Here is a 115,343-nt window from a genome sequence, read left to right on the forward strand (position 1 = left end):
GCCGGGCGTGGCCCTTCGAGATATCCCCGCAAGTGCAATGAACGCACAGAGCACTCCGGATACAGCATTGCGGGTAGCGTCGCGGCGCAAACGGCTATCGGTCAGCCCGATGTGTTCCTGCGGTGCGAGCTCTCTCCAATGCCAGATTTATGCGACTGATCAACTGGTCGTGTTGAAAGGGTTTGCGGAGGTGGATGATGCTTGAGTCAGCTTCAGGTAGTTCCGCATAACCTGTTGCAAGAACGATGGGCAGCTGCGGGCGTAATAGTCGCGCTGCCTCCGCTAACTCCAGTCCCGTCATGTAAGGCATGGAGTAGTCTGTGAGCAGCACGTCGATGTTCATGCCCTCTGCCAACAACTGGAGGGCCGCGTCGCCAGACTCTGCGACGACAACTTCATGGCCTACGTCTTCCAGCAGCAGCGTGGTGCTGGTGGCAACGAGAGTGTCGTCATCAACGACTAGAATTTTCCCAACCGCTTCTGCGTGAACCGACGGTGGACCCGTATCACGCGCGACTTCTTCAAGCAGTGACTCACTGGTCATTGCGAGTGCCGGGAGCCAAAGCGTAGCGCGAGTGCCTTTTCCGAGTTCACTCTCCAGTCGCAGCGCCCCATGCAACTGTCGCGCGAGACCGCGGACCATGGAAATGCCCAGTCCGGTTCCTTTGCCGACCTCTTTTGTTGTGAAGAATGGCTCGCCTGCTTTCGCAAGAGTCGTCGCGTCCATCCCGACACCTTCGTCGCTTACGCAAATACGCACGTATTGACCTGCTGGGAGTTCGGGGTCACCAGACGAAGTTAGCGTGTCCACGGCAATAGAGAGGCGTCCGCCGCGCGGCATCGCATCTCGTGAGTTCACCACGAGATTCAATAGCGCGAGTTCAATCTGGTCGGCGTCGGCGAGAGCAAGGGGTACCTCGTTCGCAGTTTCTATACGAAGGTCGATGGATGGCCCAATCGAGCGAGCGATAAGTTCTTCCATGCCGCGTAGCAGTTTGGGCAGACTCGTAGGAGCAACGTTAAGATCCTGTTGTCTCGCCGCAGCTAGCAGGCGCTGAGTCAGCGTCGCCCCACGGCGAGCGCCTTGATAGGCGCCGTTGATGAGACGTAAGAGTTTCGGATTGGCAGACGCGTCCTTCCGGGCAAGCTCCAGATTATTGAGGATGGCTGCCAGCAGGTTGTTGAAATCGTGCGCAACTCCACCGGACAATTGACCAATCAGCTCGAGTTTTTGTACGTGCCGCAGCTTCTCTTCGGTCTGCTCGCGCTTGCGTATCTCCTCAAGGATGTTGCGGTGGGACGTCTCGAGTTCTGCCGTACGCTCGCGGACTTTCCTTTCCAGCGACTCGTTGGCACGACGCAACCGTTCCGCTGCTGCCACTTGCTCGGTGACGTCAAGACAGACGCCAACGAACCGTCCGCTCCCGTTCATCCCATCGCCGACGTATCGGGCTCGCACGTCCACGGTCCGCACACTTCCGTCGGGCAAGATCAACCGATGCTCGAGAGTGTAGTCGGCGCCCGTGTCGATGCTGTGTTTGAGCATCGCCTCGATGCGCTCGCGGTCCTCCGGATGGGTCGTGGCCAGCGCGTCGTCGTAGGTGAGGTCCTCGTTCTCGGCCCGCCCGAAAATGGCCCTGCACGTAGCCGATGCTGTGAGCGTCTGTGTTGCTATGTTGAGCTCCCACGATCCAAGGCGGCCCGCCGTCAGTGCCGTGCGAAGGCGCTCCTCGCCCTCATGCAGTTCCACGAGACTTCTACGGGCGTCAAATTGCTTTCTACGCGCGCGCACGGCCGCGCCAATCACGCTGATGAAGGTGGTGGGGTGAAACGGTCGCTCGATGAACGTGACATTGCCCAAGCTCTGGGTTATCCGGGCGACTTCTCCTAGGCGATTTCCCTCATCCGCGACGCGCCGCGTGAGCACTACGAAGGGAAGATCGGACCATGGCGGCTGGGTTGACACCCACGCCGACACTTCCCGCAAATCCAGCAGTTCCTCTTCGGTCACGACCACGCAGCATATCGAATCATCAAGCGCATGCGCGAGGGACTGCAGGTCGACGCAAATGCGGCAGGGCGTTTGCGTCCTCGCCAGCAACGAAGCGGCGACGGTCGCATCGCGTCCAACAGGCGCTAGTATCAGTGCTGGGCAGTCATTCATCAGGGTCTGCCTCAGGAGGGAGCAACGGCCCCGCATCGCCCAAGAACCTGGGAACGCCGCTCAGAACCCCTTGGAATTGCTCCAATGGAGCGCCGAAGACGAGCCCCGTGTTGCCCAACCTGTATTCGCGAATTGATTCCTCGTGCGGACCGGTGCGCTTCTTGATGACCGAGACGGCGCGGCGCACGCGTCCGTGCGCTTCGAAATAGCGGAGCAGGATAACGGTATCGGCAAGGTACGTCACGTCGACGGGTGTCTTCATGTCTCCCACCAAGCCATGCTGGGCCACGGTCAGGAATGTATTCGCGCCTTGCCGGTTCAGGTATTGGAGCAGTTCGTGAATATGAAGCGTCAACGCACTCTCTTCCGGCATGGCGGACTCATAGCCGTTGATGCTGTCGATCACCACTGTCTTCGCCTGCAGGTCGTCCACGCTGGTGCGTACCCGATGCGCGAACTCTCCGGGGGACAGTTCGGCCGCATCGACCTGCTCAATATGCAGCTTCCCCGAGGCGCGCATGGCTTCGAGGTCTATGCCCATGGCACGGACTCGATCGAAGAGCAGGCCGAGTTCTTCGTCGAATATGAACAGCGCAGCTTTTTCACCACGCTCAACTGCTGCCGCTACGAACTGGAGTGCGTAGAGACTTTTACCGGTTCCTGACGGGCCTAGAATAAGTACGCTGGAACCTTGCTCGACTCCGCCACCAAGAAGGTCATCCAGACCCTGAATCCCACTTGTGCGTTGTTTGCGACTAAACACGGAGCGATGTTCCAGTGCCACCAGCCGCGGAAAGACCGCCACACCACCGGTCTTGATCGTGAAATCGTGATAGCCACCTCGGAATGACTGGCCCCGGTACTTAACAATCTTCACCCTGCGACGCTCTGCGCCGTAGTTCGGCGAAAGCTCCTCCAGCTTCACGACGCCATGAGCAATGCTATGTACCGTCTTGTCCTCCACGTCCGAGGTACGATCATCGAGTATCAGTACGGTAGCGTTTTGGCGGGCGAAGTAATGCTTGAATGCGAGAACCTGGCGCCGATATCGCAGGGAACTTTGGGCTAGCAAGCGAATTTCCGAAAGGCTGTCGATAACGACGCGCCCGGGCTTAACGCGAGCGAACTCGGCGAGGATAGACGTGACCGTCTCCCCGAGTTCGAGGTCGGAGGAATATAGTAAGCTCTGCTGCTGGTTCGCCTCTAGAAGGGCTTCAGGCGGAGTTACCTCAAATATTGAGATCAGTGGGTCCAACTCCCATCCATGGGAATACATGCCGTCCTTCAACTCCTCAGCAGTCTCAGACAGAGTGATATACAACCCACGTTGACCCTTCTCCGCGCCGGCCATCAGAAACTTGATGGCAATCGTTGTTTTGCCAGTGCCAGGGCTGCCTTCCAACAGGTAGAGATTTCCTTCCTTGAGCCCACCGTTGAGAATATCGTCAAGCCCCGAAACGCCCGTGCTTGCGAATGTCCGTGCCGCCGCGTCGCTCATAAACTCTCCGGGATAACGATCGTGTGACTAGCCTATCACCGTCTTACTGACCGCATGCACCACCTGCTATCTATCGTACCTTCTCTATGCCTGGAGCAAACTGTGCTCGCCTGCGCCGCGGGAACGTCTGTGAAGCAAGTGCAGTACTGACGGTTGCGATGGAGGGTTCGAGGGACGCGGAATGCAATGATCTGAAGATGTCGCGCTGGTCATAATCCAGCGACCTCATAAGACGTAATTGGGATAACTGTTTAGTTCGGCATATAGGAGCAGTTTGGCATGATACTGCGCGCATGCTATCGGCCAATGTCTGACACGTTTCCACGGGCCTGTCGCCAACTATGGGACTCGAACCCTATGGATGTGCAGATTACTGGGCTCAGGCCAACCAGCGCGGTGGCCGGGCCAGATATCACGCGAAGCGGGTGCTGGCGCCAACGATGGCGCACCGACGCCGGTATGTTCATCATCTGCTCCTTCCGCCCGTCAGCGGGGCGCTGTCGAGATCAGACTCGCCGCATGGCAAGCGATTCCAGCGTCGATTGCTGATCGGGAGGCACATTGATCGTCGCCGTGCCATCGCCGCTGTCAACTGCCGGCTCCGGATCTTCACGAACGCGAGCGCGCTGTCCGTATTACACGGGCCGCGGATATCGTCGCCTTGCGACACGTTGTAGTAAATGGTGGCGAAGCGCGGGTCGCCGGGAGTCTTGCCGGGTGAGAAGTTCGGCCTGATCGGAGTACAGCGCCTTTTCGAACGACTCCTGATGCGAGACTTCGCGCGTCATCGGGAAGCCCAGTGCTTCCTGCACCCCCGGAGCGTCCGTGATGTTCATGAGCCGCCTCATTCGCGTCAGGGCTCGCCCTAGTCTGTTCCGCGATCTCAAAAAACTGGACCGGTCTCTGAGCGTTCTGTTGGACCACGGTTAGCCGGCCTGTGAATACGGCTGACATTTTTCATTTAACATAACATGCATTAGAGTATCGATCGGTGTTGGCGGTTTTTTCTAATGTCGTACCTGAGACGAATTCAAATGTCGTATCTCCAGGCTCCCGATCCTGCCATGCTGGCTGACCTTCGCCAGTCAGGAGCACGAGCATGGGCCGCCCCGACACGATCACCATGAGCATGCAGGAACTGGACCGCTGCAAAGTTATCGAAGCCGTCGTCCGAGATGGTCTGATGGTGTGGCGCGCGGCCGAGAAGCTCGGTATCAGTCGCCGCCAGATCGAGCGGCTGGCCCAGCGATATCGAGAAGACGGTCCACGAGGCCTTCTGTCCCGCAAATGGGGGCAAGCTGGCCACCGCCAACTGCCTCCCGGGCTGGAATCACGCGCACGTGGCCTGATCCGCGACACCTACGCTGACTTCGGCCCGACGCTGGCGGCCGAGAAGCTGCGCGAGCGCCATGGCCTCGATCTCTCGACGTCCTGTGTGCGCCGGATCATGATTGACGCCGGCTTCTGGGTGCCCCGCAAGTTGCGCCCGCCCAAGGTCCACCAGCCGAGGAACCGCCGCGCCTGCCTGGGCGAGCTGGTGCAGATCGATGGCAGCGACCATGCATGGTTCGAGGACCGCGCGCCGGCGTGCACGCTGCTGGTCTACGTCGATGACGCCACCGGCCGGCTGATGCAGCTCCTGTTCGTGCCAACCGAGTCGACGCTCGCGTATTTCACCGCCACGCGCGGCTATGTCGAGCAGCACGGCAAGCCCGTGGCGTTCTATTCCGACAAGGCCAGCATCTTCCGCACAAACCGCCAGCAGACGCCCGAAGGCCGCGGCTATACGCAGTTTGGCCGCGCGCTGTTCGAGCTCAACATCGACATCCTGTGCGCCAATACGAGCCAGGCCAAGGGCCGTGTCGAGCGGATGAATGGCACGCTGCAGGACCGGCTGGTCAAGGAACTGCGGCTACGCGGCATTAGCTCGATGGCCGACGCCAACGCCTACGTCCCCATGTTCATCGCCGATTTCAACACGCGCTTTGCCAAGGTACCGCGCAGCGATTTCGATGCGCACCGGCCGCTGCGTGGCGACGAGGATCTGGCGCGGATCTTCTGTTGGCGCGAATGGCGCAAGGTGTCGCAGAGCCTGACCCTGCAGTACGACAAGGTGATGTTCCTGCTCGAGGACCGGCCCGCGCACCGCCACCTGGCGCACCGATACATCGAGGTCGCCGAGTACCCGGACGGGCGGATCGAGCTGTGGGGCGATGGCGCATCCCTGCCCTACACCACCTATTTTCGTTACCCGGAGGTTGACCAGGGCGCCATCGTGGAGAACAAGCGGCTGGGCCACGTGCTGGAGATCGCGCAGAAGGTGCAGGCGCTACGCGACAGCCGGCATTCCGAGGGACCGTCGCGCACGATGTCGGGGGTGCCGGTCCGTTCCCAGGAGGTTGCGCCCGGCACGCGGCGTCAGCGGCAAATCAATCGCTTGGATCTGGAGCGTGCCATGGCCACCACCCTGCTCTGCCCGCCCGCAACAGCGGCCAGCGCCACCGCCCCAAAAAAGAACCGGCTTCCACACAAACCGCACGCCCGTGCCGACATTTGAATTTGCCGGGCGCTCCGACACCTGAGAACGCCCTAGACAATCGGTGTTGGCCACTATTAGTAATGTCACCTTTGAGATGAATAGAGATGTCACCTCAGGCTTCTCCTCGTAGGCTCCTAGATTCGCCGGGCGCTTCGGGAGGCTGCGATGCACGGACAGGGATTGGTGACCATGAGCATGCGAGAGATAGACCGCATGAAGGTGATCCAGGCGGTGGCAGACGGCCATTTGGCACGCTGGTGTGCGGCCGAGAAGCTCAGTATCAGTCGCCGCCCGGTCGAGCGGTTGGCGCAGCGATATCGACAGGACGGTCCACGCGGCCTCTTGTCCCGTAAATGGGGGCAAGCCGGCCACCGTCAGTTGGCTCCCCGGGCTGGCGTCACGTGCACGGGGCTTGACCCGCGACCGCTACGCGGAATTTGGCCCGGCGCTGGCCGCTGAGATCCTGTGCGAGCGTCATGCTAAGGTGAGAGCAACAGAAAGGGAACGGCTGCACCCCACATGCCGGAAGTCGACACCTTATGCGGCAGCGGATCGTCCCAGTATTCCGGACGCCGGCACAGGGTGCAGAAGTGAGCACGGGGTATTCGTTCTCTCCCATTTGATCGTCATAGTTGCCGCCCTGTGTCTACAGCGTGGACATTGCGGTGGGGCTATCTTTTCTGAAGGTGAGCGACCGTAGTCAACAACGCATCGAGACCAATTGGCTTGGATAGATGCGCATCAAAGCCTGCGCGTAAAGCTGCATCGACATCAGCTTGACGATCGAAGCCGCTTATGGCAATGGCATAGATTCCGGCCAGTTTAGGCCGGCTACGCACAGCTCGCAGCAACTCGTAGCCATCCATGCCGGGCATCCCAAGATCCGATAACAAAAGATGCGGTGGCGCGCTCTCCATCTGATCCAGCGCTCGCTCTGCGTTAGTCGCTACGTCGACAGTCGCTCCAATTGACTCGAGCAGCAGTCTAAAGGTCTCCACGGTCAATGCATCGTCATCGACCAAAAACACACGCATGCCCTGGAGGACTGCAGTCGGCACTGCTGAGACATGAGCTCCCGTCTCTTGCGTTGAAACAGATGGCAGCTCGACGGTGAAGGTTGCGCCCTGGCCGATGCCCGCCGACTCGGCATGCACGGTACCATTCTGCAATTCAACCAACTCCTTCACCAACGATAGACCGATGCCGAGCCCACCGCTGCGACCGGCCGAGAATCCTCCCTGGCGGAACAAGTCAAAGATGTAGGGCAACGTCTGCGCGTCAATGCCCGTGCCCGTATTGCGGACCACCAGACGAAGCTGTGCACCAATCCGACTCAAAACGACGTCGATGGCACCACCTTCCTCGGTAAATTTGATTGCGTTGCTGAGCAAGTTCCAAACGATCTGCTCGATACGCGTCAGATCTGCTCGTACCCACAGCGGCTCCTTACCAATGTCGCAGACCAGGGTCACGCCTCGATCATTTGCGTCTTGCGTAACCGCGTCGCACACGCGTTTCACCACGCTCCTCAGATCGATTGTCTCTCGGACAATCGATAACTTGCCTGTTCGAATGCGCGACATATCCAGCAAGTCGTCGATAATTTTGGCCTGACCGATGATCGTCTGTCTGATGGTGTTCGTTGCGCGCTCGATGACAGGATTGCGCTGTGCCTCAGGCGAGCGCGCAATCAACTCATTGCTGGCGCTAATCAGGTTTAGGGGATGCTTGAGTTCATGCGAGACAATGGCCAAGAACTCGTCACGGCGGAACTGCCCCTGCTGCCATTTGTCTTCATCCGCACGTGGCGCACCGGCGGGCAGCACCTCGTCCAGGTCGCGGGCGATCTTGGCAAAGCCTATGACGCCACCAGTGTCCAGACGGGACAAGACCCCACTGGAGCGAAAACGCTTGCCGTCCTTGCGCAGGTGCCAGCGCTCTTCTTCCACACGCCCATATTTGCGAGCCTGTGCCATCTCTTCGTCGGGGACGCCGCGCTCGCGATCTTCCGGCGTAAAGAGGGTGCTCGCGAGATTACCGAGCATTTCGCTTTCCGAGTATCCGAAGATTCTTTCCGCGCCTCGATTCCAGCTTGTTATGCGACCATCATCATCAAACGTAATGATGGCGTAATCGCGCGTGCTTTCGGCAACGATGTTCATACGATGCTCGCCTTCACGCGCCCGCTCTTCTGCGGCACGACGTGAGGTGATATCGATGAACGAGAGCACCGCGCCATCGATGCGGTCCTCTGTGGTTCGATATGGCAAGAATCGCGCGAGGTACCACCGCCCGTCGATACTGCGCAGCTCGCGCTCGATCAATCTCAGTGAGTCAAAGGCTTCGGCAGCGTCGTCGGCAAGCTTGTCGTACTCCAGACGGTGCGTGATGTCGAGCAGCGATCGGCCGATATCCGAGGGGATAATGCTAAAGACATCAGTGGCCCGTGGCGTGTAGCGCTTGATTCGGATGTTGCGGTCTACGAATATCGTACCGATGTCGTTCGCCGTAATTAGGTTTTGCAGGTCGTCGTTGATCTTGCTTGTTTCCTCGACCTTCGACTTCAGTTCCGCATTGACAGTGGTCAGTTCCTCATTGATGGACTGGAGCTCTTCTTTGCTCGTCTCAAGCTCTTCACTGGCCGAACGTAGCTCCTCGTTGATTGCCTGCAGCTCTTCGTTCGATGCCTTCAGTTCCTCCGTGGATGTCTCGGACTGTTCGATGGTTGCCTGTAGCTGCTCCTTCGTTCGTTGCAGCTCACGTTCGAGCTGACTCACGATCGGGTCCCGAGACACCACCTCCGAGACTTCACCGTCGGCACTCATGCTGTTTTCCACTTCGTCGAAGAGTACCAAAATGAAGTCCGCGCCGGATTCGGCGTCGTGCACAGGCCGCGCGATCATGTTGACAAAAAATCGGCGGCCGTCTCGCGCAAGCTCCACGCGGCGAGCCTCGACGCTGTGATTCGATTGCAATGCCTGGAAGATCGCAGTGCGCAGCTCCAAGCGCAACTCTGGCCTCACGGCAGCAATAATATTGTGCGAAGGAACGCCGCCGGCATATTGGAGAAAGCGACCGGCCCGATCCGATAGATGGACGATATCGGAGTCGCGGCTAAGCAAGACGCTCGGCGGCGCGTGTTGCTCCACGAGTCGTTGGTGAAGGTCGCCAAACGAAAACTTACGCTTGCCTGTGGGAGGCTGTAGAGTCATGGGCATTCGTGCGTTGGCCAAACCGACAGACGATAGCGGCACCGGAGAATCCGTTCTCACGGCAACATTGGCGCGGTAAATCCGCGCCTTCTTGTCAACCAATGTGAAAAGATCGCCTGCGCCGTCTGCAGTCTCCGAGCTGCCGAGAAATAAGAATCCGCCTTGCCGCAGCGCGAAGTGAAACGTACGGAGAATCTCGAGCTGCGCGTCGCGGTCCAGGTAAATTAGAAGGTTCCGGCAGCACACCATGTCCAGCCGCGAGAACGGTGGATCGCTAAGGACATTGTGGATAGCGAACAAGACATTGGCACGAAGCTCTTTCTTCACGCGATAGTGGACTGCCTCCTTGGTCAAAAATTGGCGCGACCTGCGACTGTCCACATCTGCAAGAATTGAATCAGGGTAGAGGCCGAGCCGTGCCGTCGCGATCGCACGTTCGTCGATGTCCGTTGCGAAAACCTGAAACGCGACGCCATCTACTGCGCGCTCAGCCGCCTCCTGAAGCGCCATCGCGATCGAGTACGCTTCCTCGCCCGTTGCACAGCCAGCGGACCAAACTCGGATCGGCTCGTTGGCGCTCCGATTGTCCAGTAGCTGTGGAATGACAGTTGTCTGCAGCACATCGAAAGCATCCCGATCACGGAAGAAATTAGTGACGCTGATCAGCATGTCCTGCAGCAGTAACGGGGTCTCGTCCGGATGCTCGTGCAGATAGTCCCGATATTCGCGTAGATCGGTCAAGCCACTGACTTGCAGCCTTCTCTCGATACGACGAAGAATTGTTGCCCGTTTGTACTGGCGGAAGTCGTGCGAAGTACGCGCTCGCAGAATTGCCATGATCTCGCGCAATATGCGTTCGGTATACTCCGCGGCCACCGCATGACTTTTGTTGGGTTCCGCCGCGCTAGGTATCTGAATGCGGCTGGCGGTCACCCAGAGATCCATCAATCGCTGTGGCATCTCCGGCACCGACAACACTAGGTCGACCATGCCAGTGGTGATAGCAGCGCGCGGCATGCTAGGGAACTCCGCCTCCTCTGGCCGCTGCGCAATGGTGATACCACCAAGTTCCTTGATGCGCGTCAAACCGACCGATCCGTCCGAGCCTGCGCCCGACAAGACGATGGAAATGGCACGTTCACGATGTGCTTCCGCCAGTGAGCGAAAGAAAAGGTCAATCGCCGCACGTCGGTCATCTGGTGATTCTGCCGGCTGCACTCGCAGACAGCCATCGACCATGGTCAGGAGCACCGATGGCGATATCACGTACACGTGATTGGCTTCAATTAGATTGGCATCCGCAACCTGAACTACGGGCATATCCGTCGCACTGCGCAACAGGTCGGGAAGCGTGCTATTGTGGTCGGGAGACAAATGCAGCACGATCACGTACGCGGCGCCGGAGCGCGCCGGCAGAGCTTCAAAGAAAGCTTTCAGCACTTCAATGCCGCCGGCCGAAGCACCTATGCCAACCACCGGAAAATTGAGTTGGCTTGGAGTTGGCACAGGCGGAGTTCGGACCATAGCTTGATTTAAGTTGGGTGGTGGAGCTTTGGCCACCATGATACTCCGAGCGGTTTCCTCTTCCGCCGTCCATACGATCCGAAGTGGTTAACCTCGAGCGCAGATTGGTCAGGCAGCTAGCTGCAAGACCGCGGCGAGCCCGCAGCGGCAGTTTGCGTGTTGACTATACGTCCGCCAGAATATGCAGTACTGGATAGCCCCTTACGGGCCGAGGGAGACGTGCTTGGGCATGCCGATCAACGCAGAGATGCACGCTGGAGCAGAAGTGAGTGGTGGTGAAATACTGGGGGGCACGGCTTATCCCTAGCTAGTAGTTGGAGTGCCCTCGGGTGTCACGTCTGACGTCTAGCGTCCGGTAATGCCAGGCCGCTAATTGATCACTGTCGCACCTGACGTTGCGGGAACTTCTCTGGATCTATCCCATGCCAGCGTTTACTGGCTTGAGAAAAAAACTCTAGCGGAGTGGCGACAGCGGTCGCCAGCGCCCGCTTCCTGGCATTCCAGTTCACAAGATCTTACTCCGAATGAATGACCGCTTTGAAGGCGACCTTCTGACTGGAGTGGGTTGTTTTGTGACGGTTGCGACTGCGGGCGACGCCGATGCCCTTCTTCCCCGGCCGGGACCTGGTGGTGGCTAGCTCGCCCTCAAAGGCCGCGCGGCGAATGCCAACTTGATACTCCCCACTCTGCCCGTTGACTTGACCGCTGCGGGTCGGCGCCACCGCCCTGCGGCGTCCTCACAGCAGGCATTTAACCCCGCACAAACCGCACGACCGTGCCCACATAATGGAAGGGTCAGCTCGATCTCGCGATGCATCGTCTAGGCTGGAGGCGCGTCATTTTCCGGAGGAGCCTGCGATGAGCGAAGTTACCGTGATTGGCATTGATCTCGGCAGACATGTTTTTCACTTGCCGCCGAGGCTGGCCTCCAGGAGCAGGAAGATTGCTGTGGTTCTCTTGGATGCAAGACCGAAGGCGGTGGCTTCGACATTGCTGTACCCTGTCACAAGGTATTCAGAAGTCCATGCCTACTGACCGGGCTTGGCCGGGGGCAATCGCCGCATTCGTAGCACGCTCGCGATCGGCTTATTCAAGAGAGAGCGATGACGCCATCCAGCACGGTGCATTCCAAAAGTATCTTTCCTCCCATTGTTGCAATCGGTGCCGCAGCTGGTGGGGTCGTTGCCTTGCAAAAAGTGTTCCGAAGGCTACCCAAAGGCATGCCGTTTGCAATCGTCGTGCTTCAGGACCTCACTGAAGGATACTCACAACGCCTGGCGGGCTTAATATCGAGTTGGACGAATCTCCCCGTACATGAAGCCGACACCCATTTAGTGCCGAAGATCGGCGAGGTGTATTTACCTTCCCCCGGCCGTGTGCTTACCATCGACGCACGTTCGCTACGCGCGAGCAAGATCGAAGGTGATCGCCTTGTTAGCGCTAGCGTGAACATGATCGACCGCTTTCTGGAAGGCCTTGCGCAACATCATGGAAGCCGGGCAGTCGCGGTCATTTTGTCGGGAAAAGGAATGGACGGCGCGGCCGGTGCCTTGTGCATTCGTAATGCCGGCGGGATTGTGATCGTACAGGATCCACTGACAGCGTTGCACGATAGCATGCCTAACGCGGTGATACGGCGCGGCCTTCATGATCACATACTGCCACCCGGCGCGATCGGCTCACAAATCCTAGCGTGTGGCTCCAATAGCTATTCCCGCCCGCGGAATGCTGAAGGGACGGAGCAGATGGACAACAGGGTGTTGGCTCGCATCCTTCTACTAGTCCGCGTGCATTCTGGTATCGATTTCACGGGATACAAGACGGCCCCGCTGCTCTGGCGCGTCAAGCAGCGCATGGATCGGCGACATGTGCGAGAGATTGCGGACTACGCAAGCCTGATCTCGGAAGACCCGGTGGAACTGGAGTCCCTTATCCGCGATATTCCATTACACGTGACCGAATTCTTTCGCGATCCGGGGGCATGGGCAGCACTCAAGGAGGAGGTTCTCCTCCCTCTTATGCGGACAGCGGACGCACATAATCCGGTGCGTACATGGACGGCCGGTTGCGCTAGCGGCGAGGAGGCATACTCGCTTGCGATGACGCTTGAGGATATCAAGCAGGAGATCGATTCTTCTGCGTGTTATCAGAGTTTCGTCACGGATGCTTCTCCCGAGATCGTGCATCGCGCTCGCTGCGGCGTGTTTGCTCCATCCGACATGGCGACCGTGTCGCAGCGACAACGGACGGAGTATTTCTTTAGTGCAGACAAGATGTTCACTGTCAGAGGTTTTTTGCGCGAGCAGATGGTTTTCTCCTCTCAGAATCTCATCTCTGACCCTCCATTCGCGAACATGGATCTTGTCACTTGCCGAAACCTACTGATATACCTAGAGCCCTCCACTGCGAGGCAGATAATCTATATTTTGCACAGTGCGCTGCGCGAAGGGGGCTATCTGTTTCTCGGCGGCAGCGAATCTTATGACCTGGAGCAAAGCGGCTTTTCAAAAGTGTCCGGGAGGTTCAACATCTTCCGGAAAACCGGGATCGTTCTGGCGCGAGCCAACGCGGAGCATGCGGCCAGTCAACAACGTCGCAATATATCAACTTTGAATGCTGGCTTACTTCGTCAGGCCAACGAGGATTTTGTCTTTCCCTCAGTGCTTGTTGACGATCACGGGCGGCTGCTACGTGTGTATGGGGCCGCCGGTGACATCCTTCGAATACCCGCCGGAGAACCCACAAATACTCTATTGTCGCTACTACCATGGCAATGGGTGGACCCTCTGCGTCGCGCCATGTGTGAGGCGTTAGCACAAGATCAGCAGCGGATCGTACGGGATCTATATGATCGGGTGGATTTGCGCATCAGAGTGATACCCATACGTGTCAGCGCCGAGAATCCTCCCAGTCGTATGCTTCTCTCGTTCATGAGCGAGGAGAGCGGTCAATTTACCCTGGTTCCGAGTGTCCCCCTTTCGGAAAGCGTTGACCAGCACCGTAGCGGGGTTCGCCGCTGCGCGGGACCGCCTGAGAAAATCCAATCGTCGTCTCATCAGGAATACGACGCTTTACGCGAGAGGCTGCTGGCAGTCAATGAGGAATTGCTCGCTTCCAATATTTTACTGAACACGAGCAACGATAATCTTCACGGCGCCAACGCCGAACTCCACGAGAAGATTGCGCAGCTGGAGATTCGTGCGGAAGTACTTTCATCCGGGGAGGTCATGACTATCTTCCTTGACAAGGACCGGAGGGTTCGCTGGTTCACCCCTGCCACCACGAGACTATTTCCGTTAAAACCGGAGGACGTGGGGCGAGACATCCATGACCTCGTTCCGCGGTTTCGCGATCCGTCGTTCTTGTCCGACATCCAAGAGGTCTTGCGTTCCTCCGAAATCAAGGATGCCATAGTGCACGGGGACGACGACAGATGGTATCGGCGGCGATTGGTCCCACACGAGGCAGCGATCGGAACCATAGATGGTGTAGCGGTAACCTTCGAGGACTTCACGACGCGTCGGCACGTCGAAAATGCGCTATGGGCGAGCGAAGATATGCATCGACACAGTCAGATGTGCCTGTCTTCGCAGAAAGCGGCACTGCAGTTGGCGATGAATGGGGCCCCACTGACAGAGTCGCTTGAGATCCTGCGACATACGATGACCGGAGAGTCAGGCGATAGACGATCCGCAGCGTTCTATGTAATGCGAGAGTCGAGGCTGCATCACTTGAAGGGAATGCCAGATGCATACGCTCGGTATCTGAATGGCGCTGATGAGACGCTGGAGTCGGCCTCCTGCAAGTTCGCCCTGGCGACGAACCAAACCGTCACCACATGCGACATCCTTCGCGATGAGCGTTGGAAACCGTGGGCTTTGGTTAGTTCCAGCTTCGGATATCGCGGTTGTTGGTCGTTTCCCATCCGAACCGGGAGCAGCCAGCTTGTTGGCGCTTTGGTTGTGTACTTCGGTGTCGCTCAAACTCCGGAGCCTGTTGACCTCCAATTGGCCGCCGCTATGATACACACCGCTGCGATTATCATTTCGCGAAAGGTTGGCGTCGATGTATTCGTAGCGAATGGCTCTCACGTATAAGCTTACGCTCGTCCTATGTTTGGGTCGTCCTCTCGAGATATTGGTTAAGGCAACCGGGGTTCCTATCGGCCACCATTCGTATGAGGCCACCGAGTTGCTCAATGACACTCAATCGCGTTGGCAAGCGACGCGCAGCGTGCGCGCCTCTGCCGCATCTCCGCAAACAGGGATCCGATGGTCGCCACTGCGTTGCACACACCTGATACCACAATCCACGCAATCGACGTATCTTCTCGCCAACTGACGAGCAAAGAAGAACTGCCCTACCTGAATGAGCAACCTACTTCTTTCTCGTTGCCGGCGGAAGCCGTTGGCCGGTTGCGCAGCTGCTGCGGGGAGATAATTCTGTCGTCACCCGAGTTCCGGCGGCTTTGGAGGGTGTGGGCGACAAACTCATAATGAACTCCGCACGGGCAGAAAAGTAACGGTTCCGTTGGGTCAACGGCTAGAAACCAAGCTCCCTGCTTCTTGCTTGATGCACAGACCCAGCCGATCGGCGAGACGCACCAGCTCGGGCAAAGAGTCGAGCTCGAGCTTTTGCATCACACGTGCACGATGGACCTTAATCGTCTTCTCCACCGTACCAAGCTCGCTAGCCACCTGTTTGTTACGGATGCCGGTCACTACCCATGTCAGTACCTCGAACTCTCGAGGTGTCAGCCTCTGAATCTTCATTTGCAGCTCCTGCAATTCCCGTTGTTCTTCGAAGTGTTCTGCGGCCTGGGCGCAACCCTTCTTCACTGCAGCAAGTAGTTGCGTCTCTGACACCGGTTTTTCGAGGAACGCTATGGCACCCGCTTGCATTGCTCGGACCGCCTGTGCAACGTCGGCATATCCGCTCAGAAAGATTACGGGAATCTTGCCTTCAAGACTCTGCTGGAGTACGAGTCCGTCTGTACCCGGCATCAGCAGGTCCAGCACCAAGCATGAGGGCTCGGGTCCAAGCTTCACTTCATCAAGGAAAGACTGTGCCGATGAGAACATACTTACCAGATAACCATGAGCGGCGAGCATGCGGCTTAGCGCTCGCCTCACGCTGCCATCATCATCGACGATATAAACGGTTGCTTTTGCAAACATACGTTGTCTCCAGGGAAGATTTGCAAAATGGGAGCCTGCGCCGTGTCCTAAGAGCCCATGACGACGTGAGTTCTCTCTTGCAGTAGTTCGAATTCGAATGTCATGCCCCGTCCGCTGTTGCAGTTGGCCTTGAGACGCCCGCCATTTCGCTCCATAAGTGCCCGACTGAGCGATAACCCCAAGCCCATACCCCTGGGCTTCGAGAAGTAGAAGGGTCGAAAAATCCTCGAGAGATCGTCTTTGGCTACACCGCACCCGTTGTCTTGAACGGCAATGCACAACGTGCCATCGCCCGCTTTGACCCGTATGACTATGGAGCGATCGTCGGTCGAGCATCCATTGGTCACAGCATCAAGCGCGTTGGCCAGCAAGTTCAGGAGCACCAAGCGAATTTCCACCGGGTCTCCCATCGCGCGCGGTAGTGGCTCTGCAAGATCGCGCTGAATCACGACGCAGCGCGATCTCGCATTCGCGCCCGCAAGTTCCACCGCTTGATCAGTCATATCGCCTACGCTGAATGGCCGCATGTGCGGCGCTTCCCCAAGGACGAGCGCCCGAACGGCGCGCACGATATCGCTTGCCCGCGACGCGTCGTCTACGATATCGTCCAGAATCTCACGTAGCAACTTCTGTTCGAGCATGTTCGACGCCAGCAACTCGCGCGCGGCGTGCGCGTTGCTCGTTATAGCCGTGAGCGGCTGGCTCAGTTCATGAGCCAGCGCACCCGCCAGTGTGGTCAGTCCAGTCCGTTGCGACGCATCTTCCGGCAGGCCTTCTGATTCCCGCGGGATCCGCGCTTGTTCGCCGCTACTTCGAAATGCCAGGGAGCAAGCACGGATGCCAATACCGACGCTTATGCATAGCATCGATACTGCTAAGGGATGCATGACCGCGCTCCTCTCAAATCCCTAGCTTGCTGATCTTTGTGCCTTCCAGGGACAGGTTTGCCATGAGACCAGCATTGGTGAGGACGAAAGCTATGACCGGTGCGCGCGCGGTATTAGTATTCAACCGACCATTTGCGCCGACGCCTATCACTGCAACGGAACCGTCGACACCGGCAGTCCATCCTTTGCTTTGCTGAAAGCTTCGAAGCGAATCCTCTGTCATGAACATCAGGATAAGCGCCTTCGATTGAGCGCCCGCAAGCAAACCGAAAGACGCCGTCGTGGTGCGGTAGTACACGCGGGAAGTATTGCCAACGCGCAGCGCGCCCTCACCATGCTCGGCGCCGACAATGAAGCCTGCCGCGAGTACACGTGGGAAGACCAGCGCACGGTGCGCATCGCTTGCAAGCGAGCTTGACGCCCCCGCAGTACTGTAGAGGCGAATCAAGGTACCATCGACGCCTGCATCGATCTCGCGTCTTTTAGCGGCCGCATCCGCGGGGGTCGCTGTGTGAACTCATGGGATCCACCGTGATAGCCGGCGCCTCGTCGCGTTCAAGCTAGGGATTTTAAAAATCCCAGCCCTGTTGATTTGGCAGTGGAAACTAACTGAGTTTTTATAAAATAGGTCGACATTGAAATTATCGCAACACCTATTTGCGAATATTTTTTAAAAATAGCAAAGGATTTTTTCGCGGCGGCCTGAAAGTATCTTTATGAAAGCGATGATGGATTTTTATGTTGGTAATGAAATTATTTTCTTGCCATAAATTATCCAAAAAAATATAATTGCGTAGGTCAGTAATAGAAGCTAGAGACTCTGCAAGGTCAGTGTTTTATGAGTCACTGTATTTGTCCATTGCTTACTGATCGGCAGTCTTTGGACGAGTGCGTAAAGATTTGAAGCAAGCTGCGAAGCTTGGGTTTCCACGATTCAAGGCCGAGGTCTACCCAGTCTGTCTTTGGAGTCGTTGGCCGCCCTTGACCAGCTACCGCAGCAATGCACGAACACGCTCTCCGGAAGGCGAGTGGCGCACAATGTCATTGTCATGCAAGCGTCTTGGGAGATCGGTGCAGTGCGCATCACGCCGTCTCGGGCGTGGCTGTCACCACGGTCCCATCACGCCGTATGCGCTCGAAGAAAAGACGCCGTGAGCCCGAGGCAAGTACGTTCCCGGCTATCGCCCACTACTGCGGTGGCGCCAGCCGAATGTGTTGGTTGAGTTGTGCCGCCCCACGATTGCCCTCTCCGCAGACCCTTCCAACAATGTGTAAGGAAGACACAATCAGGGGGGATCATATAGTTGCTAGCTTGCCGTGTGGCAGACATCTTGCGTTTGTGGGGTTAAACGTGACGTGCTTTCGCCCTTTCGCCTCCCCGCCGGCGATTGTTTGCGGCGTCAATCCTCGGAGAAGCTAATGCAAGGGGCCGTCTACATACCCCCGCAGCCGGGCCTTCCCTACCTCGCCGTCGTGCTCAGTGCCGATGGTGGTTCGATGATGTGTGCGGCGCCGGTCCCGTCGTTTCAAGAAGGAGAGAAATACGTGAAGAACATCATCATCAAGCTGAGCGAGTTAGGTAAAGGACTATTGGATCGTTGAGGCTGAGGTTGAGGTCGTCGCGCAAAACGACTCACCTATGATGGTCAACCATGCATCGCATCGTCCAAATGCAGCGTTTCAGTCGCGAGTATTTGGGTTTCCGCTGGCGCAGGTGTTAGCCAAACGTGGGTAAGCCTCGGGCGATGTGGGTACGCCGCAGCCGAGTTCATGAAATAGCCCGGTTGGCCCGGCGGAGCCCATGCTGTGCGCCAACGCGAACGCATCGTCGGGATGTTGCGGCCGGCCGAGCAGATAACCCTGCCCCTCGTCGTATCCTTCTTCGCGCACTACCGCTAGTTGCTCGGGAGTTTCGATTCCTTCAGCAGTAGTGCGCACACGGAATGCAGCGCCGAGACTGCGCACAGCGTGAAGAATGGCGCGCGCCTCGGTGCTGGTCGCCAGGTCCGATACAAAGGATCGGTCAAGCTTGATCTTATCGAAAGGAAAGCTGCGCAAGTAGCTTAGCGAAGAATAACCGGTGCCAAAATCATCCATCGCAACGCGCGCGCCCAAGCCGCGCAGATCGCGGAGCAATTCAAGATTCTCTCGGTCATTTCGCAGCAACACAGATTCGGTAATTTCCAGTTCGAGCCTCGAGACGTCTACGCCCGCATGGTCCACGGCGCGGCGCACGGCGTCGACTAACTCGCGCCCTCTGAACTGAAGCGGCGAGAGATTAACACCAACACTAATCCCCGATGGCCAACGGGCCAGTTGTCGGCACGCTTCGCTTAGCACCCAATTTCCAATCGGAACAATCAGACCCGTCTCTTCCGCCAACGGGATGAAATCGGCGGGCGACACAAGGCCATCAGTCGGATGTCGCCATCGCAGCAGAGCCTCGAAGCTGCGTAGCTGGCCTGAGCGCAGATCATAGATCGGCTGATAGTGAAGCTCGAGTTGCCCAGCCGCAAGCGCGTGATGCAGGGCACGTTTGCGTTCGAGCCGCTGCTTGGTCCGATCGCCTTGATCGGCTGAGAAGAAACGGTAGATACCTGGCCCTTCTGCCTTGGCTTGATAAAGCGCCATGTCCGCAGCCTGCAGTAGCTCATCAGCATTGCGCCCATCATTGGGAAAAAGCGCTATTCCGATGCAACCACCCAGTCTCACTGGCGCCTTGTTCAGCTCGAACGGGCGTGAGAGCTGCTCGACCAAACGCCGCGCCAGGCCTTCCACTGCGTATCGGTCAACGACCTGCTCTTGGATTACAACAAACTCATCCCCCCCGATGCGAGCCACCGCGTCAGCATCGGCCACGCATTCGAGCAGCCGACTAGCTACCTGCTGGAGCACGACATCGCCGGCATAATGGCCAAACGCATCGTTGACGCCTTTGAAGCCGTCCAGATCAATGTACAGCAGCGCGGCGAGCGTATCCGTTCCTGCCGCAGTGATAGTCTGCTCAATGCGTTCGCGCCAAAGCAGACGATTAGCGATACCGGTCAGGGGATCATGGCGCGCCGTGTGCGCGAGTGCTTCTTGGTTAGCAAGCAACTGGTGCTCAGCATTCTTACGCTGGGAGATATCGCGAAAAAACACTGAGAGGCCGTCGGCAGTCGGATACACATGGACTTCATACCAGGCCTGAAGTATTTTCATGTGATGCTCAAACACGATCGGTCTCTGAGTAGTGACGGCAGTCCGATAATGTTCCGCGAAGACTCCATCTCGCTCTTCCGGGAAAATGTCCCACACCACGCGCCCGATGGCGGGGTTGCGCCCCGCCATCGCGCGTAACGCATTGCCATTGAAGTAGGTCAGGCGTAAGGAGTGGTCGAGTTGCACCACGCTATCGGTCGTACTCTCGAGTACGGCCGACAAGCGGCTAGCAAGCGCCTCGATCGCCATGGTCGCCGACTTGCGCTCGTCGACGTCTTCGAGTGTGCCATACCAGCGGATGACGTTCCCACAGTCGTCAGTCCGAGCGGCTGCACGCGCGCGGTGCCAGCGGTAAGTGTCATCCCACAGCTTTACACGATATTCCAGATCCACCGCTTGCTGCGTGGCAACGGCCTCGGCCCACGCTTCGCGCACGCGTGGCAGATCGTCCGGATGCACGCAACGCGTCCACCCGTCACCCAATGCATCATCCACGGGCATGCCTGTGAGCTCGGTCCAGCGCGGACCGGCCTCAGTAATCCATCCCGTGGGATCGGCGGTCCAGGGGATCTCTGGGCTCAATTCGACCGCAGATCGATAGTGCGCCTCGCTCTCCAAGAGTGCCTGCTCGATGCGGTGTTTATCAGTGATGTCAGTGATCCAGACAAGCAACAAAGGCTCGTCCGAACCTTGCACCCATATCGGGCGCTTGCGGGTACGGAGAACCCGAGCGTCGCAGCCCGGCATCTGAAATACTTCCGTCGTCTCTCGGTACTCGCCGCGATCGAATACTTGGTCGTGGATAGCCCGGTACTCCGCTGCCCGCTCTGCAGTAAAAAGCTCGTTGTCTGTACGTCCAATTAGCTCCTGAGCGGGTCGCTGCATGAGTTGACACATCGCCGGGTTCACGAACAACCAGACGCTGCGCCGGTTCTTCAGCAGCAGAGGCTCCGGAAATTGGCGCCATATTTCCTCGAGGGTCCCGGTTGGTAATGGTGGGCATTCGGGCCTCAGGTCTTCTTTCAGCTCTGGCAACGATCCCCCCATGGAAACGCTTTATCGTCGTGTGTTGAAGTACAGGCACTATGCTGCGCGCAATGCTGGCAGATGGAACTGCAAGCCATTATCGGCATTAACTCGCAAAAAATTTATGAAGGATTAGCCCTAGGGCACAGTATCAACACAACGGACGGACAATAAGGCCCTTTTTTAGAGGGATGCCAATTTAAGATCAGCGTGCTCCATGTTGGAGGTAAGTCGCTTCGGCTGTGTGCCGGCCCACGGAACTTCCTAGTCGCGCCACATGCGGCAGAGCTTGGCGTGCGGCGCGGGAGGCTCTCCAGGGGACGGCCCCCCTGAATACAGTTCGAGATGTTGCAAATTATCAGGACGCCACATGCTTCGAGGATGCAGCCTGCTTTATAGCGGGCTCCCGCCAAGCCGAAGCCGTCGAGCCTCACTTACCGTTCGGGCGTGACGCTTGTTCAACAGCGTGGGGACAAACTCGATGCGATTTCAAAGCCCGATTCACCTCAGGCCGCGCGCTCTTACCCGGTTCTCGAATCGTCGCGCGTTTGATCGCGAGCCTAACGACTCTGCGAGTCATGGATACGTTGGTGTGCTTGGCGCTGGCCTTTAGGCACCAGCGCATAGCAGCGATCAAAAAAATCCCCGAGTCGCGAGCCGAGCGCAGCTACTGCCGCGGGCGCCTCTCCCTCGCCTCCGTTTCGCATTCACGGGCAGGCCTGCGGGGCACCAGCACGTCGTTGTTCTTGATCGTTGGCTTGGGCAGCCCCTTGCGCGACCCGTATCGATTCGCGTAGAGCCACGTGAACTCTGCCCCAAGCAAGAAGATCTGAGCAGAGTAGTAGACCCAAATAAGTACGACTACGAGTGAGCCTGCAGCACCGTAGCCTGATGCGACGCCAGCCTTCCCAATGTATAAGCCGATCAGGAGCTTCCCGAATTTGAACAGCGCCGAGGTGACCAGCGCGCCAAGCCAGACGTCTGGCCATCGTACGTTGGCATGCGGAATGGTTTTGTAGATCAATGCAAAGGCGACTGTCACCAAGCTGAAGCTGAGTAACGTGTCAGCGCCGTGCGCAAGGGCTTCAATCTCGGACAGCGGCAGCCAAGCTCGCCCTAGCGCGGAGAGCGCGGCGCTGGCCACCAGCGACACAATCAGCAGAAAGCCGATACCAAGGACCATCCCGAATGAGAGCACGCGGGTACGGAAAAACTCCACGATGCCGGATGCCTTCTTGCGTTCTGGCGCGCGCCAAATGCGATCGAGCGCATCCTGCAGCTCTGCAAATACGGTTGTCGCCCCGATGAATAGTGCCGCCACGCCGATGACTGCCGTCACCCGAGTCGCACCAGGACGATTCACGGATACCAGCATCGCCTCAATGGCCGCCGCTCCCTCAGGCCCAACAAGGCCTCCGATTCGATGCACGACAGCACCACGAGCGGCTTCCGCGCCGAATGCCACCCCTGCCACCGTGATGACGATCAGTAGCAGCGGTGCGACGGAGAAAACAGTGTAGTACGCAAGCGTGGCGCCCATGCTGGGTGCGTAATCATCGAGCCAAGCGGAAACAGTATCCCTCAGCAGGAGGAAGATGCTGCGAGACGGCGAACATCGGTCAGCTTTTTTTTGCATTGGGTGGGATAATCAGAGCGCCACTGTAAGCGTGGTGACTCCTGACGCAATCGGCGCAATATCGATGCCATGCCATCTTACGTACACGCCGCCGCACATGCGTTGCGTTACTCCATAGGGGAAAACACGGATGCCTTTGCCAGCTTAAACCCGATCTTACAAACTTTCATTTGTTTCAGGCGTTAAGTACAAATAGGATGCCTACCGAGGTTATTGATACCTGCGGAATGCTCCCCGTTCTGCTAGGTTATTTGAAGCGCGGTTCATCCTGCGCTTTTTTTTTGAGTGAGGCCTGCGCATGCCGTGCCTGCTGAAGAGGTGCGCGCGGCTTGAAGCACTCGCGAGGCCACATCGGCATTGTGCGGCCGGCGATGCCCCCGCTACCGCGCAGGAGCAAGCGACGCAGCTAGAAGCGACTCTCTGAACATGGAGGCGCCGCTCGAGCACCAGTTAACAGGCGCTGGCACCAGGTCACGAATTTCACCAAGGCAACCCTCCCCTTTCTTTCCTACGCAGTTGCGGCTTGGCCGCTAGTGACGACGGCCTTCGCGACAGAACGTCGTCTCCACGACGGTTGCATCCGCTCATCATCCCAAAGCCTTGCACACTACAAAGCCGGTGCACAACGGGGTCTGATGTGGAAGTCCACATCAAATGCACCCATCGAATTTACCCGTTGCGCGGCACCATGGTCGTTGAGGGAGCCCTCGCGCCTCGAAATACCTCACTTCGACGCAGGAGTGACTGCGGCTGGAATGCCGGGACGCGCCTTTAGCCGACCTGCAAACAGCATCGGCATTGCCATACTCGCAAGTGTGTGCTTGTCGCCCACGCCCGGCACGAACAGTGTGGCTCTGCCCGCGTTCGCCTTACTGGCCCTGTCTCATTAGGGTATCCAGCGCCCTGCTCTGCGGATCGAAGATGAGCTTCTATGTTCGATGACGCCGGCGGCGCGCCCGTGACAAACATGACCTCCGGTAACAATGCGCACGCCGTGACGGCCCTCGGGTTCGAAGCACCGGATATGAGCCCACGCATACTGCGCAAATCGCATGGAATCGATTTGCTACTTGGCCACTAGCCCCTATTCCTCCTGAAATGCCACTTCTCGCTTGGCTTTGATCGACGGCATAGCCACGATGAGAACCAACAGCGCAGCGGCGATCAGCAGGCCAAGCGACAGCGGGCGGGTCACGAACACGGTGAAGGCGCCGCGCGACAGCAGCAGCGAACGGCGGAAGTTCTCCTCCATCATCGGTCCCAGCACGAAGCCGAGCAGCAGCGGGGCCGGTTCGCACTTCAGCTTGATGAACAGGTAGCCGATCAGGCCGAAGGCCGCGGTCTGGAACACGTCGAACGTGGTGTTCTGGACCGAGTACACGCCGATGCAGCAGAACGTCAGGATGGCCGGGAACAGGAAGCGGTACGGCACCTTCAGCAGCTTCACCCAGATACCGATCATCGGCAGGTTCAGGATGATCAGGATGAAGTTACCGATCCACATCGAGGCGATCAGGCCCCAGAACAGCGCGGGGTTGCTGGTCATGACCTGCGGACCCGGCTGGATGTTGTGGATGGTCATTGCACCGACCATCAGCGCCATCACGGCATTCGGCGGAATGCCGAGCGTCAGCAGCGGGATGAACGAGGTCTGTGCCGCGGCGTTGTTGGCCGACTCCGGACCCGCCACGCCTTCGATCGCGCCCTTGCCGAATTCATGCGCGTACTTCGAGGTCTTCTTCTCGAGCGAGTAGGCCGCGAACGAAGCCAGTGCAGCGCCTCCCCCCGGAAGAATGCCCAATGCCGAACCGAGCAGCGTGCCACGTAGAATGGCTGGGATCATGCGCCTGAAGTCTTCCTTTGTCGGGAAAAGATTGGTCACGTGATCCGTGAAGGTCTCTCGATCCTCCTTCTGCTCGAGGTTCGCGATAATTTCCGCGAAGCCGAACACACCCATTGCCACGGACACGAAGTTCAGGCCGTCGGTCAGTTCGGGCACGTCGAACGAGAAGCGCGCCGCGCCCGAGTTCACGTCGGTACCGACCAGGCCCAGCAGCAGACCCAGCACGATCATCGCGATGGCCTTGACGAGCGAGCCGGACGCCAGCACCACGGCACCGATCAGGCCCAGCACCATCAGCGAGAAGTATTCGGCGGGACCGAACTTGAACGCCAGCTCCGACAGCGGTGCGGCAAACGCGGCCAGGATCAGCGTGGCCACGCAGCCGGCGAAGAACGAGCCGAGGCCCGCTGTCGCGAGTGCCACACCCGCGCGTCCTCGCCGCGCCATCTGATACCCGTCGATCGTTGTCACCACCGACGACGATTCACCGGGCAGGTTCACCAGAATGGCCGTGGTGGAGCCGCCGTACTGCGCGCCGTAGTAGATACCGGCCAGCATGATCAGCGCGGCCACCGGGGGCAGCGTGTACGTGACGGGCAGCAGCATCGCGATGGTTGCGAGCGGGCCGAGGCCCGGCAGCACGCCGATCAGCGTGCCCAGGATACAGCCGAGGAACGCGTACGCGAGGTTCTGGAAGGAGAGGGCGGTCGAGAAGCCCAGGCCGAGGTTGGATAGAAGTTCCATGAGGCTGGCACCTAAACTGATTAGACAAGTCGACCGAAGGGGCATCGGCGATTGATGCCGTACACGCGACCCATGCTGATTAGCCGGACGCGTTCATGACCGAACATCGGGTAAACGAACACAAGAACCAAGTCCGACAGGGCCAAACGAAAAGCTCCACCCAGCAGTCCGCACTGCGCCGCGGAGTCGGGCACACACAGCGGGATCCTCGGGCCCGAGCAGGACAGATGAGTGTCTTCTGCGTTCGAAGATAGCGCGTCTTTTAGGACCTGCTCGCTCGGCAGGGTGCGCACGACCCCGAGCGCTGATGGAAAGCATTCCTCCCCGCTATCCGGGGCAGTCTCAACGAAGCGTGGGCGACAAAGGAAGCGTCAATCCGACGAGAATGAACAACAGACCGGAAACAAGATCCTTTTGGTCACGTGTGCGGTGCATAACTCACCGTCCCCCCTGATTTCATGCTTCGGGCCGCTCGGTGGTTCTCGAGTTCATCTTCTGCTTGCGACTGCACTGGGTGAGTGAAAACTAGGGGTCGAAACTTTCAATCTCCTTTCAGTTGTATGGTGTTGCGGGTATTCACCTGTGAGGAGCGACACCGGCTTTCACTATCGAAGTCAGGCGAGGTCTTCCGCGGGTGCGGAAGGGCTCTGCCGACAAGTGGCGGCGAGGGTTGATGTATGTAATTGCTGCCGAATGATGCAGTTCTGCTGAACGCGATCAACATGCGCGATGCAGTTTGACTGGCCCCGCCGCCCTCGCGACATGCTTGCGTAACGATCAAGGCCGTGTGGCTCGGTTTGTGCATGCAGCCTCCAAGCAGGCGTGCAACACGCAGCGTCGGTGCTCGCGCCGTGGCAGACCTACTGGAGGTACAGTGATGACTCAGACCCCAAAGCCCCGCGAAGAGAAGAACATTCCCGAGTTGCCGCCAGCCGAGAGGCGTCCCGATAAAGATCAGCAAGACGCGCCGATGTATGACGAGGGGCTAGGTACGCCTCCGCGTCAGCCTGGGCAAATCGACATCAAGCAAACACGGTAGGATAAGCGTCGCAGATTGATCGTGTAGCGATCCGCAAGTCGAGCGACGGGTAGGCCCGAGGCAGTTTGTCGATATGCCAATCGATGTGATCGCGACCCAGCTTAGTCTTTCTGGTTGCGCAGGTCATGCTCAAAGGATTTGCGGGTCTGGATATGGCCATCCAGACCATGCACGAGAAGCTCGACATGTTCGCGCTGCGCTCGCTCTGTCCCGGCGCGAATGGCTTCATGCTGCGTGGCAAAGAGGGTGCGCACACCTCCCCCCTCGACTTGCACAGCCCACGAATCCCCGGCGGGTGTGATATGGACATTCGCATTCATGTTCGACCTCCTACCTTTGGGCTAGGGTGTGAAGCGTCAGCCAGTCCTTGGTGCACAGGCGCTGCCCATGAGGTGCCTATACCCAGCGAAAGTTCGGCATAAGGTCCTTATGTTCGTCAATGCTTACACCGCCGAGCTCGTGGACGATTCGTTTCGTGACTTCCTTGGATGCGGAGTCGCAGCTGGTAACCATCAGAATTTCCTTCGGCGCTACGTCTGTTTGCTTCCGGGACAGGCTGAAGCGAGGAATCTGTCCACCAAGCAAACCACCAATCCACCAGAAGATCATGGCACCGAAGGTACTTGCGCCCAAGTAAGCCATGAAGTTGTTTGCCGAATCGGCCGAGGCTCCGAATCGATAGACTGTCACCGCGCCGATGACTGAGCCGATAAGAATCCCGGAAACCGCAAGTTCCTCTCGATAGGAGGTGTGGGCCTTGTCGACTGTGGGAAGTTCTTCCACCGGCTGGTCTCCGTTTTGCGAGAACCATGGGCCGCCGATCAAGTTGGAACTGCCGGCAATGCCGCGGAGCGCAGTTCGCGCCAGCCGCGCCATGGCGAGATCCTTGATACGAAAATAGAGTAGCGTGCGCATGATGTGCCCCAGTTTAGAAACGTGGCTTCCATCGAGATTGCCGTGGAAGGGGTGCGATAGAAGATTCGCGACTCGCAACCTATCAACACGTTATAGGTAATACGCTCACCGGTCTGTCCGGTGTCGTACGGCTCCGAAAAAAGCCCTAGTCATTGTCCGTCACCGTACCGAATTTTCGTTGCCTCCATGACATCATCATTCGCAATCGAGGAATCATTTTTTTTGCTTGTTTATTCAGAATGAGGTGCCCCATGGCTACGTCACCCAAACCACCGACCGATTTCACTACCATACTCGAACAGTACAAGCTGCCCGGTGTGGACATGGCGTCTATCATCGACGCGCGCAGAAAGGATATCGAGGCTATCACCCAGGCAAACAGGGTCGCTTATGAAGGGATGCAGATGCTGGTCCAGAAACAGCTGGATATCTTCAATAAGACGATCCAGCAGATCCAGGCCGAGATTCCGAATGCTGTAGCGGGCACTGAGGGTTTCCGGACAGTGACGCAGCAAAGTGAACTGGTGCAGCAGCGCCTCCATACCGCGTTCAAGAACATGAGAGAGATGGCGGAAATGGCTCAAAAATCGCAATCCGAAGCGCTGGCGGTCATGACACGGCGCGCGGACCAGAACATCGACGCCGCGAAAGGGCTTATGAGAGGGACCGGCAAACTTGGCAGATGAGCCGCCGCCTCGCTTGGCGGCTGGTACGCGGACATCACGGCAACGGTGATGTGGCTTGGCAGAGCTGTGAGGAGACTATATGGCTTTGAACTTTCCGAACCCCAGTAGAAGCTACGATGCTTCGCGCAACTGTGTTCGCTTTTGGGGTTATGACGAGTCGCGCGAAGTATCGTTCCAGGTCTCCGGTGTGTTCCTGGCGCACTTGGCAAAGGATCTCTCGCTTGATGAAGAACGACAGTTGGCTTTGTTTGACCGATACCGCGAGCAGATTTACGGGATGGCGCATGAGATCTACACCGATGACCCACGCAACACCTACGTCATCGGATAAGGCGTATAAAATGGCGCGAGATGTGTTTTCGGTTTTTTAGCTGCCGGGGAGCAGTCGTTCGAATTCCCGCTTCACCACGGCATAGCATTCGCAGACGCGCTCTTCCAACCCCGCACGGTCAAGAATGGCGATGTGACCATGACTGTAGCGGATCAAGCCTGCAGCCTGTAGCTTCAGCGCAGCCTCAGTCACTCCCGATCGTCGCACGCCAAGCATGTTTGCGATGAGTTCCTGAGTCATCGTCAGATCGTTTGTCGGCAACCGGTCCAGACTCAAAAGCAGCCATCGGCAGAGTTGCTGGTCGATGGAATGATGGCGATTGCAAACTGCTGTCTGTGCCATCTGCGTGATGAGTGCCTGGGTGTACCGCAACAAGAGTTGCTGCATCGGCCCCCCGCGCTGGAACTCCTGCCTCAATATCATGGCGCCCATGCGGTATGCATGCCCCGCGCTCTGCACGACTGCACGGCTTGGCGTCGTTTCCCCGCCCATGAAGATGGCAATACCAACGATTCCTTCGTTGCCGACAATTGCGATCTCCGCCGACGCTCCATCCTCCATTACGTACAACAGCGAAATGATCGAGTCGACCGGGAAGTAGACCGATCGTAGCTGGTCCCCCGATTCGTACACAACGTGACCCAATGGGAGTTCCACCAACTCCACATGTGGGTAAAGACGCGCCTTATCAGCTGCCGGGAGCATGGCAAGTAAGCGATTGGACATCGGGGTGATCGCCATAGCTGTCTCTTCTTGGGAGTACCGAGATTGGTCGGGACAGCCCTTCTGAGGACAAAAATTCTCGATACTTCCAATCCAACTATAGGCAGTCGCCGACTTGAGACAAGTGCCCACAAAGCTTCCCTAACCTGCCCTTGACTTGCCGTATCACAACCCCTATAACATCCATATGGACGGTATGAGGATGGCTGTGGGATGGCATCTGACGGTATGTGAATAAAAATCCTCCCTTCGAGATTCGACAGCGGCACAGAGAAAAATGACTAATAAAGCATACGCGTTAGTGGATAAGCCTAAGGGTGGCGACACCGAGAAGATCACTATCAACCTAGGACCGGTGGACTTGGGGCAAATCGATTTGCTGGTGGCCGAAGGCTTCTACTCCAACAGAACCGACCTCATCCGTACGGCCATCCGAAATCAGTTGGCCGTCCACGCGCAGGCCATCCAGGAAACGGTGATACGGCGTCAGCTGGTACTGGGGCTGCATCATTTCTCGAAGCGAGATCTGGAGGCGATCCTGGAAGCCAAACAGAAGCTCGCTATCCAGGTACTTGGCTTGGCCAGCATTGCATCGGACGTGAGTCCTGACCTGGCGACTGCAACTGTCGCCTCTGTCGAAGTCTTGGGCGTCTTTCACGCATCACCGGCGGTAAAAGCGGCGTTGGCGGGACGCATACGGTAGTTCGCGGTAATTACGCCGCACCTGGTTCGCCAGATTGGAGAGCATCACAATGAAGATGAACGACGCCTTCCTCGCCTCAATGCGCGAGGCCATGCACCTGCTGAAAACGGCAGGCCCGATGGAGGCGACGACTGCAATCCAGCGCGCGCTCGGCCACCACTCGACCGATCTCGGCCTCGGCAAGCACAGCGCACCGATGCCTGCGCAAATCGTGGAGTCGCTGTTGACTGACGAGAGGCCGCAGTTGGACAAGGCAGAACCCGTGACGACCGTCGTTGAACCGAGTGTCCCTCCACACGCGGTCGCTACTGGGCATTTTTCCCAACACAACTTTGCCAACCAGGCCGGGCAGCGCTCATACAAGGTGTACGTGCCGGCGGCCGACGCTCGGGCGGAGCCAATGCCGCTCGTCGTTATGCTCCATGGATGTACACAGGACGCCAACGACTTTGCCGCCGGTACCCGTATGAACAACCTTGCGGACGATCTTGGCTTTGTGGTGGTGTATCCGATTCAATCTCCCGCCGCCAATACCTCGAAATGCTGGAACTGGTTTCGCCCAGGTGATCAACGAGCGGATCAGGGAGAGCCTTCCATCATTGCTGGTATCACGCGTGAGGTTATGGCGGCTCACCGTATCGATAGAAGTCGGGTATATGTGGCCGGGCTTTCCGCCGGTGGCGCAATGGCAGCTGTGATGGTCCACACCTATCCAGATCTCTTCGCGGCAGGAGGCGTTCACTCAGGGCTTCCGGCCGGAAGCGCGCACGACCTACCCTCTGCGCTAGCTGCGATGAACGGCGGCAAAGGAGTTGGACCTTCAAAGCGAGGCGTGGCTCAACCAGTGAAGGCGGTACGTCCCCTGATCGTCTTCCATGGCGATGCAGATCACACGGTGCATCCGTCGAACGGGGCAAGGCTGATGGAGCCGTATCAACAAGGACAGCCCAAGGACACGGAAAGGAACAGGGCCACAACCGGCCGCAGATATACCCGCGAGAAGATTAGCTCGGCGGGCGGTGTGGATGCCGAATACTGGCTGATCCATGGCGCCGGTCACGCGTGGTCGGGGGGCGGCACTGACGGTTCCTACACTGACCCCAAGGGACCAGACGCCAGTGCGGAAATGCTGCGATTTTTCCTCGCGCATCCCTTGCCCCGCTGATATCTGCTTTAACCGCTATTGACGACCGCGGCTGATCAATGCGTTTAGCTTTTGATAATCCGCGGGTTTGACCATGTAGTGGTCGATTGCGCCCTGCCTGTGGTGTCCGGTCGCAGGAAGGCCATAGCCGCTCAGTGCAACCACGAGCACGCTGGTTTGTTCCGGCATTTCGCGGATCCGGCGCGCCACTTCATAGCCGTCCATATCAGGCAGACCAATATCGAGCAAGATCACTTCCGGACGGAACTCTTCTACCGACGCAAGAGCCGCAGTTCCATCGGCGGCAACACGTACCTCGTGCCCATCCAGGAGCAAAAGAGCGGCCGCGCTCTGCGCGGCATCATTGTTATCATCCACCAGCAATATTCGGCGACTCGTAGGTTCGCTCGCTGGCTCAACGGGATTCGAATGGCGATCGGCCAATGTTCCGTGGGGCAACACAGGTAATCGTACGACAAACGTGCTGCCTTGGTTCAGCCCTGGGCTCGTCGCATGGACGGTGCCACCGTGCAGTTCAACTAGCTTGCGCACCAGCGCGAGTCCGAGCCCCAAGCCCGACTGTCTCCGATCCGCAGGCGAGTCCGCCTGTACGAAAATGTCAAAAATCGGTGAAAGAAGCTCTTTCTTCATTCCGATACCGTCATCGGTCAGCGTGATAACCGCCTCATCGCCCTGGCGCTCCAGCGTGAGGGCAATATGGCCGCCATCTGGGGTGTACTTGATGGCGTTTGCCAGCAGATTGCTAACAATCTGCTCGAGCCGTAGAGGATCTCCTTTGACAATCAGCGAGCCCGGCGGCAGCCTAAGGGTCAGCTCATGCCGTTGCAGATCCGCAAGCGGACGAAGGGTCTGGATTGCGTGTCGCACAGGTTCCGCTAGATCTATCTGGACAGACCTAACGACGATCACGCCGCGGGTGATTCGCGAGACATCGAGAAGGTCGTCGACGAGGCCGATCTCGTGGTCCAGTTGTCGCTGCACCGATTCTTGCACCTGCCGAACGGTCACGGCGTCGGCGGTACCGCGCTGCCAGACAAGTAGCCCGCTGCGAATTGCGGCAAGTGGATTGCGCAACTCGTGTCCAAGCATAGCCAGGAATTCATCTTTCTGACGATCGGCTTCTTGCAGCCGGGCAAAATCCGCTCGCTGCCTGGTGACATCTTCAATCGTCAGGAGAACCGAGCCCTGCCCTGACCAGTCCAACCTGCGCGCATTTAGTCGCATGGTGCGCAGGCCGATTCGCGGGAAAGCGTGAACGATCTCGTAATCGCGAACCGCGGAATGTCGGGGAAGTACATTCTCGAGCAGTTCGCGTAGCGCCGGAATATCCCACTGGCCGTTACCCAGTGCGTATAGCCGGGAGCCCGCAGTGCTCTCAACAGTCGTGGCGAACATCTGGTAGAAAGCCGCGTTGGCTCGCTTTACGCGAAGGCCCCCATCGAGCACGAGGATCGGCTGTGCCGTCGTCTCGATGATACCCTCCGCAAAGTCTCTGGCCCCGGCGACATCGGTGTGCAGATCCTTGAGCTCTCGCACCCGATAGCGCAGTTCCTCATTGGTGGTCGAGAGTTCTTCATTGATCGACTGGAGCTCTTCCTTCGCCGTCTCCAGCTCCTCGTTCGTGCTGCGGAACTCCTCGTTGCTAGATAGCAGTTCTTCCTCGCTGGACTTGAGTTCCTCGCGGGCGCTCTCGTGCTCTTCCAGCGCCGCTCTGAGACGCTCACGGGTTGCGGCAAGCTCGCTTGTCAGCCGGGCGATCTCCTCATCTTTGCCCCCGCGGGTACGGGCGTATTGCGGCCCAACACGCTGCTGCAGTAACTGTAGGATCAACGCCCTGAGAGGTGCATCTGCAAATCCTCTTTGCGTGACCGGAGGGTAGATGTGTCCCTCGAAAAAGACCAGGAACCAGCGCGAATCAGTGCCCGATAGCTTTACGGGACGCACTTCAATGCTGGCCGCACAGTCGCTGCCAGCAAGATTGGCCCGCAATCCTGTCCGACGAGCCGGCGCACCGCTCTGGCGTACTCTATTGATCGCTTCCGTAACGGCCAGAAAAATCTCCGGCCTAGCGAGTTTTTGAAGGTTCATGCTCGGAGGACCTTCCGGATTAGATAGCCACCCACTTGTATCGCCGCGAAACATAAGGATATTGAGGTCGCTATCGCATACCACACCGGGGGGCGCGTAGCGACCGAGAGCCTGCCGGTCGGCCTCTGTGCGGAGTTGCGTTTCCTGCGTTTGTTCACGAGTGGAAGTTCCATGTCGATTTGCTCCGCCATGGGGTCGGGCTGCGATTGTGTCCGGCAACGACGGCTGAATAGTAGGTCGTGGTTTTCGGATGTAGACCTTGGAACTAGCGTCTTCCAGAACGCCAAAGTACTCGGAGAACGCTCCGACAGTTTCGGAAGGGCCGAGCATCAAGACGCCTTCAGTGCGCAACGCATAATGAAAGAGAGGCAGCACGCGAGCTTGTAGCACCGGATCGAGGTAGATCAGCAGGTTCCTGCAACTCACCAGGCTCATGCGCGAAAACGGGGGATCCTCGGCGACGTTGTGACGCGCAAAGGTACACATGTCCCGTAAGGACTTGTCGATGCGGAAGTATTCGCCTTCGCGCACGAAATAGCGGCTCAGGCGCTCGGCCGAGACGTTGCGCGCAATATTTTCTATGTAGCGTCCGGTGCGAGCGGCTTCCAGCGCCTCAAGGCTGACGTCCGTGCCGAATATTTGTACTGAGGCTTCCGAAAGTTGGGGCCCAAGATACTCCGCCAGGCAAATGGCAAGCGAATAGACCTCTTCCCCGCTCGCGCATCCCGGCACCCAGATTCGAATGGGCCGGTTTGCGCCTGTCTCGCGGAGAATGCGGGGCAAAACGGTGTGTACCAGGGTGTCGAATGTCTTCGGGTCCCGAAAGAACTCGGTTACGCGGACGAGTAGATCACGACCCAGCGCCAGCGCCTCGGCTGTATCCTCTTCAAGGACTGCACGATAGTCGGCTAGCGATGTCAATTGGCGCAAAGCCATACGACGCGCGAGTCTGCGCTCGACAGTACCGCGCTTGTAATGGGTGAAGTCGATCGTGCAGGCCGATCGTAAGAGCCAGAATATGCGCCGGAGGGCGGGGCCTCCCGAATCGGCTTCTAGGCTTGTACAAACATCATCTCCAACCCGCCGGATCGGGAGGGCTGTGATACGTCCGATCTCCGCCGCGATCTCTTGCGGCTTCATAACGAAGTCGACGCAACCAGTGGCAATGGCCGCCCGCGGCATGCTGGAGAATTTAGCGGATTCCTCGTCCTGCGCAAACGTAATTCCGCCCTCCCGCTGCAGCGCACGCAGGCCCAACGCGCCGTCCGAGCCTCCACCCGAAAGCACGACGCCGATGGCGTTCTGACCTTCATGCGCCGCCAGCGAGTCGAACAGATCGTCGATTGGCATCGGAGGGCCCAGCGTGTTGCCACCCGGCTCGAGGTGAATCTTCCAGCCATTCACGAACATTCGGGCGTTGGGCGGAATTACGTAGACGCGATTGATCCCTAACTGCATTCCGTCAACCGCTTCGACCACCTCCATTTCCGTTCGCGTGGCCAGAATTCCGGGCAGCAAACTCTCGTGGGACGGGTCAAGATGCTGAACGATCAGGAACGCCGCACCAGTGTCGCCAGGAAGCGCGCCAAAAAAGTCGGACAGCGCCTCTAGTCCGCCAGCTGATGCGCCAATACCAACGAGCGGAATCGAGGAAGGCGTCGGTTCTGCAGAATCCGCGGACAGGCTAGTCGCCATGAGTGTCCTCTGTGCCAGTACGATACCCACGCCACCAATCACGTCTCGCCGCACTAAGGTCTTCCCTGATCATACGCCTCGGTTGTGGGCGCTGCCCCTGAGCTCCTCCCATTACTGCAAATTTGTACCCAATTCGGCGACGCAATGTGCAATATCGAAAGACGAAAGTCGGCAAGCTCTGCGAGGTGGTCGCCTATGCGACGCTTATTGAGGGTTTCGACGCGGTTGGGATCACCTTTCGAAAGCATGGCTGGCGGGCACGATGATTGCGCTTCAGTGAATGCCTTGCGTTTCGCAGGGCGATCACAGAGGTTCACAATGTTCATTCACAACAAGCGTTTGCAGTACACCGTTCGTGTCTCACAGGCCGATCCGGGCCTCGCTAACCTGCTTCTCGAGCAGTTTGGCGGTCCTCAGGGGGAACTTGCTGCCGCCTGCAGGTACTTTACGCAGGCCTTGGCGGAGGAGGATCCGGGGAGAAAGGATATGTTGCTCGACATTGCCACCGAGGAACTAAGCCACCTTGAGATCGTGGGGTCAATCATTGCCATGCTCAACAGGGGCGCCAAAGGCGAACTTGCCGAAGGTGTGCAGAGCGAAGCGGATCTCTATCGATCCATGACCGGCGCAGGAAACGACAGTCATGTCACCCAGTTGCTGTTTGGCGGTGGCCCGGCGCTGGTGAATTCGGCTGGTGTTCCATGGACCGCTGCGTACATCGACAGTATCGGCGAACCCACGGCTGATCTACGCTCAAACATCGCTGCGGAATCGCGCGCCAAGATTGTCTATGAACGGCTGATGAACGTCACAACCGATCCCGGCATCAAGGAGGCACTCGGGTTTCTTATGACACGCGAGATCGCCCATCAGAAGTCGTTTGAGAAGGCGCTCTACTCGATTTCGCCGAACTTCCCGCCCGGAAAGCTTCCAGGCGATGCGCGGTTCGCGACGATCTATTACAACATGTCCAACGACGATCAACGTGGGCCGTGGAATAGCGACGAAACCTTCGCGTACGTGGAGGATCCGGAGCCGGCTGTCGATGGCGGGGATGGCACAGCTTCCGTCAAGCTTTCCGCGGATGAGCAAGAGGCTGTCATGCGCTTCGCCGCGCGCGGAAAGTCAGATCCCGAATCGGAACCGATGACTGGCGCAGAACTTGGCGCCGTCGGCGCGTTGGCAGAGCAGAAGTGATGGGCTCCATGTGGCCCTTCCTGAGCCATTGACTGGAAACACCATGCATCTGTTCGAATCGGCATGCTGGCATTGGCATAGAACACCATTTCGAATGGGTCTCGGCCTGGGCGTGGTCGTCGCAGGTGCGCTTGCCCTCTGCAGCCGTTGTTTCGCCGGATAGTATCCCCGGACTCGAAAACATCCTGAGGCGCATTCTCTCCCCCGCCGGACGTAGGCCTTTTTAACTGTCGAGTAGTACAGACAGTCCCGAATCACGCGAGACCTCAGTAGGTCAGCTTCACTGCCACTGGCAGCACGTCCGGCACGCCGGCGACGTCTACGGAAGCCAGGGCAAAAATCTCTACCAACCCACAAGGATCCTTCATGGATAAATCGAAGATACCGGCCGAACAACGAGCCGTCCTCGGCATGCTTGCAGACGACCATCGTGCGGTTAGAAAACTGTTCAAGCAATTCAATAGCACCGGCAATGACAAGGAAAGACAGTCGATCGCGGCAGAGACATGCCGTCAGTTGACTGTACATGCACGGATCGAAGAAGAGATCTTCTACCCCGGACTCCAAGGCCAGTCCGATAAGATTGATGCCATGCTGGATGAGGCGGAAGTCGAGCATGGCGTGGCTAAAAATCTTGTCTCCGCGATCGAATCGGGTGAGTCCGACATGCTGGAAGCCAACTACACCGTGCTTACCGAATACGTTGGCCATCACGTCGAGGAGGAGGAAGGCGAACTGTTCCAGGCGGTGATCAAGGCGAAGATCGATTTGCGCGAGATGGCCGCACAGCTTGAGCAACGTAAGCTCGCGCTGATGGGCGAAGTCGCTTGATATTTCCCGAATTGGGTAGCCGACGGACGCCGCAACTGATCGCGCTGGACAAGCTTCTCAAGCCCTGAGGGCTGCGAGCTGCCGGCTCGATATCCGTTTACTTTTGCTCGCCCAGTAGCGGGCTTTTTTTGTCTTCGGCCAGGGAGATGTGCGCCGTCGCTAGGTGGTGGAACGACTGTTGCGTTGAGAGGTAAGTCCCAGCATGGGGCGACACCGAGGAGACTGACATGAGGGCACTCTGCTGGCATGGAAAGCATGATGTTCGCTGTGACACGGTTCCCGATCCGGGCATCGAGCATCCGCGGGATGCGATCGTGAAGGTGACAAACTGTGCGATCTGCGGTTCGGACCTCCATTTGTTCAATGGATTCATTCCCGGCATGGAGAGCGGTGACATCCTCGGCCATGAGTTCATGGACGAGGTTGTGGATGTAGGCGCGGAGAACCATCGCCTGAAGGTTGGTGATCGCGTGGTCGTCCCGTTCACCATCATTTGTGGGGAGTGCGATCAGTGCCGCCGCGGCAATTTTTCCCTGTGCGAACGGACCAATCGCAATAAAGATACCGCTGATAAGGCCTTCGGGCACACAGCGGCCGGTCTGTTTGGCTATACCCATCTCACTGGCGGGTATTCAGGTGTCAGGCTGAGTACGTGCGCGTGCCCTACGCCGATGTCGCAACTGTCGTAATTCCGGAGGGCATCATCGATGAGTCAGTGCTTCTTCTCGGCGACATCCTTCCCACGGCCTGGCAGGCCGCTAAGCAGTGCGATATCCAGCCGGGAGAATTGGTAGCGGTATGGGGTGCCGGCCCCGTCGGGCAGTTCGCGGCGCTGAGTGCGTTGATGCTCAACGCAGGTCGGGTGATCGTGATTGACCGCGTCCCCGAGCGTCTGGCAATGGCCGAGCAAATCGGCGCCACTGCATTGAACTTCGATCATGTCAACGTGGTGGATGCACTCAACGAACAGACGGGCGGTAAGGGCCCAGATAAGTGCATTGATGCGGTCGGGCTGGAGGCGCATACGTCCGCCTCCATGGATTCCATGTATGACCGTGTGAAGCAGGCACTGATGCTGGAATCGGACCGCCCGCACGTCCTACGCGAAATGGCATACGTCTGTCGGCCAGGAGGAGTACTGTCGATTCCGGGCGTGTACGGCGGAATGGTCGACAAATTCCCTATGGGCGCGATCATGAACAAGGGGCTAACGATACGAACAGGTCAGACCCAAGTGAACCGCTGGACCGACGACTTGTTACGCAGGATTGTCGAAGGGGAGATCGACCCGTCGTTTGTCATCACGCATCGGATAGCGCTCGAGCAGGGAACCAGAGATGTATAAGACGTTCCGCGACAAGAAAGATGGTTGCATTAAGGCGGTTATTTCGATGTAGCTGGCGTTCAAGGCCGCCGGGGAAGCAATTCCCCCCTCGGTAGCCTACTGTAGTAGTAGCCGTCTCGTTCTTCTGAGCGACGTTCGTTGTCTAATCGTTTCATCACCCAGGCTCTGTCATGGATACCTTGCCTGCGTTATTACAACCAGACCAAGGGAGTTGCCATGAGAATTGCACAGATCGCGCCCCTCGCTGAGCGCTGCCCCCCCAGCCTCTATGGCGGGACGGAGCGGATTGTTTCCTATCTGACGGAAGAGTTGGTTAGGCAAGGCCACGAAGTGACATTGTTCGCTAGCGGGGACTCTATTACCCACGCGGCACTCGTTTCGAGTTGTGATGTTGCGCTGCGACTGGGTGTTCGAATGCGAGACCCGCTGCCGTATTACATGATGATGCTCGATGAGGTAGCCGCTAGAGCCGGGGACTTCGACATACTTCACTTCCACATCGACATGACGCATTACCCGTTGATGCGGCAGGTGCCTGCTGGGTTTGTCACGACCCTGCATGGACGTCTTGACCTCCCGGACATTTCGCCCTTCTACGCTCACTTTCCGAACTTCCCATTGGTGTCCGTGTCCACCGCGCAGCGTTCGCCGATGCCGGCGGTGAATTGGGCCGGCACTGTTCTCCACGGCATCCCGGGTGCGCTGCTGGCGTACCGTGCAAAACCCGCCGGTGGCTACCTTGCGTTTCTAGGCCGCATCTCGCCGGAGAAGCGCCCTGATCATGCTATCGCCATCGCGGCGAAAGCCGGTCTTCCCCTCAAGATTGCCGCAAAGATCGACGAAGTAGACCGCGCCTATTGGGAGAGCACCATTCAGCCGCTGTTGGCGGCGTATCCCCAGGCGGAATACATCGGTGAGATCAACGAGCACGAGAAAGCAGAGTTTCTAGGGAATGCTTCTGCCCTGCTCTTCCCGATTGCCTGGCCAGAGCCCTTCGGACTGGTAATGATCGAGGCGATGGCGTGCGGCACACCGGTGATCGCGTTCGACTGCGGCTCTGTCTGCGAGGTCGTTGATCCCGGTGTAACTGGCTATATCGTCCGGACAGTCGAGGAGGCAGTTGCCGCCGTGCGAAAGATTCCAGACCTCCCGCGCGCAGCTGTCCGATCGGCGTTCGAGGCCCGTTTCACTGTCGAGCGGATGGCTCGCGATTACGTTCGAATCTATCGGCAATTGTCACTATCCGATACCAGCGATGCGCCGCGCGATGCGCCCGATGAACTCGTGCTCGCCTAATGAGGGACAAGAATCCCATGCCTTTAGAATCGCCCCCCCGGCTCGCCAATGCTGCACTGGTCAAAGGTGCCCCCCATGTTGCACAGTTTTATATTCCTACGTCGGCCTCCTTGCAAGAGCGCCGGCCGCGGACGCTGAAGCACGGAGATACTTTCGGGCTGTTCGATCATAACGGCGACGCGGTTGGCGCATTAGGCAGCCCTGAAGGGTTGTACCACTTAGATACGCGCCATCTGTCTTTCCTACAACTTACGCTCGACGGCGCCCGACCCATGTTGCTGTCTTCCACCTTGAGCGACGACAACTCGGCATTGACCTGTGATCTCACCAATCCCGATCTATCGGACGTGGAAGGAAATCTGAGGTTGGAGCGCGATTTGATTCATATACGCCGCACCCGATTCCTCTGGAATGGCACGTGCTACGAACGCATTATCGTGCGGAATTTTGACGAGTATCCCCGTCGCGTGCGATTCGACATAAGCTTCGATACCGATTTTGCCGACCTCTTTGAGGTGCGTGGAGCTCTGCGCCCGCGTCGGGGAACATTGCATGCGGTAAAGATGTCCGAAGAAACGGCAACCTTGGGCTACACCGGCCTGGACAACGTTGTCCGAACTACGCAGGTGAGCTTTCATCCAGTCCCGCTTAACATGACCGGAGACTGCGCGAGTTATGAGTTGATGCTTGAGCCGATGTCGGCGCAAAGACTCAGTGTCGAGATTCGATGTGCATCGCTCTCTGAAGAGCCCACAGGGCCAAGAACGTTTCTGATGGCATTGCGCCAGTCCCGGCGAGAGTTGCAACGTATGTGTCGCCCCGAGGCTTTCGTCACTTCGTCCAGCGAGATGTTCAACGAACTGGCACGTCGCAGTGTGTCCGATCTGCATATGCTGCTGACCAATACGCCGTACGGCTTGTATCCGTATGCTGGGATCCCTTGGTTCAGTACGGCCTTCGGGCGCGACGCGATCATTACTGCCTTGCAGACACTATGGATGGACCCTCATCTCGCACGGGGTGTACTGCAATACCTCGGAGCGAAACAGGCTAAGTTCGTTGACCACAAGGCTGACGCAGAACCAGGGAAAATTCTGCACGAGACACGCCACGGTGAGATGGCGCTGCTTGGGGAGGTTCCGTTCGGCCTTTATTATGGGAGTGTCGACGCCACGCCTCTGTATGTGGTTCTTGCAGGCGCGTACCTGCAGCGAACGGGAGACGTCAAGACCATCGCCGCGCTATGGCCGAATATTCTCGCTGCTCTTAACTGGATCACGGAATATGGCGACCGTGACGGAGATATGCTCGTTGAGTATGGCCGACAATCGCCGGATGGCCTCATCAATCAAGGGTGGAAGGATAGTCGCGACTCCGTGTTCCACGCGGACGGCAAGCTCGCCCCCGGCCCTATCGCCCTCGTCGAAGTGCAAGCATATGTCTACGGTGCATGGCTAGCTGCTGCGGCAATCTGCGCGGCGCTTCAAGACACGTCGGGGGCTGCAACCTATACTTCCAAGGCTGAAGCACTACGCGAGGCTTTCGACGCGCGATTCTACGACGCAGAGCTGGGGACCTACGTTCTTGCTCTCGATGGGGACAAGCGCCCGTGCAGGGTGAGCACCTCCAATGCGGGACATGCACTCTTTACGGGTATCGCACGGCCTGATCGCGTGCCATCGGTCATCGCCAAGCTGATGGGCAACACGAGCTTTTGTGGTTGGGGAGTTCGGACAGTATCCACAGATGCGCCGCGCTTCAATCCTATGAGCTATCACAACGGCTCCGTGTGGCCACACGACAATTCGCTGATTGCGGCAGGTATGGCCCGTTATGGCTATCATGGCGAGGCTGGGCGAATCTTCGAAGGCCTGTTCGCAGCCTCTGGATACATCGATCAACGCCGTCTGCCAGAGCTTTTTTGCGGATTTCCTCGCCAGCGCAGCCAAGGCCCGACCTTTTACCCTGTGGCATGCGCCCCACAAGCTTGGGCAGCTGCGGCGCCACTTCTGCTTCTGCAGGCTTGTCTCGGCTTGGACTTTGATCCGCACGGGCCTGTCATCACCTTCGATGCACCATCCCTGCCCGGATTCCTCGATGAAGTCTTTCTCGGCAACCTGAGTGTCGGCGATGGGAGTGCGGATGTTGCGATCCGCCGTATGGGCGGTCGAGTGGTCGTTGATGTGATGGCACGCCGAGGTGAAGTCCGGGTGCTGACGCGAACCTAATTCGTCCCGCTTAAAGAAAAGGGCGGGCGTAGCCGCCCTTCTCCGTCTGCTGTTCTTCGCTATCGGCGCGTCACGAGTGACGCGCCTGGTGCGAAAACGAACGGCAAATCAGAACATGGCACATGGGCGCGTATCCCTGCTACAGAGGAGGCCCGCTCACCGTAGGAAATCCGGGGCAGCGACAGTCATATGCTTTGCCGCCTCTGCATAGGGGCGCGCATTACACGCTTTGATCGCCTTTTTCGCGGCCAGCGGTTTGCTGGGGTTCGCGTTGTTCTTTCTTGTCATCGTCTTCGAGCTGCGCATCGGTACCGCCCTCCTCCTCTTCTGGCTGCGTTCCCTGCTCGTCCTGCTCCTGAATTGGGAGCGCCCCGCTCTTGTCCTTTGCGCCGTCAACTTCGTCAGGTTGCTGCGGCTTGCCCTGCTGCTGATTCTGTCCAGGTTGCTGTGCCATGATGAACTCCTTGTCGTGGCTGAATGCCACATGAGGGTAGTCGCAAGGCGCGTACCAACTTGGGAACGTTCGTCTCCCAGAAAGAAAAGAATCCGCGACGAGCCATGGTCATGCTGTGGAGAGTCTTCCTCAAAAGCGACGGCCATTGACCAGTTCCACATCTCTCGTATTTGTACCGGTAACGAACCTTCTTCTTGTAGTAATCGGTGGACCGACGGTGCGTTGCCCTCCCCGGTTCGATGCCCTTCTGGTTGCCCGGATAGTGGACGAGATCCGCTCATCCAAGGGAATCTCAAGGCCCGTAGCGGGACGCTAGTGATTTTCCGGCCGGGGTAACTGAGCTCGTGAAGCATCAACGTGGGCTGGGTACAGAGCTTGCGTTGGTGTTCAGACTAATGAAGGGGCATCGTCCATGAGTCATCCGAGCGGCATGCATCAGAAATCGTTCCATATTCTGCTGGGGGTGGTGACGATTGCCTTCTTCTGGCTCTTGCTTCCTTTCTATGGAGCAGTGTTCTGGGGCGCGGTGCTCGCCGTCATCTTTGCGCCGGTCCAGCGGCGCCTCGTTAAGCGCCTTCACGGCCGACGAACCATCTCGGCACTGCTGACGCTGCTACTTGTACTTGTGCTGGTCATCCTGCCACTCTCTCTCGTCACAATCTCATTGGTGGATGAAGGCGCAAATCTGTACGAGAAAATTCGAGTAGGTCAGATCGACTTTGGCGTCTACTTTCAGCAAGCCTTCGAAGCGCTACCACAGTCTGTGCGAGCGACATTGCTGCGCTTTGACATCGGAGGTGTTTCAGACATCCAGGACAAGCTAAGTGCGAGCGTGATGCAGGCAAGTCAATTCTTAGCCACGCGCGCCTTGAGCATCGGCCAGAACGCCGTACACCTTATGATCGGGTTCGGGATCATGCTTTACCTGTTGTTCTTCTTGTTGCGCGATGGCCCGGCGCTGTCGCTCAGGCTGCAGCTTGTCGCACCACTCAGCCCATCACATCAGCAGCATCTCATTCGCAAGTTCACCACGGTGGTTCGCGCGACAGTCAAAGGCAACATCGCGGTTGCGCTTGCACAGGGAGTCCTGGGCGGAGCGATTTTTGGAGTGCTCGGAATCCAGGGCTCCCTTCTGTGGGGCGCGCTCATGGCGGTGCTGTCGCTTCTCCCAGCGATTGGGGCGGCACTCATCTGGGCTCCGGTCGCGATCTACTTCTTGCTGACAGGAGAACTGGTGAGCGGATTTATCCTGCTGGGATTCGGTGTGCTGGTCATTGGCCTGGTGGACAACGTTCTGCGACCGATTCTCGTCGGAAAGGACACCCAGATGCCGGACTACGTCATCTTGATTGCCACGCTGGGCGGTATGGCGCTTTTTGGACTCAACGGTTTCGTCATCGGGCCGCTCATCGCGGCCCTCTTCATCGCAGCCTGGGACTTGACCAGCTTCAGTACCAGCACGACCACCACTCTGTCGCAGGACGACCGCGGTGCCTATGCAGGGTCACTGGATGAACTGACGCCATCCGAAGTTGGTGGCGTGTACGCAAAACCCTCGTTGCAAGGCTCGCTTCACCAGCAGGTGGACCTGGGCCAGCCTCGTTATCTTCTCACGAGGCGCTGAGTCGGTTTGTCGGACATGGCATCGGCAAAGGATGCGCTATCCGGGCATGAGTCCCCCGAATCCGCCCGAGGTGCGAGTACGCTCTGGTACGACTATTGCGGGACAGATAGCGGCAAGCAAGCGGGAGTCTCAGTCGTGAGGGTGGCAGTGCCGAGGCTTCCTGCGGTAGTTCAGTGGCTAGGAGATGATGTCATGGAACGGACAACAGAGTATCGCGGTTTCGGCATTCGCGTCGAGCTCGAGAACGTAGCTAAGGATATGTTTGATGTATGGTTTCAGATCGAGGGGCCGGCATCGTCGCAAGGTACGAAGTCGATTGGGGAACGTACAAAAGTCTTCGCTGGCCCATATAGCCGACGCTGGGCCTATCTCGTTGCAGAGCTTGGCGGCCGAGCTGCGGTGGATGTCGTCCTCAGTCTGGGCTTACTCCCGCAACAGAAGGACGTAATCTGAAGCGTCGGCGGTGTAGCGAAACCGCAGACGCGAAAGGCTCTGCCCGTGTGAGCCAATCGACGAACGCAGAACGTTGAACTCGCTAGCTATAACGACGCCAGCACGAAGCCGGGGCGGTGTTACCAGGTGGAGATGGCCTTTGCTGTGAAAACCGGCATCTCGATTCCAGCGGGCAAATCGACACATGCTTGGACGGTTACCTGAGGACGCTCAGAATCCACACTACCAAAGATTGCGGCAAATGGCATGGCGGAGGCATCAACGCCGGTGCCGATGCGTAGCAATCCGGTTGGGATCGAGATGCCGGACGGATCTAGCAGGTACCATCGGTGAGAAAGATAGACTTCCACCACCGCATGAAAGTCAGATGGGCTTCTTCTGGTGTCTGCTCCATAGTCCAGGCTGCTTGACATGCGTGCGGGAATGCTCAGCGCACGACAGATTGCTATCATCAGGTGCGCGTAGTCGCGGCAAACGCCGGCACGTTCGACAACAGTATCCAAGGCCGATGTCCGCTCGTTAGTTGAATGCGAGAGAAAGCGGACGTGATTTCGGACCCATTCTCGGATCGCGTAGACGCGGGCATATCCCTGGCGCATGGTGCCGAACTCACGCATCGAGAATTCCATGAGACGGTCCGATTCGCAGTAGCGACTGGGGGTTATGTACCTGAGAACTTCGAACGGAAGTTCCGCAACTGGGATCTCAGCTAACGATTCGGTCTCGTCGAGCGCGTGGTCGATGTTTACTACGGCCTCGTAGCTTACCGTGAAGGGTCCTCTGGGGACTCTCAGCCTCAGCAGCCGATTGCACAAGACAGGATCGGTATAACGGCTCGCTATGACTGAGGGCGGAACTTCCATTCGTTCGAATACCACGGACTGCCGAGCAGTATTCGCCGCTTCAATATTAAGAATGAAGTCCGCCCAAGCATCCTTAACGTTGTAAGAAAGTTGCACAGTGTATTGAAGTCGATTCATCTGGCTTCCCCTTAAGTGAGCGAGTCTGGTTCCCGAGTCCCGTTCCTCGCCCGGTGCTGAACGCCATCTAGATCTTCGCTCACGTTGAGCTTCGCGCCGCAAACAGGAACCTCAACGCCAGCATTCCAATCGACGCGGAGATCAGCGAAGCGGCCAAGATGCCAACCTTCACCGAGCCTATCAGTTCGGGGCTAAACGACAGCCCCCCAATGAACAGCGCCATGGTAAATCCGATGCCAGCTAGCACGCTGCCTGCTGCCAGGATCGGCCAGGGAAGATCGTTTGGCCGATGGGCGAGCCCCAGTTCTACGAATAGTGCGCAGCACACGACGATTCCTACGGGCTTGCCCACCACAAAGCTAAGGAAGATAGCGGTCGCGAGTGCGGGATCCACCGTAGCGGGAACGAAGGTAACGCCCGCGTTTGCTAACGCAAACACTGGCATGACAGCAAAAGCGATCCAGGGGTGAAGGGCGATTTCGAGCCGTTCGATAGGAGACATTGCTTCCCGAGTTGCCACTTCCGCACGTTGCAGGTCTCGTCGTCCCGCCGTATCGCCGCTCCAATGCCGCCCAGGGGGATAGGCGACTACCCTGTCGAGGATGGCGTGTAGGCGATCATCACTGACCCAGCTACGTGCAGGGGTCATCAATCCTAAGACTACGCCGGTCAAAGTGGCATGAATGCCTGACGCATCGACTGCGAGCCAGATTGCTACGCCGAGCACAAAGTAGAACGGAAAGCTTCGAATCCCAACTTGCGCTGCTCCCAGAACAACCGCAAAACCGGATGACGCAAGAGCTAGTGGCAACCACTGCAAAGCGCCGCTATAGCTGACAGCGACCACGACGATCGCTGCAATATCGTCGAAGATGGCAAGAGCCAGCAGGAACAGTCGCAGGCTTTCGGGGATACGACGCCCGAGTAGGGCGAGGCAACCGATCACAAAAGCAGTGTCGGTGGACATCACTGTCCCCCACCCTCCCGCGCTAGGGTTGTCACCTACCAAGCCCAGAAAGATTGCCACAGGAAATATCATTCCGCCGAAGGCGCCGGCCAGAGGCATCACCGCGATCCTGAGGTCGCGGAGCTCTCCGAGCACCATTTCTCGCTTCAACTCCAGCGCGACGACAAAGAAGAACAGAGTCATCAAGCCGTCATTGATCCAGTGCTGTATCGAGCGGGTGAATTCGAGATTCCCCAATGAGAAGCCAAAGCGCGTCTCCCAAAGTGAGAAATACTGAGAGGCCCATCCGGAGTTCGCTAGGGAAAGCGCAACGACAACGCAAACGAAGAGCACAGCCCCGGCCATCGCTTCAATGCGAAGAAAGCGCATGAATGGGCCGGTGAAGTGGTCTGCCAGCTCCCGCGGGAGGTGTCCAATATCTTCGTTCATCCCTCTCTTCCGTTAAGGGTGCAGCGGACCATGCCTGCTTCATCACCACGATGCGAAAAGCCGTCGCCGGGGTCGGCTTTCGCCGAGTCGCCGACGTGAGAACGAACGCGACCAGGATGTTTGATTGGTAACAGCGAACGATCGCTGACGCGGACATAGTTGCGACATTCGTGCCACCAAGCAGCGCACGACGAATGCACAGCCGTCATAGCCGAAGTGTTACTTCCTCGCGAGGCTCCGCGTATTTGGGGTCAGAAAAAGTGGGGGTATCACGCCGGTGGGCGAGGAGCGCCGTCTGCATCATCGGCAATCTAGGGTTGGCGCTTTCTTCATCCGCGTTGAGTCAAGGCGTGGACTGCGACGTTGTCTGGCGTCCGAACGTGACTTCTGAAATCACCCCTCATTTTGCGGTGCAGAGGGCGTGTGTGTGCTTGAGACACGAATGACGTCTGCTGAGGTTCCGTGATCGCAACGCGTCAGCCGCGAAATGCGCGGGAGGCGAAGAGGCCAAAACCGCCGCCGAAGCCAAAGGTTCCCGCAAGCCCCGCCGGTAATGCTCAGCGTCCTACTATGAACAAGGATGTGGCGAGTAAGAGATCGGCCTGACCCGTTTCAGGTCTTCGTGCGCCGTTTAGGCTTCAGAGTCTTGGGCGCGAGTACCGCGGTCCAGAATTTGGTCACCTGCGTAGCGGCTTCGGTAGCCGCTGTCACACTCTGACGTTTCGCCTCGGCAGTGATTCGCCCGCGCGCGCTACTCGAAACCCGATTGGCCTGGCTCAGCCACATACTCATAAAAGGGTTCTTCTTAATCCATGGATTTTTCATGAGAGCTCCAGTACGGTCGTCGCTTTCGAAAATTTGATGGCGTCCGCCATCAGTTAGATGTTGGCTTTCTCGATCCCGCCGGCATCGGAAGGGCGGAGGCCACTAAGTGCGCTGGATAAGGTCTTGCCCTCGTGAGACCCTATGATGCCTCTCAACATGTCCGTTGCGGCCACGACCTCGCCCAGATCCTCCCCATTGCGTTCGAAGCGGAGCATTTCGTCGTACTCCTTGGCAATGCGCTTCGCTATTGACCGAACGAATCCCGGGTGCAGCTCGCCTTTGATTGACCCAGCGACAACATGCCGGGTCAACGTTGCAAGGCCCTCGAAGGTCGTTTCAGTCTTGATCGACAAACTTTGTTCGATGATTCTCCCCTGGAGGCGACGGCCTCGTTCGCGGCGAAATTCTCATGGTCTGCCAAGACTACCTGGCAGTAATTCGGCGAGTCGCAGCTGTCGCAGATCAATATCGGACGTTGACCGCATTGCCTACATCCCGAAATCAGATAATCTGGCTACGCGCTGCTTTGACCGGTGCATGCGAATGACAACTGCGAGTTGTGGTGGCCGATGTCCAGGCGATCCAATTTGCTCGCGACAAGCCTGACAGCGCGGCATAGTCTTCCATTCTGGTGATGGCTCCTAACGAGAAGGATGCCGGGATAATTAAGGTCTTCGCGGCGATCGCAGAACGGTGCCCACTTATGACGACGGCCGGTTGGCCGTAGGTGTAGACCCTAGCGCAATGATCCCCTAGCGCAATGATCGTGCCGTGTGGGGTGCCTGACGGTCCAGACATTCCCTTAGAGCGTTCAGCGCATCGTGCTCAGCCCCCTGGCTCTGCGGGGAGCGGCGTGATTGTTATTCCCGCTAGGGCAGCGATTCCGAAGATACAGTCACGACAGGCAGCTCGTTCGACTGCGGTGTGCGGATATCGCAGACCTCCCCGATGGTGACCGTCCCGTCCAAACTGTACGTTTGCAGAAAGGTTCGGTACGTCCGGTTGACGATTGCAAAGATGGGTAGGCGCGTCGCGCGCCTCATTCGCTTGAGACGCCAGTACTTACGACTGAAATTGATGCCCATGTAGGACGCCAGCGGCTACCGTCGTTGAAGAATTCGGAGAATGATCGAGCATCGTTTGCGGCGGCCTGCGCGCTACACCACCCTCTGCCGAACGGAACTCTGACGGAGGCTTCCATGATGTTTCATCGATTCCTGATCGGATCAACGACCTCTGAGGCTGTGGTGGAGGTTCATCTCATTCAGTCTCTTCCGGCAGACTGGGACGTCCTAGTTCGGATAGAGACGGGCATCCAGGCTTTGCGCGAGACGCACCAAGCAATCCCTCCCTATCTGCTAGTGCACGATCGATCTTGGCAGCAAGTGGTTTTCCAATGCGAGAGAATGATCAAAAGGGTTCATCGTTTTTCTTATGATTCACTTCCCGATTTTCTAGACCAGCATATCCGGCACAATTTTCACGCGCACGATTTGCAGGCCTTGGGTTGCCGGGAACTTTTGAGTGAAAAGCCTGATCCGCCAGCCCCTTTGCGCCAGAAAGCAAGCATTAGGAACACGAGACGTAGCCGCCCGGTGGCATGAACGTTGCCTCTGGCAGGGGACCAGGGGAATCGAACCATGACGCAATCCGATCGACTAGAAACAGGAATCCGCGGATTGGACACTATCCTCTGCGGAGGCCTCTTGCGCGGTGCATCGTTTATCGTCCAGGGGAGCCCCGGGGCTGGGAAAACGATACTCGCCAACCAAGTGGCCTTCTTCCAGGCACGGCAGGGAACTCGGGTCTTGTACGTGACTCTCCTCGCGGAATCCCACGACAGACTTCTTCGGTCACTTTCGGCGTTCGATTTCTACGATGCATCGATCGTCGACACGGAAATACTCTATATCAGCTTGTCCAAGGTTCTCCGCGAAGCTGGATTGACCGGGCTCATCCGAGCGCTTCGCACCGAGCTCGTTCGTCAGCGCTGCACCATGCTGATCCTGGACGGCTTTCTAATGGCAAAGGATGGCGGCGCGGCGGCGTCAGAGATCAAGACGTTTATCGCGGAGCTTCAGAGTCATGCCGCTCTCATCGGCAGCACCGTGCTTTTGCTCACTAGTGCGCAGACAGAAGCCGGAAGTTTCGAGCACACGATGGTCGATGGTGTGCTCCAACTCGAGGAAGAATTGGTTGGCATACGCGGCGTACGTCTGATTCGCGTTGCAAAGTCTCGCGGCAGCGCATGTGTTGCCGGACTTCATCAGTTCTCCATTTCAAGCGGTGGCATCGAGGTCTTTCCTCGCCTTGAGGCGCTAGGTAGCACATCAAATGACGAGACGCACGGTATCGAAGAGCGGGTCGCAAGCGGAGTCCAGGGATTCGAAAAGATATCAGGCGGAGGACTTCTCGGTCCGTCCGTTACCCTCCTTATGGGTCCTCCGGGGAGTGGGAAGACGACATTTGGTCTGAACTTTGTTAGCACCGCTACGCCCGAGTATCCAGCGCTGTTCTTCGGTTTTTATGAATCCCCGACACGACTCCGCATAAAGGCCCGGGAGCTTCGCCTCTCAATAGAAACACTTGAGCACGGTGGCGCGCTCCATGTCTACTGGAATCCGTTGCGCGAGAACCTGCTCGATTTCTTAGGGCACAGACTGCTCGACACCATCCGCACACATCGGATCCGGCGGTTGTTCATCGACGGAATCGCGGGCTTCCAGCGCGCCGCGGTCCATCCTGCCCGCCAGATCGAGTTCTACTCCGCTCTTACGACCGAGCTGCGAGAGATGGGCACAACAACCGTAGTTTCACTCGAAATGCGCGGCAGTTCTGGATCTGCTCATACGCCGCTGCCAGAGTACTCGAGCTTGATGGAAAACCTGGTGCATTTACGGCATGTCGTAATCGATGGCGAACTACGGCGCTCGTTTCACATCGTCAAGATGCGAGACAGCGTATTCGACAACGGGCTGCACGAAGTGCACATTGGGCAGGGAGGGTTGCGCATTGGCGGCCGGCTGGCGATTCCGCCCGATTGCCCTTTCGGGTGTCCTTTGGCCGCCGACTCCGGCCAGCCACTTAAATCCGGGCGCGAGCCATGGCAACCGTAGTCGTCGTCGACGATGAAACTATCAACGCCGATGCGTTGGCTGTCATGCTTGCATTGGAGGGCATCCGGACAATCACTGCAGCTGACGGCGCGGAGGGGCTGCGAATCATCGCGGCGGAAAAGCCCGACGCCGTCATTACCGACTTCATGATGCCAATCATGTCTGGGCTCGAGATGGCAAAGGCGATGCGCGCGGATTCTTTGCTCGCGAAAATACCGCTGGTCTTACTCACTGCCGCACAGGCGGAAATCGGATACCGTCACCCTGACCTATTTGATGCGGTGTTCAAGAAGCCTTGCGCCCCAGGCCACGTGATCGCGAGGCTTCTGGAGCTGATGGCGAGGTCCGCGTAGTTGGTTTCCGGGGCGAGAAAGCGTCGATGCGTCGGCTACTATCGTCGAAGAGTGCCCCGGTGCTGCGAAGGGCGCCCGCCAACAGGCAAGCTATGTCCTCTCTATCTTCCTGGATTGTTCACTGCTGACTACTTCGTACGGGCCCTTTGACGAAGCGTACGCCCGTCATTGGCAGCCGAGGCGCGTCGAAGACGCGTGGGCTTGTGTAGGAGGCGCTTTCAGTATATAAATTTATCCATAAAACTACGACCTGCGAGAAAGCGGCTTCCTCCAGAGCCAGCACCCCTCAGGACCCTCGCTACATGGATAGTTTGTGGCTAACCGATCCAGGCCGCGCTTATTCTGACTGGCAGCACCGTGAAGCCGCCGGCGCGGATCGGCGACCATTCTCGGAGCGTTCAATCGTCCAACATCGTGCAATGTTTGATCGGTTTTACCGTCACCTTTTGCGGCATGGAGCAACACTATCCAGCTTTGGCCCCGAGCTTCTGGACGGGTTCTGGCTAAACAAAGATGTCGCGGACCACAGCTTGTCCACGCGCATGCGTTATCTCAAGCTGGTAGACCGTCTGTGCCGGCAGTTGATGCTTGCCGGCGTGCGCACGAGCAACCCTGCCGCAGAACTGGTTCTGCGCATGCAGTGGCCGCAGGACGACCCGCCGCTGCATTTCCTGCCCAAGGACGTCGAACTGCGACTGCAGGCCTTTACGCAGCCGGTCGCAGGCGATGACCTTGTGGCAACTCGATGTCGCGCGATCGTGGCAATGTTTCTCGGTACCGGCGTGACGGCACGAGAAGGCCGGCATGCCCTCATGCATGACTTGCATCTTCGTGGGCGTTCGCCCTATTTGCACATACCCGCGAAGCGGCCCCGCATTGCTCGAACTGTGCCCGTCGAGCCGTTTGCCATCGCCCCCCTCTCACGGTGGCTGAAAATTCGCGGGAGGCTGGCAGTTCAAGGCGAACTCCTATTTACTCTTCGGCAACTGGGTACCCCCGTCACTGACATGAGTTTGGGGAATATTATCCGCACGGCTTTCGTCAGTATCGGCCACACGGCGGCGGAAATGGGGCCACAGATTCTTCGAAACACGTACAGCCGACGGCTGCTTTCAGAAGGCCTTGCACCCCCGGAAGTCTCGCTGCGGTTGGGGCTGACCAGTCGCCGTACGGTCGATAGGATTTGCGCAACACTTCCTAGACCACGAAGCGATTAGTCGTCAGATGCGTCTCAAGGAAAAGGCGGCGCTGCTGCAGCGCTTGACCTGCGCGCAAATACCCGTTTGGGTTAGACGTAACGTCAGTCGTCGCACTACGGTGAGCCGTAAGTGAGTACTGAACAACGGTACTTTAAGCTGACATTGTGGACAGTGGACGGGTCCCCGTTTGCACATAGACTCAAGTGCCCCTCCCGCTTTTGGAGGGTTTATCCAGTCTAAATCGGTTGCCCGTCTTCGGACGGGCTTTTTTTTGCGGGTCAAGAGTTCTTACTTACCGTCGCTGGGACTCAACGGTATCGGTCAGTTTCTCATCCCTGATACGCATGATCGTCTGCCGAGATACGCAGAACGATCGAGCGATCTCGGTAACAGATGCGCCTGTTCGAAGCGATGCGAGGATATCGGTACGCGCCGAGGCAGAGAGGGTGGGCTTGCGGCCGAGGCGACGTCCAAGCTCCGTAGATGCCGTGGCGCTCTCCTTCATGCGCAAGCTGCGAGTCTGGTAGTCAAGTTGACTGACTGCCGCCAATGTAAGCATGGCCGGCGAACAAGCAGATGTCAGGAGATCGCCACCACCCAGCTCTATACATTGGGCGCTCGCACCAAGTGCCTTAAAACGTTCAAGTGTCTCCAGCACGTCCCGGACATTGCGCCCAAGACTCGCCAACTTCAGCGTGAAAATGGTGTCGCCTGCGCGAATGCGCCGCAGCATACTTTGCATTCCGGGCCTTTCGAGTGCGGAGCGCGATTGAGACTCACGCTCACACCACGCACGCCGCAGATCTACCACGATGCCCGCCGCGTCGAACGCACGGATCTCCTCCTCGAATTCCTCGAGGGTGGCGGCACCATTTGTGTAGAAGTAGTTCGCACTCATGGGATCTCCGAGCGGACCATGCATGGCCCGCTCTCTGAATCATACTATCTTGCGTATCTCGCATGCTACAGGAGTGGGCCCTCCTTGCAGGGGGCGCAGATGACCTCATGTCAATCGATTAGGAAGGTCCTTGCTGCTACCAAGTAGACGGGAGTGGACCGCAGGGTCCCAAGAAGCGTTGTTGATCAACGTGAGGGGAAGACCGCGCCGAAACTCATACTCCTTGCGTAGGGATCAGCAAGAGAAGACGCGAAAAATTCTGAAGTCGGCCACCCCGCCTACGGGCGGCGGCGGGAACGCATAGCTTCAACACGGATCCCAAATCGCCGTTGCTGTGCGATTGTTATCGCCAAGCCAGCGCATTAGGAATAAACCCATTCAATCGATTCTCGATGTGAACCAATAATACGTGCCAGTAGGTGCGATCGAGCTGTAGGACGCGCTACATCAACCGCCGCAGAGGTTGCGGCTTCACGCGTTGTCGTGGCTTAAGTCCAAGCAGGAAAAATTTGAGTGCACATGCCTCGCCGAAGCCACGGATATATGTATATCAACAGGCCATATGTCCCTCTCTAACATCACCTGACGCATTTCCTCCTTTCTCGCGGACTCCATCCAACTAATTCCCAGTCATCTTGAATTTAGTGCACTCCTAATCGACGCATGGTTCGTGCCCCTCGTCTTTCGGTGCTACGGATCCATCCGAGGAACCTTGCACCTGATCCGTCCCCGGAACTGCGCAGACTTGTAACGCCCAGTCGCTGGACTCTGGTTCTATCCCACGACTCTTACATTGCAAGCAAGCCTAGGCGGCCGCCGCGATGTGCTGGAACCTCGAGCAGCCAAGTAAGAACCCCCGATGGTTGGCCCTCGTTGCGCTCCAATCAAACGATGTGACCGAACTAATCTCTCATAGCGTCGCGAAGAAACATGCCAGATCCGATTCCAGTTGTCGTGCTGGGATGACTGGCCAGGGACGTGCAGATCAGAAGTCTAAAACTCAGCGCCGCAGTGCTCAAAGACGCCCTACCCCGCGCGGTCACCACCGCCGAGAACATGCGAATACGAGCCATGATGTACATACGACTGATCAACAAGCAGCTGGCAAGGATGTCTCTTAAGGCCAAGGCCATAGGCTGCTGAGGATCGGTTCTGTCTCCGTATGTTAATCACGGCTCGTGCTATCAGTACCCCGCGCTATTCGTGGCAACGGTCTACCGATCTACCGGGCGACGGGCATGCAACGCTCCCGCGGAGCCGCCTAGCTTGATAAGGCAGGTCACAGCCATCACGCCGGCAGCGTGGCGTCCCGGTGCCGGAACGCGGCTTGCCGGACGCAGTGGATGAAGTAGTCGGACGGTGCGCTCAGGATCGCGCCTTCACGTTGCAGCAAAGCCATCTGCAGCGTGGGTGGGTCCTCCGGCAGATTCAATTGGACCAACTGAGAGTCGGGGTCGAGAATCAGCACGTGCCGCGTCAGCGCCATCACGGTGTCAACGTTGAGCAGCAACTTGCTCGTCAGCAGGTTCGAGGTGCAACGCGTGATGCGGCGGGGCGGCGGCAGGCCATAGCGCGCGAACGCCGCTTCGAGATAGCGCGGAAACTGTTCCGTACCATCGGCGTGCAGCCATTCGGCATCCTGCAGCTCGGCGAAGCTGGTCGCGCTGGCATGACGGCTGCCCCGGCGCGTCGCGAAGGCGGTCGGAAACGATAACAGCGGCTCGCAGGTCACGAAGGCATCGGCCGGCGGTGCGCCCGGTATCGCCGCCAAAGCGAAGTCCAGGCGGCTATTGCGAAGGTTGTCGAGCAACTTCGGCAGGTTCCACTCGCGGAACTCGACGGCCACCTCAGGCATAGCCGAGCGAAACGGCACAAACGCCTCCGCAATTAGCGTAGCACCAGCTAGCGGCGATAGACCGATGCGCAATTGTCCGCCCACCACGCCGCGCAACTCCGCCATATCTGCCTCGGCGCGCTCGAACTCATGCACGATCAGACGCGCGCGCGTCAGCAGTCGGCGGCCCTCGTCGGTAATCGATACCCCCCACGAGTTGCGAGTGATCAATGACACCCCAACTTCGGATTCCAGCTCGCGCATGGTACGCGTGACGGCAGGCTGACTCACGCACAGGGTTCGCGCGGCCGCATTGATGCTGCCTTGTTCGGCGATGGCGGTGAGGGCCCGCAAATGGTGCAACTTCATGTCTACACGGCTCTAGGTAGGGGCGACGATCACGCGCTCGCGACGCTATAACGCATCGTTATCCACATCCGGATTTATGCGTACTCGCCTGCTAGTTATTTTCATAGCATGACGTCTTTGTATCAACGGCGTTACAACGTGTGAAACGCGAGCGAGATACTACCGCGCCCCTGTGGCCGACAGCAACGCATTCCAGGTGTCCGCGCTTACCGGTCGATCGCTTGCAGACACCCCGTATTCATCAAGAGGAGAAGTCATGAAACGTTTGGTTCTCTGCGCGCTGGCCTTGGCTGCTGCCATAGCAGTCTCGTCCGGGTGTTCCGATAGCAATGCGGCCAGCCCCACCTATGACAGCGCGCTCGACAGCGCCTCCAGAGCACAACAACCGGCCCTTATGCAGATGCTGGAGCAGTTGGTCAATATCGAAACCGGTACAGGCGACCCCGTTGGCATGCCGCAAATGGCTGACTATCTCGCCCAGCAGTTGGCGGGACTCGGCGCGACGGTCAGTCGCCAGCAGGCTGCTGCCGGTGTCGTCGGCGAGAACATCGTTGGACGGCTCAAGGGCACGGGCTCGGTCAGAATCCTGATGATCGCGCATATGGACACGGTATACCCGCGCGGCTATCTCGCGAAGGCACCGTTTCGCGTTGACGGCAATCGCGCCTACGGACCAGGCATCGCGGACGACAAAGGCGGCATCGCGGTTATCCTCAATTCGCTCGCTATTCTCAAGGCGCGCGGCTTCAGCGAGTATGGCGAGATCGTCGTCATGTTCAACACCGACGAAGAGAAGGGCTCCTTCGGTTCGCGCGATCTCATTCAACAGCTGGCGGCCGGGGCCGACTATGTCATTTCGCATGAGCCCAGCGGCGAAACGGAAGGCATCGGCCTGGCCACCTCGGGTATTGCTTACGTCGAAGCCAAAATCACGGGCAAGGCGGCCCACGCCGGCGTCGCCCCAGAACTCGGTGTCAACGCGCTGACGGAAGCGGCCGATCTGATTCTGCGCACGCAGGACATCGACGACAAAGCCAAGGAGATGCGCTTCAACTGGACGCTGGCCAAGGCGGGCAGCGCATCGAATGCGATTCCTGATTCCGCTACACTGAACGCCGACGTCCGCTATGGACGGAACGAAGACCTCGACGCAATCCAGTCAATGCTTTCCGAGCGGGCGCAACGCAAGCGCCTAGCGGCTGCCACGGTGGAGGTCAGCATCACGCCCGGACGTCCGGCATTCAACGCCAACGATGGCGGCAAGTTCCTCGCCAGCAAGGCGGCAGCCATCTATCAGGAGCTGGGCTATACGCTGACCGTATCCGATACCCGCACCGGTGGCGGCACGGACGCCGCTTACGCAGCGCTCTCAGGAAAACCAGTCGTCGAGAGCATGGGACTGCCCGGCTTCGGTTATCACACCTCGTCGGCGGAATACGTGCTGATCGATGCGATCCCGCGTCGCCTTTATCTGAGCACGCGCATGCTGATGGACCTCAGCCGCGGCCGCTGAGTATGGAGCTGCCCCATTTAACGGATAGCTACCAGATACAGGCAATGGGCGCAATCAAGGGGTTCCAAAAGGCCAGAAATAGGGGCACTGATGCCAACTCGTGGTTACATATACCTACCCGTGTTTCGCGGGCTTTCCGGCGAGGTCCTGCAGCGCTCGGCGTAGTGCGACCGTGGTGACCTTGTTGAGTCCCTTTTCATGAATCAGGGCCCGTTCGCTCGCCCACGGGTACCAAAGCTCTTTTTGGCTACGATCATTCCCGCGCTATACCAATCGACCATCAGTATCCGATCGCAAGAGCTGACGGGTCGCCTTGGCGAATGGACGAGCGCATCGAGGCGGCCCGATACTCAATGCGCAACCAAAAATGCCTCTTAAAGCATTTTTATACTCGTTTAAGAGGCCAGAAGCTCACAAAGCACAAACTTGACTGATCCGGAGAATTTCCTAATGTGAAAATCCGACCGCACCGCGTCCGCTGCGTCTGTTTCGCTGCCCTATGCAGCCCCTAGACTCCCGCTGACATGAACATCGTTCTGCTTCGCAATCAAAGCCGCGCGCTGATTTTGCCTGCTGGCAAGGATCTATTAGCGTGCCCGCCGGTGGTGCGCTATTGGTTAGGCCAACCGTACTCCGAATGCGTGACCGAACTTACCCCGGACACTCCGATGCCGGGGATTTTTCCACCGCTAGTACTCGCAGAAGTCTTGCAGAAGGGATATTGCGCGCTCGATATCTACGGTGTGGTGCGTGCCTTCAAGGAAGCACCGATGGTCGAGGCGAGGGAGCAGGACGCTAGGGATCTGCTGCGACGCGAGAAACCTTAGCCGGAACCCGCTGATAGTCCTGTCAGGCCACGCCCGCAGCTAGGTATGCGCCAGGCCCATCGACGGGCGAAGGCTCAGGCGAGTTGCACAACCTGATCGGCATCGCACTCGCCTAACGAGACGACTAACAGTCCGAATAATCCGTTGGATGCCGCCAGGGGCCCTCCGGGCAAACGCGAACCGTCATCCTGCCGGCTGATCAGCTAAGCTTACGCTGCGGTGGCAAGAGGCCAAATCTGGCCAGCGCCCTAACGTTGGTCTCGACGTACGTGACCATGCCATCGATCTTTATCGCTAGGTAATGATCGAAGCAGGCTGCGTCTTGCGAGACGGCCACGGTCTCCGCGGCATCGAATGCCGCCAACAGCTTCTCGCGCTCAACGTGCCCTCCCAACCAGCCAAACATGCGGATGAACGTGTGAACCTTTGGCCTGCGCGGGATGAGCTTCTCTGCCTCGTCGGCAGTGATAAAAATCTGAGACATGATGATGAGCCTTGAACAGGGCGGCGCCTGTGTAGTTATCGGCGTGAAAGCGACTCAAGTCAGCCCATCCGAAGTGGGATGAAGGGATGGTGGAATGTTGCCGCGGCCTCTGTTACCTCGGAATTGAGCTTGACGACGCCCTTGAGATGGCGGAGCAGACTGAAGCGTGACAAACCGCCGGCCGGCGCGCGTGCGCGCTACGATCTGCTAATCATGCCCAACACGCCGATAAGCGCACCCCGCATCGACGAAGGAGAAACCCTAATCGATGGCGACCGCTAGGAAACGAGAGCGGCTCTCCTGAGTCTGGCCAGCGCTTGGAGCGCCACGGAGCTCTCGGCGCTTACTTGCCCGCCCGTTGCGTCGTGTGGCTTCCTGTCGGAGGGCAAATCATCGCGTCTTCCGCGCGCGACGAGTGACTTTTCTGGATATTTGCATCTCGCTCTGACTTCGCTATCTCATTCCGGGCTCAAAGTTGCAGGGTTGTCGTCCTCGCCATGGAAGCGGGGCGTGGTGAGCTCGGAAAGCTCGCTTGTCAGCCTTGCCGAAACGAAAATTGACGAAGGCCCGCACCTTTGGCAGGGGATGGCGGGTTGCCGGCCACAAAAGAGACAGCGAACCACCTTGATTGAAGTTACCTGAGAGAAGCTCGACAAGCGATCCCTGAGCGATATGGAGCCGCACGGCAAAATCCGGAACGCATGCAATGCCGTGACCGCGCATCGCGCTGGCGAGCCACCATCGATACGGTCTTGCCCGGCTCCAGGCTCTCTCGAACCCTCGCCGCCTTTTCCTCCGCCGACCACCGCCGCCGACGCTCCGGCCCCGTCAATACTTCCATCACTTCCTGCTTGCTATTAGGTCTAAACACAGTCGTATGCCTACCCGCTATTTTAAGGTAGAGACCATGTCCGGCGATTCAGGGGCTGATCCAGTCGGCTGGCTGATGGAGGGGAAATAGTGGCATACGAACTGAGGCGAGCTTCCCCGTGTGCTGCGTTGCCGTCTTAGTGTCAACGCCAATCGAATGTTGCATGAATATGGCGGACGAAAATTGCATGGCCGAGTCGGGTCACGTCATAGATCTCGTTCGTCGGGCGCGACGATCTGAATCTGGAGGGTCCAATAGGTCGTCGCGCAGCGCACGAAGATGCTCGGCGTGTTCACGCATGCGATAGCTGTTGCCGCGGATGTTCACCAAATGGCAGTGATGAAGGACTCGATCAATGAGCGCCGCTGCCATGACTTCGTCTCCGAACACAGAGCCCCATTCTTCGAATCCTTTGTTCGACGTCAGCACTGTCGATGCTCGCTCGTAACGCCGGTTCATGAGCTGGAAGAAGAGGACTGCACCCGCGTGAGTGATAGGTAGATAGCCGATCTCGTCGACAACCAGAACTGCAGGGTGGGAGAGCACGGCGAGTCGGCGCATTAGCTGGCCGGCAGCTTGAGCCTCTTCGAGAGACGCGATCAGATCGATCAGTGTGCCGTAGTACACGCGGCGACCGCGCTGCGCGGCGGCGATGGCAAGGCTGATCGCGAGATGGCTCTTGCCTACGCCTGGAGGGCCGAGGAGGACAACGTTCTCCTTGCGTTCTACGAAACCAAGCTCATGCAGGCTCTCGATCTGCTCGCGCTTGATTGAGGGCTGGAAGGCGAAATCGAAGCCCTCCAGCGTCTTTATTGCAGGTAGCCGGGAAGAACGCATTGCTGCCTGAAGCCGGCGATTGTTACGTAGCGTGATCTGAGCGCCGAGCAGGCGTTGGATAGCTTCCGAGGCAGTGAGCTGGCCACCATCGACTTCGCTGAGAATCTGATCCGCCGCTTCCAGCGCGCCGGGCATCTTGAGGTCTGCCAGCATGCTCCGAATTGATTCCCGCGGGGAGCGTGCATTGTTCATCGAAAGCCTCCCGTCAGATTGCGATAAACACTCAGCGGGCGACGCTCTACTTGCGGCAAAGACGGCGGCAGCTTGGCGCGTCCCGTGTCCGGTATGGCGACAACACTGCGATACGCCGTTCGCGCCAACGGCTGCAGCGTGGCAAGTTCACCTCGCAGAAATCGAGCGTCTGGCGCCTCTCCCGTGGTCCGATGAATACGTCGATTGGCCTTCTGGGTGACCCATGACATCGCTTGTGTGTTCAGGTCGGCATCATTGAGGAACGATCGGCCATAGAAGAAGCTCTGGCGAACGTAGCCAATCGGTCGTTCGACCTTGCCCTTCGTCTGAGCGCGGTACGGACGACATGCACGGATGCGGAAGCCCCAGTGTCCGGCGAAGCGCGCGAACTCTGCGTTCTCGAGCACCTTCCCGCCATTGGGACGTTGGTCTTCCACCACCACGGCCTTCATCTGGTCGAACAACAGCTCGACAGGCACACCGCCGAAAAAGGCGAATGCCTGCTCCAGGCCGCGCATCAGAACCTCCATGCTCTGACGCGGATAGAACTGCAGCCAAAGGCGGCGCGAGTAGCTCAGCACGACGAGCAAGGCGTAGCGCCGACCCCACGGCAAGCGGAATTCGGCGAAGTCGACTTGAGCCTGGCGGCCTGCGGGCGTCTCGAAGCGCACGACCGGCTCCGGCACTGCGCCAGGACGAGCCTTGCGCACGAACTCCTTGACCTGCGTATAGCCCCCCTCGTAGCCGGCCGCGCGGATCTCCTCGAACAAGCGCGTGGCGCTCAGCCTTGGATACTCCGCCAGTCTCGCTGTGATGATGCCGCCGAAGCGATCGATCTTGTGCGACACCTGCGGCCGCGGGCTGTAGCGCACGGGGGCATGATCCTGGCCTCGATCTAGCTCGCCGGAATCGATCCAGTAGTAAAGCGTGCGAAGGCTCACGCCCAGTTGCCGGGCGATCTCAGCCTTGGGCAGCCCTTGCTCCAGGTAGTGACGCAATAGCACGCGTTGTTCCCTCCCGTACATGGCCGGCTCCACACTCTCTCGTGAAGCTTCCACCTTGCACGACCGTGCAAAATTCGTCCGCCAATACCATGCAATTTACGTCCGCCACCCACACTTAGCCGGTAGAAGCGCGATAATTACTCGCTCAATCAGCACTCGTAGCCGCGAGCTGTGGATATTCGGGGCGACGCCGGTGGTCCGCTGAAAGACCCCAAAACAGCTTGCGCCAGCTAGTGCCTCCGCCACTAGCAGAAGGGTTCAACCGTCACCTTAAACCTTGAGTGTTCCGCAATAAACGCCGTGCCAGCACGTGCCTGTATTGCTCCCAGATCGGTCATCACGCTTCCCGTGCGGGCCACAGAATCAGGCGTTCGCGAGCAGCTAGCATCAAGTGGCAGCAGACTGCCGTAGAGAAATAGCCGGTCTGCCACGACTCCCTACCCATTACCCTTTTAGGGGGCGCCTACTTATCGGCGCCGCAGCCCGATCTTTACCGCGATTTACCTCATTTAACTTCTGTCGAATCACATAAAAGTATATCGTAAGGCACTACGTGCACCTCACGTGTGAACCCCCGGCACCCGTTATCTAAGGCGAGAGCGATGCGCGGAGATGAGACCAGGGCGCCCGCTTACTGTCGATTGGAGACGAGTCTTGCCATGAGCGCATTCTACGTGTTCGACAATTGTCAGCTTATCCCCGCGCGTCAACTTCTGCTTCGCGCCGGCCAGCCAGTTAAAGTTGGAGGGCGCGCATTCTCGATCCTCCTAGCACTGGTGCAACGACCGGGAGAGATCGTTAGCGCCGCTTACCTGCTCCAAGAAGTTTGGCAAGCGACGGTGGTCGAACCAAGCAATCTGAAGGTGCATGTTGCCGCCCTGCGACGTGCTCTAGGTGACCAGAACAACGAGCCGCGGCTGATCTCGACCATAGTGGGACGCGGATATCGGTTCATTGCGCCCGTCGTCCAGTACGAAGTACCCGCCAGTTTTCAACAGGCCACCTCCAGCGTGCGACCAAGAATCGTGGACCCCATCACCATGTTTGAAATTTCGATATAGGGATGTATGTCCGGGCAGCAACTTTAAGTCAGGACTGCGACTCTGCTCAGCGCAAACCTCTCAGGGCATGACACTCGGCCAGTGAGATTGTGCAGCCTACCTTCACCCTCGTCGCTGAAGGTCGCCCCTCGCCTCCCCCAGATTACCACTGAGCGCCAGGCACGAAGAGTCTCTGCGAGAAACACTGAATTCAAGAGATTTATAAGTAACTTATGGCATGTCGGATTTTTGGGCGCGGATGCGCTTATGCCGTAGTCGCAGATTGAACCGACGCAAGTGAGCACCATTCTCATCGAACGCATGCGTGTTTGCTCAACAGTGCGGATCGACCAATATTATTAGGGTTACAAGAGGAATCGCCTGCGCGCTTCACCGCTTCAGTTCCGCGTTTATTGGCAGCGACTCGCCCCTCGAACAGGGCGGTGATCTTTAGTGCGCTAGAATCGCGCGCAGGCGACCCAGATTGGACGCCACCGACCTCGCTGAACGCGGCAGGACGGTACATATCTATAACCTCGGGTACGGTCCATGTCTTGCCACTTTCCCCCTGGCGCTTGCGCTCGCCACTTCGCCTTATTCCCCGCCACCCACCGCAAACGCCGGTTGCTTGCGAAGCTCCAAAGGCACCGCACGATACTCTGGGTGCTATTGGCGTTGCTACTCACCTACGTGCTGTCCGGCTGCGGCAATGACGATGCGGGGCTTCAGTCCCCCTCCGGGCTGACCTACAGCATGACCTCGTCTACCTATCAGGTCGGCGCTGCGATTGTGGCGAATCGCCCAACCGCAAGTGGTGGCGCAGTCGACCACTATACGATCACGCCCGCACTGCCAGCCGGCCTCTTGATCGATCCGGTCACCGGCGTCATCAGCGGCACACCCATTATCGCGAGTGTGCCGACCGTCTATATGGTCACGGCGCACAACGCGACCGGCAGCGCCACCGCACGCGTAGAGATCGAAGTGCGCAGCATCGCAGCCGTTCCGGCGACGCTGACCTATCGCGAAGCGACAGTCACCTACTCGATCGGCGTCGCCATCACCGCCAACACACCCACGAGTAGCGGTGGCCCGATCACGTCCTACAGCGTCACGCCGGCGCTTCCGGCCGGTCTTTCGCTTGACCCCCAGTCCGGCGTAATCACCGGCACGCCAACCGCTATCACGCCGGAGGCGATCTACACTGTAACCGGAAGCAACGCGGCAGGAAGCACCACGGCACAGCTGCAGATTACTGTGCAGGCCAGCGTCCTCGCCCCCACCGGCCTGACGTTTTCCACGCTGTCTGCCCTCTACGTCACGACCGAACCGATTACGCCGAACGCGCCCATGGCGACTGGCGGCCCGATTGCCACATTCAGCGTCTCACCAGCGCTACCTTCCGGCCTGAGCCTCAACGCGACTACGGGGGTCATTAGCGGTACGCCTGCGGCAGTCCAATCGTCGGTTGTCTACACCATTACCGGCAGTAACGCTGCCGGCAGCGTGCAGGCACAGGTGCGAATCACTGTGACCTCGCGGGGCACCTGGAGCACAGCCGCGCCACTCCTTGTGCCTGTGCATTACTTCACAGCCACCCGCCTGAACGACGGCCGCGTGCTGGTCGCTGGCGGATTTGGCGCCAGTGGCATTACCGCCCGGGCGGAACTCTTTGACCCCGCAACCAATACCTGGCAGCTTACCGGCACAATGCAATCCGCGCGCAGTGGGCACACAGCGACGCTGCTGCCCGACGGCCGCGTGCTGGTTGCGGGCGGTGAGGCCACCTTTCCGGTGGCCATCGACAGCGCCGAAACCTACGATCCGGCTACCGGCGTCTGGACGCCGGCTGGCAACATGAGCGAGGCGCGAGAGAACCATACCGCCACGCTGCTGCAAAACGGCAAGGTGCTAGTCGCAGGCGGCTTTGCTCTGAGCGGCAGCGTGACCTTTCGAAACAGCATGGACCTTTTCGATCCAGCCACCAATGCGTGGACGCCGATGACAACGGCATTGGCTGTCCCACGCGGACAGCATGCGGCGGGCCTCCTGCCGGATGGCAACGTTTTGCTGATGGGTGGAGTGAACGGACTCGGCTTTATTGCAAATGCCGAGCGAGTCGCAGTCGACGATAGCGGTACGACGACCGAGGCATTCCCTATATCTGGCAACGTGACCGTAGCAACTCGACTTGCCGATGGGACCTTCCTTGCCTCGACCGACGGCTCTATCAATGCCCAGCGCTACACACCGTCCGCATCCACCTGGACTACCAGCACGATGCTATTACAACGGTCGATACCAACGATCACAACGCTCGCAGACGGGCGCGTACTTGTAGCGGGCGGCACCACGGCCGGTGGCATTCGTACAACGTCGACCGAAATCTACAACCCCGATACCAATACTTGGACCGTCGGCGCCCCAATGGCTACCGGCCGGAACGCGGCCCAAGCTGTACTGCTTGCCGACGGCACCGTGCTTATGATCAGCGGATTCAGCGGCAGTGGCGAAGTGCCCACCGTCGAGCGCTTCCAGCCTTAGTTGGAGTATCGAGAGTCCAGTGCTGGCGAGGGCAGCGTGCTTACGCTGTCCCCGCCACTAGGTATTCGGATTTGGTCGCTCCTCGGTTATGCAGGGTGCCGCACGCCTGTGCGTTCATTGCAGTGCGATCCGGAAGTTACGCCTGCAAATCCAACTCGACTTTCGCAGCCGATAACAACGGGCGCTATGTGAAGATTCGGTTGATGACGAAGCAAAGTGTGCCTGTTCCCCGCTGCAGTCGGCAATCTGCCTGTTCCCAATGGACGGCGGCGAAGGGTCCGCGTCTGCGAATGGCCGCCACTTTGCGAAGTTCTCCTGGCAAACGGTCGCTTGCCGGCCAAAAGCGGCGGAAAGACGTTTTGGCGTAACGCCGCAACAGTACCGCCCCAACTCTCGGCCCCCGAATGAAGGCGACAAGGACTGAGGTGTCTGTTGAGTGTTGGCCAAACTATCAGCTCGCTCATGAGACCGCGGAACTCCCACGCGCCGCGCTGCCGGTTTTGGGAGGGGTCGTCCGCCTGATCTACACCTTGTGTGTTGATAGGTGCGACGAGAGGTATGCCCGTACCAGCATACGATGATCGACGGCATATCGGAGACTCGTTGCGCAACTGATTCTTGGCATCGGAGTCGGCGGTATGCAGAGGTCGCTGTTCGCAAGGCACACGCGAGCGTCCGATTCTGTACGATATGTCGGATTCAGACGTGCCGCCCTACGCTCCAATTTGTTCGCCCGATGATAAGCTGTTGCGACCATGTCCGTCATCGATATCCCCGACAGCGCTCTTGCTCGTGCCGCGACCCAACTGATCCGCGATACCGAAAGCGAGATGCTGTTTGCTCACTCGGTGCGCGTCTACCTCTGGGGCGCCATGATCGGCCGGCGCCGCGCGCAGAGCTTCGATCTCGAGATGCTTTACATCGCGGCGATGTTCCATGACATCGGTCTCACCGACCAATATCGCGACAGCGAGTTGCGCTTCGAAGTCGATGGTGCTCACGCAGCACGCGATTTCCTGCGTAGCCATGGCATCGCGGAAGCGGACGTCGAGCGGGTATGGCTGGCCATCGCGCTTCACACCACGCCCGGCATTCCCGAGCATCTGCATCCCGAAATCGCACTTGTGCAGGCCGGCGCTGGCATGGATGTGGCAGGGCGCGGCTACGACGACTTCACCGATGCGCAGCGCAATGCAGTAGTGTCTGCTTACCCGCGAGGCGACGGCTTCGGCGCGCGCATGATCGATGCGTTTTACGCAGGCATGGCGCACCGTCCGGCGAGCACCTTCGGCACGTTCAACGACGACTTCCTGGCGCACAAGGATTCCGGCTTCCAGCGCGTCGATCTGTGTCGCATCATCCTGAGTTCCCGCTGGGAGACCTGATCCCCTGAGGTGAGCCTTCTCGCTCAAGTGACGGCCGGATGATCAGCAAACGTCCTTAGCAGGAAGTCCATAACCACCCGTATCTGCGGCGAATAGCGCAGGTCTCGATGCACCGCCATCCAGATGTCCTGAAAGAAGGCTTCGCCGTTGTGCGAGAGGCGCTGTAATGTCATATCGCGCTCAGCAAGGAAGTCCGGTAGGCCCGCCACACCAGCGCCTGCTCGCGCTGCTATCAGGTGGTTGTTGATATCCTTGATCTCGCAGGATATGGGCCTTCCCTTTGCAACCCCCATTAGCCATGCGCGCTGCCGCACGCCAGCAAATCCTGCGTCGTAGGCGATGAATTCCCATGCGGATGGATCGTGCAGATGTGCATAGTCCTTGCTGGCGTACAAGCTAAACGACACGCGTCCTAGCTTTCTTACGACACTCGTCGGCTCATCCGGCCGCGTCATTCTCAGGACGACATCCGCCTCCCGCCGGCTGAGAGACACCTGCCGCGCCTCGCCGCGGACAGAAAGCTGTATGCCGGGATTTTCATGCCGAAAACCCGCAAGATGCTTTAGCAGGAAATTCGCCATCAGCGCGGGCGGTGCGCTCACCGTTACCTTGCCGCTGGGTGGACTACGGCTCGCATCGAGGAGGCGTTCGATTGCGTCGGCGGCCTCTTCCATCGCCTGCGCGAGTTCATATACACGTTGGCCCAGCGGCGTGAGGCTGCAAGCCCTGGGCAGCCGTTCGATCAGGCGCGCGTGGATTTTCGCCTCCAGTGCAGCGAGACGACGACTGATCGTGGCGTGATCTACCTCGAGGTGTCGTGCCGCACCTGACATCGTTCCCAGGCGAGCAACGGCCAGAAAGTAACGAATGCTTTCCCAATCGGTCATCTGTGCATTTTCGCGGGGATGGGTTGCGAGTCTGGGGAGTATCCGCGCAGTCCGGAGATCCGTATGCTCACTGCTATTCATCATTCCCGCAAGGAAGTTCCTCATGTCTCGTCTGAATACCACCAAAATGTCCGAATTGAAGCTATCCGCCGCACGGGCACTGGTGCTGCTTGCATTTGGCGCTTCACATGCGTACGCGGCCGCCGCACCGGATGATTACTTCCATACCGGAGCCGGCGCCAGATATCTGCGCCGTGCCGATGAAGACATCGTCGCGAAGCCGCTGCGCGGCGGTGTGACCGTCCTGATGGGTTCCGGCGGCAACATTACCGTCCTGACGGGCGAAGACGGCAAGTTCCTCGTTGACGCTGGCATCAGCAAGAAGCATGAGAAGGTTCGGGCCGCGCTCGATCGGCTAGGAGACGCACCGATCCGTTACGTGGTCAACACGCATTGGCATTGGGACCACACCGACGGCAATGCGTGGATGCATGAAGCCGGGGCCACTATTGTTGCCCATGAGAATACAGCGCGGCACTTGACCGAGACGACGCATGTGAACGCGTGGAATTGGACCTTCGATCCCGTCCCCGCGGCGGCACGCCCGACCGTATTGATTGACGACAGAAAGGAGTTCGACTTCGCAGGCACCACGATTGATGTCGAGAACTTCGGATACGGCCATACCGACGGCGACTTGTGGGTCTATTTCAAGGATGCCGATGTTCTGGCGCTTGGCGATACCTTCTGGAACGGCTTCTATCCGTACATCGATAACGAGGACGGTGGCAGCATCGACGGCGCCATCAAATGGGCCAGCGAAGCCGTCGCTCGGACGACGGACCACACGATCGTGGTACCCGGTCACGGCGCGGTGGGTACTCGCGCTCAGTTGATCGCATTCCGCGATATGCTCGTCACCGTCCGCGCAAATGTGGCAGCGCTAAAACATCAGGGCAAGACCATCGACGAAATCGTTGCTGCTCGACCGACAGCTGCCTTCGATGACAAATGGGGAAATTTCGTCTTCAACGGCGAGCAGTTTACCCGGATGGTTTTTGCAGGCCTGAATTCCCGCGGGAGTTAACCCTTCGCGGCGCTCGCCGCTATCTGGAGATCTCGAGTCGCCGGCAAATACGCTGGTGACGCGCTCCACGTTGCTGTACTCGCGATCGCCGCGTTGACCGATGTGACCGTACCCCGCGCACATGCCCCTCTTGCTGATCTGCGTCAGCTGGCGGCGCTGAGTACAAACAGCCACGCCCGTTGAATAGAAAAGAACCGCCGTGGCTACCGTGAGAGCCAGTGGCGGTTGAACTACTATTGGGACAACGCCGCCAGTATCAATGTGGAAGTCAACGCTTTCAATTCAATTCTGACTGGCCAGAATCTCGGCCAATAGGCCGATCGCCGAGCGGCGGACGGAGTACGAAGCAGACACCTCGTTGCAGAGTGGTTCGATCGCTGTCAGGGCCGTATGGTCCGCGCCTCTTGACCTGCTGCCTCAAGGGTTGGACGGCGTCGGGTAGTCGGTCGACTCTGCCAAGGACCTCCACGCTTCCGTCTCCGTCGTGACATACGCGTTCTTCGCGCCAATCGCCTTCAGCGTATCTGTGCCCAGCGGCAGACGCAGTGGCACTGCGGGAGCGTCGACCAGTTTGACGACGGCGGCCGCAAGCCGTGCCGGATCCCCAGGTTGATGGTGATTGATCACGGGCGCGAGTTCGCGCAGCTTGCCCGACGTCTCCGCATAGTCGGCAATGACCTCTTCCGCGATGAGAACAGATGAGCGATCGAGGAAGTCGGTACGAAAAAAACCGGGTTCGATCATGGTTGCGTGAATGCCGAGCGGCTTGAGCTCGGCATGTATCGCTTCCGTAATGCCCTCGACGGCGAATTTCGTTGCGCTATACACGCCCACGCCCGCAGCGGCCTGATAGCCAACGATCGACGAGAGGTTGATGACGTGACCGGCCCGCTGCTGGCGCATGATGGGCAGCACGGCGCGCGTCACGCTCAGCAGCCCGAACACGTTGGTCTCGAAGATGCGGCGGACATCGGCATCGCTCGACTCCTCGACCGCGCCGAGCAATCCGAAGCCGGCATTGTTGACCAGTACGTCGATGCGGCCGAACTTGTCGATCGCGGCGGCAACGGCGGCGTGGACTTGCTGTGCGTCGGTGACGTCGAGCGGGAGAGTCAGCAAGGCCGGCGCGTCGCCGAGGCGTTCGATGACGGCATTCACATTGCGGCCGGTGGCGACTACCGCGTTCCCGTCCGCCAGCGCGGCTTTGGCGATGAGCGCACCCAAGCCACGGGAGGCGCCAGTCACGAACCAGACTCGCTTGAACTGTGGGAGATGGGGATTCATTCGGACTCCTTCGATTGGATTGGCCGAACTATGGATCACGGCGTGACAGGAAACTAGCGGGAAAAATAGAGAATCTATTTTCCATCCACGCAAAAATCCCGAAGATCGTTCTGTGGCGCCGGTTGGGAGGAGATGTCAGTCGCCGGGGTCGCTCGAGTGGGAAATATTGCGTTTTACTTCGCGCCTCGCATTCCTATAGTTCGCCTCAACAAACTTTCGCTATAGGTGTGGATATGAAACTCGCCGTTCCCCTTCTCGCCGCTGCCGCATTCGCGATGCTGACCAACGAATTCAACATCATCGGCATCATCCCGTTGATTGCTCGCGACCTCGACGTGCCGATACCAAAGGTCGGCTTGCTGGTGACTGCGTTCGCCTTCACGGTCGCTATCGCCGGCCCATTCCTGACCTTGCGGCTACGCGGCTTGGAACGACGCCTGTTGTTCACGGGCGTGCTCGCCGTCACCGCCGTCGGCGCCGCGGTCGCCGCCTTCGCTCCCAGCTACGCCGTCTTGGCCGCGGGAAGAATAGTCTCCGCGCTTGCGCTGCCAGTGTTCTGGAGTATGGCCACTTCGACGGCCGCGCGGATCGCCGGGCCAGACCATGCGGGCCGCGCCATCGCGACGGTATTTTCAGGTGTGTCCATCGCGAGCGTCGTCGGGTCGCCCATCGCGACGATTCTCGCGGACGCGTTCGGATGGCGCGTGGCATTCGGTACCGGCGCAGCGATCTGCGCGCTGGTGGCCGTGCTCATCTGGACGCTATTCCCTCGCATGACCGTCGAGGCCGAAGCGCATCCGGTGTCCCCTGTGAAGGTGCTCGCGCATCCCATCATTCTGGTGAACCTCCTGATGTCGTTCTTCGCGCTGACGGCGATGTTCACGTCGTACACCTACCTTGCCGACACCCTCACGCGTCTGGGCAACTTCACCGATGGAGCAGCGGGATGGATCCTGATGGGTTTCGGTGTCGCCGGTATCGTCGGCAATGAGGTCGCCGGTCGCTTTGTCGATGGCAGCCCGATTCGCGCGGCCATCGCCTCGATTGCGGTTGCGGGCGCCGCCATGGCGATGTTCCCCAGCGCCTTGGGGAGCGTGGCGGCAACAACCCTCACGCTCGCCATATGGGGCGCGGCACATGCGGCCGGCTTCGTGACCAATCACGTCCGCGCGATGCGCTCCGCGCCGGCGGCGCTTCAGGATCTGACAGCGTCGCTGAATGTGTCGGTGTTCAACGCGGGCATCGGCATGGGCGCAGTGGTCGGCGGCAAGGTCATCGACGCCGCGGGACTGTCGGATGTCGGTCCTGCCGGCGCGATCGTTGGCGCCCTCGCATTGAGCGTGGCCGCGGTCATCGTCATCGTTGCCCGCCGCCAGTCACGGATCAGCGTGAAGGCAGCCATAGCGGCCCGTCCCACGCTTTGAGCGCGTCGAGAAACGCCTTCAGTCGGGAAGGCATGAAGCGCCGCGTTGGATATAGCGCGTGAACGTGGACCTGCGGCGACGACCAATCCGGGAGGACTCGCACGAGGTCACCCGTCGTGAGGCGGGTGTCGGCGTATCCGGATGGGAGCAAGGCGATGCCGTGTCCGCGTAGTGCAAACGCCGTGACGATGTGGAAATCATGGGCCGCCACAGGGCCCGAGACGCGGACGGTCACCTCCCGCCGCCCCTTTACGAGATGCCAATCCGCTTCGTTGTTGCGGCCGTTGATCATCACACACGGATACTGGCTCAACTGCTCGGGCCGCGTTGGAAGGTCGTGCCGCGCGACATAGTCCGGCGAGGCGACCAGATACCGCACACTCCTGCCAAGCCGCTGCGCGACCAGGCTCGAATCCCGCAAATCCCCGAAGCGGATCGCCATATCGATGTTGTCGGCGATCAGGTCGAGAAACTCATTGGTGAAATGAAGATCGACGTGGATGCCGGGGTAACTCGTCAGGAACGCCGATAAGAAGTTGTAGAACGGGTCCTGCTCAAGCATCACGGGACCGGATACGCGCAATAGCCCTTCCGGCCTGTTCTGCGTCTGGGTAATCACGCGCTCGGCATCGTATAGGTGGCTGAGCGGCTCGCTGCACTGATCGAAATACGCCCGCCCCTGGGCCGTCAGATTGAGCTTGCGCGTTGTACGCTGCAACAGCGTCACGCCAAGGCGCTCTTCCAGGGTCGTCACCTTGCGACTGACTGTGGAAACCGGCATGCCAAGTGCCCGCGCGGCGCGGCTGAAACTCTCCAATTGCACCACCCGGACAAACACCGCGATGTCGTTCAAGTCGGTCTGCTCGGCCATATCGTCTCCGCCTTTGATTTTTCCGTAGGTGGAAAAAAGAATCCATATATTCCATTCTAATCAAAGCCGCTTCCATCGACCAAACTTCCTTCCACGCAGTTCAACAACCCTTGGAGGGAATCATGTCAAGCAAAGTCATTGTCATTACCGGCGCGTCCAGCGGCATCGGCGAAGCCACCGCCAAACGCCTTGCATCGGAAGGAGCGATCGTCGCGCTCGCCGCCCGTCGGGTCCACAAGCTAAAGGAAATCGCAGCTGAGATCGAGGAGAAAGGCGGCAAGGCTTCCATCCATCAGGTCGACGTCACCGACCAGGCGCAGGTAGTCCGTCTGATCGAGGACGTGGTGGCGCGCCACGGCCGTATTGATGTCATGGTCAACAACGCCGGTCTCATGGCCATTGCACCACTGACGCTGCGGCAAACGGCTGAATGGGACCGCATGATCGACATCAACATCAAAGGCTTGCTGTACGGCATCGCCGCAGCCTTGCCGGTGTTCGAAGCGCAGCAGTCCGGCCATTTCATCAATATCGCGTCGGTCGTGGGCCTGAAGGTATTCAGCCCCGGTGGCACGGTGTACTCGGGCACCAAGTTCGCCGTGCGGGCAATCTCGGAGGGGCTGCGTCACGAGGTAGGCGGAAACATCCGCACGACTGTGATCTCACCGGGCGCGGTAGACACAGAGCTGAAATACGGCTCCGGCCATGACGATAGCCGCAATTTCGTCGTCGACTTCTACAAGATGGCCATTCCGTCTGACGCCATCGCTCAGGCCATCGCCTACGCCATCGCGCAACCTCAGTCCGTTGACGTCAACGAGATCGTGATCCGGCCGACCGTGCAGGACTTCTGAGAGACGCGCCATGACGCTTCAGACATCCAAAGCGCGGCGGATCAAGGCGCTGGCCTTCGACATGCAGGGCACCATCTTCAACTTCTACGATCCGATGATGGAGGCGCTGGCGCGGGTCCCTGCCGCGGCGGCCGATCTGGCGCAATGGTCGACCTTTGCGGGTGTCTGGAGTGCAGCGGCGTATATCGCGTTCGCCGATATCGCCGCCAGGCGGAAGGCGTGGATGCCTGCCGCCGCCGTCTACGCGGACGAACTGCCCCGCGTGCTTGCGCGCTTTCCCGGTGGCGCAAGCGTGTCGAAGGCCGACCGGGCGCTTCTGCTGGCAGTTTGGGGCAACGTGAGGCCATGGGACGACGTGCTGCCGGGCCTGACCGCGCTACGGGAATCGTTCGTGCTGGCGACGCTGACCAATGCTTCGATGCGCGGCACGATCGACCTTGTCAGGCGGACGGGACTGCCGTTCGACGCCATCCTCTCAGCCGAACTGGCGGGCGCGCTGAAGCCGGATCCGCAGGTGTATCGGCTGGGCTGCAAGCACCTCGGTTGCGAACCGGAAGAAGCCATGATGGTGTCGGCGCACAAGTGGGATCTGAGAGCCGCGAAGCAATGCGGCATGCAGACGGCGCTGGTGCTGCGTCCTCGCGAATATGGTCCCGCCACGACGCTCGACGCATCGCCTGACGATCTCATAGACGTAATCGCGCCGGACCTGCCGTCACTAGCATCCCTCCTCGCGTATAGCTGAGCACCAGCACGGCAGGGCACGGACGCGAGTGCTGTGGAGCATAAGTTCCGCTTGCAGCGAAGAAAAGTGTGACCGAAAGATCAGTGTCCCATTGATGGGCTGCAGCGGATATTCGCCGGCGGTTGCTCGGTGTCTGCCATGGGTCGGAGAGCGTCCATGCAGCGACGGAGTTGAGTCCCGAGTAGCAAAGAAAGAGACCGCCGCGCGCCCGTGAGCGCACGGCGGTCGAAGTACTTCAGGGTGGACGCGACCAGTATCAACGCCCGCGCCTCCGGTTTCAATTCGAATCTGACGCACCAGAATCTCACGCGCGGTGCAGCGCTCGGCGACTCCGCCTATTCACGCCACGACGCGGGAAAAGGCCTCACACACGCTTCAGGCAGAATCGCCACCGGCGCAAACTTGATCTCCCTTCATTTGAACGGAGATCATCATGGATACGCCGAACTCTCAATCGACCCAACATGTTCCGTGGAACAAGGGGAAGCTCACCGGGCAGAAGCCGCCGCTCAAGCTCTGCGAGATCTGGGCGATTCGCACGAGACTGCAGATATCGTCAAACCTACGCGAGCTAGTGCTGTTCAACCTCGCGATCGACAGCAAACTCCGGGCGTGCGATCTCACTAGGTTGCTCGTACGGGACGTCTGCCACGGCACCCGCGTCAGTGCTCGGGCAACAGTGGTCCAACAGAAGACCCATAGACCGGTCCAGTTTGAGATCACAGAACAAACTAGGGCGAGCGTCGAAGCATGGATAGCTGCCCGAGGATTGAGCCCGTCGGATGCGTTATTCCCGAGTCGCATACAGACTTCGGCCCACCTTTCTACCCGGCAGTACGCCCGATTGGTACACAGATGGGTCGCCTCGATTGGCCTGGATGACACCGCCTATGGCACGCACACCATGCGTCGAACCAAAGCATCGTTGATCTACCGTCGAACCAAGAACCTCCGAGCCGTGCAATTACTGCTCGGCCACACGAAGCTCGAAAGTACTGTGCGCTACCTTGGCATAGAAGTCGACGATGCGCTGGAGATGGCTGAGCAGACTGAAGTCTAGTAGGTTCGATGGCCGGCGAGCGGTCGCTCACCGGCCATTTCCGGTCAATCAGACGAACTCTGTGTGTGGCCGAACCGCAACCAAAATCTGCCTGTCGATAGTGACACGGAGTCCACAATGGCTCACTTCGCTGCGCCATTCCGACAAGTTTTAAGTTTGGGCGAGGGCTTCCGCGTTCTAGCTGACCTAGGTGCAAAATCACTCTGATGGTTCTTGTTCTTCCTCCAGTCGGTTGATTGAAAACTCACCGTGCGCTGTCAATGCCCAGCGCTAAGTTCAGTCGAGGTTCCCTCGTGGCAAGGTTCTGCGATAGTCCAGAACAGCCTGCCGAAGTAAATTGACGAGAGTTGGAGCGAAAGCTTTCTCTTCTTCAAACGTCGATCCATGACATCGTGCGGCAGGTTGCCAGAAAGGCGAGCGTTTCTAGAACGGAGCGCCCGCCGGGATCGACCAGTTGCCCGTGCCGCAAACGTAGGGAAATCGCGGCAGAGCAATCCCTCACTTGACGGTAAGCCGCTCCGCAGTGCGATGCAACGCGACACCGACGTTGATGACGGCCTTTTCCGCAGCTTTGTCCTTGAGACCGATCCCGCCGTCGAATGCTTGATGGGCAAGTCCGAGCGTAAATGCCTCCGGAACAACCACGACACCCAGCTTGTCCAGCACCGTGCGCAACGCAAGCTGCGAACGCAGGCCACCCAGTTGCCCTGGCGATGCAGAAACCATTGCCGCTACCTTTCCTGCAAGCAGCGCAACGCCCGAGGTGCCGTCTTCCTGCGGGCGACTTACCCAATCCAGCGCATTCTTCAGCGCGGCGGTATAGCCGCCGTTGAACTCGGGCGTTGCAATCAGCAATGCATCGTGCTCGGCGAACACCGCCTGCAGCCGACGCACTTCTGCGGGAATCCCTTGATCGGCTTCCAAGTCGCCGTCATAGATCGGCAACGCAAAATCGCGCAGCCGGATTGACGTCACGGATGCACCCGCATCGCGCGCGCCATTTGCGGCGATATCGAGCAGCTTCTGATTCAGCGAGCCGCGACGAGAACTGCCGCTCACCGCAAGGATTCTGATACTCATGCCATCTCCTGAAGAGGTCTTGAAGTTACTGCGCCGGCGGGGGTCGGTATTCGATTTCACCGCCCGGCAAGAAATACATCATCAGGGCCCTGCCCTTGACGGTCGGAAAATGCTCGCTCATCGGCGCAAAGACGCGCCAGCCCGCGCCATGCTCGCAGAACTGGGCGCCGGGTTCGAGCGGGATGATCATGTTGATTTCGCCTCGCGTGTGGCAGTGATACTGGCCCTTGACGTCGCGCAGCAGCCCGCTTTCCACGCTCATCTCCGCCGTCTGGTAACCAGGTTCGGCGATCCGACCCCGGCGGTACGCGGCACCGTCGATCTCGACGTAACCCGCCCATCCCTCTTCCACGCCCAGCTTCAACAGCCTGCACATCTCCTCGTACGCTTGCGTCCCGGCACCGTAGTGTTCGTTCAGGTGCGCTTCGAGTTCTTCATCGAGTGGGCGCGAACGCATGTCGTCGCACAGGCGACGCACCCATTGAAGCAACTCCTCCTTGTGTGGACCTTGCGGCAGCATCTGGCTCTCCTTATTTATCTGCATCGTCTGCCTCAGCCTACGGCCTGGGGCAGACTGAAAAACCTGGCGGCATTACCGCCAAGAATACGGCCTTTGGCCTGATCGCTCAGACCGCCGTGGTTTTCTACCAACGCGCCGATTGACTGCTCACCCAGCGGATACGGGTAATCGGACCCCAGTAGCACCCGTTCCTCGCCCATGACGTCTACCAGCAGGCTGAGGGATTTCGCGTCGAATACCGCGCTGTCCACGGAGAAGCGGTCCACATAGGACGACGGCAGTTTCGGGCAATCCTCACGGACGATGTCGCGATGGCGCCATGCGTTGTCGACACGCCCCAGCAGGAACGCGAAGCTGCCGCCGCCATGCGCAAAGCACAGCTTCAGGGATCGTGGAATCCGCTCGAATGCACCGGACAGGATCAGCGACAGGATGCCCAGCTGGGTTTCCGCCGGCATCGCCACCAGCCACGGCAACATCCATTTCTTCATCCGGCCATCAGTCATCATGTCCCACGGATGCACGAGTACGGGGATGCCTTCGTTGGCGCAGTGACACAGAAACTGGACCAGGCCCTCGTCGTCGAGATCGCGCGCACCCACGTGGTTGCCGATCTGCACGCCGCAATGTCCCGAAGCGTGCGCACGCGATGCCTCCTGGCATGCCAGTTCGATATCCTGCAGCGGAACCTGCGCGAGTGCCCTGAGCCGATCCGGTGCGACCGCGCAGAGTTCGAGCGCCTTGTCGTTTATGCGCTGCGCCCACTGCCACGCCGTGCTGGCGTCGTAGCGATAGCCGAACATCACCGGTGTAGCGCACATCAGTTGCACATCGATCCGTTGTTCGTCCATCTGTTCCAGACGTCGACGCGGGTCCCACAGCGGACGGTTGACCGGCCGGAACGCCCGGTCGCCCAGCATGATCGTTCCCGTTTCGCCATCGTCCGAGACGGCAAGCCACGGCACATCCGGCTGGCCGACTTGCGCAGCTTCCTCCCGCGAAATCGTCGGGAAAAAGTGGGAGTGCATATCAATTCGCAAGGTCATGGTTTCGCTATGGAAAAGCCTACAGGCGGGTTGTGATATCGACTTCGCCAACCCCGCTCACCAGCACCTGCACATGGCTGGCCGGCACCAGCGGGTGGGCGGCCGTGGCCGCGCCGGCCATGATGAGCGAGCCTGCCGGCAATGCCGTCTCAGACTCGCTGGCAAGCCGCGAGGCTTCCACGACAGCGCGAACCGGATGACCGAGAATGGCCGCGGTCGAGCCGATCTGCATGTCCCTGCCGTCCACGCGCATGATCACGCCCGCATTGCCCAGGCTATCGAGGTTTCGCGCCCAGTTGCCTACGACGAGTCCGGCGCTGGAACAGTTGTCGGCTACCACATCTTCCAGCGTGAAGCGGAAGTCCTGGTAGCGGGAATCGATGATCTCCATTGCCGGCGCCACGGCCTCCAGGTAGTCCTTCGCCTCTAGCGCCGTCAGTGGCCGGTCAATCGTCCTGCGCGTCAGGAAGCAGACCTCGGGCTCGACACGCGGATGGATGAATCGCCGCAGACTGACGTTACCGCCGTCGTCCTCCAGCATGGCGTCGGTGAGCCAGCCCCAGATCAGATCCGACACTCCCATCTGCATCATCTTGGCGCGGCTCGTGAAGCCGAGCTTGATGCCGATGCGACGCTCGCCGCGCTGCACGCGGCGATCGATAGACATACGCTGGATGCGATACGCGTCATGCACGGAAAACGCATCGACCGTCGTGAGTTGATGGATCGCGGTCGCTTTCACCGCCGCCTCGTCGACCAGGCGCGCGGCATCCTCGATATCGATCATGCGGCCCTCGCTTGCTGTGCATTGCGATGGACGAGATCCAGCGCCACGTCGACGATCATGTCCTCCTGCCCCCCAACCATCCGGCGGTTGCCGAGTTCGACCAGAATGTCGAACGTCGAGATCCCGTATTTGACCGAGGCCGCTTCCGCATGGCGCAGGAAACTCGAATAGACACCGGCATAGCCAAGTGCGAGCGTCTCTCTGTCGACGCGCACCGGACGCTCCTGCAACGGCCGGACAATATCGTCTGCGGCATCAATCAGTGTCTTGACGTCGCAACCATGGTTCAACCCCATGCGATCTACGGCCGCGATGAAGACCTCCAGCGGCGCATTGCCAGCGCCGGCGCCCATTCCGGCCAGCGACGCATCCACGCGGTCGCAACCCTCCTGGACCGCGACAATCGAGTTGGCCACGCCCAGCGAGAGATTGTGGTGCGCATGCATGCCAGTCTGCGTTGCAGGATCGAGCGTGGCTTTCAGCGCGCGAAAGCGTGCCGCCACGTCATCCATGTTCAGTGCACCACCGGAGTCCACCACGTAGACACACTGCGCACCGTATGTTTCCATCAGCTTGGCCTGCTGGGCGAGCAGTGCCGGCGTGGTCATGTGGCTCATCATCAGGAAGCCAACCGTATCCATGCCGAGCGAGCGCGCGTACTCGATGTGTTGCCGCGAGATATCGGCTTCCGTGCAATGCGTGGCCACGCGCACCACGCGTGCACCGGCCTCGTAGGCTTCGCGCAAGTCATGCAGCGTGCCGATGCCCGGGATCAGCAGCGTTGCGACCTGGGCGCGCCGGACCGCTCCGCTCACGGCGGCGATCCAGTCGTAATCCGTGTGTGCGCCGAGACCATAGTTGAAGCTCGATCCGGCCAGGCCGTCACCGTGCGCCACCTCGATGCTGTCGACACCGGCGGCGTCGAGCGCTTTGGCAATTCGCACGGCCTGGTCCACGGTGTACTGGTGACGGATGGCGTGCATGCCATCGCGCAGCGTCACATCGGAAACGTAGAGCTTTTTCGTGTGGGTCGTCATTGTGATCTCCTTCACATAGCCAGCCGCTTGGCCATCATTTCATCTGCAGTGCGCAGTGCAGCCGAGGTCATGATGTCGAGGTTCCCGGCATAGGCGGGCAGGTAGTGCGCGGCGCCTTCGACCTCCAGGAACACACTCACCTTGAGCCCGGTGGCGGGGGCCCCCGTCTTCAGGAAACGCGCCGGCAGATCGACACGATCGAACTGCACCGCCTGCTTCAGCCGATACCCCGGTACATAGGCCGATACGTGTGCTACCTGTGCGTGAATTGCCTCGTCGATCCGCACGGTGTCTGCGTCCGCATCCACCAGGCAATACACGGTGTCGCGCATGAGCAGCGGCGGTTCGGCGGGATTCAGGACGATGATGGCCTTCCCCACGGTGGCGCCACCAATGATCTCGATGGCGCGTGACGTCGTCTCGGTGAACTCGTCGATGTTGGCGCGCGTACCCGGACCCGCCGAGCGGCTGGAGATCGAGGCAACGATCTCCCCGTAGTGGACGGATGCAACGTCGGAGACCGCGCGGACGATGGGAATCGTGGCCTGCCCGCCGCACGTCACCATGTTGACGTTCGTGGAATCAAGATTCGCCTCCAGATTGACGCACGGTACGACGAAAGGCCCGAGTGCGGCCGGCGTCAGGTCGATGACCGTCACGCCATGCTGCGCAAGTATCTCGGCGTGATGCGCATGCGCACTGGCCGACGTGGCATCGAACGCGATGCGCACGTCGCGGAACTCCGGCATCGCGACCAGCCCCTCGATACCATCGGCCGTGGTCGCCACACCAAGCCGCTGGGCACGTGCCAGGCCATCGGAAGCGGGATCGATGCCCACCATGGCCGCCATCTTGAGATGACGGGCGTTGCGCATCACTTTGATCATCAGATCAGTGCCGATGTTGCCGGACCCGATGATGGCTACAGAAAATTTATTGTCGCTCACGATTGAAACTCCGATGACTTCGAGAAGACGGCGCGCACTTCGCCCAGGCCTTCGATCCTCGCGGAGAAGACATCCCCGGCATGTACCGCAACCATGGGCCCCAATGCGCCGGTCAGCACCACATCGCCGGCCTGCAAGGGTTGCCCGACGCGAACCATCATGTCGGCAAGCCATACGGCAGCATTCAACGGATTGCCCAGGCATGCGGCGCCCGCCCCCACGCTGACCTGCTCGCCCCTGCGTTCCATGACCATGCCGCAACGCACGAGATCCAGATCACCCAGCTTGACGGGGCGCGTTCCGAGCACAAAGAGTCCGCTCGACGCGTTGTCCGCCACGGTATCGAGCAGTCGGATATCCCAGTTCGCGATGCGGCTGCCCACGACCTCGATGGCCGGCAGCGCATAGGCCGTGGACCCAACGATATCGGCAATCGTATGGCGCTCGTGCGGCAGGTCGTACTCGATCATCAGCGCAATCTCCGCTTCGACCTTGGGCTGATGGGTCCGGCCGAAGGGTATTTCCTCGCCGTCGCCGAAAGCCATGGTGTCCAGCAGCGTGCCGAAGTCCGGCGTGTCTACACCCAACTGCGCCTGCACGATCTTCGACGTCAGGCCAATCTTGCGCCCCACGGTGCGCCCGCCGGCAGCCAACTGCCGTTGAATGTTGATCTGCTGGATGCGGTAGGCGTGTTCGAGCGCCACACCCCCACGCTTGGCCAATGCTTCGATGGCATCGCGAACAGGAGGAACGGGGCTGAACGGCTGCGCCCCATGCGGCTGCCACAGCGAATCGGCAATGCCCTGCAGTGTCGGATGACTGTCCATGTTCAATCGACCCTCACGCAGATGTTCGTGATCTCGGAATAGAAGTCCATGGAGTGGCGTCCCCCCTCCCGTCCGAATCCCGAGAGCTTTGCGCCGCCGAAGGGCGTACGCAGGTCCCGCGCATACCAAGCGTTGACCCACACGATGCCGGTCTCGATCTGCTGTGCAACGCGGTGGCCTCTTGCAAGGTGCGTGGTCCACACGCTGGCTGCCAGGCCGTACTTGCTGTTGTTCACCCGTGCCACCACTTCGTCCTCGGCGTCGAACGGCGCGATATGGCAAACGGGCCCGAATACTTCTTCGGTGACACACCGTGCGGTATCCGGCAGTCCGGTCCAGATCGTGGGCTGGACGAAGGCGCCGTTGTCGCAGTCATCGCCAAAATGCGGTACGTCACCGCCAGTCACCACGGTTGCGCCCTCTTCGACGGCGAGCCTGAAGTAGCTCAGCACCTTATCGCGATGACCCTTGGAAATCATGGGGCCGGTAGTGTTGCCAGCCACGTACGGCGACCCGACGCGCAGCGCCTTCGTGCGCGCCTTCAACTCGGAGACGAAGCGCTCGAAGATCGAACGTTCGACATAGACGCGCTCCGTGCACATGCAGACCTGCCCCGCATTGGTGAAGCTGGAGCGCAGGATGCCTTCGACCGCAGCGTCGAAATCCGCGTCGGCGAACACGATCGCCGCATTCTTGCCGCCGAGTTCGAAGGACACGTTCTTCACGCCATCGGCCACGGCCTTCATGATGGTGCTGCCGGTCCTGGACTCGCCGGTGAAGGTAATGGCATCGATCTCCGGATGCCGGGTCAGCCATTCCCCCGCGGCGTTGGGGCCGTGCCCATGAATCAGGTTGAACACACCGTTGGGCAGTCCGGCGTCGCGAATGACGTCCGCCAGCAGCGTTGCGCTGGTCGGCGACTCCTCCGACGGCTTGGCCACCACCGTGTTGCCCATGGCCAGTGCCGGAGCCACTTTCCACGTCAGCAGGAGCAGCGGCAGGTTCCAGGGCGATATCACGCCGACCACACCCAGCGGTTTGCGCGTGACGTAGTTGAGCAATTGCGTGCCATCCGCGCCGCTCGACTCGAAACACTCGCTGTGCGCGGTGCTGACAAGATCGGCAAAGGTCCGGAAGTTCGAGATCGCGCGGGCGACATCGAGCGCCCTGGCCTGTGCAATGGGCCGGCCGGTATCTGCGACTTCCGCCGCCACGAACTCGTCAAAGCGATCCAGTATCCCGTCTGCGATGCGGCGCAAGGCTTCGGCCCGCTGTGCAGGCGTGGTCTTGCGCCACGGTCCGTTGTGCGCACGTCGTGCCGCGCGCACCGCCGCGTCGACCGTCGCGGCATCCGCCTCGGTCACCTGCGAAAGCTCCCGGCCATCGACGGGACTGAGCTTGGGAAAAGAATCCTTCCATGCGACAAATTCGCCGTCGACGAAACATCGCAATTGCCTGGGCAATCGCTGTGCGATCTCTGCGTAATAATCCATGAGCACTCCTGCAACGGGTAGTGAGGCAAGTCTAGAAGTGCTGGCCCGGCTTGAATAATCAAACCTTGGGCGGTTGATATAAGGCCGTGGAATAGCAATAGCCGGGCACGCCCGTGGCGCCACGCAAAAAAAAAAGCGCCAGGGCGCTTCTGAAGCAAAGCGCCCTGGCGTTGCAACGCACCGCAACGGGTGCGCGTCACCCAATGTCAGAAGATGTGCTTGATGCCTGCGGTGACACCCAGCTGGTTGCCGCCTGCCGTGGGCATGGCGGCGGGCGTGGCGCCGGAACTGACAGACATCGCAAGCTGGCCGCCGTTATCGATAAATCCAACAGCGGTGTAGACGGTGGTCCGCTTCGAGAACGCGTAGTTGGCGCGCGCCGCATAAAGCCATGCCTTGTCCGCGCTTTGGTGGTAGCGCAGATAGAGCAGCTCGCCGTCGACGCTGAAGGCTGGCGTGACGGCGTAGGACATCCCACCGTACAGGAGATCGCTACGCGGCGTTGCCGCATTGCCATCATTGTCCCGGCGAATCCAGCCGCCGCCGACCTTCGCGCGCCCGATGTTTGTGTAGCCGCTCAACGAGAGGCGATCATCCTTCAAGCCGCTGCTGGTGAGGCCGCCTGCAGCGCCAGCGCCGCCGCGCAAGGAATCGTAGGCCGCATAGACGCCCCATTGACTGTTGCTGTAACCCACCAACGCCGACCACTCGCGACAGGCATTGTGATCGCCGGCGTTTTCACCCGCACAAGACATCCCGGCCGGTGCGGCGTCGCGGCCGAAGCTGTACGTTGCACCAAGGGTGAATCCGCCGAACGTACCCTTGTAGGAAATCGCATTGTCCGTGCGCGGATTCGCCATGTAGCTGTCGAGCGACGATGTGCCGAAGGTATTGGGTCCCAGCATGTCGGCATCGAGGGTTGCCCAGAACAGCATGGTGTACTGACGGCCTAGCGCCACCTGCCCCCAGGGGCCGCTGAGTCCCACCCACGCTTGCCGGCCGAACAGCCGGCTGGCCTGATTCGATACGCCAGAGTCGGGCGCAAAGCCGGACTCCAGCACGAACGCGGACTTCAACCCGCCTCCCAAATCCTCCGTACCGCGCAGACCCCAGCGCGAAGGGACGGTCCCCGAGAGATTGTTCATTCTCACCAGCCCGTGGTGGTCGTGGCCGACACGATTGACGTACTCGACGCCGGTATCGACCACGCCATACAGCGTGACGGACTGCGCCATGGCGCAGATTGGCGCCATGGCCAGACCCGCGCAAACCATTTTTCCAAACGTCTTCACTGCTTTCTCCCTCTTCGCATATCACTGCTGTTGGCTCTTGTACTGCGGAAAAAAAGCAAAGCGATGCCCTTCCAGCCTGGCTGGAACAGCATGTCAAAAGGTTGGTTGTGGGCTGCTGCGGAAACCGATGCGTCAACCGACCTCGTTGCGACCGGCGACCTCCCTCAGGCACTGGATGAACACTTCACATGCGGGCGTGAGTGGCTTGTTGGCGCGAACCGAGTAGCCGACCGTCCCGAAGGCGCCCAGTTCCGGAAGGGAAAGCGTTCGCAGCAGGCCGGCTTCGACGAACTGCCGGGCCGCTACGCGCGGCATGACCGCGATGCGGTGGGTGGTGAGCAGCAGGCCAAGGTTGGTCAGCACGGACATCGACTCCACGAGGTCGCGAGGCAGATCAATCCCGGCACTGCGGAACATGCGTTCCACCGCGTAGCGCAACGGTGAATCCGGTGTGGGCAGGATCCACGGAAGGTGACCCAATTCGCGCAACGATGTGACCGTTGGCCCCACGGCATCGTTTGCACTGCCCGCGACAACGTCGAGCGAGTCTTCGAAGAGCGGCTGATGGGCAAGTGGAAACGCCTCGGCGAGCGGCAACTCCCGCTCTGGCAGGCGTCCGACGACAATATCGACTTCGCCCGTGGCCAGGGCGGGAAAGAGTTGCGCGGTCGGACCTTCGCGCACGGTGACGATGACGTTCGGCGCGCGCGCCTTCAGCCTGGCAATCGTCGACGGGAGCAGATGCGCGGAAGCGGCGATCATGGTGCCGACAATCACCCTGCCCGCCGTTCCGAAACGGAACTGATCGAGTTCCTCCGTCATGTATCGGAACTCCGCGAGCAGCGATTTGACGCGGCGTGCCAGCAGGAGACCCAGGTCCGTTGGCACTACGCCACGATTGGAGCGGGCAAACAAGGCCCCGTCCACGCCCGCTTCCAACTCCTGGATGATCTTGGTCACCGCCGGCTGGGTCAAGCCCATGTCGTTGGCCGCGTGCAGGATCGATCCCGTCTCAATGACACGATCGAAGACCAGCAACTGACTCAGCTTCAGGTTTCGGCTCAGTCGGATTTGCGTTAGCGGATGAACGGGCATGGCAGCACCATCTCTTGAAGATCCGACAGTCGATTCATTCGCGCGCCACGCCCACCGACGGCAGGTACGTAGGAACCTGGATGCGCATCCGCTCCGATGCGCGGCAATAGTTGGGGCCGCCCAGACGTCCCACGGGATCGAATCGATCCACGCGGACCCGGAGCTTCTCGTTGTCGAACAACTCGTCGCGGATATGCATCGAGACGATCTCGCCAAAGACGATCGAACGCTGCGCGGAGAACTCGAAAACCTTGTACAGCCTGCACTCCCACGAGATTGGAGCCTCCGCCACGCGCGGCACGGCCACGGATTGCGACGGTGTCAGGGACAGCCCCACCGCTTCAGCTTCCGACATCTCGGCAGGCAGATCGCTGCCGCACTTGACCGCTCGCTCCACAATGGCTTCGTCCACCATGTTGACGACGAACTCCTGCCGGTCGAGGATGTTCCGCAACGTATCCTTGACCTCGCCCGGCCGATGGCTTTCGTCGCCGTAGTGGTCCACCGCAATGGCAAATAGCGGCGGGTCTTCTCCCATGTAGTTGAAGGCACTATAGGGTGCCGCGTTGCAGACCCCGCTCTTGCCCAGGGTGGTGACCAATGCAATGGGACGCGGGCCAACACTACCGGTAATCAGCCAGTACTTCTGCCGGGTCGTCAGGCCGGCCATCGCGATGTGGGTCATGCGTTACCCCGACCCGGGTGCAACGCCCCGCAATGCGAACAGCGTCGGCTGTCTTCCGAGGCATAGAACGCTTCGAACAAGGGCGGCAGATCCTCGACGATGCTGCGCAACTGGACTTCGACGCGGTGGACCAGGCCGTCGCAGTTCGGGCAATACCACTCAAAACCGTCCAGCGCGCCCTCCGGCCGCTGCCGCTCGATCACCAGGCAGACGCTGCCTGGCTCGGGCCGCTGTGGCGAATGCCGGACGTGTGGCGGCAGCAGGAACACATCTCCCTCGCGAAGGTCCACGCGCTCGCGCTTGCCGTCCACCATCAGGTTCAGATGCGCATTGCCCTGAATCTGATAGAAGAACTCTTCAAGCGGATCGTCGTGATAATCCGTGCGCAGATTGGGGCCGCCTACGGCAGTCACGATCAGGTCCGCTCCCGGCCATAGCTGCTGGTTTCCGACCGGCGGCATCAGAAGATGGCGACGTTCGTCGATCCAGTTGTCGAATTGGAATGGCTGTCCATGCTTCAGCATTGTTGTCTCCGATCCTCAGGCTGATCGATCAGCCTGCTTTCACTTGGGGCGCGTAGGCGATGGCCTTGATCTCGATGACCAGCAACGGGTGCGGCAACTGGTGCACTGCCACCGTGGTGCGCGTGGGACCGCCTTCGTCGAAGTATTCGGCATAGGTTTCGTTGTAACCCCCGAAATCGTTCATGTTGACCAGGAATGTGGTGATCTCCACCACATTCGCAAGATCCGCACCTTCGGCCTGGAGGATGTCGCGAATGTTCTCGATCACCGCTCGCGTCTGCTGCCGGATATCGACAGTCGTGGTACCGAACGCGTCGCTGGATGCTCCGATGAAGGTGTTGTCCGGACGCCTCGAACTGGTGCCCGACACGAAGAGAAAGTCACCGGCGCGCACCACATGGGGAAACCGCCCCCGGGGTGTTGCCTTGCCTTGCACCAGGCGCGCCTGACTGGACTGCGTCATTACCTGCTCCATTGATGTTGTCGTTGAGGAAATTGATTGGGAAAGGCGCGCCCTACTGGTTCACATCGACGTCTTTGGTTTCCTTGAGCACAAAGATGCCGAGAGCGACCGAGACACCACCCACGATGATTGCGTACCAGAGTCCGCCCAGCACATCGCCTGACTTCACGGCGAGCGCAGTCGACATGAACGGAGCCAGTCCGCCGAAATATCCGGCGCCGATGTTGTAGGGAATGGAGATCGACGTGTAGCGAATGGCGGCCGGAAACAGTTCCACGTAATAGGCAGACATCGGGCCATAAGCCATCGCACCCCAGATCATCAGCAGAAACAGGAGGCCATACATGACGGGACGATTGATCGCGTCCGTGTCGGCCGCTGGCGGATAACCGGCGGCAACCAGTGCTTCCTTGAACGTGCTGGCATCAAACCCGTAGAGCGGCTTGTCGCCGATGTAGGTCACCAGAGGTTCCCCAGCTAGGCCCGGCTCCACGCGGTACGACAAACCCGCTTGTGTCAGGAAGTCTCGTGCCTTGTCACAGGCGGTATGGGCGTCGGAGAACATGCTGTCATTGCACTCGGATGAGGCGATGCGGATCGTCACGGATTGCTGGAAGTGAGCGAGTCCCGGATTCACGGCCTTGCTCAGTTGGGAAAAGATCGGGAGGAACGTCACGACTGCCATGCCGCAACCAATCAGGACGATCCATTTGCGGCCCACCTTGTCCGACAGCCAGCCAAAGAACACGTAGAGCGGCAGCGAGAAAATCAGCGCGACAACCAAGTAACCGTAGGCGTCGCTGGCTGGCACCTTGAGCGTGGAGGTCAGGAAGTACAGGACATAGAAGTTGCATGTGTACCAGACCACGCCAACTGCGGCTTGCGCGCCAAACAACACCGCCAGCATGCGGCGCACGTTCTGCCCAACCATCAGGCTGTCGCGTAGCGGGGCACTGGACGTCCGGTTCTCCGCTTTCATGCGCCTGAATACGGGAGACTCCGAAAGCGTCGTGCGGATGTACGTGGATACGGCCAGGAGTAGCAGGGACGCGAGGAACGGGACACGCCAACCCCACGATGCAAAGTCTTCCGTCGAGATCCAGATCCGGCAGATCTGCGTCACCGCAAGAGACAACAGGAAGCCGAAAGTTGCGGTGGTCTGAAGCCAGCCCGTCGCGTAACCGCGGCGACCCGACGGCGTGTGTTCCGCGATATAGGCCGCGGCACCGCCGTACTCACCACCCAATGCCAACCCCTGGAGCAGACGCAGCACAATCAGGATGGCAGGCGACGCCCAGCCGAGCGTCTCGTAGGAAGGCAAGAGGCCGATACCGGCCGTGGAGACACCCATCAATACGACCGTGGCGAGAAACGTTGCCTTGCGCCCGGCCTTGTCGCCAAACCGGCCGAACAAGACCGCACCGAGCGGGCGGATGATAAAGCCGATACCGAATGTCGCCAGTGAGGCGAGATAACTCGCCGTGGAATTACCGGCGGGAAAAAAATGCGAGGAAAAGAAAATGGCCAGACTTCCGTAGAGAAAGAAGTCATACCATTCGAGAACAGTACCGACACACGCCCCTACGACAACCTTGACTTCTTCACGCCTGGCCGTGCCACGCGGCCGCACCTCTGCTGTTAGTTCGCTGCTCATTCAGGTCTCCTCCACCCTATTGGCTACAGGCTACGGCGCACACTTGCTACCGTTGCAGAGGAGTCTAAAAGCTGGGTTTCGCGAACCATAATCAATCATGGAGGCACTACTATTCCACGCTGTTATATCAGCGGGATGGTCGCAATTTTTCGTATTTGCACGCACTTTTCATGTGCGCCTGCACTATGCGCCGCAGGGAAATCCCTCCCTTTTCTGCACCGAAAACAGTCGCGATTTTTGGCGGCAGATGAATTGCACACACCGGCGGTGCAGACGATCGGTGTTCCTTCGGTGATTCGCGGTACTTTCGCCTCCTCCTCGATGTATCGCGAAAGCGACATCGTTACCTAACATGTCACGCCGCTTTTTGTAACGAGCGCCGTTCCAGGAGTTCTTCCAGCGGAGGAAAGCTGTTGATCTGACGGTATTTGTCTTCTATGCGCACGATGCCAGTCATTTCATGACTTAACACCACTGACCTAGTTGGGTCGATCGCTGCCACTTGAGTAGGTACCGGTCGGCGGTCATCGACCAGGTTCGCTAGTTCGATATGGCCGACGTCAATGACCGGTTATGTCCGCGGAATGCGAAGAAGGCGACCGCATTGCCTACCGTGAGCGCCAGCGGTGGGCTGGCTCCTGGGCCTATAATCCGCAACCAGCGGCGGGGCACTGACCGGCGCCGAGCCCTTCATCCCATTCCTGCCACCTGCCTAGCCATGCGCCCCTTTCGCCGACGTAGCGCCCACGCCGTTCTCTCGCTTGCCCTGAGCACGGGTATGGCCATCACGGTACCCGGGCTACTTGCGCCAGCTGCGCATGCGCAGCTGGCGCCCGTGGTGTGGCAGATGGCCACTGAGTATCCGGCCACATCGATGCCCGGCGAGGGGCTGAGCACGTTTGCCCAGGAAATTGCTGCACGCACGCAGGGTGCGCTGGCCCCGCAGCCAACGTTTGATGCGGTCGCCGGCTTCAAATCGGCGCAGATGCCGGCAGCAATCCGAGATGGCAGGCTGCAGGCCGGCGATGCATTCGGCGGGGCGCTGGGCGAGATCGACCCGATCTTCCTGCTGTCTTCGCTGCCGTTCGTTGCCACGACGGTGGACCAGGCCCACCGACTTGCCGATCTGGCCCGCGCCGATTACGCCCAGGCCTTCGCAAGGCAGGGCCAGCACCTGATCTACATCACCCCTTGGCCGCCGACCGGCCTGTGGTCGCGCAACGCGGTGGGCTCGCTCGACGCACTGCGGGCACTTTCAGTGCGCGCCTATGACGAGACCTCGGCCGAAGTCATGCGCGCAGCCGGCGCCAAGGCGCAGAGCCTGTCGTTTGCCGATGCCATGCCGCGCCTCAAGGACGGCTCGGTGAATGCCGTGCTGTCGTCGGGCGATGGCGGCGCCGGGCGAAAGTTGTGGGATTACCTGCCCCACTTCACAGCCATCGGCTACGCCATGCCGTTGTCATTTACGACGATCAATCTCGCCGCGTGGCAGGCGCTGACGCCTGCGCAACGCGATGCCGTCGCCGCCGCGGGCCGGGCAACCGAAGACCGCCAGTGGGCACGCCTTGACACACGACTGGCCGAAAACACTGCTCGCATGCGCGCCAACGGCGTCACGATCGAAGACCATGCCGCTCCAGCCGTGCAGCAGGCCCTGCGCGACGCGGGCATGAGCGCCGTGGGCGTTTGGCAAGCGCGCGTCGGCGAACGCGGCGCGGACTTGCTGAGGACCTATCTGGGCAACGAGTCGGGGTCACCGCGCTAAGCCGTGAAGGGACTCACCCTCCCGTCCCATCCCGTCCGGATGATCGGCCGCCCCGTCCCCCCTTCACTTCCCACTCCTTAGCCTTCCCGTCCCGATGCAAGTTGCGCACGCGCGTTGGGCTTGAGCTGAGCGTCGCCGCCCAACTGACGCCGGCTGGCGCAAAAACAGCTTGGACCTCCTTTCCAGCATACGAAGATAAAAAATCCGCAATTAACTCGTCATCCCGGTCGCGGCAGACGCGCCGGCCGTACACTTTCGAGGCGGATTTATTGCGTTTCCCGGTCACTCTATTTGCCGTCAGCGGATGGTCGCGCTATATCCCCACCGGCCCTCGGAAGCAGTGCTCCAGGAAGGCGAAATCGGGATGCGGCCTAAATCGTTGCCATCTTCGAACAAGTCCCAACGTTTCGCATTCGGTCCGCCGGACGCCTACTCTTTCCCTACACCATGCCTCCAACCAGGCACGCTAATGTAATAACGCACCGCTTTGCCCACGCCCTGGCTCCACAGTTGACCACCCTTCACCATGTCACTCAGGTCGCGAGTAGCCGTCGCCTTCGAGACCCCGGTCATTTTCATGTACTTCTCAGCGTTCAGTCCACCCAAGAAGCCGCCGTCACCGTCGTCCAAAAGCCGTTGCAGTACTTTGCGCTGCCGTTCGTGAAGACCGCTCCCTTTCTGCTTCTCCCAAAACTGCTTTTTTTCAATTGCTTGATCGATAACTCCGCTGGCTGCATGGCAAGCAGCCGTGATTTGACGAGCAAACCACTTCACCCATGCCGTGACGTCGCTTTCGCCGCGCTGCGCTCGGTTCAATTCGTCGTAGTACGCCGAACGGAGAGTGAGGAGTTGCCGCGAAAGACTGTATAGCCGCACTGGCTGCCGCAGGTGCTGCGCCATTGCCATGTCAACGATAGCTCGACCAATGCGCCCATTTCCGTCCTCGAACGGGTGGATGCTCTCAAACCACAGGTGCGCAATGGCGGCCCGAGCAAAGCCGTCGGTGGGCTTCCTACCAACCGCTGGCAAGAGCGAGGCCCGCGCCGGCGTGGTGTCTGCGAACCAGTTGAGGAAGCGATTCATCTGCTCGGGGACGTCCTTTGAAGGCGGAGCCTCGTAGTGGACAATCTCGCGACCCGGTTGGCCACTAACGATTTGCATTGGATCGGGGTGGTCCCGATAGCGACCAACTGCGATCCGATGGATGCCTGACGTCCCGCCGGGAAAAAGCGCGGATTGCCAGCGGCACAGGCGGTCTTCGTCCAAAGGCGTATCGATCGCGGTCGTTGCGTCACTGATAACTTCCACAAGCCCATCGACGCTGCGGTTGATTGGGCCAGACGTGGACAACCCAAGCCGCCTCATGACGGAGGAGCGTACCGCGTCTAAGGAAAGGCGCTCTCCCTCGATCGCTGCAGTCGCCAACACTTCATCGGACAGCGCATTCAGGGCCACTTGGCTTGTCGTGCCTATGCCGATGGCGGCTGCCTTGCCTTCCAAAACACCGTGCATACGGTAGGCTTCAGCCAGCTCGAGCGCGACCGCGCTGGCATCATAGGCGAGAGCCGCCTCAGGCCAATCCGGGCGCAGCCAGATCCATGGGGAGGTCGAGCGTGATGTCGTCATGAGGCGCATCATACTATATACGGCTCAATGTATGAGCCGTTTTTGGAGTTTTGCGGCTCAACCGAACGGCCGCTCCCTGACAATGCGACGCATGCGCAGATCTAACGCGAAAATCTCGCCCCGCGGCAGCGGGCTGGACAGGGCATCAAGCACGCCGAGCCTTTCTCGCACAAGGTTCCCCTGTATCTCCGGCATGGAGCGCCCTCTTTGTCAGTTGCGGAACTCTTGCTGCCACCAGACCGTTCGGTGAGCTTTAGACACCTCGCAAGTCCCTCGTCGCAGGGTCGCGGCACGGAATGCATCGCCGCCGGGGACAGATGGGCGGAGGAATCGCTTATGCCCAGCGCGCTATCGGCGGCTGGCGCCGCAGGCAAGCAAAAAGCGCTCGCATCTTCGGGCAAGGTCGACCGCGCCGTCTCGCAGGGCGCGGAATCGCCCGACTGTAGATTTGCACCGAAAACTGACCCACAGGCCCTAATGGGTCAGGTTCGGATGCAACTCAACAGCCCGACCTCGGCGCGACTGTTGCATGTCAACAATGCTCTTACCGCCGCCGAGAAGGGGGAGCCGATAAGCGCGGCCTTGGCCTCAGTTACTGTATCGGGGGAACGATACCGATCTTCTCAGCCAACATACGTTCGTACACGCCAAAGTGCAGGTCTACCTCAGTCTGGTTAACGACGGTCATCTCCATATTTATCTGATCTGCCTTTAGCCCGAACATCATGGCGAGCGCCCTCTCGAGCTCGGGGACAACATGCTTGTCCTTCGGAAAAGTGGTGCCGATACTTATCGAGTACGCGTTGGAGCGATCCGCCACGACTTCGAGCAAACGCGCTGCGGCACTCATATTGTGTTCAATTCCAATGCGGGCCAGCTCCGCAATACTGCGCAACTTCTCGGTGGGAAATCCTCGGACACATCGCAGCCGTATCCGATGAGGGCCTAATGTCATCCAATCGGTATCAAAATCCATAACAACCTCAGCAGGTAGATCTGGGGGTCCACTCAAACACCAAAGGGGTGTTGTAAATCTTGGTCAAGGCAGTCGCCGCAAAATACTTCGCCGAGTCTTCGCCGCGCGGCGCGTTCCTCCGTCAGCAGCCGGCATGCCATGCCTAGGTGTCCAGAGCCATTATTGAATGTCGATCTTGCGAATAGAAGACGACGGGCGGTCTATCTTCGGAAAGCGCATCGTCAATACGCCGTTCGCAAATCGCGCGTCGACATGGTCAAAATCCAGTCCGTCGGGCAAAGGTACGCTCCGCATGAAAGCACCGTATGCGCGTTCCAGACGGTAGCATCCGTTTTCCTCAGTCTCGGCATCCTGTCTTTTCTCGCCCCGGAGAACCAGAGCGCCATCCTCAATGGTGGTCTGCACCTCGTTGCGCTCCATTCCGGGCAGTTCGGCCGTGACCCTCAGCACGTTTCCATCATCCACGACGTCGATGCGCGGCTGGAAACGCGCGGAACTATAGTCGCCAAACCAACGATCCAAGCCCGGAAAGCTGGCGAAGGGCTCCTGCAACAATCCTCCCATCGCCCGCCAGGGCTCAATGGAAAACAACCGAGACACGTCCGGGAAGTCTGTCAGACGATGGCGAGGCGCCGGCGTCTCGGCGGCTTGACTGCCGCGCTCCTCGGTACCGGAGGATTTGCGCAGAAACTTGAAAGGATTCCACTTCCCAACTTCGGTTTTCATCTCGCACTCCTATATTCATGACTGAAACACGAGACAGGCTCGGCCTGCTGGGGACAAGATCGAATACGACGACTCGCCCCCTCGCACACCGAGCGCTAAGACAGATTAACTGCAATTCGCCGCGGCCTCGCTTCCTCGCGCCGAGCGATAGTCAGCTTCAGGACGCCGTCCTTCAGTTGCGCGTCGATGTGCCCAGCATCCAGATCAGGGCTCAACGAGAATGACCTCGCAAAGTGCGGCTGACGAATTTCCGCATGTTGCACGCGGAGCCCCGATGGCGTGGCCACGACCGCTTGTCCTTCGATGTGCAATGCGCCGTCATTGAAACTGACCTGGAGGTTTTCCCGGCTCACGCCCGGGAGGTCAGCCCACAGCGTGACGCCATTAGCGTCTTCCACGATGTCCACGGCCGGTACAACAGTGACTCGCGGCGCGCCCTTGTCTTCGGCGCGTTGAGCAATCGCACTGCCATTACGTTGCGCAAGTTGGGTGTCGTTCATGACAGCCTCCGTGACGTTACTGTACAGAGATCGCGCGTGGCTTCGATGCCTCTCTTTTGCCCACGCTCACCGAGAGACAACCGTTGGCATACCGGGCCTGAACTTTGTCGGGATCGGCGCTGTCGGGCAGTTCCACCACCCTTCTGAACCCGCCGACAAAGCGTTCCTGGGCGTAATGTCGAAACTCCGGCATGGAGTCTTGCCAGAGTGGTCGTCGTTCACCGCTGATCGTCAACAGCCCGCGGTCGATGGTGACTTCGATGTCTTCCTGCTTGAGCCCAGGCGCAAAGGCCACGATCTCGATAGAGTCGTCCGTTGTCCCAATGTTGATCGCAGGAAATGCGCCGGCTCGCCCGGCGCGGATGCTGGACGGAAACCCGCCGAACAGGCTCGTCATCTGCCTTTGCAAACGATCGAAGTCACTGAAAAGGTCGGCTCCGTAGAGTGCGTCAGTCATGGTCGTATCCTCCTGTAACGCGCAGCGAGGAGTGAAGGGCATCACGCGCTCCCATTCACCTGCCTCACCGCTGGCAAACAAACAGAAACACGCAGCGCGACATCGCGACTGCCTGAGCGGAAATAAAAATAGCAACAGTAAGCGACGATTTCAAGAGTCTAATAAATCACTCATTCAGTATCATCGCGGGGGCGATGTGGATCGTCAATGTCGGAATCTTCCCCGTCTTGAAGGACCACGAGAAACTCACCGGCTGGCCGGCGCGTCGCCCTGAAAAGGTGGCGGTGTAAGTTTCACGGGCAGCGAGCTGCGCCAGTGGCAACAGAAATGCAGCATTATTCCGAACATAAGCATCAGCCAATCCTTCAGAACCATCCCCCTTTGCCGCGGGCAACACCAGGATCCTTGCCGGTACGGCGACACCGTCTGAATTGACGATCTTGAACGTCCCAACCGACAGGACCTCTCCAAACGCCCCATTTGCATAAACCATCAGCGGGCGGCCCGGCGTCTTCAGGTCCGGAGCAGGATCAGGTGTCTCACTGTCAGCGTTAAAGGCGGGATCTACGTCCGTTTCGCCGTTATGCGGTACTGTCACGAGCAACCCGACATCAAATTGCTGGCCGCCAACATAGGGCACGCCATTTGGAGCGGGGTCTGCCTGCGCAGCGGTCGACGTTCCGAAATCCAGCACGCAGAGGTTCAGCCCAAGAGCCCCCCTATGGCTGTAGCCGACGCCTACGGACTCCTGATTACCAACCAGCGACTGCAAGTGGTACACCGTGTGATACAGCTGCCGGAAGCACTTCTCCCCGATGTCGCTATCATTCCCACCCTTGGCCGCCGCGACAACCTCTCCCACCCACTGCGCCGCTGGTGCGCCAGCCTTGCGTGCCCTAGACAGCGGGCTGACCTCATAGAAGTCGGGATTCTCGACGGCCTCATCGTGCTGAGCCAGACTATTGCTGCTCAGGTAGACCGCATGGGCCTGCGCCGCGGCATCGAGGGTCGCGTCCTGCATCAGCAAGCCCACACCCAGCTGTTCACGTAGCGCGTTTATCGCCTTATACAGAGCAAGGTGTCCTGAGTCTTTTGCATAAGTCGGATCGGAAATGCTCTTGCGAAGAGTAAAGTCTCCGGGTGCCGGTGAGCTCGCGGAACTTACCGGAGCATCGCCCACCGGCGCTGAAGCGCTGGCAGAGCCGACCCATAGTGCGCTCGCCACAAGCCCCGGCAGATAGAAGGCCTTGTCGTTCATCGTGCCGCGTGTTCGTTGTCCAATAGCCGGAAGTGCTATCTCGGCATTACGGACACGCAGTGGGGTTTTTTGAGGTCGCGGCTTCCTAGTCAGTCGCAATTCCCGTGGAGCCGAGCGAATGCCGAGCTTCCGTAGATCCGATTTCGCTCAAACTCGCTAATGAGCTATCCAGTAGCCACCCGCTCCCCGAATCCGCACCGGCGGTGTGAAAGCGTCGGGGCGACGTCCAGATCAGGCCCGAGCTTTCACGCCCGCGCTGCGGATACGTCTTGCCGCAGCGCGGGCTGTGTCACCGACTGAAGACCAGTCGTGGTGCCACCACGTAATTATCGCTGCCGCCTCACTAAGAGTACGCGCGGCGAGGACGCCGGATAACTCCGCGCCAACCTCCGACCACCATGCATCGCCCTCACCGTCACTCGCGCTCGGGTCGATTGCTTGACGATAAATAGCTTTAACGATGTGGGGATGGAGGAGAGCCGTCATTCGCGGATAGTTGGGTAGTAGTTTGGGTCCACGGCATCAGGCGTTAATGAGGAATCGACTGCGTTTCTTGCAGGCGATCCAGCCAGGCTCACGCCCGCGGCCTGACCAAGTCTTTCCTGTCTTAGGGTCCTAATACAGCGCTACAGGCACAGCCATGTGAGTGCTCTTGCTACCCGGCTTCCTGCCTCGCCGCCTCATAATGATGTCATCAGGCAAGAGGCTATGTTGGGCCATCAGCTCTTGGATGCGCGCAATCACCGCACCGACCTCCTGCTCACGCATCGCTGCGATTCGTTGTTCAAGCTCGGCGCGTTGCGCGAGAAGTTCCTTGCATGTGGACATATGCTCCCCTGTCTGTGTTCAGTGGTAGCGCGATGGAAACTGTCGGCAAGACTAATCCGAGCCCGAGCTTGAATCCGGCGCCTTCCACAACTTGCAGGCTCGGCAACCTCACTCTATGCAGGAGGACCCCAGTTGAAGCAATTTCGATCGTCGAGATCTCCTTTAATTACAGCACAGTGATCGACGAACGGAAAATGAGCGGGCGTGGAGTTCGTTACCGCTCCACTCCGCTCCGCTCCGGAGCAACTTGCTCCTTGAACTGGCTAGAATAGCAATCAAGCGGAACTGCGCACCACAAGATTCAGCTGGTCTAGGACAGGCGCCCAGTCGGCGTCATCAGTGAACTAGTCGCGTAGCAAGGCTGCCTGAGAATACGTCCAAAAGGAGGCCTCGCACAGGTTGATGCTGCGTGGCAAAGGAGAATGGACGGCAAGGAACTTCGCGATCGAGACTTCGTGGCGGGTAGCCCGAGTTGAGCAAAGAGGTCGCCGAAGGTCGGAAACTGCTGCGTCATGATGCGTTTCTCAATGAGAGTACGCGCCTCTGATTCCTGTCGTCCTGCTTGCCGATAACAACATTGTACCTGCCGACGGCGCGCGATCAAGGCACAAACCTTGAAAGTGCCAGCCAAGACGCCGAGGGAGGACGAAGTGTGTGGGTCGTGAATCCTGTCGCGAAGGCGACGGCGGCCGTTTTTTAGGGTGCGGCCGAGTTTTTGGTTGCGTATCTTAGCGGTGTGCGCCCGTCACCTGCGTGATCGTTCATGGTGGCGCAGCTTTGATGCCGCGCCACCGCTCGTGTGACATCAGTATTCGGTCACCGGCGCGTGGACCGGTGCGATCGATGCGTGCGGGGTCTGCGTGCGCTGGGCGGCCTTGTGGACCATCGTGTAGGCGTAGTCGATGCCCATGCCGTAGGCGCCCGAGTGTTCCTTGGCCAGGCCCGTCACGGCATCGTACGTTTCCTTGTTCTTCCAGTCGCGCTGCCACTCGAGCAGCACCTGCTGCCACGTCACGGGCACCACGCCGGCCTGGATCATGCGCTGCATCGCGTAGTCGTGCGCTTCCTTGGTCGTGCCGCCCGAGGCGTCGGCCACCATGTAGATCTCGTAGTCGCCTTCGAGCATCGCGCTCAGCGCGAAGGTCGTGTTGCAGACTTCGGTCCACAGGCCGGCCACGACGATCTTCCTGCGGCCATTGGCGGCCAGCGCGTCACGCACCTTCTGGTCGTCCCACGAGTTCATCGAGGTGCGCTCCAGCGTTTCCTTGCCGGGGAACACGTCGAGCAGCTCGGGGTAGGTGTAGCCGGAGAACGAATCGGACTCGACCGTGGTGATGGTGGTCGGCACGTCGAAGATCTTTGCTGCCTTGGCCAGGCCCACGACATTGTTCTTCATGGTCTGGCGGTCCATCGACTGCACGCCGAAGGCCATCTGGGGCTGGTGGTCGATGAAGATCAGCTGGCTGTTGCGCGGGGTCAGGACTTGCAGCTTGGCGTTCGACATGGTTCCTCTCCGGAAAAAGGTAATTCAATAAGTTTGAGGTTGTTGTTGGCAGTGCTGGCTGTTGCTGCGCTGTCCATGGGTTGAACTATAGCGGTCGCCCTCCCGGAGAAAGTCGGCTATCGCTGTCATAGTTATTCAAAAAAATTGAATATTTGTAATGCGAACGACTCAGCGGAAAAGCCGCCCCCGCGTCGGTCGGAGAAGGCGTCAACAACAGTCGTTGGCGCTTATTAATCCCTTGGCCTCGCCCCCGAAAGCAGTTCACGCTTGGGCCGGCCAGCAATCGGACAGCTAACCGTATTGCCGCCACTATCGAGGCCGCAGATATCCAAGTGTGATTCCGCTTTTCATCCTATGCATGCCGCCTCAAACTTTCGAGGTCCTGACGAGACGACTGATGGCACATTCGGATAGCTGCCAAGGTCACCATACTCTCGCGTGGGGATCTACGCCCTTAGCTATCATCGCTGCGCCAATTACTTCCTGCGCCCGATTTTCCAGAGCAACATCGACTAGGCTCGGTCAAACGCCGTCCCGTATAGCCTGTCGCACCGTGACAAACAATTCCGATAAAGCATCGCCCCGCGGTAGCTTCCCTTGCCCGCCTTCATGCCGCGACCAGGCTGCAGGGCTTCGTCTGCCACACGGCCGTATGGCACAGCGTCAGCGCGACGGTTATCCTCGAATGTGCCAACGGCCATCAATTCGAGCGCCGCGCGTATGGCGTCCTATACAAGGAGTCCAACTGCCCCGAATGCAGCCGCGCCAGCATTGCGGCGAAGTTCGCCGCCGTCGTAGCCGCTCGAGGCGGCAAGTGTCTGAACCAAGGGGGCTTTCTCGGCGGAGCGGCTATCCACAGAATCCGCTGCGAGCGCGGCCATGAATGGGCTCCGGAGGGCCGCAGCGTATTGGCTGGCTATTGGTGTCCCCGCTGCGCGGGCAAGCCGATCAAGCCGGCCTCGCAAGCTCGCGCTTCGAAGTACGGTCTCGCCGATCTACAGGCGGCAGCCGCTACTCGCGGGGGTAAATGTCTCGCGACAACTTGGAAGACGGGGCGCGATCACTACTCATTCGAATGCGCAGCTGGCCACCGCTGGAACGCGATGGGCTATAAGGTACTCAGGCAGGGGAACTGGTGCCGAGCGTGCACCGACGCGAAACTTGGAGCGCAAAGGAGCAATCCCGACGGCTTGGCGCGCGTACGCGAGATCGCCCAAGCGCGCGGTGGCCAGTGTCTGAGCCGCTCCTACCACGGAACCAGTGCTTCTTACAGGTTCCGGTGTTGGGCCGGTCACGAGTTGGATGCGCTCGGCAATAACATCCTGCAGGGCGGCTGGTGCCGGCTGTGTCGCAACGAAGGACAGAAGCTGGGCATCGAGGCCATGCGCGCACTCGCGCGGGAGCGTGGGGGCATTTGCCACTCTGAGGTCTATCTCCACGGAAAATCCAAACTCAAGTGGGAATGCCATCGCGGCCACCTCTGGAACGCAACGCCCTCCGGCGTCAAGAGGGGTCACTGGTGCCCGTCCTGCGCGATCCTCAATACTATCGACGCAAAGAATGAGCACAAGCGGAAGCGCTATGAGGCTGTGGGAAAAACACCAAAATAGCGCTTCTTCACCGTTGCAAAGTGCAGGTCCTCTTCGCTAAGCTTTGCGATCCGGCCGCGTGCCGGCATTCTCAACACAGGAGCTCCATGGCAACGAAGAAGACAGCCGCCCCGAAGACTGCGGCAAAGAAACCGGCAGCCCCGGCGAAGAAGGTTGCGCCCGCAGCCAAGAAAGCTGCAACCGCCCTTGTCGCCAAGCCGCTGAAGGAAACGTTCAACAAGTCGAGCCTGCTGGCACATCTGGTCGCACAAACCGAGCTGGACAAGAAGACGGTACAAACCGTGCTCGTCCACCTCGAGAACACGATCGCCAGTGCCATCCACAAGAAGGGAGCGGGCGAATTCACGTTCCCGGGCCTGTTCAAGGTGGCGGCCATCCAGGTGCCCGCGACTAAGAAGCGCTTCGGGAAAAATCCCTTCACTGGCCAGGACCAATGGTTCGCCGCGAAGCCGGCTTCCGTGAAGGTGAAAGTGCGCCCGCTGAAGAAGCTCAAGGATGCGGCCCTGTAAAACGGTACGCTGCCCGTAAGCAGAGGCCTGGCAATGCCAGGCCTTTTCGTTTGTACGCCGTCCACGAAAAAAAAAGCCCCTGACGTCCGATTAGACGTAGGGGTTGTTTGAAGGGATGAGCGGCGCGCAAACTGCGCTCGCTCACTAACGGGCCCAACTGCCGCTTGACCCGTTAAATTGGCAAATGGAAATGCCCACCGTCCTTCTGGATATGCGGGCATTGGGATGCAGAGATGGTCCGCCCGACTTCAAGCCTCCTTGCGCGGCAGTGGCAACAGGCCATACTTGGCCAGCGCTTTCAGGTTGGTTTCGATGTACGTTTCCATGCCATCGATCTTCACCGCAAGGTAGTGATCGAAACAGGCCGCGTCTTGCGAAACCTCCACGTTCTTGGCAGCTTGAAATGCGTCCAGCAGCTTCTCGCGGTCCATATCAGCGCCCATCCAGCCAACGACGCGGATGAACGTGTGAACCCTCCGCCGACGCGGCAGCAGCTTTTCGGCCTCTTCGGCCGTGACAAATACTTTAGACATGGTTAGAGCCTTAGAGCAGGGCTAGGCCTGCATGGTTAACGGTCAATCCGGCCGAACATCCTGCCCTTCAGAAGGGGGATAAAAGCCAACGGGCATTTCGGTTTCTGCGTCGATGCCGTACTGGCAAACAGAACCCGTGCCGCAATAGCCACCGCCGCAGATCTGCTGGCAGTAGCTCTCAATGCCATGGGCCCGGAGTTGGGCAAAGGCTTCCTCACGATTCCGGTCGCTGGGATTTCGTTCCCAAGAATCTTTGGCAACATCGCCGAGCCGACTCCAGCTTGGTCTTCGCGGTCCATCCTGGTAGTTTGGCCGCGCTGCCAGATCGCGCTCATATGCAAGCTGCCCAGGTGACTTCCACAGATTCATAACATGCTTCCTTGCTTGAAGTTTCAGACCTACGCCAGGAGCGGGGTTATCCCGTCTGAATTGGATTGAATGACGCCGTTGCCGGCGGTTCCGGGACAAGCCGCGGCTAGCCGAGACTTCCCGTCGACTCACGCGCGTGCGCAGGGTGCGGGTCGAGCGCCCGGAGCTCGCAGACAACGTAGCGACGCAGAATCTCTTCAATGGTCCGCTGTTCCTGGTCCACGAAGAACGCCGCGGCCGTATCGCCGCTGCGGATATCAAGCTGGCTCTGAACGGAGCGGCACGCCGAATTCAGAGCGTCGTCGACAAGCTTGGTAATCAGGTCGGCGTTGCGCTCATCGAAACTCGGGAGCCAATCGTCGAGCGCATCCATCACGCTCTTCACGGCTACAGCGAAAGCCTCGACGCCGCCCGCGTCTGACTTTGGGAACAACGCCGAGATTTCTTCGACCTCGCCGAGCACCGCTGTGATCTCACCGATCGTGACGTGATCGCGGACCGCGAGCAGGCTTGCGGCAGTCGGCGGGATGCGCCCTTCTGCGATGGCTCGCTGGATGTAGGCCGTGCCGCGCTCGACCGCGCGCGACACAAAGGCCTCCTGCACGGCGTTGAGCGTGGTTCGTGATTCGAGCGCATTGGGGTAGTTGATAAATTTCATGAAGTGCTCCAGGAAGATGAGGATTGCCCACCGTGTTCAGTGGCTAGGGATGCCGCCAGCGGCCTTACCCGATGCGGGATAGACGCCAACGTGCATGCAGAGAAAAGAAAGCCCGCTCCCTTTCGGTGAGCGGGCAGAGTGAAGAGAGCCGCGGGCGAACTACGACTGCGCCAGCGCGACGACATCGATGACGCCGTCGGCGTCGTCCACGAGATCGGGCGTCTGCGAGATGAAGAACTCCCGCTGATACCCGCCAACCCGCAGCACTTCGCGCTTCATCTTCATGAAGGCACGCTTGCGCTCCGGATCCAGCGGACCGTCAGCCTCATCGGTGAACAGCGTCTGGAAAGGCTGCTGCGCGTCCTGCGCCCGATACAGGGCAATTCCGCGCGTCAGGCACTCGTTGATCCAGACCTTCTGGCCCCCTGACATCACACCGAACTCCTTCATGGTGTCGTTGTCGGCATCGATCACGTTGATGGAGAAGCCCTCGCGCATCTCGCCGCTGGCCAGCGCCGTCTGCGTCTGGATCGCGATAGTGAATCGCGGTCCATAGCAGGCCAGGAGCAGGTCATTGACGATCTGCGTGATAGCCGGGCCCGCGTCATCGATGGACAACGCGATCACACCATCGTTGCCAAGGCCTTTCGCAAGCAGCTTCCACTTCGCGATCTCGTCAGAGATGGCCTGCGCCTTGGTCTCGAGCGCCGGCATGCCGGCGAGCTCAAGATCCAAACGACCGCGCTCGACCACCAGCATGCTCTCCTGCCGAATCAGCGCTTCGATCCGGCCGGCAATGGCAGCGACAGCCTCACGGCCCGCTGCAATCTGGCGATCCAGCTGCGCCAGCATGCCGGTCACGTCCTCCGTGGCCAACGTTGCCAGCTCCCGACGCACCGTTTCGAGCTGGGATTGCACGTCCGCAACGTCGCGCTTGTGACGCTCAACTCGCGATGCATCCTCCTCGATCAATGCCGCCAGATCTCGCTCGGCCTGCGCCAATCCTTCCCGCGCGGTAGCCATTAGCGGCATCTTGGCAGCCGTCGCGGTGAGGCGCTGCAAAAGCTGCTGATCGCGCAACAGATCCGCCTCGAGGGCGGAAAGCGCAGCCCGCGCCGTGGCACGTTCAGACACCTGCCCTTGCATCGACTGCATCTGCTCAAGCTTCTTGCGATAGCTTTCACGCAGCGCCTTGACGGATACGACCTGATCGCCGAGTTTCGCCTTGGCATTGCGGGCTTGCGCCAGCAATGGACAGGCGGCGTGCATCGGATCATCCCGGCATGGCACGGTGTCGATGACATCGGCCTGCAGCTTCAACGAGTCGGCCAATTTCGCGCCGGCAACGCCTTGCTGCTCCAGGCCCTTGAGCTCGGTGCTGAGCGAGGCATGCTCGACATAAGCCGCGTCGAACTTCTCCACGATGGCACGCTGGCTGGCAATGGCGTCCTGCCGCCGGCCGACGACCAGTTGCAAGGCATCCCGCTCGCCGGCCGCCGCCTTAATAGCCGAAGCCTCCGTCAGTACAGCACGATTGCCTGACAACTGCCGCTCGAGATCCCGCCTGCGCGCCACAGCACGACCGGCCGCAACGTGATCATCGCTGGCAAGCGATGCCCTACGCTGGTCCAATTCGGCCCTGCGCTGGTTCAGCTCTCGCAACCGTGCTTCCGTACCGGCATTGGCCTCCTGCTTCGCCGCCAGCGTTGCGCGCTCCTGCAGCAGCTTCGCGCCCTTCGCCATTTCCTCATCACGGGCGCCCCGCTCGGTATCCAGGCTCTCGCCCATCTGCCAGATCTCCCGGGCGACCACCGCCGCCCGATCGCGCTTCCCCGTGAGGGTCAGTAGATTCCGCTGAAGGGTGTCCAGCGAGCGCGTCAACAGCTTGGCCACATCACCCGCCTTCGCGGACAATTCGCGCAAATGATCGATGCCCAGCAGTTCGGCGAGCAGCTTCTTGATCTCGCCCGGCTGGTAGCTGGCGAGCGGCCGCCGATTCTGCGCGGAGAAGACACTGGTAAAGAACGCTTCCGGCGAGCCGAGAACCGCTTCGATGCACCGGTTGTAGGTGTCGGCTTTGCCGTCTGACAGGGTGCCGTCCGCAAGCTGCAGGGGCGACCAACTGCCATCCGAGGCCTTCTCGAACAGGTAGTACTCGGCCTTGCGGCTTTTGCCAGGGTTGCGAAACGCGAACGCGGAGCGATAGGTCTTGCCGCCGTGCTCCCATTCCAGATCCTTCTCCGCGCGCGGAGCGCACAGGTGGTCCCAGTACGAGAACGCGTCGACCGACATCTTGCTCGCGTGGCTCGGCATGATCGGATACGGATGCAGGTTGTCCATGATCGTCGTCTTGCCGGCTCCGTTGGGGCCAACCAGCGCAATCAGGCCAGTCGGCAGCGTCGTCAGGTCAACCGTGACGCTATCGCGGTGCATACCGTCGCGGATGCCGTGGAACCCAGCCAGCGTCAGTTTCAGTGGGCGCATTCAGACAACTCCGCGCCGGAGAAGGAGTGCAGATATTCCGAAGAGACCTCCATCACGTTCTCGTCGAACGTAGGCATCTCTGAGGCGACCGGGGCATCGCGCTCGGGCTTTCCCACAATCGCGCGTTCCACAGAGCGGCGAGCCGCGGTAAACTGCGCAGCAGCCATCTTCATCACGGCGGCCCAGTCCTCCAAGCCCGTGAGGGCTCGCAGTTCCAGCTGGCTCCACTGGGAAGCCAGGCCGTTGGTGAACGACCAGATGAGGTCCTGCAGTTCCTTGGATGGCGCCACGGCGAAGAAGGTGTTACTACCCGCCTCGCCAAGCGCCATCACGAGCATGTGATCGCGCTTGGCGATCACCGCGCCGCGGCCGGTGCCGAACGGCTCGTACATCATGCATTGCGTGAAGCCATGCTGCTCGGACAAGCGTTTGGCCATGTCGGAGCGATTGATAAAGGTCTCTTCGACGAACAACCAGTCGGGTCCAGCGTGGTAGAGAATCATGGTGCACTCCTGAAAAATGACGGAGTGCGACCCGGACGGGCGGCACCCGTCTGGGTAAGGGAAAGGGAATAGATACTTCGGGGTCGATGCGTCAGAGACGCGGGTAAAACCAGTTTTCGACAGCCGCGTGGGCTGTCGGAACATGGCTCTGCCAGGTTCAAAGGGTTGGCGTATGGCTACGCAAAGAGATCGTCAGTGAGCCAGTTCATCGCCGGTTCCGCGGCAGCCAGCGAAGGTGCCGCCGAATCCTTCGGTCCGGCGGTACCAGCGTCGAACTCCATGTCGACCAGACTGGCGACGACAGGCGGGCCAGTGACGACCTGCGCGGCGCGCTCCAACTGCACAGCCACCGCTTGCTCCGGCAATCCGCCAAGCACCCGATCGGCGATCGACTGTGCGTCTAGCGTCTCGAGCATCGACAGGCCGTCGATCAACGGATTTGCCTCCACGCCCGTCAGCTCACACCAGCGCGTAAGCTTCTCAGGCAACGTGGCCGCGCGGCTGATGCCTTCCGCACGGCTGCGCACCGCAGGCAGGACGCGCGCTTCCAGCTTGATCTCCGCACTGGCACTGAACAGCGCCAGAATGGCGTCGCGATCGACCAGCTGGCGATGCTCCTCGTTGACCGTCCATCGTACCCGCACGAACTTGTCGGCGGCGCCTGCGGCGACCTCGGTGAGCTTCACCATGTCTGGCGGACCATCGAAGTCCACGCATAGCGTCTCCCGCGCAGGCGTCTGCACCTGCGTGGCAGCGGCATGGCCAGGACTGACCTGCCATTGCAGATAGCCCTTCGCACCGATCTCGCCATAGTGGAAGCGCCCGATAGAACCCGGATACGCGACCACCCTGCCCTCACGCTCCCATTGCTGCGCGCGATGGATGTGGCCGAGCATAAATGCATCGCAGTCTGCGTCGAAGAGCGCACCAATGGTGAACTCGTGATCGAAGCCCGCCATTGGTACGCCATGCTCGGTCTGGCAGCCGTTGACGGTGCCATGCGAGACCCCGATGGTGCGCACACCATGTGCCCGCCATAGACGATTGATGGCACCGGCGGCCCCAAGGTAGTCAGCCAGGTGATCGCCCACCGCTGTTGCTGCACTGGCGACGCCGGCAGCAGCTGCAAGCACCGCCTTGTTGACCGTAGGCACGCAGGTGAACACGACATCGGGCGTGCCGCGCAGCGCAAGCAGGACTTCGATCTCCTCGGGAGCAAAGACGGCCCCATCCGACGGCACGAACTGCCCGTCGCAAAGCGCAACCTGATGGATCCTATCCGCGACATACACGGGGTGTTGCGATCCGATCAGTCGGAATAGATCCAGCGTCCCGGGAGGTTCGTGACTGAACGTACCCTGCAGCATGAGTACCGGCATGTGCGCGGTCAGTTGGTGAATGCGCCGCGCGAGCGCCGAAAGCGCGGGCGTGTGAGCGTCGAGACGGTGATCGGTCGAATCGCCCGACACCACACCGACGTGGCAACCGGCATCGATCGCGTCGCCGGCGGCGAAGCCGAAGCAGCGGTCAGCCTCGGCCAGGTGGCCCGGCGAATAATGCAAGTCCGAGAAATGGCCCACGAGCAGGCTCTCGCCTTCTTTGAGCATGATGTACCTCCAAGGGAATGTGCCGGCATTGCGGCGAGAAAGGAAAAAGGGAAGCCGCATGGCTTCCCCTGAAGTGCCGGCACGAAGCTGGCGGAATTACATGGAGACGTCTGCCGCGATTGCAGCAACCTGTTCGCGGAACGCGAACGGGTTGGTGAGCGCGGTGCGCATCTCCTCGAGCAGCGCGCGCACATCGTGATCGCGTTTGGTCCAGCCGCGGCCGAAGCTGGCCACAGCGTAGAGGCGGAGTTGGTCGCGGCCCTCCTGCGTCGCAAGGCCGAGACGGGCTACGAGATCCTCGAACTGGCTCTGGGTATCCTCATCCTCCGACGTCTCGGCAGGCGTTTGGCCCGACAGCTCTTCGCTGACGCGATCAGGCTGCGGTGGGTCTTCGTCGGTAGCAAGCGGCGATTCCAATGCCGCCACGGCCTGCGTCGCCAGCTCGAGGGCCGGGGCCGCTCGGTCAGAGCCGTCGAGAAGCGCGCCGATATCGATCTCAGCGTCCAGCGTGATGAGCCATTGCATCTGGCGCATCGCGTTGCCATTCTCATCGATCCGGCTGATCTCGGCTTCCTGCTTCGACATCCAGAACTTGACGCCCACCAGCTTGCCACGTGCCATCGCGACGGTCTGCATGGCGGCATATGCCTTCTGCAGAACGTAGATGGAGCTTGTAGGCATCTCGATGAGGCCGAGCCCGAGGATGTGCGGGATCGAAAAGTAGAACTTGGCCGACAAATTACACGCCCCCGACTGGTACTGCGGGCATGCCTGCGGATCGCAGAGGCCGTCCGGGATGTGGTCATCCTGACGCAGGATGATCGTGCGGCCGCCAAACATTCGTCGGGCCCGGCTGGCGCGCTCGTCGCGCACTGGCGGCGCGTAGCGCTTGCAGTACCGCCGGCCATCGCTGCCGTACTCGGAGAAGTACTGGCGTCCGCTTGCGGTCCACGCAACGAGCTGGTTGGGCATGTTGCTCAGCCAGTCGTCGAAAGCGAAGATCACAGGAAAGCGCCACAGCCGATGACCCTGGCCGTCTCCACGGTCTTCACCGTAGCGCTGCACGATGTCTTCTGCAACTGCCGGGTTCGCGAAGTCCGAACCGCGGCATGTGAACCACGGAACGTTCTTGGGATAAAGCGCGTTCTTGATTCCGGTGGCGCGCTGAATCTCAGTACCGATGTGCTCGAACGATTTGCCCTGCGCGAGCAGCGCGTCATGAATGGCAACGGCTTTGGCATTCTCGCGCGCAGTCTTGGTAAGTACCTTAATTCCAGGGCGAATGGTGCCGATGATTGGCGGCCGCATGGGCCGCTCTTCTAGGAGGCTTCGGCGTTCGCCGGGCTCGCTGTAGGTGATGGGTGCATGCATGCGTTTCTCCTTTCCAGGAATTGAACGACAGCGGCACGGATCGACGCAGCATGCTCCCGAAGGCGCAGGGCTGTGTCGGCCCCGCGCTGGGTCGTTACGCGATTGAGGAAGGTCGCTTGCGCGGCTTCCGGGAGACTGGCGACGTGAGCCGCCTCACAAAGTGCGCGCCAGGCCTGCGGCATGTCCTTGTACTGCGGACGGCGCAGATCCAGCGTTGCCGCAATGACGGCGGAAATCTCGTTCTGGTGCATGAGCATCTCCTGAGGGTAGGAAGATCGAGGTCTCTCACCAGAAACAAAAAAAGCCCGCTCCGGATTTCTCCGGCAGCGAGCTTGTCGAGGTATGCACCAGCAATGCCACGCCCCTTCCGGGGGCGTGGCATCGAGGGAGCGGCGCGCCGATGCGCGCTGCTCTATGTTGAGGACGTAAAGTCGTCCTCGTGCAGCATGGTCACGCTGCACAACAACCCTTTTCGCGAACCCACAGGTTCGGCCGCAGGTTCACGGATCGGCCCGACGTCTGCCGTTCTGCCTAGGAGGGGCCTTTGAGAGAGATCCACATGGTCCCAGGCTCGAACGGTGTCCTGCGTGCGCTCATGAAGAGGCACAGCGAAGAACGCGTATTACGAGCTGATGAGGGGAAGTGTTCGGCGAAAACACTTAGCACAAGAGATATCCACACTGGTAGCCAACCAGTCGGTGCGTGCGCATGTGCACGGCTTGATGCAGAAGATGGACTCGCCAGGAGTCGAGGTCGATGCGTCTGTGACGCGGGGTATGGGAAGCATTGTGGCAGATATTTAGTCGAATAAAAGGCAGAAAGCTCAGCAATTTCATATAGCTTTCTCGGCTCGACGACATGCATTTGTGGCGGACAATTTCAAACGAGAGAGTTCTACACGTATGGAAAAATGGCCGAATCATCTGATCCCCACTTTCGGGGTACGGAGCCCGACGCTCAGCCGCAGTCGTCCGAATCTGACCGCAGCCCCCAAGGCAACAGCATTTCCTCCCAGTCACCGGCCTCGCCTGCCGGACCGAGGCCAATCCAACGGCTGCTCAGTCAGGATCGTGTCTCGCGAATCATTCCGGACACTAACAGCACAGCGGTACTCAGCTATTGCTCGGACTTCGTTCGCGACTTCCTGCGCAGCGACTACCTGTTCTGCACCGCCAAGATGAGCGTCGCGACGAAAGGCAAGATTCTTGCGCTCGACAATCGCTTCCGCGATGCGAACGCGTGGATGGACGAGAAGCTGACGTGGGCAAGACGGCTACGCCCGCGCCTTATTAGTCTGCGCTATGACACGCGCGAGGTCGTGGTCACCCACTCGCTCGGTGGTCGTCTCGTCCGGCTGATGAATCAGCATGACCAACTTTTCGCGAACGTTCTTGGGGCGTACATGGGCGGAAAGATCGACGCCGCAGAAAAGGATAACGCGCTCTTGGGTGCGGGTCGCCACATTCGAGCGATTCACCGCCTCTGCATCCCCGACAACGATCGATTCTCCCGCGATGGCACGCTCATCGGGACGGACTGCTGATCATCTCAATCTGAGGACACCCATGGACTTTCAAGAGATTGCCCGGCTGCATAGCCGGTACAACGAGGCGCCGCTTATCATCGATATGCCCGCCGACGGCTCTGGCGCTCCGTTGCTACAAGCGCCCAACCAATCCACGCCTGCGCCTTCGAAGCCGTTCTGGACACGTCTGAGCGAAGCACAGCGCCTCGTCCTCGCGCTGCTTATCGTCGCCGGCATCGCGTTTCCCGTCGGCATGTTGGCCGCATCGGGGGGCAAGTACAACCGAGAGCTGGCCAGCGCGAGATCCGATGAAGCTATGAAGTCAACCCTGCGTGCGAGTAATCCGCCAGTCGAACGGGATCAAGCGTGGCCGGCGAAGACGCCGACGGCAGAGGCGGAGCCGATTCCGCAAGCACCCGTGCAATCTGAACCGCAAAGTCACCGCACCGACGCTAATCCCACGGCCGCCTCGGCGGTGATCGCCGGCCCAGCGAGTTCACCGTCCTCAGCGGTCGCCCCCGCGTCTATGCCCAAGCCTGCGGCAAAGGCACCGTCCGTCGCCGCGCGACAAACTGCCGCCGCCGCGGCCGCTCCGCCTGCCCCTTCGGCAGCGAAAACGACGCCTCAGACCGACGACTCGCGGCGTGGCAACGAGATCAAACTATTCTGAAAAATCGCCATGAAAACAGCAAACTTCAGTCTGATCCAGGCGGGCCTTAGTGTCGAAGGGAACATCATCGCTGACCATGGCCTGAGTTGCTTCGGCCTTGTCGGTGGCGATCTGCTGTCATCTGTCGGCCTGGTGCATGTGGGCGCCGAGGGCCTAGTTCGCGGGACCGTCCAGGCTGAGCACGTACTCGTCGATGGCACGGTCGAAGGCGATATTGTTGCCCGTGTCTCGTTGCACATCAACGGTCGAGTGAAAGGTCGAATCTCCTACGCTGGCACTATCCGGCTCGGCCCTAACGCCATCCTCGAAGGCACGATCTCTCGAGTCTCAGGCGTCGGCTATGAGGCCCCGGGACCCGGCGCCGAAGCTCTCGAGGCGGCTCCCACGATATGAAAAAGTGTAAGCATGCTCGACCTATTTCCGCAGTAAGCTCACATAAAACAATACTGTTTCAGCGGAATTAGGACAAAAAAAGCCCGACGAACCATTTCGTCGGGCTTTTTCTAAGGCTGAGGCGTCATACTCACGCATTCTTCGATCGTGAAGAGCTTGGGAATTGTTACCCAAGGACCGCGGCGCCCCTGATCGTCTATGAACGCGACGATAGGAAGGCGGCCATCGATCCGGCATTCGAACACTCGTGCACCGCGCACGCTATCGAAGATCGCGTAACGCACGCCATGGCAGATGACAAAGCTGAAGTCATCCTGCAGGATTCGCAACCCGGCACGGGCCGCAGATACGGGCAATGCCATGCCCTCCAACCAGTCGTCGAAGCCTAGGCCTGTGCGACCTCGTCGCGTCTCGGCAGACCATTCATCGACCCTGTTCCCCAGCCCTCGTCGTGGGAGATCGGAGATCTTTACTTCCAACGGTTCGGTAGTCAAGCGAGCCTCCACGGCTGCGCCGCTCCCCCGCCAGAACGATTGCAGAATCTCCCGGCATCGCGCCGGTGCCAGTGCGAATAGACAGACAGCCAGTGCGATCTCGCAAATCATGGCAATCTGTCCAACCATATTGTTCGTAGGGATTTGCATAGCGTAGCCAGAAAAAAAAAGCCCCGGACTTAGCCGGGGCACACGCCTGAAACGACCACATCAGTGCCTTTTTCATCGGCACATTCAGTGATCGCTTAAGACTCAGTAGAGGAAGACCTCGGGTTCAGGACAGGAGCTCGACGGCCGCATCCCAGGCCTTTTGCTTGAGCATCGCGCCGGCCCCGAACCACGCCGAATCCAGCCGATTGCCCGGATTGCGGGCACGCTGCTGGTGGTCAACGTACTCGGTCACGCTGTTCACGAGGCCCCAGGCCGTACCGGCAGCGGATGGCAGGTTCGCCCCGCGGCCAGCGCCCTCGAAGAGATTGAGTACAGCCTTGAGACCGCGCTCGTTCATCTTCATGGGGCCATCTGCTTCCGGCTTTGCCCACTGATACGTGAACAGACGCTGGAAGAAGCGTTCGGACTCGCTCTGGCTAACCTTGCGATCAGCCAGCTCGTGCATGCGGACCATGAAGCCATCCCACGAGGAGATGGCGATGCCCAGCTGGTCTTTGACGGCCTGCGCGTCAAACTGGCTGCGATGCGGTACCTTCACCGCACCGCGGTCACGGCCGAGAGCAATTTGCAGGGTGTTATTGCAGACCACACGAACAGATGTGAACTGGGCAGTGGTGGCCAGAGTCCCATCGCAGGCGGTAGCGAGCAGCAGGTAACCTCGCACTTCATCGCCGCCGGCGAGCGTGGTCGACTGCCCCGTGCGCGCGAGCGCCCAGAGCTTGCGGCCACCCTTGAGCACTCCAGCCGTTTCCAGCTGGTAGCCGCCGACTTCGGTGAGGTCGCGGTAGAACTCGAGCACCTGCGACGGTTGCACGACCTGATAGCGCTTCGACACGGTCGAGAGCGGCGCAAGCGTGTCCGAGCGATACAGCACCTTCTGCGCGGAGAACGCCTTCATGGCATCCAGCTCGTGAGAGCCGGCGCGGAACATGACGTCGGTCTCTTCGATGCGCCAGTTCATACCGGCGGCATCGGCCCAGACTTCGAGCGGCTGAAATGCTTCGAGTCGGTTGCCGAGGCCATGCCAGGGAGTTGCGCCAACATAAGCCATGGTTTGGACGAGATGAGACATGGGATTGCTCCTGAAAATGGAATGACGCGAGCGCGGCGATGCCATAGGGCGCCGCCGATCGCGAGACAAGAAGGAAGGAAGGAATGGAGTGCGCAACGAGCGAGGCGCCCCTTGCGAATGACGGATAGCGAACCGCGCGTGGCCCGGTTAGGGCGGCTGACGCGATACGCCAAACGGCTACTGCGAGAAGGAAGGGTTCATGTGGGTGGAGTGATTCAGGCCCACGCGAGACGTCCCCAGCAGGGAGATGTCCCTGTGGGAAGTGGAAGGAAATGGCCGGCGGACCGGCTTGGGAGTCGATGCGGCAAAGCCGCGGGTAAAACTCGGTTTGGACTGAACTGGCTTCAGTGCGAACAGAGCTCTGTTCGGTATCGGCTAGGCTATCGCAATAATCCGCGTTGCCACCGGCGAAAGCACAGCTTTTCCCGTGTGTTTTAGAGAAACTCCCCCGACCGATGGCCGGGGGATCTCGAATCAAGCAGCGATCGCCGCAGCAGGCGCCTGCAGTTCAGCCAGGCGCGCACGGGCATAGGCCAGCGTGCCGTCCTTGGCCCGCAGCGGCCGCGACACGCGCCGCGACGGATCGTAGATCCCGTAGCGGGTGACGCTGCCCCGCTTCTGCTCGAGCAGCTGCGAAAAGCCCGCATCGATGCAGAAATCCACATACTCGCGGCCGTTCATCGTCTGCCCGGTCTCGAGGCGGTACGTCGTCGCTTCCGCATCCCGCTTGGCATCTGCCATCGCACGATCCTCGCGCCGCTGTGCATGGGCGATGGTGGCCTGCGCCTCCCATTCCGCCTGCTCGTCCTCGGAAAAGCCGCAGAGGTCGAACAGCCGTCGCCGGCGCTCGGCCGCAGTGCAATGCATGACATCGATGCCCAGCTCGTCGCGCAATGCGCGCTTGGAGTCGGTGTTCGAGTCGCGCGGACCGTCGAAGATCTGCAGGATGGCTGCGATATCGCGCTGCATGACGGCGAGCGAGACACGGTTCGGCCATTCGAATCCGTACTGCCCGCGGTACCTCTCCGCCGAATGAGTGCGGTACTCATACTCGCGCTGGCTGATCGTCCGTGCATTGCGCTCGGATTGTGCGGCATCCACATTCTCACGATAATGACGCTGCGAGATCTTCTCGTGAATTCTTGCAGCAAGCGGGGTAACCGGCTGTGCACTCCCTCGCGAGAGTTGTCGCGGCGCTGGCATTGTGCGGACAGACACAATGCCAGCGGCATAGAGGGCGTCATCGACGTCCACAAGACCCCCATCACTGGGAACATGACGGAGCGACGCGAGCAGCTTACCGACGTTGTGGCAAGTGATCTCGATCTTCTCGTGTCGCATGACGCTGCACAGCGCCTGCAGCACGCTCTTCGACAAAGCGCCGCGTAGCGCAGGCACGTCGATCAGTGGGCGCAGCACCCACAGATCGTACTGCCCGTGGTGCAGATTCTCGCGATACGTGCTGAGGATACATTCGCGTACCTTGTCACCGCGCATGAGCGCGTAGGCGACGTGGACCTCATGCCGGCTGTTCGGACTCTGGCTCGGGTCATACAACGGACCATTCGTGCCAAAGCCGAAGCGACGCATAAACTCGGTGTGGACGTAGTTTCCGACATCGAAGGCACCCTGCTCTTCGAAGAGATCCGCAGTCTGGAAGAGCGGACCTGCATCGTCCTGCGTCATATCAAGGGCAGCCTCCGGCGAGTAGGCAAGAGCGCCCGCCGCAACGACGGCGCCCCAGGAGGCGCGGCTCATCTCGTACGGCTGCAGAACCCTGCCATTCGGCCGGACAATAAATCGATCCACTTCATCGATGACGGCGCTGATGATGCTGCGCCGGGTGCCCGTGGGTCTGACAGCAAAACTGCCGGACCGGAGACGCACGATAGCAACCGCGCCACGTTCGATATGCCGTACGGTGATGTCCTCGAGCCGTGGCGCTGCTCGTTCGTTACGGTCCTCGTTCAGGTACTCGAGCACGCCGGCGAGCGTCGTGCGGTGTTCGGCGCGCTGGCCGATGTAAATAACGTACATGGTGGCTCCAGAGACGGAGCACGCCCATCCGGGGACGTGCCCCGATTGGGTTGGAAGGAATGGTGACTCAGGCGGCGACTGCGGTGCGACGCTTCGAGTTGCCGCGACTGGCGACAATGCGCGCTGCCGCGATCTGCGAGAGCAGCTCGGCATCGGCGATGCGCCAGATTTCGCCACGGCCGTGACCGATCTGGTTCCAGCGGCCTGTCTGCACAAACTTGCCGGTCGCGAGCAGTGCCCCCTTGAGGTCAGCCGGGAGATTCCAGTCCGCAGCGACAAGGATCTCGTCGTCCGCGAGTTCGGTCTGAGGCAGGTTCACTGTCAGCGCGCCGTAGGGCATGCCGTCATCTGCGCAGACGAGCGAGATGGCGGCGCGCAGGTTGGTCGAATACACGGATGCGCGCAGCAGGACACCGGCGGGATAGCTGGCCAGGCCAGCGGCATAAACGGTGGTGGCGTCCATCGGGATACTCCTTTGGTGGGGAGTCGCCCCGACGGGACGACGCCCGTATGGGTGGGGAAAAGAAAAAACGCACCCCGAGGGGTGCGCTTAAGCGGTGAGCCGACGAATCGGCTCCTGAGAATGGATTGGCGTCAGTCCTTGTGAACGCGACGGCCGTTGCGGTCTGCCCACAGCAAGAACGCCGAAATTCCGACCGATAAGACCAGAACTACGATACCCATCATGTCAATCTCCTTTGGCTAGGACTGCTCCTGCCATGAATAATACAACACCACCGGCCAACATGCTGAACGCCTGCAACGCGGAATAAAGCGACCAAGCCGAAACCGAGTTGACATAGCCGGCGAGCCCGATCAGTGCGGCCGCTGAGAGTGTATGGGCGAAGCGCCCATACTGCTGGCGCTGGTCCTTATGGGGCGCCGTGATCGCACGCCATGCAAGGCTCAGGAGCCCAGGGCGCAAACGGGAACTTCCGTCCAGCCGGTACTGACTGCCCGACACATGCAACAGCGGATACAGGTATCCGTTGTCATGGGCCACGACCTCGAACCCCTCTCCCGCAGATTTGGCACGGTCGATGGACGCCGAGATGCGTGTCGGCAATGTCACGAGGCCATTGGGACGATCGATCTTTGCCTTCCCAGACACCTCTTCCCCCGACGTGGCGAGAAAGGTCACCTTGATTAGCGTGGACATAGATTCCCCCTAACCACGACGCCCGGCTACCACGCGTAGCGTGGCAACGAGATCGGCATAGCCTTGGGCGCTGGCCAACGACTCCATGGTGACCGCATTGTCACGGCCACCCGTAAGGTCATCACGGCCGCGGCACGTGCGGTAGGACATGCGCACTCCACCCTCCGCACCGGCAGGGTGGTGAATCTCGACCAGCAAGGAATCGGTGTGCAAGGCGAACACGTTCACCTTACGACGACGCTGGCGGTGCTCACGAATCGTGAAATCGCGTGGTCGCAGTGCCATATCACCAGCAAAACGGCGCAACACGCGGCAGGCATCCTGACGGACAGCCTCGCATGCGGCAGGATGGGTCGGCGGATGCCGACGGGTAAAGGATTTGGGGAGTTTCATGGGTGTCCAAGGTAAGAACGGGACACCCCCTCCCTGCGGGACGAGTGTGTCCCAGCTGGGTTGGTCCGGGCAGTGCCGGACAGGGTCGATGCGTCATTGACGCGGGTGAAAACGGCTTGCCGAAGCCGCAGGGCTTGGGCAAGCCCTCTCGGGCTTGCGATGGGTTGGCCCGCGCGGCAAGCCGCGCGGGAGACAAAGATATGGAGCCCCGACGGGAGCCCGCTTAACGCGTCAGGCGATAACCGTTGCCGGACGACACCAGGTAAAGCTGCTGCCCGGTGGCGAATTGCTGATCGGCATCCTGCGTGACCACGATCTGTGTGCCATTTTCCTTGCGGACAATGACTTCCACGCCAGCACGACGGTTGAGCTGCGACGCGACGCCCTGTGCCAGCACTGCCGAGACAGTGCCGGACATGGCGCCTGCAACATAGCGACCGATTCCGCCGCCAATCACACGCGCGCCGAGCAAGCCGCCGACGAGCGCGCCAACAACGCCAGGAATGCCGCTGTTGGCCGACGAATAGCCGTCACTGTCGATGATCGTCACCTGACGGAGACGAACGACGGTCACGACTTCCGCGGAGCCCGT

At 59.6% G+C, this 115,343-nt stretch carries 96 protein-coding genes and 3 pseudogenes (1 of these 99 only partly in view); 33 read left to right on the top strand and 66 right to left on the bottom strand.

The window, feature by feature from the left end:
* Window positions 1-94: 94 nt before the first annotated feature.
* From FOB72_RS17345 to FOB72_RS32600, 3 genes are all read right to left on the bottom strand, one after another.
* Window positions 95-2,164 carry a hybrid sensor histidine kinase/response regulator gene (locus FOB72_RS17345; protein ID WP_150373995.1) on the bottom strand — a complete coding sequence of 690 codons (2,070 nt, stop codon included), beginning with the start codon at window positions 2,162-2,164 and terminating at the stop codon, window positions 95-97.
* Window positions 2,157-3,662 carry an ATPase domain-containing protein gene (locus FOB72_RS17350; RefSeq protein WP_150373996.1) on the bottom strand — a complete coding sequence of 502 codons (1,506 nt, stop codon included), beginning with the start codon at window positions 3,660-3,662 and terminating at the stop codon, window positions 2,157-2,159. The genes FOB72_RS17345 and FOB72_RS17350 overlap by 8 nt, the downstream gene beginning before the upstream one ends.
* A 635-nt stretch (window positions 3,663-4,297) precedes the next feature.
* Complete coding sequence (locus FOB72_RS32600) at window positions 4,298-4,498, bottom strand: manganese catalase family protein (RefSeq protein ID WP_263364791.1); 201 nt, start codon at window positions 4,496-4,498, stop codon at window positions 4,298-4,300.
* A 287-nt stretch (window positions 4,499-4,785) separates the two neighbouring features.
* Here FOB72_RS32600 and FOB72_RS17360 point away from each other — a divergent pair, with 287 nt between their 5' ends.
* Window positions 4,786-6,219 (top strand): ISNCY family transposase, encoded by a 1,434-nt coding sequence (locus FOB72_RS17360; protein WP_411859844.1) that lies wholly within the window; start codon window positions 4,786-4,788, stop codon window positions 6,217-6,219.
* Between the two features lie 195 nt (window positions 6,220-6,414).
* Complete coding sequence (locus tag FOB72_RS17365) at window positions 6,415-6,660, top strand: helix-turn-helix domain-containing protein (protein ID WP_223851554.1); 246 nt, start codon at window positions 6,415-6,417, stop codon at window positions 6,658-6,660.
* Window positions 6,661-6,872: 212 nt separating this feature from the next.
* Here the strand turns inward: FOB72_RS17365 and FOB72_RS17370 are convergent, their stop codons facing one another.
* Window positions 6,873-10,937 (bottom strand): CheR family methyltransferase, encoded by a 4,065-nt coding sequence (locus FOB72_RS17370; RefSeq protein ID WP_150374153.1) that lies wholly within the window; start codon window positions 10,935-10,937, stop codon window positions 6,873-6,875.
* Window positions 10,938-12,040: 1,103 nt separating this feature from the next.
* Between FOB72_RS17370 and FOB72_RS17375 the strand changes: the two genes are divergently transcribed.
* On the top strand, window positions 12,041-15,034 hold the full coding sequence (locus tag FOB72_RS17375; protein ID WP_150373998.1) for a CheR family methyltransferase: 2,994 nt from the start codon (window positions 12,041-12,043) through the stop codon (window positions 15,032-15,034).
* A gap of 438 nt (window positions 15,035-15,472) precedes the next feature.
* Here FOB72_RS17375 and FOB72_RS17380 read toward each other — a convergent pair whose 3' ends face one another.
* From FOB72_RS17380 to FOB72_RS17390, 3 genes are read right to left on the bottom strand one after another with little or no spacing between them, the layout of a single operon-like run.
* Entirely contained in the window at window positions 15,473-16,114 is a 642-nt protein-coding gene (locus tag FOB72_RS17380; protein ID WP_150373999.1) for a response regulator transcription factor, read from the bottom strand.
* 47 nt (window positions 16,115-16,161) lie between these two features.
* Entirely contained in the window at window positions 16,162-17,001 is an 840-nt protein-coding gene (locus tag FOB72_RS17385; RefSeq protein ID WP_150374000.1) for a sensor histidine kinase, read from the bottom strand.
* 13 nt (window positions 17,002-17,014) lie between these two features.
* Complete coding sequence (locus FOB72_RS17390) at window positions 17,015-17,449, bottom strand: YSC84-related protein (protein ID WP_411859841.1); 435 nt, start codon at window positions 17,447-17,449, stop codon at window positions 17,015-17,017.
* Window positions 17,450-18,420: 971 nt separating this feature from the next.
* On the opposite strand from FOB72_RS17390, the gene FOB72_RS17395 reads away from it, so the two are divergent.
* Window positions 18,421-18,603, top strand: coding sequence for a hypothetical protein (locus FOB72_RS17395; RefSeq protein ID WP_150374002.1), 183 nt, complete (start codon window positions 18,421-18,423; stop codon window positions 18,601-18,603).
* Between the two features lie 78 nt (window positions 18,604-18,681).
* On the opposite strand, the gene FOB72_RS17400 is transcribed toward FOB72_RS17395, so the two are convergent.
* The 5 genes from FOB72_RS17400 to FOB72_RS17420 all read right to left on the bottom strand — a co-directional run bounded on the left by FOB72_RS17400 (window position 18,682) and on the right by FOB72_RS17420 (window position 27,405).
* Complete coding sequence (locus tag FOB72_RS17400) at window positions 18,682-21,237, bottom strand: EAL domain-containing protein (RefSeq protein ID WP_191002264.1); 2,556 nt, start codon at window positions 21,235-21,237, stop codon at window positions 18,682-18,684.
* Between the two features lie 658 nt (window positions 21,238-21,895).
* The gene (locus tag FOB72_RS17405) at window positions 21,896-22,864 is read right to left on the bottom strand and encodes a YihY/virulence factor BrkB family protein (protein ID WP_150374004.1); all 969 of its coding nucleotides are present in this window, start codon (window positions 22,862-22,864) and stop codon (window positions 21,896-21,898) included.
* A gap of 1,084 nt (window positions 22,865-23,948) precedes the next feature.
* Window positions 23,949-25,451: a tripartite tricarboxylate transporter permease gene (locus FOB72_RS17410; RefSeq protein WP_150374005.1), complete on the bottom strand. Its 1,503-nt coding sequence runs from the start codon at window positions 25,449-25,451 to the stop codon at window positions 23,949-23,951.
* Between the two features lie 1,140 nt (window positions 25,452-26,591).
* Complete coding sequence (locus tag FOB72_RS17415; protein WP_150374006.1) at window positions 26,592-26,810, bottom strand: DUF2188 domain-containing protein; 219 nt, start codon at window positions 26,808-26,810, stop codon at window positions 26,592-26,594.
* A 76-nt stretch (window positions 26,811-26,886) separates the two neighbouring features.
* Complete coding sequence (locus tag FOB72_RS17420) at window positions 26,887-27,405, bottom strand: hypothetical protein (RefSeq protein WP_150374007.1); 519 nt, start codon at window positions 27,403-27,405, stop codon at window positions 26,887-26,889.
* A gap of 251 nt (window positions 27,406-27,656) precedes the next feature.
* Between FOB72_RS17420 and FOB72_RS17425 the strand changes: the two genes are divergently transcribed.
* Complete coding sequence (locus tag FOB72_RS17425; protein WP_150374008.1) at window positions 27,657-28,091, top strand: phasin family protein; 435 nt, start codon at window positions 27,657-27,659, stop codon at window positions 28,089-28,091.
* A 79-nt stretch (window positions 28,092-28,170) separates the two neighbouring features.
* Window positions 28,171-28,422 carry a DUF1488 domain-containing protein gene (locus tag FOB72_RS17430; protein ID WP_150374009.1) on the top strand — a complete coding sequence of 84 codons (252 nt, stop codon included), beginning with the start codon at window positions 28,171-28,173 and terminating at the stop codon, window positions 28,420-28,422.
* A gap of 36 nt (window positions 28,423-28,458) precedes the next feature.
* On the opposite strand, the gene FOB72_RS17435 is transcribed toward FOB72_RS17430, so the two are convergent.
* Window positions 28,459-29,163, bottom strand: coding sequence for a Crp/Fnr family transcriptional regulator (locus tag FOB72_RS17435; RefSeq protein WP_150374010.1), 705 nt, complete (start codon window positions 29,161-29,163; stop codon window positions 28,459-28,461).
* Between the two features lie 259 nt (window positions 29,164-29,422).
* Here FOB72_RS17435 and FOB72_RS17440 point away from each other — a divergent pair, with 259 nt between their 5' ends.
* Together FOB72_RS17440 and FOB72_RS17445 are read left to right on the top strand one after the other, a co-directional pair.
* Entirely contained in the window at window positions 29,423-29,848 is a 426-nt protein-coding gene (locus FOB72_RS17440; RefSeq protein WP_150374011.1) for a CopG family transcriptional regulator, read from the top strand.
* A gap of 49 nt (window positions 29,849-29,897) precedes the next feature.
* The gene (locus tag FOB72_RS17445; RefSeq protein WP_150374012.1) at window positions 29,898-31,013 is read left to right on the top strand and encodes an alpha/beta hydrolase family esterase; all 1,116 of its coding nucleotides are present in this window, start codon (window positions 29,898-29,900) and stop codon (window positions 31,011-31,013) included.
* A 15-nt stretch (window positions 31,014-31,028) separates the two neighbouring features.
* On the opposite strand, the gene FOB72_RS17450 is transcribed toward FOB72_RS17445, so the two are convergent.
* Window positions 31,029-34,796 (bottom strand): chemotaxis protein CheB, encoded by a 3,768-nt coding sequence (locus FOB72_RS17450; RefSeq protein WP_150374013.1) that lies wholly within the window; start codon window positions 34,794-34,796, stop codon window positions 31,029-31,031.
* Window positions 34,797-35,114: 318 nt separating this feature from the next.
* Here FOB72_RS17450 and FOB72_RS17455 point away from each other — a divergent pair, with 318 nt between their 5' ends.
* The 5 genes and pseudogenes from FOB72_RS17455 to FOB72_RS17475 all read left to right on the top strand — a co-directional run bounded on the left by FOB72_RS17455 (window position 35,115) and on the right by FOB72_RS17475 (window position 41,693).
* Complete coding sequence (locus FOB72_RS17455) at window positions 35,115-35,993, top strand: manganese catalase family protein (protein WP_150374014.1); 879 nt, start codon at window positions 35,115-35,117, stop codon at window positions 35,991-35,993.
* A gap of 366 nt (window positions 35,994-36,359) precedes the next feature.
* A complete protein-coding gene (locus tag FOB72_RS17460; protein ID WP_150374015.1) occupies window positions 36,360-36,824 on the top strand; it encodes a hemerythrin domain-containing protein in 465 nt (154 codons plus the stop codon).
* A gap of 227 nt (window positions 36,825-37,051) precedes the next feature.
* Window positions 37,052-38,221: pseudogene (locus FOB72_RS17465) on the top strand (zinc-dependent alcohol dehydrogenase).
* 164 nt (window positions 38,222-38,385) lie between these two features.
* Window positions 38,386-39,465, top strand: coding sequence for a glycosyltransferase family 4 protein (locus tag FOB72_RS17470; protein ID WP_150374016.1), 1,080 nt, complete (start codon window positions 38,386-38,388; stop codon window positions 39,463-39,465).
* 17 nt (window positions 39,466-39,482) lie between these two features.
* The gene (locus tag FOB72_RS17475; protein ID WP_150374017.1) at window positions 39,483-41,693 is read left to right on the top strand and encodes an amylo-alpha-1,6-glucosidase; all 2,211 of its coding nucleotides are present in this window, start codon (window positions 39,483-39,485) and stop codon (window positions 41,691-41,693) included.
* Window positions 41,694-41,913: 220 nt separating this feature from the next.
* Here the strand turns inward: FOB72_RS17475 and FOB72_RS17480 are convergent, their stop codons facing one another.
* On the bottom strand, window positions 41,914-42,147 hold the full coding sequence (locus tag FOB72_RS17480) for a hypothetical protein (RefSeq protein WP_150374018.1): 234 nt from the start codon (window positions 42,145-42,147) through the stop codon (window positions 41,914-41,916).
* A gap of 412 nt (window positions 42,148-42,559) precedes the next feature.
* Here FOB72_RS17480 and FOB72_RS17485 point away from each other — a divergent pair, with 412 nt between their 5' ends.
* Complete coding sequence (locus FOB72_RS17485) at window positions 42,560-43,771, top strand: AI-2E family transporter (protein ID WP_150374019.1); 1,212 nt, start codon at window positions 42,560-42,562, stop codon at window positions 43,769-43,771.
* A gap of 192 nt (window positions 43,772-43,963) precedes the next feature.
* Window positions 43,964-44,224 (top strand): hypothetical protein, encoded by a 261-nt coding sequence (locus FOB72_RS17490; protein ID WP_150374020.1) that lies wholly within the window; start codon window positions 43,964-43,966, stop codon window positions 44,222-44,224.
* A gap of 119 nt (window positions 44,225-44,343) precedes the next feature.
* Here FOB72_RS17490 and FOB72_RS32975 read toward each other — a convergent pair whose 3' ends face one another.
* The 3 genes from FOB72_RS32975 to FOB72_RS17510 form a co-directional block, all read right to left on the bottom strand.
* Window positions 44,344-45,204: a transglutaminase-like domain-containing protein gene (locus tag FOB72_RS32975; RefSeq protein ID WP_150374021.1), complete on the bottom strand. Its 861-nt coding sequence runs from the start codon at window positions 45,202-45,204 to the stop codon at window positions 44,344-44,346.
* Between the two features lie 79 nt (window positions 45,205-45,283).
* Complete coding sequence (gene nhaA, locus FOB72_RS17500) at window positions 45,284-46,600, bottom strand: Na+/H+ antiporter NhaA (RefSeq protein ID WP_150374022.1); 1,317 nt, start codon at window positions 46,598-46,600, stop codon at window positions 45,284-45,286.
* Between the two features lie 878 nt (window positions 46,601-47,478).
* Window positions 47,479-47,778, bottom strand: coding sequence for a hypothetical protein (locus FOB72_RS17510; protein ID WP_150374024.1), 300 nt, complete (start codon window positions 47,776-47,778; stop codon window positions 47,479-47,481).
* A gap of 1,287 nt (window positions 47,779-49,065) precedes the next feature.
* On the opposite strand from FOB72_RS17510, the gene FOB72_RS17515 reads away from it, so the two are divergent.
* From FOB72_RS17515 to FOB72_RS17525, 3 genes are all read left to right on the top strand, one after another.
* Entirely contained in the window at window positions 49,066-50,541 is a 1,476-nt protein-coding gene (locus FOB72_RS17515; RefSeq protein WP_150374025.1) for an ATPase domain-containing protein, read from the top strand.
* Window positions 50,529-50,894 (top strand): response regulator transcription factor, encoded by a 366-nt coding sequence (locus tag FOB72_RS17520; RefSeq protein ID WP_150374026.1) that lies wholly within the window; start codon window positions 50,529-50,531, stop codon window positions 50,892-50,894. Before FOB72_RS17515 ends, FOB72_RS17520 begins: the two co-directional genes overlap by 13 nt.
* A gap of 302 nt (window positions 50,895-51,196) precedes the next feature.
* Entirely contained in the window at window positions 51,197-52,111 is a 915-nt protein-coding gene (locus FOB72_RS17525; protein ID WP_150374027.1) for a tyrosine-type recombinase/integrase, read from the top strand.
* Window positions 52,112-52,385: 274 nt separating this feature from the next.
* On the opposite strand, the gene FOB72_RS17530 is transcribed toward FOB72_RS17525, so the two are convergent.
* Together FOB72_RS17530 and FOB72_RS17535 are read right to left on the bottom strand one after the other, a co-directional pair.
* Window positions 52,386-52,991 carry a recombinase family protein gene (locus FOB72_RS17530; protein WP_191002265.1) on the bottom strand — a complete coding sequence of 202 codons (606 nt, stop codon included), beginning with the start codon at window positions 52,989-52,991 and terminating at the stop codon, window positions 52,386-52,388.
* A 1,288-nt stretch (window positions 52,992-54,279) separates the two neighbouring features.
* Window positions 54,280-55,194: a LysR family transcriptional regulator gene (locus tag FOB72_RS17535; protein WP_150374029.1), complete on the bottom strand. Its 915-nt coding sequence runs from the start codon at window positions 55,192-55,194 to the stop codon at window positions 54,280-54,282.
* A 256-nt stretch (window positions 55,195-55,450) separates the two neighbouring features.
* Between FOB72_RS17535 and FOB72_RS17540 the strand changes: the two genes are divergently transcribed.
* Both FOB72_RS17540 and FOB72_RS17545 read left to right on the top strand, forming a co-directional pair.
* A complete protein-coding gene (locus tag FOB72_RS17540; protein ID WP_150374030.1) occupies window positions 55,451-56,707 on the top strand; it encodes a glutamate carboxypeptidase in 1,257 nt (418 codons plus the stop codon).
* A 524-nt stretch (window positions 56,708-57,231) separates the two neighbouring features.
* On the top strand, window positions 57,232-57,534 hold the full coding sequence (locus FOB72_RS17545; protein ID WP_150374031.1) for a hypothetical protein: 303 nt from the start codon (window positions 57,232-57,234) through the stop codon (window positions 57,532-57,534).
* Window positions 57,535-57,733: 199 nt separating this feature from the next.
* Here the strand turns inward: FOB72_RS17545 and FOB72_RS17550 are convergent, their stop codons facing one another.
* The 5 genes and pseudogenes from FOB72_RS17550 to istA all read right to left on the bottom strand — a co-directional run bounded on the left by FOB72_RS17550 (window position 57,734) and on the right by istA (window position 60,943).
* On the bottom strand, window positions 57,734-58,018 hold the full coding sequence (locus FOB72_RS17550; RefSeq protein WP_150374032.1) for a hypothetical protein: 285 nt from the start codon (window positions 58,016-58,018) through the stop codon (window positions 57,734-57,736).
* A 453-nt stretch (window positions 58,019-58,471) separates the two neighbouring features.
* On the bottom strand, window positions 58,472-58,741 hold the full coding sequence (locus tag FOB72_RS32980; protein ID WP_150374033.1) for a LysR substrate-binding domain-containing protein: 270 nt from the start codon (window positions 58,739-58,741) through the stop codon (window positions 58,472-58,474).
* Window positions 58,742-58,745: 4 nt separating this feature from the next.
* Window positions 58,746-58,859: pseudogene (locus FOB72_RS17560) on the bottom strand (transposase); the annotation flags it as partial.
* Between the two features lie 231 nt (window positions 58,860-59,090).
* Entirely contained in the window at window positions 59,091-59,879 is a 789-nt protein-coding gene (gene istB / locus FOB72_RS17565) for an IS21-like element helper ATPase IstB (protein WP_223851556.1), read from the bottom strand.
* A gap of 35 nt (window positions 59,880-59,914) precedes the next feature.
* Entirely contained in the window at window positions 59,915-60,943 is a 1,029-nt protein-coding gene (gene istA / locus FOB72_RS17570; RefSeq protein WP_150374034.1) for an IS21 family transposase, read from the bottom strand.
* Window positions 60,944-61,581: 638 nt separating this feature from the next.
* On the opposite strand from istA, the gene FOB72_RS17575 reads away from it, so the two are divergent.
* The 3 genes from FOB72_RS17575 to FOB72_RS17585 all read left to right on the top strand — a co-directional run bounded on the left by FOB72_RS17575 (window position 61,582) and on the right by FOB72_RS17585 (window position 65,891).
* Window positions 61,582-61,983, top strand: coding sequence for a transcriptional regulator (locus tag FOB72_RS17575; protein ID WP_191002266.1), 402 nt, complete (start codon window positions 61,582-61,584; stop codon window positions 61,981-61,983).
* A gap of 603 nt (window positions 61,984-62,586) precedes the next feature.
* On the top strand, window positions 62,587-64,506 hold the full coding sequence (locus FOB72_RS17580; RefSeq protein ID WP_223851557.1) for a kelch motif-containing protein: 1,920 nt from the start codon (window positions 62,587-62,589) through the stop codon (window positions 64,504-64,506).
* A 755-nt stretch (window positions 64,507-65,261) separates the two neighbouring features.
* Entirely contained in the window at window positions 65,262-65,891 is a 630-nt protein-coding gene (locus FOB72_RS17585; protein ID WP_150374036.1) for an HD domain-containing protein, read from the top strand.
* Window positions 65,892-65,914: 23 nt separating this feature from the next.
* On the opposite strand, the gene FOB72_RS17590 is transcribed toward FOB72_RS17585, so the two are convergent.
* Window positions 65,915-66,778: a LysR family transcriptional regulator gene (locus tag FOB72_RS17590; RefSeq protein ID WP_150374037.1), complete on the bottom strand. Its 864-nt coding sequence runs from the start codon at window positions 66,776-66,778 to the stop codon at window positions 65,915-65,917.
* 103 nt (window positions 66,779-66,881) lie between these two features.
* Here FOB72_RS17590 and FOB72_RS17595 point away from each other — a divergent pair, with 103 nt between their 5' ends.
* Window positions 66,882-67,865: an MBL fold metallo-hydrolase gene (locus FOB72_RS17595; protein ID WP_223851558.1), complete on the top strand. Its 984-nt coding sequence runs from the start codon at window positions 66,882-66,884 to the stop codon at window positions 67,863-67,865.
* Between the two features lie 417 nt (window positions 67,866-68,282).
* Here the strand turns inward: FOB72_RS17595 and FOB72_RS17600 are convergent, their stop codons facing one another.
* Window positions 68,283-69,149 carry an oxidoreductase gene (locus tag FOB72_RS17600; RefSeq protein WP_150374038.1) on the bottom strand — a complete coding sequence of 289 codons (867 nt, stop codon included), beginning with the start codon at window positions 69,147-69,149 and terminating at the stop codon, window positions 68,283-68,285.
* A gap of 233 nt (window positions 69,150-69,382) precedes the next feature.
* Here FOB72_RS17600 and FOB72_RS17605 point away from each other — a divergent pair, with 233 nt between their 5' ends.
* Window positions 69,383-70,573 carry an MFS transporter gene (locus tag FOB72_RS17605; RefSeq protein WP_150374039.1) on the top strand — a complete coding sequence of 397 codons (1,191 nt, stop codon included), beginning with the start codon at window positions 69,383-69,385 and terminating at the stop codon, window positions 70,571-70,573.
* On the opposite strand, the gene FOB72_RS17610 is transcribed toward FOB72_RS17605, so the two are convergent.
* On the bottom strand, window positions 70,533-71,444 hold the full coding sequence (locus FOB72_RS17610; RefSeq protein ID WP_150374040.1) for a LysR family transcriptional regulator: 912 nt from the start codon (window positions 71,442-71,444) through the stop codon (window positions 70,533-70,535). The genes FOB72_RS17605 and FOB72_RS17610 overlap by 41 nt on opposite strands.
* Window positions 71,445-71,566: 122 nt before the next feature.
* Here FOB72_RS17610 and FOB72_RS17615 point away from each other — a divergent pair, with 122 nt between their 5' ends.
* The 3 genes from FOB72_RS17615 to FOB72_RS17625 all read left to right on the top strand — a co-directional run bounded on the left by FOB72_RS17615 (window position 71,567) and on the right by FOB72_RS17625 (window position 74,103).
* A complete protein-coding gene (locus FOB72_RS17615) occupies window positions 71,567-72,298 on the top strand; it encodes an SDR family oxidoreductase (RefSeq protein ID WP_150374041.1) in 732 nt (243 codons plus the stop codon).
* 10 nt (window positions 72,299-72,308) lie between these two features.
* Window positions 72,309-73,043 (top strand): haloacid dehalogenase type II, encoded by a 735-nt coding sequence (locus FOB72_RS17620; protein ID WP_150374042.1) that lies wholly within the window; start codon window positions 72,309-72,311, stop codon window positions 73,041-73,043.
* Window positions 73,044-73,476: 433 nt separating this feature from the next.
* The gene (locus FOB72_RS17625) at window positions 73,477-74,103 is read left to right on the top strand and encodes a tyrosine-type recombinase/integrase (RefSeq protein WP_150374043.1); all 627 of its coding nucleotides are present in this window, start codon (window positions 73,477-73,479) and stop codon (window positions 74,101-74,103) included.
* A gap of 498 nt (window positions 74,104-74,601) precedes the next feature.
* Here the strand turns inward: FOB72_RS17625 and FOB72_RS17630 are convergent, their stop codons facing one another.
* The 14 genes from FOB72_RS17630 to FOB72_RS17695 form a co-directional block, all read right to left on the bottom strand.
* Window positions 74,602-75,183, bottom strand: coding sequence for an NADPH-dependent FMN reductase (locus FOB72_RS17630; protein ID WP_150374044.1), 582 nt, complete (start codon window positions 75,181-75,183; stop codon window positions 74,602-74,604).
* A 25-nt stretch (window positions 75,184-75,208) separates the two neighbouring features.
* Window positions 75,209-75,703: a DUF4863 family protein gene (locus FOB72_RS17635; RefSeq protein ID WP_150374045.1), complete on the bottom strand. Its 495-nt coding sequence runs from the start codon at window positions 75,701-75,703 to the stop codon at window positions 75,209-75,211.
* A gap of 32 nt (window positions 75,704-75,735) precedes the next feature.
* Complete coding sequence (locus FOB72_RS17640) at window positions 75,736-76,749, bottom strand: amidohydrolase family protein (protein ID WP_150374046.1); 1,014 nt, start codon at window positions 76,747-76,749, stop codon at window positions 75,736-75,738.
* A 19-nt stretch (window positions 76,750-76,768) separates the two neighbouring features.
* Entirely contained in the window at window positions 76,769-77,536 is a 768-nt protein-coding gene (locus FOB72_RS17645) for a 2-keto-4-pentenoate hydratase (protein ID WP_150374047.1), read from the bottom strand.
* The gene (dmpG, locus tag FOB72_RS17650; protein ID WP_150374048.1) at window positions 77,533-78,573 is read right to left on the bottom strand and encodes a 4-hydroxy-2-oxovalerate aldolase; all 1,041 of its coding nucleotides are present in this window, start codon (window positions 78,571-78,573) and stop codon (window positions 77,533-77,535) included. Before dmpG ends, FOB72_RS17645 begins: the two co-directional genes overlap by 4 nt.
* A gap of 11 nt (window positions 78,574-78,584) precedes the next feature.
* On the bottom strand, window positions 78,585-79,520 hold the full coding sequence (locus FOB72_RS17655) for an acetaldehyde dehydrogenase (acetylating) (protein WP_411859840.1): 936 nt from the start codon (window positions 79,518-79,520) through the stop codon (window positions 78,585-78,587).
* Window positions 79,517-80,347: a 2-keto-4-pentenoate hydratase gene (locus tag FOB72_RS17660; protein WP_150374049.1), complete on the bottom strand. Its 831-nt coding sequence runs from the start codon at window positions 80,345-80,347 to the stop codon at window positions 79,517-79,519. Before FOB72_RS17660 ends, FOB72_RS17655 begins: the two co-directional genes overlap by 4 nt.
* A gap of 2 nt (window positions 80,348-80,349) precedes the next feature.
* Window positions 80,350-81,840 carry a 2-hydroxymuconic semialdehyde dehydrogenase gene (locus tag FOB72_RS17665; protein WP_150374050.1) on the bottom strand — a complete coding sequence of 497 codons (1,491 nt, stop codon included), beginning with the start codon at window positions 81,838-81,840 and terminating at the stop codon, window positions 80,350-80,352.
* Between the two features lie 206 nt (window positions 81,841-82,046).
* Entirely contained in the window at window positions 82,047-83,114 is a 1,068-nt protein-coding gene (locus tag FOB72_RS17670) for a porin (RefSeq protein ID WP_150374158.1), read from the bottom strand.
* A 150-nt stretch (window positions 83,115-83,264) separates the two neighbouring features.
* On the bottom strand, window positions 83,265-84,227 hold the full coding sequence (locus FOB72_RS17675; protein ID WP_150374051.1) for a LysR family transcriptional regulator: 963 nt from the start codon (window positions 84,225-84,227) through the stop codon (window positions 83,265-83,267).
* A gap of 34 nt (window positions 84,228-84,261) precedes the next feature.
* Complete coding sequence (locus FOB72_RS17680) at window positions 84,262-84,912, bottom strand: flavin reductase family protein (RefSeq protein ID WP_150374052.1); 651 nt, start codon at window positions 84,910-84,912, stop codon at window positions 84,262-84,264.
* Window positions 84,909-85,436, bottom strand: coding sequence for a 3-hydroxyanthranilate 3,4-dioxygenase (locus FOB72_RS17685; RefSeq protein ID WP_150374053.1), 528 nt, complete (start codon window positions 85,434-85,436; stop codon window positions 84,909-84,911). The genes FOB72_RS17680 and FOB72_RS17685 overlap by 4 nt, the downstream gene beginning before the upstream one ends.
* A gap of 28 nt (window positions 85,437-85,464) precedes the next feature.
* On the bottom strand, window positions 85,465-85,899 hold the full coding sequence (locus FOB72_RS17690) for a RidA family protein (RefSeq protein ID WP_150374054.1): 435 nt from the start codon (window positions 85,897-85,899) through the stop codon (window positions 85,465-85,467).
* 52 nt (window positions 85,900-85,951) lie between these two features.
* A complete protein-coding gene (locus FOB72_RS17695; protein WP_150374055.1) occupies window positions 85,952-87,553 on the bottom strand; it encodes an MFS transporter in 1,602 nt (533 codons plus the stop codon).
* Between the two features lie 778 nt (window positions 87,554-88,331).
* On the opposite strand from FOB72_RS17695, the gene FOB72_RS17700 reads away from it, so the two are divergent.
* Window positions 88,332-89,318 (top strand): TRAP transporter substrate-binding protein, encoded by a 987-nt coding sequence (locus FOB72_RS17700; RefSeq protein WP_223851543.1) that lies wholly within the window; start codon window positions 88,332-88,334, stop codon window positions 89,316-89,318.
* A gap of 429 nt (window positions 89,319-89,747) precedes the next feature.
* Here FOB72_RS17700 and FOB72_RS17705 read toward each other — a convergent pair whose 3' ends face one another.
* From FOB72_RS17705 to FOB72_RS17750, 9 genes and pseudogenes are all read right to left on the bottom strand, one after another.
* Window positions 89,748-90,944 (bottom strand): Fic family protein, encoded by a 1,197-nt coding sequence (locus FOB72_RS17705; RefSeq protein WP_223851544.1) that lies wholly within the window; start codon window positions 90,942-90,944, stop codon window positions 89,748-89,750.
* A gap of 592 nt (window positions 90,945-91,536) precedes the next feature.
* The gene (locus FOB72_RS17710; protein WP_150374057.1) at window positions 91,537-91,920 is read right to left on the bottom strand and encodes a hypothetical protein; all 384 of its coding nucleotides are present in this window, start codon (window positions 91,918-91,920) and stop codon (window positions 91,537-91,539) included.
* A gap of 159 nt (window positions 91,921-92,079) precedes the next feature.
* Window positions 92,080-92,646: an Hsp20/alpha crystallin family protein gene (locus FOB72_RS17715; RefSeq protein ID WP_150374058.1), complete on the bottom strand. Its 567-nt coding sequence runs from the start codon at window positions 92,644-92,646 to the stop codon at window positions 92,080-92,082.
* Window positions 92,647-92,741: 95 nt separating this feature from the next.
* Window positions 92,742-93,146, bottom strand: a complete 405-nt coding sequence (locus FOB72_RS17720) for an Hsp20/alpha crystallin family protein (RefSeq protein ID WP_150374059.1) — start codon at window positions 93,144-93,146, stop codon at window positions 92,742-92,744.
* A 16-nt stretch (window positions 93,147-93,162) separates the two neighbouring features.
* The gene (locus FOB72_RS17725) at window positions 93,163-93,603 is read right to left on the bottom strand and encodes an Hsp20/alpha crystallin family protein (protein ID WP_150374060.1); all 441 of its coding nucleotides are present in this window, start codon (window positions 93,601-93,603) and stop codon (window positions 93,163-93,165) included.
* Between the two features lie 166 nt (window positions 93,604-93,769).
* Window positions 93,770-94,861: a CAP domain-containing protein gene (locus FOB72_RS17730; protein ID WP_150374061.1), complete on the bottom strand. Its 1,092-nt coding sequence runs from the start codon at window positions 94,859-94,861 to the stop codon at window positions 93,770-93,772.
* A gap of 522 nt (window positions 94,862-95,383) precedes the next feature.
* A pseudogene (locus tag FOB72_RS32985) lies at window positions 95,384-95,464 on the bottom strand (H-NS family nucleoid-associated regulatory protein); the annotation flags it as partial.
* 569 nt (window positions 95,465-96,033) lie between these two features.
* Window positions 96,034-96,105 (bottom strand): hypothetical protein, encoded by a 72-nt coding sequence (locus FOB72_RS32990; RefSeq protein ID WP_411859845.1) that lies wholly within the window; start codon window positions 96,103-96,105, stop codon window positions 96,034-96,036.
* A 389-nt stretch (window positions 96,106-96,494) separates the two neighbouring features.
* Window positions 96,495-97,193, bottom strand: a complete 699-nt coding sequence (locus FOB72_RS17750; protein ID WP_150374063.1) for a hydrolase — start codon at window positions 97,191-97,193, stop codon at window positions 96,495-96,497.
* A gap of 1,696 nt (window positions 97,194-98,889) precedes the next feature.
* On the opposite strand from FOB72_RS17750, the gene FOB72_RS17760 reads away from it, so the two are divergent.
* Window positions 98,890-99,312: an HU family DNA-binding protein gene (locus FOB72_RS17760; RefSeq protein ID WP_150374064.1), complete on the top strand. Its 423-nt coding sequence runs from the start codon at window positions 98,890-98,892 to the stop codon at window positions 99,310-99,312.
* Window positions 99,313-99,560: 248 nt separating this feature from the next.
* Here the strand turns inward: FOB72_RS17760 and FOB72_RS17765 are convergent, their stop codons facing one another.
* From FOB72_RS17765 to FOB72_RS17800, 8 genes are all read right to left on the bottom strand, one after another.
* The gene (locus FOB72_RS17765; protein ID WP_150374065.1) at window positions 99,561-99,845 is read right to left on the bottom strand and encodes a hypothetical protein; all 285 of its coding nucleotides are present in this window, start codon (window positions 99,843-99,845) and stop codon (window positions 99,561-99,563) included.
* A 42-nt stretch (window positions 99,846-99,887) separates the two neighbouring features.
* On the bottom strand, window positions 99,888-100,214 hold the full coding sequence (locus FOB72_RS17770; RefSeq protein ID WP_150374066.1) for a hypothetical protein: 327 nt from the start codon (window positions 100,212-100,214) through the stop codon (window positions 99,888-99,890).
* A gap of 106 nt (window positions 100,215-100,320) precedes the next feature.
* Complete coding sequence (locus tag FOB72_RS17775; protein WP_150374067.1) at window positions 100,321-100,872, bottom strand: hypothetical protein; 552 nt, start codon at window positions 100,870-100,872, stop codon at window positions 100,321-100,323.
* A gap of 159 nt (window positions 100,873-101,031) precedes the next feature.
* Complete coding sequence (locus tag FOB72_RS17780; RefSeq protein ID WP_150374068.1) at window positions 101,032-103,356, bottom strand: AAA family ATPase; 2,325 nt, start codon at window positions 103,354-103,356, stop codon at window positions 101,032-101,034.
* Window positions 103,344-103,859 (bottom strand): hypothetical protein, encoded by a 516-nt coding sequence (locus FOB72_RS17785; protein ID WP_150374069.1) that lies wholly within the window; start codon window positions 103,857-103,859, stop codon window positions 103,344-103,346. Before FOB72_RS17785 ends, FOB72_RS17780 begins: the two co-directional genes overlap by 13 nt.
* Before the next feature lie 176 nt (window positions 103,860-104,035).
* Entirely contained in the window at window positions 104,036-105,466 is a 1,431-nt protein-coding gene (locus FOB72_RS17790; RefSeq protein WP_150374070.1) for an exonuclease SbcCD subunit D, read from the bottom strand.
* A gap of 96 nt (window positions 105,467-105,562) precedes the next feature.
* Complete coding sequence (locus FOB72_RS17795; protein WP_150374071.1) at window positions 105,563-106,837, bottom strand: hypothetical protein; 1,275 nt, start codon at window positions 106,835-106,837, stop codon at window positions 105,563-105,565.
* Window positions 106,786-107,088: a hypothetical protein gene (locus FOB72_RS17800; protein ID WP_150374072.1), complete on the bottom strand. Its 303-nt coding sequence runs from the start codon at window positions 107,086-107,088 to the stop codon at window positions 106,786-106,788. Before FOB72_RS17800 ends, FOB72_RS17795 begins: the two co-directional genes overlap by 52 nt.
* Window positions 107,089-107,747: 659 nt before the next feature.
* On the opposite strand from FOB72_RS17800, the gene FOB72_RS17805 reads away from it, so the two are divergent.
* Genes FOB72_RS17805 through FOB72_RS17815 form a run of 3 tightly spaced genes read left to right on the top strand, consistent with a single transcriptional unit; the run spans window position 107,748 to window position 109,425 of the window.
* Complete coding sequence (locus tag FOB72_RS17805) at window positions 107,748-108,380, top strand: hypothetical protein (protein ID WP_150374073.1); 633 nt, start codon at window positions 107,748-107,750, stop codon at window positions 108,378-108,380.
* Between the two features lie 22 nt (window positions 108,381-108,402).
* Window positions 108,403-109,032 carry a hypothetical protein gene (locus FOB72_RS17810; protein ID WP_150374074.1) on the top strand — a complete coding sequence of 210 codons (630 nt, stop codon included), beginning with the start codon at window positions 108,403-108,405 and terminating at the stop codon, window positions 109,030-109,032.
* Window positions 109,033-109,041: 9 nt separating this feature from the next.
* Window positions 109,042-109,425, top strand: coding sequence for a polymer-forming cytoskeletal protein (locus tag FOB72_RS17815; RefSeq protein ID WP_150374075.1), 384 nt, complete (start codon window positions 109,042-109,044; stop codon window positions 109,423-109,425).
* Between the two features lie 110 nt (window positions 109,426-109,535).
* Here the strand turns inward: FOB72_RS17815 and FOB72_RS17820 are convergent, their stop codons facing one another.
* The 7 genes from FOB72_RS17820 to FOB72_RS17850 form a co-directional block, all read right to left on the bottom strand.
* On the bottom strand, window positions 109,536-109,919 hold the full coding sequence (locus tag FOB72_RS17820) for a hypothetical protein (protein WP_150374076.1): 384 nt from the start codon (window positions 109,917-109,919) through the stop codon (window positions 109,536-109,538).
* Window positions 109,920-110,193: 274 nt separating this feature from the next.
* Window positions 110,194-111,162 (bottom strand): DUF932 domain-containing protein, encoded by a 969-nt coding sequence (locus tag FOB72_RS17825; RefSeq protein WP_150374077.1) that lies wholly within the window; start codon window positions 111,160-111,162, stop codon window positions 110,194-110,196.
* 474 nt (window positions 111,163-111,636) lie between these two features.
* Window positions 111,637-113,199, bottom strand: a complete 1,563-nt coding sequence (locus tag FOB72_RS17830) for a hypothetical protein (RefSeq protein WP_150374078.1) — start codon at window positions 113,197-113,199, stop codon at window positions 111,637-111,639.
* A 67-nt stretch (window positions 113,200-113,266) separates the two neighbouring features.
* Window positions 113,267-113,662: a hypothetical protein gene (locus FOB72_RS17835; RefSeq protein WP_150374079.1), complete on the bottom strand. Its 396-nt coding sequence runs from the start codon at window positions 113,660-113,662 to the stop codon at window positions 113,267-113,269.
* Window positions 113,663-113,887: 225 nt separating this feature from the next.
* Entirely contained in the window at window positions 113,888-114,358 is a 471-nt protein-coding gene (locus FOB72_RS17840) for a hypothetical protein (RefSeq protein ID WP_150374080.1), read from the bottom strand.
* A gap of 9 nt (window positions 114,359-114,367) precedes the next feature.
* Window positions 114,368-114,751 carry a hypothetical protein gene (locus FOB72_RS17845; RefSeq protein ID WP_150374081.1) on the bottom strand — a complete coding sequence of 128 codons (384 nt, stop codon included), beginning with the start codon at window positions 114,749-114,751 and terminating at the stop codon, window positions 114,368-114,370.
* A 223-nt stretch (window positions 114,752-114,974) separates the two neighbouring features.
* Window positions 114,975-115,343: the 3' portion of a hypothetical protein gene (locus tag FOB72_RS17850; protein ID WP_150374082.1), read on the bottom strand. Its footprint extends 105 nt past the window's final position; 369 of the gene's 474 nt are visible here — the last part of the coding sequence; the start codon falls outside the window, past its right edge — the gene reads right to left on this strand; it ends in the stop codon at window positions 114,975-114,977.

The organism is Cupriavidus pauculus, assembly GCF_008693385.1.
Lineage (GTDB): Bacteria > Pseudomonadota > Gammaproteobacteria > Burkholderiales > Burkholderiaceae > Cupriavidus > Cupriavidus pauculus_D.

Coding starts and splice junctions, on each gene's coding strand:
- FOB72_RS17455 (WP_150374014.1), top strand. CDS start 35,115: ATGTTCATTCACAACAAGCGTTTGCAGTACACCGTTCGTGTCTCACAG.
- FOB72_RS17425 (WP_150374008.1), top strand. CDS start 27,657: ATGGCTACGTCACCCAAACCACCGACCGATTTCACTACCATACTCGAA.
- FOB72_RS32600 (WP_263364791.1), bottom strand. CDS start 4,498: ATGAACATCACGGACGCTCCGGGGGTGCAGGAAGCACTGGGCTTCCCG.
- FOB72_RS17440 (WP_150374011.1), top strand. CDS start 29,423: ATGACTAATAAAGCATACGCGTTAGTGGATAAGCCTAAGGGTGGCGAC.
- FOB72_RS17530 (WP_191002265.1), bottom strand. CDS start 52,991: ATGAGTGCGAACTACTTCTACACAAATGGTGCCGCCACCCTCGAGGAA.
- FOB72_RS17795 (WP_150374071.1), bottom strand. CDS start 106,837: ATGCATGCACCCATCACCTACAGCGAGCCCGGCGAACGCCGAAGCCTC.
- FOB72_RS17540 (WP_150374030.1), top strand. CDS start 55,451: ATGAAACGTTTGGTTCTCTGCGCGCTGGCCTTGGCTGCTGCCATAGCA.
- FOB72_RS17825 (WP_150374077.1), bottom strand. CDS start 111,162: ATGTCTCATCTCGTCCAAACCATGGCTTATGTTGGCGCAACTCCCTGG.
- FOB72_RS17450 (WP_150374013.1), bottom strand. CDS start 34,796: ATGGCGACTAGCCTGTCCGCGGATTCTGCAGAACCGACGCCTTCCTCG.
- FOB72_RS17375 (WP_150373998.1), top strand. CDS start 12,041: ATGACGCCATCCAGCACGGTGCATTCCAAAAGTATCTTTCCTCCCATT.
- FOB72_RS17550 (WP_150374032.1), bottom strand. CDS start 58,018: ATGTCTCAGATTTTTATCACTGCCGACGAGGCAGAGAAGCTCATCCCG.
- FOB72_RS17830 (WP_150374078.1), bottom strand. CDS start 113,199: ATGTACGTTATTTACATCGGCCAGCGCGCCGAACACCGCACGACGCTC.
- FOB72_RS17415 (WP_150374006.1), bottom strand. CDS start 26,810: ATGAATGCGAATGTCCATATCACACCCGCCGGGGATTCGTGGGCTGTG.
- FOB72_RS17710 (WP_150374057.1), bottom strand. CDS start 91,920: ATGGATTTTGATACCGATTGGATGACATTAGGCCCTCATCGGATACGG.
- FOB72_RS17635 (WP_150374045.1), bottom strand. CDS start 75,703: ATGCTGCCGCAAGGTCCACACAAGGAGGAGTTGCTTCAATGGGTGCGT.
- FOB72_RS17620 (WP_150374042.1), top strand. CDS start 72,309: ATGACGCTTCAGACATCCAAAGCGCGGCGGATCAAGGCGCTGGCCTTC.
- istA (WP_150374034.1), bottom strand. CDS start 60,943: ATGTACGGGAGGGAACAACGCGTGCTATTGCGTCACTACCTGGAGCAA.
- FOB72_RS17600 (WP_150374038.1), bottom strand. CDS start 69,149: ATGAATCCCCATCTCCCACAGTTCAAGCGAGTCTGGTTCGTGACTGGC.
- FOB72_RS17585 (WP_150374036.1), top strand. CDS start 65,262: ATGTCCGTCATCGATATCCCCGACAGCGCTCTTGCTCGTGCCGCGACC.
- FOB72_RS17760 (WP_150374064.1), top strand. CDS start 98,890: ATGGCAACGAAGAAGACAGCCGCCCCGAAGACTGCGGCAAAGAAACCG.
- FOB72_RS17350 (WP_150373996.1), bottom strand. CDS start 3,662: ATGAGCGACGCGGCGGCACGGACATTCGCAAGCACGGGCGTTTCGGGG.
- FOB72_RS17645 (WP_150374047.1), bottom strand. CDS start 77,536: ATGATCGATATCGAGGATGCCGCGCGCCTGGTCGACGAGGCGGCGGTG.
- FOB72_RS17715 (WP_150374058.1), bottom strand. CDS start 92,646: ATGAAAACCGAAGTTGGGAAGTGGAATCCTTTCAAGTTTCTGCGCAAA.
- FOB72_RS17385 (WP_150374000.1), bottom strand. CDS start 17,001: ATGCATCCCTTAGCAGTATCGATGCTATGCATAAGCGTCGGTATTGGC.
- FOB72_RS17815 (WP_150374075.1), top strand. CDS start 109,042: ATGAAAACAGCAAACTTCAGTCTGATCCAGGCGGGCCTTAGTGTCGAA.
- FOB72_RS17380 (WP_150373999.1), bottom strand. CDS start 16,114: ATGTTTGCAAAAGCAACCGTTTATATCGTCGATGATGATGGCAGCGTG.
- FOB72_RS17785 (WP_150374069.1), bottom strand. CDS start 103,859: ATGATTCTCTACCACGCTGGACCCGACTGGTTGTTCGTCGAAGAGACC.
- FOB72_RS17680 (WP_150374052.1), bottom strand. CDS start 84,912: ATGACCCACATCGCGATGGCCGGCCTGACGACCCGGCAGAAGTACTGG.
- FOB72_RS17525 (WP_150374027.1), top strand. CDS start 51,197: ATGGATAGTTTGTGGCTAACCGATCCAGGCCGCGCTTATTCTGACTGG.
- FOB72_RS17840 (WP_150374080.1), bottom strand. CDS start 114,358: ATGTCCACGCTAATCAAGGTGACCTTTCTCGCCACGTCGGGGGAAGAG.
- FOB72_RS17595 (WP_223851558.1), top strand. CDS start 66,882: ATGTCTCGTCTGAATACCACCAAAATGTCCGAATTGAAGCTATCCGCC.
- FOB72_RS17345 (WP_150373995.1), bottom strand. CDS start 2,164: ATGAATGACTGCCCAGCACTGATACTAGCGCCTGTTGGACGCGATGCG.
- FOB72_RS17805 (WP_150374073.1), top strand. CDS start 107,748: ATGGCCGAATCATCTGATCCCCACTTTCGGGGTACGGAGCCCGACGCT.
- dmpG (WP_150374048.1), bottom strand. CDS start 78,573: ATGACGACCCACACGAAAAAGCTCTACGTTTCCGATGTGACGCTGCGC.
- FOB72_RS32975 (WP_150374021.1), bottom strand. CDS start 45,204: ATGAATCGACTTCAATACACTGTGCAACTTTCTTACAACGTTAAGGAT.
- FOB72_RS17590 (WP_150374037.1), bottom strand. CDS start 66,778: ATGACCGATTGGGAAAGCATTCGTTACTTTCTGGCCGTTGCTCGCCTG.
- FOB72_RS17575 (WP_191002266.1), top strand. CDS start 61,582: ATGAGCGCATTCTACGTGTTCGACAATTGTCAGCTTATCCCCGCGCGT.
- FOB72_RS17535 (WP_150374029.1), bottom strand. CDS start 55,194: ATGAAGTTGCACCATTTGCGGGCCCTCACCGCCATCGCCGAACAAGGC.
- FOB72_RS17675 (WP_150374051.1), bottom strand. CDS start 84,227: ATGCCCGTTCATCCGCTAACGCAAATCCGACTGAGCCGAAACCTGAAG.
- FOB72_RS17730 (WP_150374061.1), bottom strand. CDS start 94,861: ATGAACGACAAGGCCTTCTATCTGCCGGGGCTTGTGGCGAGCGCACTA.
- FOB72_RS17460 (WP_150374015.1), top strand. CDS start 36,360: ATGGATAAATCGAAGATACCGGCCGAACAACGAGCCGTCCTCGGCATG.
- FOB72_RS17845 (WP_150374081.1), bottom strand. CDS start 114,751: ATGAAACTCCCCAAATCCTTTACCCGTCGGCATCCGCCGACCCATCCT.
- FOB72_RS17810 (WP_150374074.1), top strand. CDS start 108,403: ATGGACTTTCAAGAGATTGCCCGGCTGCATAGCCGGTACAACGAGGCG.
- FOB72_RS17485 (WP_150374019.1), top strand. CDS start 42,560: ATGAGTCATCCGAGCGGCATGCATCAGAAATCGTTCCATATTCTGCTG.
- FOB72_RS17360 (WP_411859844.1), top strand. CDS start 4,786: ATGAGCATGCAGGAACTGGACCGCTGCAAAGTTATCGAAGCCGTCGTC.
- FOB72_RS17475 (WP_150374017.1), top strand. CDS start 39,483: ATGCCTTTAGAATCGCCCCCCCGGCTCGCCAATGCTGCACTGGTCAAA.
- istB (WP_223851556.1), bottom strand. CDS start 59,879: ATGCTGGCAGACCTCAAGATGCCCGGCGCGCTGGAAGCGGCGGATCAG.
- FOB72_RS17420 (WP_150374007.1), bottom strand. CDS start 27,405: ATGCGCACGCTACTCTATTTTCGTATCAAGGATCTCGCCATGGCGCGG.
- FOB72_RS17800 (WP_150374072.1), bottom strand. CDS start 107,088: ATGCACCAGAACGAGATTTCCGCCGTCATTGCGGCAACGCTGGATCTG.
- FOB72_RS17705 (WP_223851544.1), bottom strand. CDS start 90,944: ATGACGACATCACGCTCGACCTCCCCATGGATCTGGCTGCGCCCGGAT.
- FOB72_RS17410 (WP_150374005.1), bottom strand. CDS start 25,451: ATGGAACTTCTATCCAACCTCGGCCTGGGCTTCTCGACCGCCCTCTCC.
- FOB72_RS17520 (WP_150374026.1), top strand. CDS start 50,529: ATGGCAACCGTAGTCGTCGTCGACGATGAAACTATCAACGCCGATGCG.
- FOB72_RS17720 (WP_150374059.1), bottom strand. CDS start 93,146: ATGAACGACACCCAACTTGCGCAACGTAATGGCAGTGCGATTGCTCAA.
- FOB72_RS17770 (WP_150374066.1), bottom strand. CDS start 100,214: ATGAATCTGTGGAAGTCACCTGGGCAGCTTGCATATGAGCGCGATCTG.
- FOB72_RS17660 (WP_150374049.1), bottom strand. CDS start 80,347: ATGGACAGTCATCCGACACTGCAGGGCATTGCCGATTCGCTGTGGCAG.
- FOB72_RS17665 (WP_150374050.1), bottom strand. CDS start 81,840: ATGGATTATTACGCAGAGATCGCACAGCGATTGCCCAGGCAATTGCGA.
- FOB72_RS17625 (WP_150374043.1), top strand. CDS start 73,477: ATGGATACGCCGAACTCTCAATCGACCCAACATGTTCCGTGGAACAAG.
- FOB72_RS17365 (WP_223851554.1), top strand. CDS start 6,415: ATGAAGGTGATCCAGGCGGTGGCAGACGGCCATTTGGCACGCTGGTGT.
- FOB72_RS17685 (WP_150374053.1), bottom strand. CDS start 85,436: ATGCTGAAGCATGGACAGCCATTCCAATTCGACAACTGGATCGACGAA.
- nhaA (WP_150374022.1), bottom strand. CDS start 46,600: ATGAACGAAGATATTGGACACCTCCCGCGGGAGCTGGCAGACCACTTC.
- FOB72_RS17640 (WP_150374046.1), bottom strand. CDS start 76,749: ATGACCTTGCGAATTGATATGCACTCCCACTTTTTCCCGACGATTTCG.
- FOB72_RS17395 (WP_150374002.1), top strand. CDS start 18,421: ATGCAAGGGGCCGTCTACATACCCCCGCAGCCGGGCCTTCCCTACCTC.
- FOB72_RS17780 (WP_150374068.1), bottom strand. CDS start 103,356: ATGCGCCCACTGAAACTGACGCTGGCTGGGTTCCACGGCATCCGCGAC.
- FOB72_RS17515 (WP_150374025.1), top strand. CDS start 49,066: ATGACGCAATCCGATCGACTAGAAACAGGAATCCGCGGATTGGACACT.
- FOB72_RS17765 (WP_150374065.1), bottom strand. CDS start 99,845: ATGTCTAAAGTATTTGTCACGGCCGAAGAGGCCGAAAAGCTGCTGCCG.
- FOB72_RS17630 (WP_150374044.1), bottom strand. CDS start 75,183: ATGAGTATCAGAATCCTTGCGGTGAGCGGCAGTTCTCGTCGCGGCTCG.
- FOB72_RS17470 (WP_150374016.1), top strand. CDS start 38,386: ATGAGAATTGCACAGATCGCGCCCCTCGCTGAGCGCTGCCCCCCCAGC.
- FOB72_RS17670 (WP_150374158.1), bottom strand. CDS start 83,114: ATGGTTTGCGCGGGTCTGGCCATGGCGCCAATCTGCGCCATGGCGCAG.
- FOB72_RS17445 (WP_150374012.1), top strand. CDS start 29,898: ATGAAGATGAACGACGCCTTCCTCGCCTCAATGCGCGAGGCCATGCAC.
- FOB72_RS17790 (WP_150374070.1), bottom strand. CDS start 105,466: ATGCTCAAAGAAGGCGAGAGCCTGCTCGTGGGCCATTTCTCGGACTTG.
- FOB72_RS17545 (WP_150374031.1), top strand. CDS start 57,232: ATGAACATCGTTCTGCTTCGCAATCAAAGCCGCGCGCTGATTTTGCCT.
- FOB72_RS17750 (WP_150374063.1), bottom strand. CDS start 97,193: ATGTCGAACGCCAAGCTGCAAGTCCTGACCCCGCGCAACAGCCAGCTG.
- FOB72_RS17370 (WP_150374153.1), bottom strand. CDS start 10,937: ATGGTCCGAACTCCGCCTGTGCCAACTCCAAGCCAACTCAATTTTCCG.
- FOB72_RS17435 (WP_150374010.1), bottom strand. CDS start 29,163: ATGGCGATCACCCCGATGTCCAATCGCTTACTTGCCATGCTCCCGGCA.
- FOB72_RS17605 (WP_150374039.1), top strand. CDS start 69,383: ATGAAACTCGCCGTTCCCCTTCTCGCCGCTGCCGCATTCGCGATGCTG.
- FOB72_RS17775 (WP_150374067.1), bottom strand. CDS start 100,872: ATGAAATTTATCAACTACCCCAATGCGCTCGAATCACGAACCACGCTC.
- FOB72_RS17430 (WP_150374009.1), top strand. CDS start 28,171: ATGGCTTTGAACTTTCCGAACCCCAGTAGAAGCTACGATGCTTCGCGC.
- FOB72_RS17835 (WP_150374079.1), bottom strand. CDS start 113,662: ATGGACGCCACCACCGTTTATGCCGCTGGCCTGGCCAGCTATCCCGCC.
- FOB72_RS17610 (WP_150374040.1), bottom strand. CDS start 71,444: ATGGCCGAGCAGACCGACTTGAACGACATCGCGGTGTTTGTCCGGGTG.
- FOB72_RS17725 (WP_150374060.1), bottom strand. CDS start 93,603: ATGACTGACGCACTCTACGGAGCCGACCTTTTCAGTGACTTCGATCGT.
- FOB72_RS17490 (WP_150374020.1), top strand. CDS start 43,964: ATGGAACGGACAACAGAGTATCGCGGTTTCGGCATTCGCGTCGAGCTC.
- FOB72_RS17405 (WP_150374004.1), bottom strand. CDS start 22,864: ATGCAAAAAAAAGCTGACCGATGTTCGCCGTCTCGCAGCATCTTCCTC.
- FOB72_RS17615 (WP_150374041.1), top strand. CDS start 71,567: ATGTCAAGCAAAGTCATTGTCATTACCGGCGCGTCCAGCGGCATCGGC.
- FOB72_RS17695 (WP_150374055.1), bottom strand. CDS start 87,553: ATGAGCAGCGAACTAACAGCAGAGGTGCGGCCGCGTGGCACGGCCAGG.
- FOB72_RS17480 (WP_150374018.1), bottom strand. CDS start 42,147: ATGGCACAGCAACCTGGACAGAATCAGCAGCAGGGCAAGCCGCAGCAA.
- FOB72_RS32980 (WP_150374033.1), bottom strand. CDS start 58,741: ATGCGCGGTCACGGCATTGCATGCGTTCCGGATTTTGCCGTGCGGCTC.
- FOB72_RS17690 (WP_150374054.1), bottom strand. CDS start 85,899: ATGACGCAGTCCAGTCAGGCGCGCCTGGTGCAAGGCAAGGCAACACCC.
- FOB72_RS17700 (WP_223851543.1), top strand. CDS start 88,332: ATGGCCATCACGGTACCCGGGCTACTTGCGCCAGCTGCGCATGCGCAG.